Consider the following 115,343-nt stretch of genomic DNA (forward strand, 5'->3'; position numbering starts at 1 on the left):
TTTAGTAGTAAAAGAGCGGGGATTATCAATGTTGTCGAAGTTTAATACTTCACCGTGTATAGTAACCTTATTCCGCTCTTTTGTTCTTTCTGATTAAGTACTAAAATTAATGAATTGTAAACTTAAGCCGTATATAATTTATTGCTAGTTCTAGCCTACTTACGAAAATCCTCGCGGATTTTCTATTCGGTTTGTATTTGCCAAATTAGGTGCTTAAAACACGCAACAAACCATATACAACAATGTTTCTTAAAACCCACCCCATTTTACGGCATCCCGTAAAAAACCCAATCCCAATCACCCTATATTTGTAAACCACACCAACCCAAACACCCCGTTTACTTTTTAAGCGGTTGATTGTTAGGTTTGTTGCGGGGAATTGTTATATTTGATAAAAGGTAAGGTATTAATGCTAAAATGGCGGGATAACGTTGTAAAAAGTGATGATACAAGAAGTTGTAGCACATTTGAGAAACCTACATATTTAGTGAGAGAAGAACTTAAAAATACAGATTGGCATACATACGGATTATCAATTTCTGACTACGACTATACGCAAAGATTAATCAATGAATTAATTGATGATAGGAATAAGCAGATTGAAATCAAAGGAAAAGAATTAGAAGTGCAAAAAATTGACTCTGAAGCAATTTCGGACTTAAATTATTACGCTTATATCGACAATTTATTTATCTGGAATTTTGGAATTTGGCGCTTACAAGGAATATTTGAGGGGATTTTAAAACAGGAATATTTTCCTGAAAAAAATATGCTTGGATTAAAATCAAAACTAGATTATACCAGAAAAGTTTCAAATAAGATAAATCAAGAGGATTATAATGAATTACTTGAATGGGGAAAGTTACGAAATGCTCTTTCTCATTTTCCACCTGAACAATACAGACCATCATTAATAAAGGAAAGTGATTTCAATGAATATCTAGAACTATTAAAAAAGGTTACGACCGAATTAATAAATGACTAAAATAAAAATTGTGAGACTTTACATAATTAGCTTAGCTTGTATTGTCTTTTATTTTTTCTTGGAGAATTCAAACATCATTTCGGAACTCGTTAAAATTTCTGATAGAGGTCGTTATGGTAGCTTCCCAACATTTTTTCTAACAGGATTATTCAAATACGGATTATTAGTAATCGGAATAAGTATTATTTTAATTTTGAGTTTTTTACTAATCAGAGAAAAAACAAAAGGAACAATTAAATAAAAAAAAACGTGCTACAACAACTGGTATAACAAATAGCTTTTAAGTGCTTAAACCAAAGTTTTTGTATATTTAAAAACATAAAACCAACTCGGAAAGGCTAGCGATTATTTGCACGCTACTTGCCATACCAGAAAACGTTAGCTAAAATTTATGGACAATTTTCGATTTAACAGAAGGCTTTTAATTAAACTACTTTGCCTAATAATTGGCGTAGCCAATGCACAAAACGATACAATTAAAAGAGCCAGAGATTTAGGTATTTCCTTTGAAGGAGTCACCGGAGTTAATAATTCAATAACTGATGTTGCAGGGGTGGAAGTTGGATATAAAACACTGGTTGAAGGTTCGGGAGACTTAATTAGAGGGAAAGGCCCGGTAAGGACAGGTGTTACTGTGATTCTTCCAAAAGGTAAAACTGATAAAAGTTATGGAGCGTCTTGGTTTTCATTGAATGGAGATGGAGAAATGACAGGATTGCCTTATATCGAAGATTATGGTAAAGGCTATGGTCCAATTGGCATAACAAATACCAATAGTGTTGGTATTGTAAGAGATGCTATTGGTGAGTGGAGTTTTAACAAATTTTCTAATTCAGATTATATAGATTTTGCATTTGGATTACCTGTTGTAGCAGAAACATGGGATGGCACATTGAATGACATCAATGGATTTCACATCAAAAAAGAGCACGTATGGGAAGCGTTGGACAGTTCTTCCGGCGGCAAAGTAATGGAAGGGAGCGTTGGTGGCGGAACGGGCATGGTTTGCTACGAGTTTAAAGGAGGCAGCGGAACCGCTTCCCGAATTTTTACCATTGATTCGGTTCAGTATACTTTAGGTGTCTTTGTACAAGCCAATTTTGGCAGAAGAAGCGACTTAATGATCCGGGGCATTCCTGTTGGAAAAAAAATTACAGATTTAGAAGCGATAATAAGTGAGCCCAAAAGAAAGGATGGTTCAATAATTGCCATAGTTGCAACGGATGCCCCTCTGCTACCAGGCCAATTAAAACTTGTTGCGAAACGTGTAACACATGGTATTGCACGAACCGGAACATTTTCGCACAGTAGTTCGGGAGAGATTTTTCTGGCATTAAGCACTTCTGTTCCAGAGTATGACGACAAATGGATGAAGGAACAATGGTCGGTGGTTCCAAAGTGGAAACTGGATCCTATCTTTGAAGCAACTGTTCAGGCAACTGAAGAGGCAATCCTAAATGCCTTAATTGCTGCGAAGGATATGGATGGCATTAATGGAAATAAAGTATTCGCTCTACCCCACAATAGACTAAAAGAAGTTCTAAACGAAAAGGATTGAACTTTAGCTAACACGGGTATATAAAACCGTTATGCTTCATGCAAATCTTCAACTTAAAAAGATCAAAATATGAGAAAGATATTATTTCTCGGAGTACTTTATCTGATATTTTTAAATCCCTCATTTGGACAGACAACAGATCCTTCAGCCATCAATTTGGCTAATTTAAACACTTATCTGGATAGTATTTTTTCGAATGTAGGAAAAAACGATCCAGGTTGTGCGATCACTATCATTGAGCATGGTAACATTCTTGTACGGAAAAATTATGGCATGGCGAACATAGAGAATCAAGTTCCCTTTACGCACCAATCTGTAGTAAGGATGCCCTATTCCGAAGCACGTGAGTTTATCTCAATTGCTGCTCTATTAATGGAGAAAAACGGAATCTTAAATTTAAACGATAAGGTAAGAACTTACTTTCCCGACCTTCCCGATTGGTCTGAATCGGTCACTTTATGGGATCTTCTAAACCATAGAAGTGGATTTGTAGATGAATGGGCCACCTTGCTGCTCATGTATAACAGTATGTCCAATCGGTTTGATACCGAACAGTTTTTAAGACTACTATATAACCAGCCCACACCTGAAATTGAACCCGGCAAAGGCTATATGTATAGTAATTCAGATTTCGGATTGCTTCGTCTGATTATGGAGAAAGCTTCGGGGAAGAATTTACCTGATTGGATTGAGAGACGCCTCTTCGGGCCTTTAAATATGAAGGACACACGCATGCAGAAAAATTCATTGGATATAATTCCCAACCGAGCTACCTTTTACGAAGGCAAAGAGGGTGGAGAATATCAGCATGCCAAGGTACAAAAAACCTCACCTGGAGGTAATTATTTCATTCTGACTACAGCCAATGATCTTGAAATTTGGGCACGCGTTGTTAAAGATCCTAACTCTGAAATAAGTGAAGCCATTAAAATTTTAATGTCAAATGTGCGGCAAATGCCCGGCAAAGAAAATCACTTCATCATTGGATATACACACCGAATCATCAACAATCAACAAGTTGAAATACATGAAGGTGTTAATGAATATAGTTATCTTATTCACATCCCGTCAAAAGGCTTATCGCTTATTACCTTATGGAATAAATATGCAGATAATTTTGGAAAAGTGAATCAAGCTATTACCGACTACCTATTGCAAATAAGACCAGAAGCATCTGCATTAACTACATTTATTACCAAGCCGATTAATGTGCCGGAAAGTGAATTGTCGATTTACACCGGCAATTACCGTTGGAAAAACAGGGTGTCTTGGGAAGGCCTTAATCAACCAAGAAAGTTCAGTAGCTTGTTTATAGCTGATGGTAAATTGATGATGAGATATTCTGGAAATTATGTCATAGAATTAACGCCTGTTGCGAAAGATATATTTTACTACATAGATGGCGAGGATGGTTTTGGTGCACAGTTTTTATTTAAACCAGAATACCACAATGGTCCATTACAATTAACTGTCAATTTTGACGATGGTTACCCAAGCGATATTATGCTAAAAGATACAGAATCAGCTTGGCAGCCTACCAAAAAGGAGTTAGCAGAATTTACGGGAAAATTCTATAGCCAACATTTGGATTATTATTGGAAAATCGAATTGAATGAAAATGGGAAACTGATACTTAAAAGTTCCAACCTTCCAGATACTGAATTAGAACCTGACGGGTTTAATCAATTTCATTATATTGGTGAATCATATCCTGGTAGCGGGTATGACAGATGGATACTATATAATAAAAATGAACAGGGTACCATAACACATTTAACAGCATGGTCAGGACGCGTCATGCACCATCGATTTGAAAAGCAATAAGCACAAAAGCACAAAAATGTATATAAAAAATAGGCGAATTAGCTCTAAATTCAAGGCTTTTGGCTCGTATCAAACTTCATTCTTAACTGAAAGTTTGGTGCTTCGAAATCGCCTACTTTTCATATACTAATCGTTGGCGTGCATTTTGTCTAATTTTTGACATGTAATATGATTATGAAATTAACATTAATCTTTTCAATTTTCTTTGTAATAACAGAAAGTTTTTCTTTTACAAAAGATACGATCTTGATTGAAAATGTGAATATTATTCCAATGACGGAAGAAATAGTTCTGACTAATCAAAGAGTATTTATTTCAGGAGGAAAAATAATTAGAATAGAATCATCTAAGGAACCTCTTTCATACAAAGTTAATATAACCATTGATGGGTCCGAAAAATATCTAATTCCCGGCCTTGCAGAGATGCACTATCATTATAGAAGCGATAATATTGAAAGTGATTTAAAACTTTTACTTGCCAATGGAATTACTACTGTAAGGAATATGGCAGAATTCAATGGGCAAGATCACATGACTATCAAGGAAAGAATCTCGACTGGAGATTTGTTAGGTCCAAATTATTTTACAACCGGACCATATTTGACAGCAAATAATTTTTTAACAATAAGAGATGTAGAAAGTACTGTAGAGGATCATAAAAAAAAAGGATATGACTTTTTAAAGCTTGCTGATAATTTACCACTCCCAATCTATTTAAAATTAATTGAAGAATGCCAAAAACATAACCTAAAAATAATTGGACATGCCCAAAGGGATCTGCCTTTAGAATTTTCGATGAGAATGAATTCTATTGAACATATTGAGGAATTCCTTTATTTAAAAGAAAACAATTCTAAAAAAGAATTGTATAAATACTCTGATCAAGAATTAAAAAATTTAGCAATTAAACTAAGAAATAGTGGAATTTATATTGGCACGACACTTACTGTATTTGATTTTATAAACAAATGTCTAAATGACAGCACTTTTACAGCATTCAAAGATGACGAATTATTAAAATATCTAGCCCCCGATCAAAGGAATGTATGGTTATCTGAAAAAAATGACTATAGAAAATTGAAAGAAAAAGAATTCAATGGTGTAAAAGCTCCAGTTCTTTTCCAGGAATATTTTAACTGGATGAAAAAATTCACAAAAGTATTATTCCAAAATCAGGTTTCCATGCTTACAGGGAGTGACACTTATGGAATGGTAATAGTTGGATTTTCGCTAAGCAAAGAATTTAGTTTTCTTCAGGATGCCGGTGTGAAACCTTATCAAATATTACTCGCAAGTACAGTCGTGCCAGCAAGGTATCTGGGACGATATGGAGTTCAAGGCACGGTCACAGTAGGGAAAAATGCAGATTTAGTGTTATTAGGTAAAAATCCATTAGAAGATATTCAAAATATAAATTCAATAGAAGGAGTTATAGCCAAGGGAAAATGGATTGATAGAACTGATATCTCAAAAATGCTAAAAGAGGTAGAGGAATCGTTTAATTGAGAATTCTGCTCACAAAACAGCCGCCAACACCGCATCATCGCAAAGATGCTGTATTCAAACAAAATCGATAATTTAGAACTCTAAATAACTAAACATTAAACCGACAACTCCGCGTGCTAAAATCCGCACACTTGCAATAAGCGAGACCGTTTCTTAAAACCCACCCCATTTTACAGAATCCCGTAAAAAACCCAATCCCAATCACCCTATATTTGTAAACCACACCAACCCAATCACCCCGTTTACTTTTTAAGCGGTTGATTGTTAGGTTTGTTGCGGAGAATTGTTATATTTGATAAAAGGTAAGGTATGAATACTAAAATGATAGGCTAAGGTTATAAAATGTGATGGTATTATACGATGTAACCAATGCTATGAAAAAAATTACTACGATAATAATAATCTTAATATTGATATTTTCTTTTACTAGAAAACCAGGCAATGAATGGAAAAACAAATCTGAACTAATTGGAACTTGGGTGAATTTAGAAAGAGATGAAAAAGGATATCTGATTTATGACCCTTGTGATGGAAACAATAATTACATTACAATTACTGAAAATAATGTGATTTACGATTTAGGACACGAAGGCCCAAACAGTTTAAAGATTAATTCAGTTAAAATATTAAACACATTAAATGAAATTGAGTTTTTAGGAATTCACGAATTTTATACGATTAAGTCAATTATGAAAATTATAGATTTTGATAAGAAATTGTACCTATTGAAATGGGAATTAACACCTAAAAATAATTCAAATGATATACGAATGGGGAAAATGATGATGACCAGAAAGGAATATGAAAAAGACTTTAGATTTATAGATAATCCTTGTGATTATGGAAAGGTTCCTGAAAAAAAATTCCTTCCAATTGAATATGACTAAATTTAAAAACGCAAAGGTTACAACACCTCATATAATTTATGCTTACATTCGAACTAACATTAACGACAAACATTCAACTAACGATTTGCTACGTCCGAAAAATCTCCGATTTTCCAGTCGCACAAATCATATAAAAACTCGTTTCTTAAACCCCACCCCATTTTACGGCATCCCGTAAAAAACCCAAACCCAATCACCCTATATTTGTAAACCACACTAACCCACGCATCCTATTTACTTTTTAAGCGGTTGATTGTTAGGTTTGTTGCGGGGAATTGTTATATTTGGGAAATAGTAGGGTATGAATACTAAAATGTCGGGATAACGTTATAGAAGGTGATGTTATTAACCGTTATAAAACATTTTAAAGCAACAGAAAACAAGCGATTTAACTTAAATATTTTGTAAATTTGGAAAGGAATTAAAACACGAACAATATGTTCAACTCGATAGAAATAGACAGAAGCAATCTAACAATAATGGGAGTTAAGTTTTCAGACTTGAAAACTTTAGAAAACACCGCAAACGCATTGGGGAGTAATATGTTTGAAGGATTTAAACCTACTCCAAAAGGCATTGAAATTATAAGGGACTATGTAACGGGAAAAATATCTCTAACAGAACTTGTAGCATTTGCCAAACAAAAAGCATATGTCTAATTCTTACAAATACATAGACCCTGACTATACCTACACAGATTCCAATACAGGACTTTTAAAGAATTTACAAGACATTACAGATTTTGATGTATTACTTTTTGTAGAAAGCGGTGCTGTAACTAAACGACTTCAAGAACTTTACGAACACCCTGTAAAAATCAAAGGTATTGATAGTCTATTTCAAATTCACAAACATTTATTCCAAGACATTTACGAATGGGCCGGAAAAAAGCGCACAGTTGAAATAAGCAAAGATGGCAAACAGTTTTTTCCTATTTCACATTTTGACAACGCTCTCAAGTACATTGACCAATTAATTACTGAATTCAAGAAAATTCCGAAAAACAACAAAAAACTATTAGCAGAGAAATTGGCAGAAATTTTAGACAATGTCAACTATTTACATCCCTTTAGAGATGGAAATGGAAGAGCACAAAGAGAGTTTTTAAGACTGCTGGCTTTAGATAAAAACTTGATGCTTAATCTTAACCCACCAGACAACAAAAGTGTTTACGAACGATATATGAAAGGAACAATTGAAAGCGACGTAATGACTTTAACGGAGCTGATTCTGGAACTAATAAACACTAATACCAAATAGCAAAACGACTTATAACAGCACCCATTTTACGGAATCTCGTAAAAACACCACAACCACCCTATTTTTGTAACACCACACCAACCCAAGCACCCCGTTTACTTTTTAAGCGGTTGATTGTTAGGTTTGTTGGGGAAATTGTTATATTTGGGGGAAGTATGGTATTAATATTAAAATGGCGGGGGAAGGTTATAAAATGTATTGATATTACACGTTAGCGGAAAGTTTATAAGCAATGAAGCCGTTATACTAAAAGCGACAAATTAAATATCTTGACTAATCAATGATTTATAAAGTAATAGAATCTGTAATTGGACATTTCCCTTCTGAATATAAATCAATGTTAGAAGAGATTTCTACCATCCGTATTGTGGACAAGGATAAGACTATCCTTAAGCAGGGAAAAAATTGTAATCATTTATGGTTTATCAATAAAGGGGCAGTAAAGGCTTATGAATGGATTGACGGAACCGAAAAGGTTTCTCATTTCTTCTTAAGTAATATGTTTTTTACCAATTATTATTGTTGGGTTACAAAAAAGCAATCTGACTTGACATACAAAGCTGTTGAAGAAAGTGAAATAATAGAAATAGACTATCCCAAACTAGAAGAACTCTGTACTCGTCATCATATTTTTGATACCATTGGAAGAAAAATGGCAGAAAAAATATTTGTGCAGGAGTATTTCAACAAAAAACTACTATTGAACTGTACTGCAAAAGAAAGATATGAGTATTATGAAAAAGAACAACCTGAAATTTTTCAGCATTTTGCTTTAAAAGACATAGCATCGTTTATAGGAGTTACTGACGTTTCGTTAAGTAGGATTAGAAAAGAACGATTGCAAAAATGACGAACTTATCATTTGTAAAGTAAATTCACTTATTGACGTTATAATTTCGCAAACTTTAAAAGACGAAATTTAATACGTATGTTAAAACTAATCACATCTACAGTAATCATTTCCATCTTAGTAGTGGTATGCGAATTGATGAAGGAAGAAAACAACAAGCTCAGAGTTGAAGTTACAAACTTTGAAAATAAGGCTACAACAAAAGTATATGTAAGCGTATTTTCTGAAAAAGATTTTCTGAAAAAGTCTATACAGACAAAATCTGTGAGCGCATCAGGCAATAAGGTAATTGTAGAGTTTGATTTACCCCAAGGTGAGTATGCAGTTTCCACATACCAAGACGTAAATGCTAATGGTAAACTAGACCGATATTTTATTGGTAAGCCAAAAGAACCCTATGGTTTTAGTAACAATGTAAAGTCTTTTGGACCACCAAGTTATAAGGACTGCAAGTTTGCCCTTGCCAATGAACCTAAAACAATTTTAATTTCATTAATAAATTAAATTTATGATAACCGCATCATTAATTCTAAATATTGTTGTACTTATTCCTGTCTGCTATTTTTTGCTGACAAATAATTTTAGAATGACAAAAACTATGGGAGAATTTACTCCTGCTCGTGGAATTTTACTTTCAATGTATATAACAATACTTTTGGCTTCCATTTTGTTGTTATTATTTTTAGATGTAAAACTTGCCTCTGCACTTTTTTTTATGCAAATAGTGTATAAGTTGCTGAGTCCTTTTTCTGTAAAGACTTTCAAAAATCCAGTTGTAATCAGCAATATATTGATTGCGATTTTTCATTTGGTAACAATCTATACAATCATAAAGGCAGACGCACTTCATTTTGATATCTAACCGTAACAAGTACAAATACACAACATCGTTTTTATGTTAAGTGGGATAATGTGATTAATTGAACACTAGTACTTTATATTTGCATTAATAATGAGTGACAGTTCAGTACCTCTATATCCACCACTTTGTAAAGCCGAAAACCTTTTAAAATAAATGACAATGAAAAAAATAGTATTTTATCTACTTGCATTAGTTTTAACTGTCTCTTGTAATGAATTGACTGAGTTTTACACAAGTGAATATAAATATAGCTATACTCGCCCCATTGGTTTAATGATGTCTAAAGCGTTTGATACTCTTAATTTATCAGGGAAAGGAATAAAAATAGGAGTGATTGACGCAGGATTTGGAAAATTCAAGACTAACGAATTCACTAAGAATCTAAATATAGTTGCGTATAGAGATTTTGTTGATGAAGACACAACTAATTTCTTTTCAAGTCGAGAAAATGATCATGGTACAATTGTAACAAAATCAATTGGTGGAAAGAATAGTCAAAATCAGGTCTACGGGCTTGCTTTTGGTTCTAAATATTATTTAGCAAAAACTGACATTTACGACAAAGAACCTATAGAAGATGAAAAAAGATTGATAAAGGCAATAGATTGGTTGATAAGTCAGGATGTTAAATTGATAAATATATCTTTAGGATATACCACTTTTGATGATGATGATAGTTATTCTAATAAAGATTTAAATGGAAAAACTGCTTTGTCATCTAAACATATAGATAGCATTCTTAATGCAAACAAGGATATTATTATTGTGGTTAGCGCTGGAAATGAAGGGAATAAAAAATGGAAACACATAACATTTCCCTCTGACGTTAAAGACGTAATAACCGTTGGCTCTACAGATTTTGACGGAATAAAAAGGTTTAAAAGCAGCGGTACAGGTGTAGACTATGTTAATTATATAAAACCTGAGATTGCGACCTATCCAATACCAATTGGCAATTCAAACACCACACCGGTTATTACAGGTCTGATAGCATGTATCCTTGAAAAGCAAAACTTAAATAGAGACTTAATAAAGGAAATAGTAATAGAGAGTTCATCAAATTATAATTCTCCAAATAAGGAAATAGGATATGGAGTGCCTAAAACCAGTCTAATTCTAGCAAAGATTAAAAAATACCGCTAAAAAATGTATGCGGAATTTAAATTTTGTTATTTATTTTTAAAGGTAAATTTAAATTATGCATACACAATCGTTCTTAAACCCCACCCCATTTTACGGCATCCCGTAAAAAACCCACACCCAACCACCCTATATATGTAAAACACACCAATCCAAGCACCTTGTTTACTTTTTAAGCGGTTGATTGTTAGGTTTGTTACAGGGAATTGTTATATTTGGGGAAAGTAACAAATAATCACTAAAATGACGGGGTAACGTTGTAAAAAGTATTGATATTATACGTTGGCAATAATTAGAAATATGAGATTTAAACACCTATATATATTAATCATATTGACATCAGTTCTTTCTTGCAAAAATAAAAATGAACAGTCTGATTTTGATATGTTTACAGGAAGGTGGACTCTTGACATTGTGGAAACGAAAGTCGATTCACTTTCAATTTGGGAGCCTCGACAAGACCATTACAAAAATCGAAAAGGTTTTATTCTTTATGACGGCCAAGGTGGAATGGGGGTACATCACGTCACAGAAAATTATGATAAATATGATTTTGAAGGGCGTGGAGGACTAGACAGCTTAACGGTCAACGACTTGAGACATTTAGCTGACAATTTTGTCTATTTTGGAAAGTACAGGGTAATTGACTCACTCAAAATCATTGAACATTATATTGAATCGACAAATTTTCAAAACATGTGGGGCACAACTGCTAAAAGGAACTATTCCTTTTCAGGTGATACTTTAATTCTAAATCCTATAACGAATATATACCCGAAAACTCGTCTCAAATGGGTTAAATTAAACGACAAGAATGATATAGCAATTACCAACAAATAATAAATTATGAAAAACATAAATTTAATCTTTCTCACAATAATTTTGGTTGGTTGCGCTCAAAAGGAAGAAAAAACGGAAAGAATTCAAACTTCAAACTTACAGGAACAACTTCAAATAACTGTTGAGGATAGCTTGGCAATTAAAAATATTATTAATATTCAATCAAAAAGTGGAAATTTTGAAGAGAGGGAAAAAATATGGGCGGAAGACGGCCGTTGGTTACAGGCATTTGGCCGAGTATTTTATGGCAAGGACACCATAACAAGTTTTGAAAAATATTTACATGCAAACGCGGGTTTCGCTACATCATTTGTAAGTGTTAGGCGTGATCCTGAAATAAAATTTTTAAGGCCTGATGTAGTTGTAGTCCATCAATATCACGAAAGGGAAGGACAAGTTATCAATGAAGTGGTAACACCAACAAGAAGAATAAACACAACCTATATCATAACAAAAGAAAACGGAACTTGGCAACTTAGAGATAAAGTAACCATGGATGAACGTGAGCGAACTACAAACTAAGGGATGAACTAAAACTATTGGCAACAATGTATAAGCGTAACGCGGGCTAAAGTTCTAAAATTAAACGGATTGAATATTAATAAACATATGGTTAAACAGAAAGTGAAGTGCTTCTAGTCCCACACTACGCTTATACTTGACCGTTGTGCTTCATTATGACCAACCAATAAGAGTCCCGTTTACACGGGCTATAAAAGTTACCCGTTTACACGGGCAATACATATGATAAAATTCTTTCGAAAAATTAGGCAAAATTTACTTACAGAAGGAAAAACTGGAAAGTACTTTAAATATGCTATTGGTGAAATTGTGCTTGTTGTGATTGGTATTCTGATTGCTTTGCAGATTAATACTTGGAATGAATATAGGAAACAAAAGCAAGTAGAAAAACAGGTTTTAAAAAGCCTATTTCAAGAAATTGAAAAAGACAAAAACGCACTTAAACAAATTGACTATAAATATAAAAAAGACTTACTTGATATATCTTATTTTAGAAAACTCTATTGGAAAGAGCAGCTTAGTATGGCAGATGCATTAGATCTAAAAAAATTTTTCGGCTTTGTTAACCATGATGTAAACCCAAATCGAATCACTTATGATGAAATGATAAGCACTGGCAAGCTCTATTATTTATCAAATGAAAACTTAGTAAACAAGATTATTGATTATTACGAACTCATAGATGGTCATATATATCAATCAAGACAAGATAGAATTGAATTTAGAGCAAATTTTTTTGATGTAAGTGATATGAAAGAATTCTGGTTAACGGTTTACGATAATAATAATAAAGAACTAGCATATAATTTCGCAAATAATCAAAATACTGAAATATATAAAACGATGAAGGTGCTAACAGAATACAGTCATGCTTTAACTAGAACTACGCAAGCATCTGTAGTTAATTTATATCAAAAAGCTCAAGAACTTCAATTATTAATTAACAAAGAACTTGATGGTACTCTAATCTTGGTTGATGACACAAGCTTTTCTGAAGGAAATGCATTAAGTAATGATGAAACTTTACCAAAAAATTTATCGGGATTAGTATCATCTGGTAAATCTACTGACGAAATTATTGAAATAATTAAAAATCAGGATAATGACAACCCCAAATTTGATATCTCAGAAAATCAAATCAATAGATTAGGATATTTGCTTATGAGACAAGAAAAAAATCAGGATGCCCTAAAAATATTTAAACTAAATACAGAATTATACCCAAAATCAGCTAATTTATATGATAGTTATGGTGAATGTCTTTTGAAATTAGGTGATACTGAAAATGGCATAAAAGCTTATCAAAAGTCTTTGGAGTTAAATCCAAACAATACCAATGCTAAAATAATGCTTTCTCAATTCGAGTAAAATAACGAAAGGCTAACAATGCATATAAAAAATAGGCGAAATAGGCGTGTAATCAAGGCTTTTGGCTCGTATCAATCTTTATGCTTTACCGAAAGTTTGGTGCTTCGAAATCGCCTACTTTTCATATACAACGCCGACAAATTTTCGAAACCAAAAGGTAAACAACATTTTACTCAAGACTATATAAACAAAGAAAAATAACTGCTAACAACAATACCTACAAACAAAAAAAGATTAGAACTAAATGAAAATTATTGAACGATCATTATTCTTCATGTCTTGGACATTAATTATAGGTTTATCAATCTATTTTTTTATAGAAAATGTAGGTGTTTATTTTACCGGGTACCGCAGTGATAGTTACATTAACAACCCTATATGGATAAGTGCGCACTTAATAGGCGGAACATTAGCGTTGCTAACGGGACCCATACAATTCTCTAAATGGATAAGAAACAAATATTTAAACTTTCATAAACTAACAGGTAAAATTTACATTATTGGCGCATTTATTGCCGGTTTATCGGCTATTCGACTGTCACTAATAAGTTCTTGTGTAACCTGTAGGATTTCCCTGTTCATTTTAGCCGTTTTGGTTCTCTTTACTACTTTTTCAGCTTGGTGGTCTGTAAAAAATAGAAATATAAAAGCACATCAACAATTTATGGTTAGAAGCTACATATGCATACTGTCGTTTGTAGCCGTAAGAATAGGTAGTATTCTTCCATTGGACTTTTTGTTTGGTCAAATTGAAGACCCAACATTTAACAGAACTGTAAATGAGTATTTCTTTTCATTTGCTCCAATAATTTGTGGTGAAATATTTTTGACGTGGATTCCAACATTAAAAAATATTAAAAGAAAAAAAGGTGCATAAATGCCGATAGCCAACAATGTATATCAAAAAATGGCTAAATATCACTAAAATCAACCTTTTGGGCTCGTATCAAAGGTTTTTCTTTAGTAAAGGTTTTGTGCTGCAAAAGCGCTTACTTTTGATCTGCTTAAGGTTGGCAGTAATGACCATGACATTCCCTTCTATTTAGAATTCATAAATTCTCTGGGACTCTGCTGTTTATACTTTTTAAAAGTCCGGTTAAAGTGACTCAAACTTTCAAATCCGGAGCTAAATGCAATTCGTTGAATAGATTCCGTTTTATGCAACAACAGTTGACATGCGTTTTCTATTCTTGTTGTATTCAAAAAAGTAATAAACGAATACCCTGAATGCTGCCTAAACCAACGGCAAAACGATTGAGGCACCATGTTTGTAACATCTGCCAATTGCTGTACTGTCAGTTTTTGGTCTAAATGTTCTAAAATATAATTGTTAACCTTGGCAAACTTATCCATATCGTGCTTTTGATGCTGCAAGAACTTATAATCTTTTGAAGCCAAAACTTTGATAGGCTCATGTTGGGTTAACTGATGCAACAGATCAATTAAGGCAACCAGCTGCTGTACTTTATTTAAGGTTGCGAACGTTGTGATAAGCTGAATAATTTTTGGGGTTGGTTCTTTAAACTGTATACCGCGTTGTGCTATTTTAAACAGCGCTCCAAAATGCTCACATTCTTTAAATGATGAAAAAATATTTGCGCTGAATTGAAATACATATGCCTTCTGTAAGTTTGATACTTCTTGATTTAAGCTAATCCAGTGATGTGGTATGTTTTTTCCAACCAAAACTAAATCGTTACTTGTAAAAGTCTCGATAGAATTACCGACGATTCTTGTGCCTTCACCTTCTAAAATAAAGGTCAGTTCTATCTCCGGATGATAGTGCCAATAAGGCGCGAAAGCTTGGGTCTCAATTGTAAAAAATTGAATAGATTGATTGGTTGATTCAATATCTATTTGCTCTAACTCAGCCCTCACTATTATGTTTTATAAACTTATTAAGTATATAAAGATATCTAATTTAGTTTAGATATGCATAGTTTTGGTTAAAATTGAAAAAAATGTTCTTTTAGTATTCACTTAATTTTGAAGACTATTAATTTATAAACGCATGGTAACCACAGAAATTTTAAATCAGCCTTATAGCCTTAAGCCAGAGCAAATCGATTTTTACCATCAAAACCGATATATCAAATTAAAAAATGTTCTAGATGCAGAAACATTAAATCACTTTAATTTGGCAATATCAAAAAAGGTTAATGAGTTAAATAAAGAATACCAGCCACTTGAGGAACGTTCAACCTATGGTAAAGCCTTTTTGCAATTGTTTAATTTATGGGAACAAGACAAGGCTATAAAGGAACTGATTTTTAGCAAACGACTTGCCAAAATCGCCTCAGATCTTATGCAAATAGAAGGTGTAAGATTGTATCATGACCAAGCCTTATTTAAAGAAGCCGGTGGTGGTATAACACCTTGGCATGCCGATCAGCACTATTGGCCCTTATCTACCGATAAAACGATTACTGCGTGGATTCCGTTGCAAGCAACACCCTTAGAAATGGGACCTTTAGAATTTAGTGCCGGCAGTCATGAAATTCTGGAAGGAAGAGAATTATCCATAGGAGATGATAGTGAAGTACAGATTGAGAAGCGTTTAAAAGTTACAGATTATAAACATGTTATTGAACCATTTGATGCTGGTGAAATTAGTTATCATTCGGGTTGGGTATTTCACCGCGCGGGTGCTAATACCACCAACCAAATGCGAAAAGTCATGACCATTATTTATATGGATAAACACATGACCTTAAAAGAGCCAACAAACAGTGGGCAAATAAACGACTGGAAAACTTGGTGTCCGGGTGCAAAAATTGGGGAGGTGATTAATTCCCCTTTAAATCCGGTCTTGTACTAATGCCAAGTAAATTTCTATATCCATTTTGGGGAAGTGAACACTTGTGTCCAAACGATTTTTTTGAGATTCTTATTTCAAAAGGCTTTGATGGGATTGAAATTAATATTCCAATAGACCCCATTTTTGAAACCACATTTTATGACGTTTTAAATACCGTTCGGAAGAAAAACCCTGATTTTGTAGTGGTCTTGCAACAGGTGGTTGGCAAACAAAAGGAAACGCCAGAAAGTTATCTAAAAACGGTGATGAATCGGCTGGAAAGTTTGATTCATCATCAACCAAATTTTATTAATTCACATACAGGAAGAGACTACTTTTCTTTTGAGGATAATTGCAGAATTATTAGGGCTATTGAAAGCTTTTCTGAAACCAACAATATTCCGGTCTATCACGAAATTCATCGCGGTCGTTTTACGTTTCACACGAGCACAACCTTACAATATTTAGAAAAATTCCCAAATCTAAAATTTGTTGGTGATTTATCTCATTGGTGTGTTGTTTCAGAATCTATGCTGCAAGATCAAGAAGAAATCATCAATAAAATTATACCAAAAATTTATCACATCCATGCACGTATTGGGTTTGAGCAAGCACCTCAGGTAAATAATCCCTTTGCACCCGAGTGGCATGCTTATTTAAATCAATTTACACAATGGTGGCAAAGCATCATCGATTATCATCAACCCTGTAGAACCATAACAATTACGCCAGAATTTGGGCCATTTCCGTATATGCCACAAGCACCCTTTACAAAGCTGCCTTTAGCCAACCAGCACAACTTAAATTTTGAAATGAAAGCTTACCTAAAATCACATTTAAAATGAGAAAAACAACACTGTTCATCTGTCTACTTATGGTTTTTTCATGCCAAGATACTAAAGAGAATTCCCAAGGCGAGAATTTCACTAATAATGTCAATAAGGTAGCCACTACGATTGTTGATGATAGTGAAAAATTACTATTCTTTAATCATCCAATTCAACCAATCCAACCTGAATTTATAAAGTTTTCAATAGGGAGTGTCAAACCTAAAGGCTGGATTCTGGAAATGATGCAAAACGATTTAGAAAAAGGTGTCGTTGGTGCTTTAGATGAATTATATCCGGGAATCAAGTCAGATAATTTATATCATACTGCTCGCAGAGGCGGCATGGAAGATATTCCGGAAATGGGAGATTTAGTTTTGACCGGTGCCGAATGGGAAAAATCTATTATGTGGTGGAATGCAGAAACCATAGGAAATTGGTGGGACGGCTTTATAAGACATGCCTTTTTAACCGAAAACGAGGAAGCCATTCAACAATCGCACAAGATTATCGATAATCTTTTAACATCTCAAGATAAAGATGGTTACATAGGAATTTATAAACCTAATCTGCGCTTCCAACATAAAGGTTCTAATGGCGAGTTATGGGCGCAAACCACAGCTTTTAGAACCATGCTTGCTTATTATGAGTTTACCAACGAAAAAAAAGTATTAGATGCTGTTAAAAAAGCCATGCAAGTCACCATGAAGCATTATGATGCAAATTCTAAAAACCCCTTTGATTTAAAAAATGAATTTGGTGGTGTTACTCATGGATTAATGCTAACCGATGTTTGTGAAACACTTTACAGAATTACCGGTGACACTGTTTATCAAAACTATGCAACTTACTTGTACAAAGCCTTTTCAACCTATTCTATCAATCGTTCGTTTAATGATTTACGCTATCCTTTTTTAATAGAAAAGGACTCACTTTTTGAAGGGCACGCTGTTCATACCTACGAGCACATTCGTTCTATGGCAAATGCATATTTTAATACCGGTTATCCTGAATTGAAAACAGCTTATACTAATATGCTGGCTAAATTAGAACCTTGTATTTTACCAAGTGGTGCCGGTCATGGAAATGAATGGATTGCCAAACTGGAAGCAAATCCGGATGATACAGGAAGCGAATATTGCACCATGCTAGAACTCCGAAATTCTTACGGAAGCTTGCTACAAAAAACAGGTGAAGTGACATTTGCTGATAGTGCCGAAAAGCTCACTTATAATGCCATGCTTGGCGCCAGAAATAGTGATGGCACGGCAATTACTTATGGGAAAACAGATAATTGTTATGTCTTAGATGGAAAACATCATCAAGAGGGGAAATCAATTGATGACCCACGCTATAAATATTCGCCAACACATTCTGAACCCGCAGTGTGTTGTGTGCCTAATTACACTAAAAATTTGCCTACTTTTTTAGACCTGATGTATATGAAAAAAGAAGATGGCATTGCCATAGTTTTATTTGGTCCTTCTGAGCTGAAAACTTATGTAGATCAAACTAAAATACAAATTGAACAAGAAACAAATTATCCAATTTCGGATGAAATCACAATAAAACTAACAATTGAAAAACCTATAAGTTTTACAATCTATTTGCGCAAACCCAAATGGAGCAATAACATGGATATTAGTATTAAAAACGCAAGCGTTCAACTTGAAAACGGCTACTATAAAATTAAAAAAGAATGGAATACAAATGAAAGTTTTAGTATTACATTTCAAAATGATATAAATAAAATTACAGCCAATAATGGTGAAGTTTATTTACAACGAGGCCCTTTAGTTTATGCTTACAGCATTCCACATCGAGAAGAGGTAATTAAAACCTATTCTGACTCAAAATTTAGAGATTATTATTGTTTTCCTGATAATCGAGACTTTGTTAATTTAAAGCTCACCAAAGATTCAAAGTTCACATTAATTTCTAATGGAAGTTCAAATTCTTTCTATACTAATCATTGGTATTTAGAAGGTGAACTTTTTGATAGTTCATCAAGCAAAAATATAAGAGTAAACCTAATCCCCATGGGCAAGACCATCTTAAGAAGAGTAACCTTTCCATTAAAATAATAAGCACCAAAAAATGAGACGTTTTACCGCAATTATAACAATAGTTTTTCTTTGCCTTGGTTGCAAAAAGGATGTGTCAAAAGACATCATTCAAGATATAGATTACACTCAATTTGTCAATCCATTCATAGGCACAGATGGCACAGGTCACACCTTTCCGGGTCCTTCCATGCCTTTTGGGATGGTACAACCGGGGCCGGACAATAGAGATTACGGCTGGAATTATACCAGTGGCTATCAATATAAAGACACCCTGCTTCTAGGGTTTTCGCAAACACGATTAAGCGGAACCGGCATTAATGAAATGGGCGATGTACTATTAATGCCATATTCAAAATCAAAGACAGATTTAAAAAATTCATACTTTAAAAATTCTGAGAAAGCAGAAGTTGGTTATTATACTTTAACTAAAAAAGATAGTGTTAAGGTAGAATTAACTTGCTCAGAACGTGTGGCTTTTCATCAATACGGTTTCCCTAGTCAAGATGCCAATGTTCATTTGAATTTGCAACATGGCTTGCGTTTTGTTTTTGATGAAAACAATCAAAAAGGGTTGGTGCTCGATAGTGATGTTACAATTGAAAGTGATAGTACAATTTCCGGTTATGCATCCACAGAGAACTGGGTAAAACGAAAATATTTTTACACCATTCAATTCAACCAACCATTTTCAAAAATTGAAGAATTACCCAAAAGTAAAAATGACAAAGCACCCAAATTTGATTTGAGTTTTCACCTTAAACAAGACAACACATTAAAGGTTAAAATTGCCTTATCTTCAGTTTCAACAGAAGGTGCAAAGTTAAATCTACAAACTGAAATTCCGCATTGGGATTTTGAAACCATCAGAACTCAGAATAATCAAGCATGGAATACGTATCTTAATAGAATAGAGATTGAAGCACCACAAAAGCAAAAAGAAATCTTTTACACTTCAATGTATCATTTGTTTTTACAACCCTCAAACATCGCCGATGTAGATGGCCAATATCGAGGCGCTGATGATAACATAGCCTTAGCACCAAACAACGAATACTATTCAACGCTTTCTAATTGGGATGTGTATCGAGCAGCATTTCCATTATTACAAATTCTGGCACCAGAAAAAATAAATGGTATTGTGAACTCAATGTTATTGCATCACAAAGTTGCCGGTTTTTTACCTATTTGGACAGCATGGGGACAGGACAATTATTGTATGATAAGTAACCACGCTATCCCCATGATATTGTCTGCATATAATAACGGTTTTACAGGTTTTGATGCGCAAGAGGCCTTAAACGCAATGATAGAAACTTCAACCGTAAGCCACATTCATTCTAATTGGGAATTGTATAATCAATTTGGTTATTATCCTTTTGATCAGATTGATAATGAGGCGGTTTCACGAACATTAGAACACGGATTTGATGATTACTGCGTAGCACAAATGGCTAAAAATTTAGACGATGAAGAAAACGCCGTCTACTTTGAAACAAGAGCCAATTACTATAAAAATTTATTCGATCCGGAAACAAAGCTATTTAGAGGAAAAGATTCTAAAGGTAATTTTAGATCACCTTTTGACCCACTAACTGCAACCTCACCATTAAATAATCCCGGCGATTACACAGAAGCAAACGCATGGCAATATTTTTGGACGCCTGCCCAATATGACATTGAAGGGATGATTGAATTATTAGGTGGTAAAGAATACTTCAAAAAACACCTCAACACCTTTTTTACTACCGAAGCCGTAAATCCTGATAAGTTTTTAGGACAAGAAGCAATGATTGGCCAGTATGCTCATGGTAACGAACCCAGCCATCATATTATATACTTATATGCTTACACAGATACGCCTGAAATTGGTCTTAGCTATATTAAAAAAGTAATGAACGAGTTTCATAATAACACACCAGATGGTATGATTGGCAATGACGACTGCGGACAAATGAGTGCTTGGTATATTTTTAGCACGCTTGGGTTTTATCCGGTAAACTCAGCTACCGGAGAATTTATAGTTGGCTTACCACAAGTAAAACAAGCAACACTGCATTTACAAAATGAAAGAACCCTTAAAATAACGAAATCGAACGAACAATTAAATCAAATCATTCTAAACAATAACACTTTACAAAACACCATAAGTTTTAAGCAATTAATGCAAGGTGGGAAATTAGAATTTAAATAACTGCTGCCAACACCGGATTCTATGAAAAGCACTTTCCTAGCGTGTCAAAATTTATATTTATTTTATAATTCACCCCATAATGATGATTCTGTGGTATTGAAATGTTGATAACCCGCTAGCCCCCGCTACCGCGCGATTACATCGTGTGGTGTCAACCCCAAACAAAGCCCGAGTTAAACCATAAATTGTAAAGATAATCAACTCATTACAAGCTATTTTTATAAGTTGACTGCTAAGTTTGTTATATTTGAAAGAATTAACCATTATCATCACAAAAAGCAGGATAACGTTATTAAAGGTGATGATATAAGGTATTGTGGGTAATTTGATGAAAAATGTAATAATCATATTAACATTACTAATTTCTAATTTGACTTCTGCTCAAATTGAGAAAGAAAATGATACGCTCGAAATTTGGACTTTATTCAGTATTGGTAATTTCGTTAATCAAAATGCCGAAAGAATAGTTGAGAAAAAATGGCCTTTTAAAATAAAAGGAATTGCGGGAGATTCATTTATGGAAGATTTGATAGACTCAGTTGAAATTCATAATAATAAAGTTTGGACTTACCTCGACGCAAACGGATATTCTGAATCAAAGAAAAAATTTGAAACGGATTTACTAACTGAAATTAAGCAAATAAAAAAGGCCGTCGATATTTCAAATTCGGACAAAAAAGTAGTTTCTCTTTTTGAAAAATGGAGAAAAAATGGACAACAAAACTACACGGCACTGAATAAATTGACCGATGTAAAATATGAGTTTTCACTATATAGCTTTGATGTTAATGATTTAGACAAAGGACAAACTTTCGAACTGAAATACATTGTAGATTTGGACAACGAAAAAATAAAGGTTATTAAATAAAAAACTACCCACAACAAAAAACTTTGCTTATTTTAGTTAAGCCGTTTGGTCGTTGCTTGTTTGCCAGCTCTTATTTTCCTGCGGAAAATCCTCGCAATCAAACACGCAACGTTCCTTACACAAAAACGTTGCCCGCTATATTAATTTCGACCGATGTTTCCACTATAAAAAATAGTTAATTAAAACTATATATTATATTAATAATAAAAGTATAAATATCTATAATTTTTAAATAAAATGACCAACCTAAAATTAGCCTCTATTCATCTATTTGTTTCTTTCACTGTTGTATTAATTTCTTTGAGCAGCTTTACCAATAGAGCTTTTGGTCAAACTGAAACAGCATATTATCCAGTATCAGAAGTAAAGCAAAAAGATGGGAAATGGGGAATCAAAGCGAGTCCAGATTGGAAATTACAACCCAAGAAAAGAGATTGGATTATACTCCCTACCTATGACAAAATTGAATTGTTTAACTATAAAACTAAGCACGAAAGATATGGTAAATTTTATACTTATGGTGCATTTTATGCTTGGAAAGCAAACAAAATTGATGTATATACGGAGAAAGGTTTAGAGCTTATTATAAGTGATTTGTCTATAGAAGATACTATCCATGTTGCCTCTTTTGCCAGATTTGTTGGAGCTGAAACAAAACCTTTTTTGGTGAATAAATTGTGTGGATGGAAACATAAAGAAGTAATAATTCCAGCACAATTTGATTCTATTCAACTATCCTATGATAAATGGATTTATGAGGAGATTAAAGTATACAAAAATGGAAAAATGGGTTTGATGTCGCAAGATGGAAAAATTTTAGTGCCGTTGAATGAGTACGGAGATATTGGTACTTATTCAACTGTTTTTACATCAACATATAGCAAAATGGATAAAACTGGCAAGAGGCTTGAAGGAATGTATTTTGATGAGTATAAAGAGATTCCTCCCATTTATACAGAAATAAAACTTATTTCGAATTGGAAACTAAATGATGAAATTCCGAATTTCTACAGTTGTGAGTTGCCAAACGGCAGTATGGATTACTTTATAAAAAAGGATTCTAGTTTAGTTAGGCCTTCTGAAGCCATATCAAAATTAATTGAGGAAGAGGCTGCGAAACGCAAATGGTTAAATGGGCTAGTACTTTTTGCTAAAGCTGGTGCGATAGGAATAAAAGATGCAGATGAAAACTGGGTTTTGCCTATACAAGCTACAGCACTGACAATCGGCAGCTATTTAATTGAACCGGATGACGATATCATCAATGTCAAAAATGGATGGCTTACTGAGGGCAGATTCACAGGATCTGTTTCGATCACAAGATTTTTCACAGGATTGAAAGATTATGAAAAGTTTGCTATTAAGGCAGAACTGAACCCTTATAACAGTCTAACAGGAGATAATAGATCGTATTTTGATGTTGTCATTAACGTTAATAGGGCTTATAATTTCAAGTCAGGCTTTGAGATTTATCAGGGTATTTGCCCTATATGTGACGGGGATGGACAATTACCTGACGGCTATACTAAGAGTTCAGAAACCATTACTTATGACAGAGTTGTAAAGGACGGAACTACAACCATCACTCGTAAAAATTATTTGGCCAACGAAAGGGTAGATGCTTATGGAAATAAGTATGTCCGAACATATAACCAGACCTATGATAATTACAAAACAGTCAAAGAAAAAAAAACGATAGTTACTGAAACCAAAAAATATAAAACTTGTTCGGTTTGTGAAGGCAAGAAAAAGTTCAGCTATGCCTTAATTTTATGGGATGATCAAAGAAACGAGTATGTATTAACTACTCTTAAGTTTTAATTCAAAATAAGAAAAATGAAAAAGACCTTTGCCAGTTTTGCATTTTAAAATAGTAGAGACGGGCAACAGTCGTTTGGCTCAATGATGGGTGTAGTGGTTAAATCAAGTTAATACCTCGCATCAAATTTTATGGTATGTTGACAGTTTAGTGCTCCAAAATCCGCCACTGCGCCAAGCACCAAACCGTTAGTAACAATTTAATAAATGACAAGATTAATTATTCTATTTTATGGTTGTTTTTTGCTTTTTTCTTCTTGTAAGCAAAAGCCCGTATTTATTGACTTTACTTACCCGGAAGGAAAATACAAAGCTCTAGTATTGAGTTATGACGATGGTACAATTCAAGATATTCAATTAGCAAATTTATTTGACCAACACAATCTTGTGGGCACATTTAACCTTAATTCAGAATATTTAGGTACTAAACGTGGTTGGCCTCAACAAAATGGTGATACTATTTTTCAAAAATATGTCGCAAAAGATTCCCTTTTGTTTATCTATAAAAATCATGAAATTGCTGCACATGGAGCTTTACATAAAAATTTTATTGACATTACAGACAAAGAAATACTAGACGAAGTCAATATAGATATTAAAAACCTCACAGAACTTACAGATAGGAAAATCATTAGTATGGCATACCCATTTGGAAATACCAATGATAGTATTGCTAAATTAATCTCTACAACAGAAATAGTCAATGCCAGAACTGTAGATGACACTTATAAATTTGACTTACCAAAAAACTATTTGATATGGAATCCAACGTGTCATGATAGTAAAGTTTTAGACTATTTAAATGACTATTTAATACTTGACAAACCAAAATTATCTCTATTCTACGTTTGGGGACATTCATGGGAATTTGAAGATCAACATAGATGGAATAATATGGTTGAGTTTTGTGAAAAAATTGGAAAAGCTAATGATATTTGGTCTGTTGGGAATGGAGAACTAACAAAATATTTAAAAGCGATTAAAAAAGTTCAAATTAATGAATACAAAATAGTTAATCCTTTAAACAATGAGCTTGTTTGGATAAAGCTATCAACAGGAATTAAAAAACTTGAAGCCGGAGAAACCATAGAAATAAAAACTATAGCTAACAAACAGACCTCAAAAAAGAATACCGACCACGAACAGGGCATATAAAATAACCCAACTTTACAGAATCCCGTAAAAACACCTCACACCACTGCCCTATTTTTGACGTTTTAGAAAGCCAAATAACACATCTTACTTTTTAAGCGGTTGACCGTTAGGTTTGTTGGCGGTTTTAGTTATATTTGAAATAGTTAAAAAACTAGCTTGGGCATATCTTATAAGGTTGGCATAAAACGATGAAAAAAGTTCAGGATATAAACACGTTATCGGCAAGCTGTCAAACACCAATGCAAACATCAAAGAATAATATTATGAAAAAATCTGAAAAATTTAAACGACAATTTCAATTGACTCTTTGGACTTATGCTCTGTTTCTCTTTGCGACATCAACGGTGTTGGCTCAATCATTTGAAGACCTTAATCATTTGGAAGGCAACATAACAAAAACCTTTTACAGTAATGGTTCAAAAGAACAGGCTCAAATAATGGCAAAGCGTTGCGACAACGTTATATCATTTTACAAATCGCTTATCATGTTTGAGCCAGTCGTCACTTTATTGGTTTTATCGCCAGACGACTGGAGTAAATACACCAACTTTCCAGTTTATGGTATGCCACATTACAATGATGCTAAAACACTTATTGTTGCTTCAGAAGACAATAATTTTTGGAAAAGTTTTATTCCTCCGTTAGACCAACTATCAAAAGAGCTTGCTCAACAAATTTCCAAAACTTATTCTGAAAAAGGCAACTCATTATCAATGCGTGGATTTTTTGATTTGTTGGCTATTCACGAATTAGGACACGCATTTCACGAACAAGGAGGACTTTATATGCAACGCAAATGGATGGGAGAATTGTTTGCAAATATTTTACTTCATACTTATATAGCAGAAAAAGAACCCGAATTAATACCTGCTTTAACAGTTTTCCCGCAAATGGTAGTATCTTCAACAAATAAGAGTGATTTGAAATTTACCACATTAAATGAACTAGAATCCAATTACGATCTGCTTGGTCAACAATACCCAAACAACTACGGTTGGTATCAATGCCGTTGGCATTTAGCCGCAGGAAAAATTTATGATGATGGCGGTAAACAGGCATTTAAAAAATTATGGCAAATATTAAAGAAACAGAAAGAGCCGTTAGATGATGTTGCATTTGCAAACCTATTATCAAAGAAAGTACATCAAAGCGTTGCAAACGTTCAACTGAAATGGGACGAATAAAATCCAGCCGCTAACAAAGGCTTGTATAAGAAATATTGAGATCAATGGTAAATTAAAGGTCAGTGTCGGTCGAGACGGATCAGTGCCAAACTGAAAGTTAAATGCTTTAAATCCGCAACAAGCCATACACGCAAACTGTTGCCCGTAATTATGAAAACATTGAAGTACATAACATTATCAATAGTTGTTCTTTTTTATGCCTGTGGAGACAAAGAAACTAGGCTTCCTGCTGACGCATTTTATATGCCCGCCCAATGGGAACCTCAAGAAGCCATTTGGTTTGGCTGGGTAAAATACAGACCGCAGTTCTACCCTGCTGTAGCAGAAATGATAAAAGGTCTGGAAGGCCATGTGAACATCAAACTGGCTGCCGACTCAGATAGCCTCGTGAATGTTGCAAAACAAACGCTTATCGATTTAGGCGTAAACATCTCAACGATTGAGTTTCATGTTATCCCGGGAGAAGAGTACTGGATACGCGATCATGGCGCTACTTTTCTTGTCAATAGACTAGGCGAACTGGCAGCTGTTGATTTTGATTGGAACGAGTATGGTTCATTGGACTGGTGGCAATTGCGCGAACCGCAAGACGCCGACAGCATTGTTGTTTGGAAACAGCAACTCATGAAAGGCAGGAGAAGCAAGGTGGACAGCCTGATGGGTGTTGCCACAAATGCCAAAATTATAAAATCAAATCTGGTAATTGAAGGTGGTTCTATTGAATCCAATGGCAAAGGGGTGCTAATTCAGAGTGAGGCTGTGACACTTCAGCGTAATCCTGAATGGTCCAGGGAAGAAATTGAAGCAGAATACAAACGGGTATTGAACGTTGACAAAGTCATCTGGTTGAAACAAGGATTGGCCGAAGATGAACACATGTGGCATCTCCATAATCGCAAGTATGTAACCATAGGTACCGGTGGCCACACCGATGAGTTTGTGCGCTTTGCCGATGCCAACACTATTTTACTTGCCTGGGTTGATGAAGCCGAAAAAGACAAGCATCTCTTCAGCCGGCTCAACTATGAACGCATGTCTGAGAACCTAAAAATTCTGGAAGCCGCTACCGATCAGGATGGCAAGCCATTCCGAATTATAAAGGTCCCACTACCCACTGTAACCGAACGACCAATTGTTGTTAGTGAAGAAGAATCTGATTCAATTGTTTTCAGAATTCCACCAACAAGTTTCCTGCCCGAAGAACGCCCTGCAATTGGCGATACATTAATCCAAGTATCTGCCTCAAGCTATCTAAACTTTTTGGTAAGCAATGGAGTACTACTAAGCGCAACTTACACACAACAGGGAACACCGCCTGAAATAGAGGAAAAAGTAAGAGGTATTTTGGAAGAAGTTTTTCCAGATAGAAAAATTGTTTGGATAAATGCCATAGAGCAAAACTGGAACGGTGGTGGCATCCACTGCAGTACGCAACAACAACCAAGCGTACAAAATAACTAATAGCAACATTGGTAACCATGCTAACTAAGGCAGACCATACCAGAGGCAGACAGGCAGGCACAACAAAGCTCTGAGTTAACAAACAGCTACCCTACAACTATATTGCAGGCTAGGTTGGCTTACAAGCCCAGCCACGGCCACAATAACAACCCATACCACCCACACCCCACAAAAAACAAGCTTTTACAGAATCCCCTAAAATACCTCACACCACTGCCCTATTTTTGTAATTACCACAAGCATAATAACGCATACTACTTTTTAAGCGGTTGACCGTTAGGTTTGTTGGTGGTTTTAGTTATATTTGAAAACAGTTAAAAAAACTAACTTGGGCATACCTTATAAGGTTGGCATAAAACGATGAAAAAAGTTCAGGATATAAACACCTTAGCGGTCATTGTAAAAATCGATACAATAGAAACGAATGATATAAAAAATCCAGAAATGAAAATAAATTTTAGACCTATGACAGCAGACGACTGGACAAACGTTGCTGAAATTTATAGACAGGGTATTGAAACGGGAAACGCGACTTTTCAACAAGAAATACCAACTTGGGACGATTGGAACAATGGACACATTAAATCTTGTAGAATTGTTGCAGTAATCGAAAATGAAATTGTTGGTTGGGCGGCTTTAACCGCAGTTTCTGCACGATGTGTTTATGCTGGTGTTGCGGAAGTTAGTGTTTACATATCTCACAAATATCGCGGAGAAAAAATAGGAACCAAATTACTTGATAAATTAATTTCTGAAAGTGAAAACGAAAAGCTTTGGACATTACAGGCAGGAATATTTCCTGAAAACATTGCAAGTTTAAAAATTCATGAAGAACTCGGATTTAGGAAAATAGGACATAGAGAAAAAATAGGTAAAATGAATGGAAATTGGCGAGACACCGTATTATTAGAACGCAGAAGTAAAGTAATTGGTATTGATTAAAAACAACAAACCGCTAATTATTGCCAAGCCGAAAACCGTTGGTGGCAAAATTGATTAACAAAAACACTTTAATTAAAAAATAAAAAAGAATGAAACAGCTAATAATTTTTGGATTTGCATTGTTGCTCATCTGTTCATCCTGCCAAACAAAAGAAGTCGTTTCTAACGACGTATCTATCACAGGTCAAATTGAAAACCACGACCAGTCTGTTTTAAAATTCCAAGATTTTATGGGTAAAGGAAAACGGTATACCGAAATAGTGGTTCAGGATGGAACGTTTGCAATCAACCTACCAATTAACAAACCTGTTATTAAAATGTTGACCTTTGGGAGTACTTTCAAAAATATTTTTCTGCAACCGGGAGAAACCTTAGACATTTCATTTGACGCATTAAAGATTGACAGTACATTTAAATTTGGAGGAAGTTTGGCTTCTGAGAATGTATTGTTAGACTCAATAAGCGGAAAACTTAAAAAGGTAGATTATAATTATATTTACAATGAGTCTTTAGAGAATGCCGGTAAATACCTGGATTCTATGTCGGCTGCCAACAAACAATATATTGAAGCATTGATTGTAGATCAACCACTGTCAACACATTTTGAGGAATATGCAAAAGCGATGGCTGAATATAATAATTCAGCTCTTAAGATTATGTTAGGCGAACGACAAGACGAGCAGCCCAACAACTATTATGATTTCATCAATCAATTGTCATTAGAGAATGATGATTATCTTGATATTTGGGAATATCGATTTTTCTTAAGTTATTATGTTGAGATGAAAGCCAATAAACGGATACAACCGGATTCGGTTAAAATAGCTGAGCCCGATGCGCTTTTTGATGAAAGTTTAAGTGTGATTAAAGAACTTAAAAATGAAAACATAAGAGACTACGCACTATTTAATGCGTTGAATATGAGACTTAGTGAGAAAGGTCTGGTGGGTTTTGAAAACTACTACACTTATTTTAAAGAGCATAACAAAGATCCTCATTATGCAGAGCAATTAAAACTACTGTATGAGGAAAAACAATTGTTAGCACCCGGACAACCGGCACCAGCATTTACACTTGAAGATGTTGACGGTAATCTGGTTTCATTAAATGACTTTAAAGGCAAGTATGTATATATCGATTTTTGGCAAACACTATGTCCGCGTTCAGCAAGAGAATTACCCTATTTATTAAACCTACATTCAGATTACCAAGATGACAATATTGAATTCGTGAGTATCTCAGTAAATGAAGACGAGAATGTATGGCGTGACTATGTCAAGGAACATAAAAATATGGGAACCAGTCTTAGAGTCACCCAATCCTGGGATTCAAAAACCTACACAGACTATCAGGCTAATGGATTACCTGCATTTATATTAATTGACACAGAAGGTAACATTATAGATCCAAAAGCAGCAAAACCTTCATCGAAAGAAATAAGGGAAATATTTGATGAGCTTTTAAAGAGTAAATAAAATCAGGCAACCAAGCTTTTATAAGCGCAATGCGGGCTAACGGGCTACAATTAAAAAATTGAATATGAACAAGCATAAAGTTAAAATAAAAGTGAAGTGTTTCTAATCTCGCACAACGCTTCTACTTTACCGTTGTGACTAACCAATAAGATTCCCGCCTTCGCGGGCAGTAAAAGTTACCCGTTTACACGGGCAATACATATGATAAAATTCTTTAGAGGGCCGAACGGGAATCAAAGTTCTTGTAGATCTTTGTTAGTGAGGAGCCGGGTGGTGCGCAGGCTAATAAATTAAAATATATGATCAAGTTTTTCAGACATATCAGACAAAAATTACTCTCTGAAAACCTGCATGACCGGCAGGCAGGTAAGTTCAGCAGATATTTACTATACGCTATTGGCGAAATTGTACTAGTGGTTATTGGAATTTTAATAGCTCTTGGCATCAACAATTGGAATGAGAATCGAAAAAATAAACAAGCAGAAAAAATTGTATTGAATAATATTCTTGAAAATTTAGTTACTGATTCGATACAATTTAATTATTATGAAAAACAATACGAACAGATTGACAACTTACATGTAGAATTATACAAATTCGGAATAAAAAATGAAAATATTGATTCCATTCCAGAGCCTGCACTTATCAGAAGAACTTTATACTTCAAACAATTGATAGGTTCTGATTTTAAAGAAAACATTTACACTATAAAGAATACAAAAATCAAAGACGCATTAACCTCCTACACAAGTAGCATTAATGATTTGGAAAACGTCTATTGGATTGAACTTGCGCCTTTAATCAACGAAAAGCTAAAACCTTATCTTGCCCAGGAAGAACTTTACAATACAAAGAATTGGTTTGAATTGAAGAAGCGAACCTTTGAAGACTATACATTTGAGGAAATTAAAGGCAAAAATATTATCGATAGGGAAAAGTTTCTTGCGTTGTCAAAAACCAAGAAGTTCCACCAAATTTTGTTTGAGGTCAATGTGAAATGGAGTGATTTCAACACCAGGCTTAAAACAGCAATACAGGAAAATGAAAACTTGAGAAAGCTCATTAAATCAGAATTAAAAAATTATTAAATAACGAAAGCCTACCTACCGCAGGCAGACACAACAAAGCTCTGAGTTAACAAACAACTACCCTACACCCATATGGCCCGCTAGGTTGGCTTATAAGCCCAACCACCACAACCCTATATTTGTAAATCACAAATCTGCTTGCAAAGCAGGCAGGCTTGTCTAACCGGTAGGTAGGCAACAAACAATTGATTGTTAAGTTTATTGAAGGGATTTGTTATATTTGAAACAATTAACCAATCACATCACAAAATGCGGGGTAACGTTTTTACAGGCACTATTGTAAGGAGTTGTACCACATTAAAAACCAACCTATATGAATAGAATATTAGCAATTTTTATAACACTGCTCCTTTGTTCGCAAGCCTACGGACAAAAACCGAGAGCACGAGATTTGGGAGTTCCATTTGTTGGAACAACAGGAAAATTCAATGCCATTACCGATGTTGAAGGTGTTGAAATTGGGTACAGTACCATCATTTCAGGAAATGGTAAAAATATAGTTGGAAAAGGACCTGTTAGAACAGGAGTCACAGCAATTTTCCCAAGAGGAAAAGCTTCGAAATTCAGTCCTGTTTTTGCAAATTGGTATAGTCTCAACGGTAATGGAGAGATGACCGGAACGACATGGGTAACTGAATCCGGATTTTTGGAAACGCCTATCATGATAACCAATACCAATAGCGTTGGCGAAGTCAGGCAAGCTGTTTTAAAATGGTTTGTAGATACCAACTGGTATCAGGGTGAAGAAATGTGGTATACTTATCCTGTTGTTGCTGAAACATATGATGGCTTTTTAAATGATATATATGGCTTTCATGTTAAAGAAAAGCATGTTCTGGAGGCTTTTGATAACGCCAAAGGTGGGCAAATTGCAGAAGGCAACGTTGGTGGAGGCACCGGCATGATGTGTTTGGGTTTCAAAGGCGGAACTGGCACTTCATCAAGAATAGTGCAAATCAAAGATTCTACATACACCATCGGAGCCTTAGTTCAAGCTAATTTTGGAAGGCGCAATTCACTTACAATAGCCGGTGTGCCTGTTGGTTTAGAACTAAAAGATACATTAAACAATCAACTAGTGCTTCCACCTCAATCTTATCGACAAGAAGGTGATGGGTCAATTATAGTGGTTATAGCCACAGATGCGCCATTACTTCCATTTCAATTAAAACGGATAGCCCATAGAATACCCTTGGGTATAGGTAAAACAGGAGGTTACGGAACCAATGGCTCAGGAGATATTTTTATTGCATTCTCAACTGCCAACTCAGATTCATTTCAGAGGTATGAATTTTCCGGCGCAGATATTTTGCCCAACGACCTTATATCTCCTTTATTCGAAGCAACAGTTCAAGCAGTGGAAGAAGCAATTATCAATGCGATGGTTGCTGCTGAAACAATGGAAGGAATTAATGGAAATAAATCGTATGCCTTACCTCACGATTTACTAATTGAAACGATGAAGAAATATAACCGAATACAAAAATAACGTTGTACAACACATTACAACCGTTGGCATCCATTATAAAGAAAAAAATGAAAAAATATGTAACTGCATTTTTTGCACTTGTAATTTCGAGTTGTTCTAATGGCCAAACCACCATTGCTGAAAATGGCATTGAAACCTCAAATAATACAATTAACAAAGAACAGTCTGAGCTGCTTTTTGATAACACCAAATCATTCCCAAACAACACGCAATTATCGATTGCTTTAATTAAAAATGGGGAAATTGACTTTATTGGAATTGAAAGAACCAACGACACCATTAAGTTAATTGAAAATTATAAGCATACGTTTGAAATAGGTTCTATCACTAAAGTATTTACAGCAACCTTATTGTCCAATTTTGTAAACAACCAAGAACTAAAATTAGACGACCCTATTCAAGATTACCTTGATTTTAAAATTAATACCGAAAATGTCATCACTTTCAAGGAACTTGCCAATCATACATCCGGACTTCCAAGATTACCTTCAAATCTCAACCTTTTGTTGGTTGACCAAGACAATCCCTACAAAGATTACGACAAAGAAAAGCTCATAAACTATTTAACAACTGAAGTGACACTAAATCAAGAACCCGGAATAGCCTATGAATACTCTAATCTTGGTGCCGGAATTTTAGGCTTTGAATTGGCAACTATTTCAAAATCATCATTTGAATCACTACTACAAGAGAACATATTTACTAAATATCAAATGGTAAACTCTACCAGTACCAAAGCACATATAAAAACTACACTTGTAAAAGGATTAAAACCAAATGGAATAACAACTTCCAATTGGGATTTTGATGTGTTAGCCGGTGGTGGTGCCATTTTTTCTACTGTAGAAGATTTATCCAAATTTGCTTTAGCGCAATTTGATGATACAAATAACGAATTAGCACTCACCCAAAAACCTACATTTAAAATAAACGACCAAATGAGTATAGGACTTGGATGGCATATTTTAAAAAGAAAAAATGGCGGCGAAGTGATTTGGCATAATGGTGGCACCGGAGGTTACACCTCGTCAATGGCTTTAGATTTAGAAAATAAAAATGGAATAATCATACTATCCAATGTTTCGGCATTTAATGAAAAAATGGGGAATATAGACCAATTATGTTTCGGACTAATAAAAACATTGGATAAAAAATAACGAAAGCCTGCCTATCGCAGACAGGAACAACAACCTATAAAATTAATTATTGCCTTGCCGACAGGCTGGCGGCCGGCATGGCAGACAGGTATCAAAGTTTGTGCTTGGTTGATCCGCCTGAGGCGGAATTTGAAATCGCCACCATCAGGTAGCTGCAAAACTTTGCAAGTAATTATAACCACAATTAAAAAATTAGCGCTATATTTAATGTTCAACTTAAGTTCTTAAAAAACCAACACAATGAAAACCGCTAAACTAAATCACTGCAAAAAAAACATTGTTACGCTTGCCTTTATTCTTCTAACAATAGGCTTGAATGCTCAAAACAATGACCACTCGGATGCGGAAACATCTATTGCTACAACCATTCATAACAAAGATTTAAAATGGTTGCCTGCACCAGATTTCTTTCCTGGTTGCTCCTTTACAATACTTCACGGCGATCTATCTAAACCAAATTTGGATTTTTTCTTTAAGATAGAAGCGAATACTGAAGTTGTGAATCATACACATAATTCACCCGAACGTATGATTTTAATTTCAGGAGATTTAGAGGTTGAATACGAAGATGAAAACCCTGTGGTATTAAGAGCTGGCTCTTACGCTTATGGACCTGCAGGAAAGCCACACAAAGCAAAATGTCTGGATAATGGACCTTGTGTTTTATTTGTGGCTATGGTAGACCCTTTTGATGCTGTACCAATTGTAAAAAAAGATTAACGCAGTTTGTAAAATTCGTAAATAAAAAAGCAACTACTTGTAAAACCGTATAAAATTAATTGCTAGTACAAGCCTACTTACGAAAATTACCTACGGCCACCTCGCTGCGGTCATGTCTATTCGGTTTTTTCCGCCAAGGCGGATAGGTGCTTAAACACGCCTCACACGAGCGCACCGAACTGGCGAAGACAATTATTAAAACGACCTGATTTTTGTTCAACATTTTGGAACAAAATGATGCTAAACAAAAACGAGGTTGAGAAAATAATCAGCGAAGCTAAATCATACACAAAACCGTCGTGCTTCATTATGACCAACCAATAATATTCCCGCCTTCGCGGGCAATAAATATGATAAAATTCTTTAGAAACATCCGCCAAAAACTGCTCGCTGCAGACAAAACAGCAAACTACTTTAAATACGCCATTGGTGAGGTTGTATTGGTAGTAGTTGGAATTCTGCTTGCTTTACAGATTAATACTTGGAATGATAACCGTAAGTATGCGAATGATAAAATAGAGTTTTTAAATGGCATTAAAAATGAGCTTAAATTAGATTTAAAATTTGCAGACAATTTAATAATCAGATATCAAAAACAATTATCCTACTTTAACATGGTAGACACAACCTATCATTTGCACGATTTGGATATTGTTCCCTTGGCAGATTCCAGTGATGTTTTAGATTATAGAAAACTTATGGAAAAACCATTGTCTTTCAAGGCTTACAATGCCACTTATCAATCTTTTATGGCATATGGTTCAACAAAAATCATAAGAAATAAAGAGCTTTTAATCAGTTTGCAATCTTACTATACTCGTATTCATGAATTAAATTCAAGTTTATATGGAACTATAGAAAAAGTGGAATCAGAATTAAATTGGAACAGGGCTTATGAAAAAAAATACAAGCCCTATAAAACCATTAAAGACTTGAATGACAAACAGTTTATTGCCGAATTAAATTACTTCTTTGATTCCATTCATAGCTATCTCGCACTATTGTTTTATGTTAAGGACAAATCCAATGAATTGATTGATCAAATAGATAAAGAATTAAATAACAAACACTAATCTGTTTTGAAAATTTCTGCTTCATAGACTGCAACACACAACACACAACACACAATCTTCAATTCAACTTTCATCACCTGCAACAGTTCCCATGCTAGCGGGCAGGGCGAAGGCACCAGTGCCCATCAATATGCTTCTTCCATTTGGGCGGTTATCAGTGAATTGAAAATTTTTTACATTTACTAAACAACGTCACGTGCGACAAGGCGAAGGTTCTAAATTGCCCAAACGGAAACAAGCACGGGCGTTATAACAATTACCTTCTCCCGAAAATATAGAAAAAAAATCCCACGCTACCGCGCGATTATATCGCGTGGTACTTAATTTTTACCAGATCCAAATAATGCAATCCCTTAAAAAACTACCACCGGTGTTGCGCTATGTTGGTAGCAACACAAACCTGCCTGCTGTACAAGCTACCAAACCATTTAATCTTAAGTTTGTTGAGGGAATTTGTTATATTTGAAAGAACTAACCAAACACATCACAAAAAGCGGGATAACCTTATTAAAGGTGATGATAAAACGAGTAAACGACAATATGAATAAAATGAAGATTCTTTTAATTGCTCTTTTATCAGTACTAATGGGATGTTCCAAAGTTCATGAGAAAGGGAATAATGAAACACAGAAAAAGGCTGAGATTAGACTTATGGTGTCCAATTACATCAAGACTGCTGAAAACATGGATTCAAAATCTATGGTTGAATATTTTTATGAATCCGAAGATTTTCATTGCTATGTAGATGGGAAAAGATACAATTATGCTGAGATGAAAAACCTCGTTCTAAATGATTGGAACGAACTATTTAAATCATTGAAGAAATTAGAGTTCAATTATGATTCAATATATGTCTACATGTATCAGCCGGATCAAGCCATTAGTTTTTTCCAAGCAGAAGAAATTCTTATTGACACCGCAGGTAATAGATTTTCCATCCAAACAAATGTAACATTTGGCTGTGTATATGATGGGAGCAAATGGAAGATTGCATATGAACATGGATCAACAAGTGAACTGGAGTAAGTGAATTAAAGAAATGTCGTTAACAACAGCTAAGCCGCATTAAAACGATGGCTTAACAGCAAAATGTTAGCGGCAACTTGAATAAACCAGATCAACAAAATGAAATTAAGATTGACTAAAATATTGTTGACAATTTCTATCTCGACATTTTTATTTTCCTGCAATGGACAAGTGAACACCGAAAAAAAATCAACCACAAGCAATGAGCTTTTAATTGAGAAAAATAAACCAGCACTTGACAATAAAATTTGGGTAATCTATCAGGATTCAAATGAACAGTATTGGTTTGGAAGTAACGGAAATGGAATTTACCATTTTGACGGTGAAAAAATTAAGCAGTTCACAGAAGAGAATGGTCTGGTAAGCAATCAAATTAGGGGAATACAAGAAAACAAGGCAGGAAGCATTTTTATCGAAACCCCTGAAGGGATTAGCGTTTTTGATGGCACTTCATTTACCACCCTTCAACCAATAATTTCTGAAAATAATGAATGGAAATTAGAACCAAATGATTTGTGGTTCAGCTGTAATGGAAATGCAAATGACGTATTTCGTTTTGATGGAAATAATTTGTACCAACTTGAGCTTCCTAGAAAAGATTTAGATAAAAATTTTGGTATTGACACAAGCAAGCTACCTTATAACGCATACTCAATATTTGGCATAGACCGGGATAAAGATGGAAATATTTGGTTTGGGACTGTATTGGCAGGGGCTTATCGATATGATGGGAAATCATTTTTGTGGGTAAATGAAAAAGAATTATCCAGACAAAAAGATGGACGCGAACCAGGAGTACGTTCCATAGTTGAAGATAAGAATGATAATATTTGGATGGGAAATCTTTCTAGCAACTACCGAATAAGAAACAATAAATATGTAAAGAAAAGAATAGACGCTTCAATACCATTAAAAAATGGGCAAACACAATTTTTTAATTCAGGTTTATCAGATATGGATGGGAATTTATGGATGACGACCTACAGTAACGGAGTTTGGAGATATGACGGTAAAGAATTGTCTAGATACATCATTAAAAATAGTTCAGAACAAGTTATGCTCATTTCCATTTATGAAGACAAAAATGGAACAATTTGGCTTGGGACGGACAATGACGGAGTTTATAGAATGAATGGAGATGAATTTGAAAAATTTGATCCAAAAACATAAAAGCAGCCGCTAACACAAGTTATAATTAAATAAACAATCATGACCAAAACAATAATCTTTCTATTACTCTCCATTTTATCACTTCATTCTTTTGGACAAAATGAAAAAGATATGTCCTTTAAATTTTCAATTTCGCCTAAAATGCAAGAATCATTTGGAGGAACAGGTAAATTAATGGTTTATATCACATTAAAAAATAACAGACAACCAATAAGTCTTTCGGCAAATCAAGATAGTACTTGGGTATTTGGAATAAACATTAAGGATTGGAAAAAGGATCAGATATTAGAACTGGATGCTGGCTCCAAGTGGACATCTACAGCCAATTGGGAACTAAATAACATTCCTTTTGATAAATATTTCCTCCAAGTGATGTGGGATGAATCTAAAATTGAAAATCGCGAGGAACACCCTTATAGGATGTTTACCAAAGTTTTTGAGCGTACAAACGAAAGCTCTCCAACTATTGCCGCTGAATTTTTCGAAGGTAGAAAAATGTGGATATTGGAAGAGCATGAACTTATACAGAAGTTTTCAATAGAAAGTAAAGTACTTTCTAAATGGTGGAATAAGCCAATCAACATAAACACTGCTGTACTACTCCCGTCTGGTTATGCCGACAATCCTTCAAAGAAATATCCTGTTTGCTTTAGCATTGGAGGATACGGCAGCAGATATACGCGGGTTAATCAAATTGTTAGAGATTCAACGTTAAATGAGTGGTGGATATCAAAAGATGCGCCACAAATCATTACCGTGTTTCTTGATGGTTATGGTCAGTTTGGTGATTCTTACCAAATAAATTCTGAAAACAATGGCCCATATGGTTCAGCTTTGATTGAGGAACTTATTCCTGCAATTGACAAAACATATAGAACCGAAGGGACTTCTGAAACTCGCTATACAGCCGGTTGTTCAACCGGTGGATGGGTTTCATTGGCGCTACAATTATATTACCCTGATTATTTTGGTGGTTGTTTTTCTTATAGTGCTGATCCCGTATCATTCTATAAAATGCAACTTATAAATATCTATGAAAATACAAATGCCTTTTACAATAACAATTCTATTGAGCGCCCAAGTAAAAGAAATACAATGGGAGAGCCTGAATTTACTATTAAGAAAGAGGTTCAAACTGAAAACGTAGAAGGATATATAGATTCCTATATCACCTCTCGAAATCAATGGGGAGGCTGGAATGCCGTCTACAGTCCAAAAGACACTAACGGTTTGCCTAAACCCATCTTTGATCCAATTACCGGGGAAATAGACGCCTCGGTTGCAGAATATTGGAAAAAATATGATTTATTAATGTATACTCAAGAAAATTGGTCTGAATTAGGCCCAAAGATTCAAGGCAAAATTCATATTTGGATGGGTGATATGGATAATTTTTATTTAAACAATGCAATGCGTGATTTTAGTGATTATTTACAATCCACCACTAGTCCTAAATCTGATGCCGAAATAATATTCTCTCCAACTTGTGGACATTGCGATAACTTTTCTATAAGAACCTATTTAGAGGCAATTCAAAAACAAATGATAACAAAACCCAAACAGTATTAAATGGCATTTTAGCCGAGACGTTAATGCATTAGAAATAAAAATTAAAAAGAAATTATGAGCTACTATTTTAACAAAGTATTAAAAAGTAAAAGCTTCGATGAAGCAATAGAACAGGTAACGGCCGAATTGAAAAAAGAAGGATTCGGAGTACTCACTGAAATAGATATAAAAAAGACATTAAAAAATAAAATAGATGTTGATTTTAAAAACTACAAAATTTTAGGAGCATGCAATCCTCATTTTGCATATAAAGCATTGCAAAGTGAAGATAAAATAGGCGTTTTATTGCCATGTAATGTAATTGTGGAAGAACATGAAAATGGAGAAATAGAAGTCTCTGCTGTAGATCCAATAGCTTCGATGGGTACAGTTGAAAATGAGAATTTAGGCGATCTTGCATCTGAAGTTCAACAAAAACTTATTAATGTAATAAAGAACTTAAATTAAAAAACGCATTACAACACCCATGTATAATTAATTGCTTGCTTATAAATTGCTTACAAATCCCGATAGTCCCGATAGGCGTCGGGTGGGGCGAGCGTGGGCATAAAAACAAAAATAATGATTAAATTCTTTCGAAAAATCAGACAAAAACTACTCTCTGAAAACAAGTTCAGTAAATATATACTTTACGCCATTGGAGAAATAATTCTTGTAGTGATTGGTATTTTGATTGCGCTTCAGATAAACAATGCAAATAACAACAGGATAGAAAGAGCAAGGGAAATCAAATACTTAACTAATATTAAAATTGACCTATATAAAGACATAGAAAGTCTTGAGTACAATATTGAATTTAGAGAAAAAAAGTCTATAGGAACCCAAAAAATCATAGAACAAATCAACGGAATGCCTATTGAAAATCTATCAGAAACGGCTTATAATGTGGTAAATACATTGTATCAGGAAAGGTTTCAACCTAGCAACATTACCTACAATGATTTGGTAAGTTCAGGAAATATGAATTTGATTTCTAACGATTCTATAAAAATTGATTTGTTTGAGCTGACAAATGGATATCCTTCCATTTTTGGGGAAGCTACAGTTGGTTATCAGTATAAATAAAAGATATAAAAAATAAGGTCTGTAAAACTTCACAAGTTTCACAGACCTTAAATAAGTACAATTCTTTATAAAATTTAAATTGCTAGTTAGGAATATTTGCTTGGCCAGCGCAGGACATTATTGCATCCATTTCTTCCAATGTAATTAACCCTGCATCAAACCATCCATTAACTACATCAGCAACTGCACTAACAAATTGTCCATGATTTTTGTATGTTCCGGCTTCTAAAACATCGATCACGTCAGACATCATTATGCCACAAGAACCTGGTGTTACTCTATTAACCACTCCGGAATCGCATCCATCAATAGTTACGGTTGCTTCCATATTAGAGTCAATAATTTCGTCATCTTCATCTTCACATCCATCACCATCACTGTCATCGCCGCCACCGGGAGTTGTACTCCCAAAAGTGACATCATCAAATCCGATATTACCTACTGATCCACTGAAGACAACTGACTTTGCAGTCCCTTCAAAAGGAACAGCTATTTGGTCCCAATTACAAAAATCTCCAGTTGGGTCACCTGTGCAATTAATGTTCCAGTTGATAGTTAAATTTGCTGTTCCCAGTAGATTTCCGGTGCCATTAAGTCCATCATAAACTGAAACAGCTCCAGTTTGAAGAGAAGTATAGTAGAAGGAAAAACCTGTTGTAAAACCAGCCGCAACATTCATAAAAGCCTGATTTGCATCCAACCATGACATAGCGGTTGATGGTGATGGTTCATTTGCAAAGTTTCCGGAACCACCTTCATCCGCATCAATACCAGCCACTGCATTTCCAAATTCAACCCCATAGTTTGTGCCGGAAAATCCCTGACTACTGGTTCCGCCATTGTAAAATTCATTGATATAGTCCAAGTTTCCTAAGCCTTCAAAATCTAGTACAATAATACCCCCACCCCCGCTCTTAGAGTACACGTATTGTTGCCCTCGAGCTTTAATTTGTTCTGGAGTAATTGTTGATTTAGCATTCGGATCGAAAATAGTTTGTAACTGTTTGATTGGGTCAACATTAAGGTCTGTTTCCCTTTCGCAACTTGTAATAAATACTACTGTCATAAGTAGACAGCAAATAATAATTAAATTTTTCATAATGTTTTGGTATTAAAGTTAATTAGCGGCACGACAAATAGGTGTATCGTGCTTAAACCTGTTATAAAAAAATTTGGGTAAGTGTGAATAATGCTAACAAAACCAGCTTAATCCATAGCTTGTTTTATTAGGGAGGTTTGGCACAATTGTCATAATGAAGTGTAATATGAGATTGTAAATATTTGGTATTCAACAAATAAATAATTAAATTATAGCCTCCCAAACACTCTAAAAATCCTTTTATAGAATTTAACAAGAAATCTTTTGTCCTAATAGAGATCAGAACATTTTTTTTTGGTCGAGAACAATATTGCTTTATCATTTTAATCTATGCTAAACATTTAATCAATATTTTGGTATTAAATTAATAATCAAAAATGTAATATAGATTATTATTCTAACCCAGAATATAATAACTGTTAACACAAGTAATCTTACAGTGGGGGATATAACTATAGAAATATCATATAACAATCTCAAATTACAAAATATTTTCGTCCATGTGTTTTTTAATAGGATAATCTGCACATTAATCGCTATAATTCAGTAATTTCTCTCTAAATAATTTATACCTATCTCATCATTTTAAATAAGAAACTTAATAAACTAGGTCTGTATATACTCTTTATTTTTCATACCGTTATTAATATTTTTTTAGATAAAACAAATTGTTTCATATTCTATATATATATATATATATATATATAATATTGAAACTTAAATTTTAAAAAAGATGGATTTTTACAAGAGAAAATGAAGCGGTTTTTTTATTTTGCTATCAGCTATCAGCTTCTTTTGCAAATCAACAAATCAGCAATTAAATATTATTTTAGCCTACAGCCTAAAGCCCACAGCCTAAAGCTTAAAGCTTAAAGCTAAAACTTGATAAATGCAATGGCAGTGCAACAGTTATTTAATATTTTTCTATATATTTGAGTACTCCCCATTAGTTTTTTAGCATTAAGTCCTATTGTATATCCATTTTATAGGTTGTGTGACAACATAAAACCAATAAACAAACCGTGTAAAAAAGGAATAGACCGGCCCTGTTTGGAGCTGTTGCTTTGATACTAAGGTGGGCAAACATTATACTAACCTTAAAATATTCAATGATGAAACAATTATTATTTGTACTAATTATTATTTCAATAATAGGTTGCAAAACTAAAAAAAAGAATCCAAAGTTGTTCCAGATGAAATATTACTGGCAACAATGTGTAACCGCATTTGCTTCGCCAGTCGCGTTGCTGGTGTCGGCGTATTCAACTACGTCAGAATCCACTTGGAATTGCTAACGTCAGTGACAATCCGAAAATTAACGCATATAAACCCGTAACTGACGGTTATACGAGACCGTTCCTAAACCCCACCCCATTTTACGGCATCCCGTAAAAAACCTTCACCCCACTGCCCTATTTTTGTAATTACCACAAGCCAAATAACAAATGTTATTTTTAAGGAATTGATTGTTAGGATTTATGAGAGGATTTGTTATATTTGAAAGAACTAACCCATAACATCAACATAACCCGAATAACGATATCAATGCTGATGATATTACAAGTTGGCAACCATTAAAACCGTAATCACAAAAAGCATCATGAAAAATTTAACCAAATTAACATTCTTTTTATTCATACTAATTACTCCCCTAGTATCTATAAATGCGCAAAGTACAGAAAAATCCGTTCCGATTTTTGAAAATGGCGAGGCTCAAATTGTCCCTGCATTTGAAGATTCTGAGAAGTGGATTAGACATGACCTCTGGGTTGAAACCGAGTTTGATACTGATGGTGATGGGAAATTAGATAGGATGCATGTTTCAGTTACAAGACCTTATCAAACCGATTCAGAAGGACTTAAATTGCCAATTGTATATGTATCAAGTCCTTATTTTGCAGGTACTGCACCGTTCGTTGACGGTCTTTTTTGGGATGTGAAGCATGAGCTTGGTCAAGCTGCAAAAGAGCGTGTACATGTGGAAGTTGTTCGAATTGGTGAAAGACCGATTATTTCAGATTCTCACATTAAAACCTGGGTGCCAAGAGGATATATAGTGGTCCACTCCTCATCTCCAGGGACTGGACTATCTCAAGGGTCACCGACAGTTGGTGGTGACAACGAATCATTAGCTCCCAAAGCTGTAATTGATTGGCTATGTGGTCGTATACCCGGATATTCTTCAATCGATGGCAATGAAAAAGTAGAAGCGTTTTGGTCAACCGGTAAAGTTGGAATGACTGGTACATCTTATAACGGCACTATTGCTTTGGCCGCTGCAACCACTGGAGTTGATGGACTTGAAGCCATTATACCTATAGCTCCAAATACTTCTTATTATCACTATTATAGATCCAATGGACTAGTGAGATCTCCTGGAGGGTATTTGGGAGAGGATATTGACGTACTATACGATTTTATTCATAGTGGTGATGAATCAAAACGCGCTTATAATAATGCGAATGTGAGAGACAAGGAAATGAAGAATGGCATGGACAGAATTACAGGCGATTATAATGATTTCTGGGCTGGACGGGATTATATAAATGATATGAAGCCCATGAAAGCCGCTTTGTTGATGTCACATGGTTTTAACGATTGGAATGTGATGCCAGAACATAGTTATAGAATTTATGAGGCCGCAAAAGCCCAAGGGCTGGTATGTCAAATTTATTATCATCAAAATGGACATGGTGGTCCTCCGCCCATGAAATTAATGAACAGATGGTTTACGCGTTATTTACATCAAGTAGAAAATGGTGTAGAAAATGATGCAAAAGCATGGATTGTGCGTGAAAATGATAAAAGAGAAAATCCTACTGCCTATAAGGAATATCCCAACCCAGCAGCATCTGAGGTAACACTTTATCTAAACCCAGGTGCACCAGGAAGAGGAAATTTAACTACTAAACCACAAAAAGATCAAGGAACAGAAAAATTGGTTGACAACTATTCTTTTACTGGTGCATCCTTGGCACAAGCTGAATTTACAAACCATCGATTAATTTATGTAACACCCACATTATTAAAGGATGTTCATATCTCTGGCGTACCAAAAGTCACAGTTATGTTATCAAGTAGTAAACCCGCTGCAAATCTTTCGGTTTGGTTAGTCTCATTACCATGGACTGAAGGGCAAGAATCCAAAATTACAGATAACATCATCACACGCGGTTGGGCAGATCCTCAAAACCACCAATCGATAACCAAAAGTGAACTTTTGGCCCCTGATAAGTTCTATAAAGTATCTTTTAATTTAATGCCTGACGATCAAGTAATTCTCAAAGGACAACAAATTGGTCTGATGATATTTTCAAGTGATAAAGAATTCACGCTTTGGCCTTCACCTGGAACTGAACTAACAATTGATTTAGATGCAACAACAATTAATTTGCCAATTGTGGGAGGCGTTGAAGCGTTTAATAATGCAGTAGAAGAAAACTAATCATAATTCACTAAAGAAACGTTTGCCAAGAACGTATATAAAAAAATAGGCGAGATAGTAGTAAAATCAAAAATTTTGGCTTGTATCAAACTTTGTGCTTGACCGAAATTTTAATGTTTCAAAATTGCCTGCTTTTCATATACCAACCATTGGCATTAATTTAAAAAACCTAATATGAACAAAATTTTACTCTCTTTGATTTTGACTATGAATTTAATAGCCAACACAAACGGACAAAACCTTGTCTTTATCGGTGAAAACAGTTTTCCGAGTACTGAAACATTTACTTTACAATCAAATTCGGACAACGACTATATTAATGACCTAAACATTGTATTCGCAAAAGACGGTGAAAAAAGGCTTTTAGTTGTTAGTTCAAAGTTAGTTTCGACTGTACGAATAAGTGGAAAACTTATTATTTACCTAAATGATGGGACAGTTATAACCTGTATTGACAAAGGAATTAATGACAATGTTGACGATATCGCAACTTCGGCGTATTATTTAACGAATGAAGAATTGGTAAAACTAAAAGAAAGCAATATCAACACAATTAGATACCAAATAAAATGTGCTGAATGCCTATCAAATCGAATTTATGAAGGAAACTACTCAGCATCAAATAAAGAAAGTTCAAAAACCGATTTTACAAAAATCGTTGCTGAGTTTTATAAAGAATAAAAACTAATGTTAACATCTTATAAGGGTAATTAGGTGTTAGACTTTAATATTAAACGCACTAATTTTTAACGAACATAAGGTTAAACCGATAGAAAAGTATTTCTAATCCCGCACTAAGCTTAAACTTTACCGTCACCAAAAAAACCACATTTTACGTAATCCCGTAAAAACCCCTCACCCCACTGCCCTATTTTTGTAAACAGCACAGGCCCAATAACCAACCTTACTTTTTTAAGCGGTTGATTGTTAGATTTGTTGACGGGAATTGTTATATTTGAAAAAATTGACAGCCTATTTAAAACAGACATTGGTTTCAAGACATTGACCTTGATAAACAATGCAAAAAAACTATGAAAACATATCTGCATTTATTAATAATTCTTGTGAGTTTACCAATATTCAACAGTTGTTCTAACGACGATGATTCACCAACTTGCACAGAAAATGAAATTGCATCCATAGAAATTAATAACGATTTAAAACAATTCCAGGTCTACGGTTGGGGAATTGATTTAGATAACGATGGCACAGGGCATACACTAGGCTTATGGTTAATGACGGGCGTGCTGCAACCTCAGCAAGACACCTATGCCATCACCATTAAACTTCCTTATAAACAAACCGGTAGAAATATCATTGAGGAATTTATATATTTTAGAGTTCAAAATGGCACCTCTTCAGAAATCGATGTTGTTGCCCGGGGTACATTTGAAAGTAATGTAACAGTTAATACCAATTCGTGTTTTAGCGCAACATTTTCGGGAAGCGTTATTTTAAATGGAAATGAAATTACCATTGAGAATGGCATTGTTGAACATATTTATGACGACCCTTTTGACTAATAAGTGCAGTCGCCATTAAAAATCTGAATTAACAAACAAGCTTTTACCGAATCCCGCAACAACACTTGGCACTCACTCTCCAAAGTCTCCTGACTTAGGCGTTCAATAAAAAAACACCCCGCTCCTCAAAGTCGCCCAACTTCGCCCATTCAAGCTTTATTGACGTAGCCCATACCAAAATCGCCACAAAAAATGCCATTAATTGATACAACAAAATAAGATTATAGCTATCTTTAAGCTATCAAACTCCTAACAATGTGCATCAAAATGCGGTTTAATCCCGTTAGCAAACGGGATCAGGACAATTACTAACCTGTAGCCATATTTTAGGACGAGACACCTGATAGAACAAGGTTATAAAGATGCTAAACAAACATTAGAAAACACCAAATTGCCAATAAATTAACTCTTAAAAGATGTATTTTGAATTAGTTTACGATAAAAGTTTAGCCCAAGCCAGTTATATCATTGGCTGCCAAAAATCAGGTATTGTTGCGATAATTGATCCCAAAAGAGATATAGATACTTATCTTAAAATTGCTAAGAAAAATAATTTTAAGATTACCCATATTTTGGAAACGCACATTCATGCTGATTTTTTGTGTGGCTCAAGAGAATTAGCAGCAATTACAGGGGGTGAACTTTATCTTTCAGATGAAGGAGATGAAGACTGGAAATATGAATTCCCACACAATAAGCTTAAACATGGTTACATTGTAAAGATTGGGAATATATCTATTGAGGCTTTACATACACCGGGGCATACACCTGAGCATTTAAGTTTTTTGCTTACCGACCACCCCGCCACTGATAAACCCGCCATGTTGTTTACAGGCGATTTTGTTTTTGTTGGTGATGTGGGAAGACCTGATTTGCTGGAACAGGCAGCCGGATTGAAAGGCACGCAGGAAAAAGGAGCACATGACTTATTTAATTCACTCCAAGATTTTGTAAAGATGGCCGATTTTATTCTCTTGTGGCCCGGACATGGTGCAGGTTCTGCCTGCGGCAAAGCTTTGGGGGCAGTGCATATGTCTACCATTGGATATGAGAAAATTAGAAATTGGGCACTGCAACTGCTACATGATAAGGCAAAATTTACAGAAGAACTTCTATCAAACCAACCGGAGCCTCCCAGGTACTTTGCCATGATGAAAAAACTGAATAAAGTGGAGCGAAAGCTAATCACTGAAGTGCCTAAAATCAAAAACTTAAATCAGCCGGAATACCAAGAGACGAAGAAAAAAAACTTGAAGCTGATAGATACCCGACCAAAAGAACAATTTTCAAAGCATTTTTTAAAAGGTGCCATCAATATCCCGAACAACAATTCATTTTCAACCTGGATGGGCTGGTTTTTAAATTACCAAGAGTATTTCGTGCTAGTTGCAACACCTGATGAAGTTGAAGACCTTACCCGAAAGCTCATGAGGATAGGTATGGACAATATTTATGGCTTTATTACTCCCGAGCAACTCTTAGCATTTGAAAAAGGACCTCTCAGCAGCTACAATTCTATTGATAAACAAGCTGTAAAACAAAAACTGAAAGATACCGAAGTTCAAATCATCGACATCAGAGGAAAATCGGAATACAATGAAGGCCATATTGATGGTGCTAAAAATGTATTCATGGGCACAATGGATGAAAACCTTAACAAAATAGACAATAAAAAGCAAGTGATTATTTATTGCGGAAGCGGTAATCGTTCTGCCATTGCATATTCACTCCTCACCGCAAACGGATTTAACAACATATTAAACTATGGTGGCGGTTGGTCTGATTGGAAAAGTTAAAAATATAACTAGAAATTAAATATGGACGAATCAATACGGTTTTACCACGATATCATTCAATATTTCAAAGAAAACTATATCAACCTAGCTTTTATCTTAGTATTTGTAGTGGTTGGTTTTATAATTTCTAACTTCCTGCAAAAAAGAGCAAAATTGAGGTTAACCAAGAAATCGCCCAATCACATCACGGCTAATTTCACCTCGCAAATAGTGGGATTTGTTCTCAAGTCAATAGTAGTTTTCTCTACCCTTTATTTACTTGGCTTGAGTTCCTTTACTAATAAATTGCTCGCAGGTGCCGGACTATTAACCTTTGTAATAGGTTTTGCTTTAAAAGATATTGGCGAAAACTTTTTGGCGGGAATTATTCTTGCATTTAAAAGCCCCTTTAGATTAGATGATTTAATAGAAGTAACCGGCATTACAGGCCATGTAAAAGACATTAACATTCGAGAAACTATAGTAAAAACTCCAGATGGAAAAGATGTGTTTTTACCCAACGCCATACTTCTCAAAAACCCCTTATTTAACTATACCTTGGATGGGTACCTACGATATGAATTTACAGTAGGCATTGCTTATGAAAACAACCCTACAGAAGCTCTTAAAATAATTATTGACAGTGTAAATAATGTGGAGGGGGTTTTAAAAGATGACAAAAAGCCTTTTATAACTATTAATGAACTGGCTACAAACTCAATCAACATCAATGTGAAATTCTGGATAGACACTTTTAAATCTACCAGACGCACTGTCCATAATAACATTCGTTCGCAAGTGATGAATGACGTTGTTAAAGCACTAATAGCAGGCGGTTTTAGTTTGCCTGCATCCATTGTGGAGATAAAAAACTACGAGCCCTATGGAGATTTGAAGCTGAATGTAGAACAAAAATAAACAAACAATGAAAAATTACAGAGAAACATTATCACAAGTAATGAACCAGCTAAAAGAAAAGGGATATAACGGCAATATTCCAACAGATGACTTAACATCACTAAATCCTTCTGATTGGAATATTGACGATATATATCGTTTCGAAGGAAACAGTAATCCGGCAGACAATAATATTCTTTATGCCATTAGCAAAAAAGACGGCACACAAAAAATGATGCTAATCAATGCCTATGGTGTTGATGCAAAAAGTGACATCAATAATTTTATTGAAAAAATAAAATAAGCAGAATCTGAAAAGCTTTTTAAAGCCTGTCAACTTCGCGACACCATTCACACTTACTAACGTGGCCAATGCCAAAAGCGCCACAAAAAATTAATTAATCTATATAACAAAATAAGATTATAGTTATCTTTAGGTTATCAAACACATCATCATGTGCATCAAAATGCGGTTTAATCCCATCGGTACAATTATTAACCCGTAGCCATATTTTAGAACCAGACATGCGACCAAAATTGCGTTAAAAAAACAACAGACTAATGACATCAATACCTCAACTATTTTTATTAATTCTATTGGTAACTATGATGGGTTGCAATCAATCAGTCGAACAAAAAAATACGACACCTACTCAAGTAAAAACTGAATTGGTTGATTCAATAACAACAGAAGATGTAACTTTTGAGAGTGAAGGAGTTAAATTGGCAGGTACAATTTATAGCCCTAATAATCCGCATGCAGCGGTTGTGATTGTACACGGCTCTGACCAAGTACCACGAATGACAAAATTTGCTGAACTATTAGCTAAAAAAAATATATTGGTATTTACTTATGATAAACGCGGCGTTGGAGCATCTGGTGGCGTTTATGCCGGACCGGAAGTAGGCACCAATAACATTAGTGTTGAAAATCTCAACCTATTAGCAAAAGATGCAAGTGCTGCTGTTGATTTAATACATAACAAAGTGGGAGATTTACCTGTTGGACTTATAGGTGCGAGTCAAGCAGGATGGATAATTCCAATTGTTGCAAATAAAAATCCATTAGCAGAATTTATGGTTTTATTTAGCTCCCCTACAATAACGACTCTTGAGCAGCTGAGATTTCAGTTTTACACCAATGGAAGAACAGATTTTTGGGATCACCATACAGAAGAAGATGCACGAGAACACATTAAAAACGACCCTGACAAATATCAATTTGAAGCTACTGACCCAAAAGAGAGTCTGAAGGCTCTTTCAATCCCCGGTCTTTGGCTTTTTGGAGAAAAAGATATCCAGATTCCTGTAAAAATGTGTATTGAACATCTCAATACCTTAAAATTAGAAAACAAAGATTTTGAATATGTTGTATTTCCGTCGTTAGGACATGATAATACTAATACTGAAACAATAGACATTTCAGTTAACTGGATCAAACAAAAGTCTTTAGAAATTAAAAACAATAAGTAAAAATTGGATACGAATAAAGCACTGCCTACAACAATGGTAACCGTTCTGCCTAAGGCAAACCATAACACAGGCAGGCCGGTGCACAAGGCCATCATTTAATAAAACTGCGTTCTGCGAAATCTTGCCACTTTTAAGCGACATTAACCCTTGACGGCCATACACTTCTTACAACTGCTCATAACAGAAAAACGTTATGCGTCAACCCCCCCCACTTTTTAAGTATCTGATGATTTAGTTATGTCGAGGTTTTAGTTATATTTGAGACAAATAACTTTTAATAACTAACCCATAGTACCTACCCCTAACCCCTCCTTTGGCGGACAGGCACTCCCGGGAGGGGAGCGATGAGGGCTGTGATTAGATGCTGTCGTTATATTGATGAACCATTCCCCTCCTTGGAGGGGATAAAGGGGTGGGTAAAGCCAAAAAACTAATGATCAAATTCTTTAGACATATTCGTCAAACTTTAATTGAACAAGGTAAAATGGGCAAGCCTGCCGGCCGGACAGGCAGGTATTTTAAATACGCTATTGGTGAAATTGTACTAGTGGTTATAGGGATTTTGATTGCCCTTCAAATCAATAATTGGAACGAAAGGCAAAATGATTTAAAAGTAGAGCGTATACATATGAAAAATCTCGTTGAAGATTTGAAAGAAGATATCAAACTCTACCATGAATACCGTCATCGCAACGGCAAAATATATGGTTTAATAGATTCTATTGTGCCCAATATAAAAAGTGAACATCGAAAAGAACATGTCGCTAAATTAGCCTATTGGACACGCCTGGTGACCTTAGAATGGATGGTATTAGAGCCGGTAAACCGAACATACGAAGAAATGAAAAGTTCTGGACAGTTAAGGCTCATCCATGATACCGACATCAGTAAACAGCTCTCAAAATATTATAATTCTTTTTCAAAATTTGAAATACTAAATAATGCAGGGTTGTCATGGGCGGAACAATATGTAGAATCCCTAGGGAAAATTTTTGATGCCGAAGTTTTAATGAAAGTAATGCTTAAACAGCAGATTGTAATAGCACAACCTAACCAAATGTTAACCGAAGACCCTGTTACCATAAATCAATTATTAAATGCCCTGAACTTTTTTCAAGGTGCCATAATCCGAGGCGACAAGCAAAGCCTGGAAAACGAGCAAAACGCCTTGAAGATTATTGACCAAATTGAAACCACATATAGATTAAGCCGTGATTAAATTCTTTCGAAAAATACGATACAACCTTATGAGCAAAAACAGTACTGGCAAATACCTAAAATACGCCATTGGCGAAATACTTCTGGTGGTGATTGGAATATTAATAGCCTTACAGATTAACAACTGGAACGAATCAAAAAAAAACAGAGCTTATGAAGTAACCATGTTAAGGGAAGTGAATGAGGCACTTGAAATAGATCTCACTTTTTTGAATGAGAATATATCCTACCTAGAAAGCGCTCTAAAAAGTTATTATGCCTTAGGTATTATGAAAAATGAGGTGTCGCAATATAGAGACTCCCTATTTGAACATCTAGATAAAGTACGTGAATTTGGAATTGTTTTAAACCTTAATATTAGCGCCTATGAGGCCATAAAATCAGGAGGACTTGACAAAATTAGTGACCTTACCATCAAAAATCAGTTATCAAAATTGTACGGTGTTGATATTCCATTTATGGAGTCTTGGATAAACGAGGTGCTGAGAACCGAACTCTACAATAAAATGGAATTACTTAACAGGCTTTTTTATATAAAATCAATACCAAAAAATGGAAGATTAGTCGATAAATTAATTATTGAAGATGAAACCATTATCTATAACAACCCTGATTTTGATAAACTTTTACGAACAAGTTGGCCTTTGCAACAAACCATTAGACGTCTAAAATTAATTCGTGATGACATGACAGAGTTGAAACAGCACATTAATCAAAACACAAAATCGTAAAATTGTGATCAAATTCTTTAGACATATTCGGCAAACTTTAATTGAACAAGGTAAAATGGGCAAGCCTGCCGGCCGGACAGGCAGGTATTTTAAATACGCCATAGGCGAAATCGTTTTGGTGGTGATTGGGATTCTAATTGCGTTACAAATCAATAATTGGAATCAGCAAAGAATATTAAGAAACCAATCGCAACAAGTTTTACTAAATCTTAGAGAAGAAATAAAAGAGAGCAAAGCTGAACTAAAAGAAACAACAAATTTCCTGAAGCATAGAATTGACAATCGTCTTGAATATCTTAATAATACTAACTTAGATGAATCTGATGCTGAGAAGATAAAAAAGATAAGTAATATGATGTTTTTCTATACAGATAATCTTAAACTTCCAATAACCGAAAGCGAACTTGGACCTGACAAAAAGATCATTCAATGGCCTGAGCTTACAAAAAGTTTGCAGAATCTTTTTGAATCAATCCAATATTATAATAAAGGAATAGAGTACATTGAAAATGATATACATTCTAATATACTGCCTTATTCAGTTAAACAAGGAGTAATTATTGATTTAATAGTGAGCAATGGGATGCTAAAACCTCGAGACTACTTAAACGCAGATGTATATAATACTGAGAATTTCAGGAATGTAATAGCCAGTAGTACTTTGATGACCTCTGCCCTATTAGAAGGCGCAAAAAAAGTATTAGATAATTATGACGAAGTGCTTCTTATCATTAACAAAAAGTTGAATAAAAATTAAAAATGATCAGAGAGCCTGCCTACCGCAGGCAGGCACAACAACCACTAACCAATGATAAAATTCTTTAGACATATTCGTCAAACTTTAATTGAACAAGGTAAAATGGGCAAGTATTTTAAATACGCCATAGGCGAAATTGTATTGGTAGTTGTTGGAATCCTTTTGGCGCTAAGTATCAATAACTGGAATCAAGAACGAATTTTAAATAATGAAAATCAAGTTATTCTACGAAATTTAAATGAGGAGTTTAGTGAGAATTTAATCCAATTAGAATCTAGCATCAGTGATTTCGATCGCATCATTAAAGCATTAGATGAATTACTTACAGTGATGAGAACTCAAGACGGTAAGTTGACCGATGTTGAATTTGACAGGCTATTGAACAAAACATTTTTCACCCCAAATTGGACACCTAGTTCCTTTGTACTGGTAGAATTAAAAAATTCTGGTGCATTATCTAAACTCAAGAATAACAACCTAAAAACGCTTCTTTTTAAGTGGGAAAGAGAATTTGACAAAATGAAACGAAGTAATGAAGGATATGCACGGTACGGATTCGATTATATCGAATTTATTACCAAAAATGGTTCTGTTAGAAATTTAGATGCCTTATCAGAGTTGACTAAAAATCTCCAAAGATCTACAATTGCCGTAAACAATCCTGAACTTTTAAAGATTCCTGAATTTGAAAATAGAGCTGATAATTTTTATTTCCTTGCTATAAGTTTAAGGGGACATTTTCAATCTCTTAGAGAAATAATGATAGACATCATTGAAAACTCTAAAACCGATTTAAATAAATGATCAAGTTCTTGATAAAATAACAAAAGCCTGCCTACCGCAGGCAGGCACAACAACCACCAACCAATGATAAAATTCCTTCGAAAAATACCATTAAAAATGCTTATACCGGCCAACTTGGCGCCTGCTCCCTATAAAAACTACAAATGAGAAGCTCGTGTTTCTCAGATTTTTTGAAATGAGCCATCAAAAAAACCATGCATGAGAATTAAATTTAAAATAAACATAATGCAGAACAAATGAACCAGAATGAACTATCCCAATTATCTGACAAGGCATTACTCGAATTAAAAAACAACAGCAAACCCAGACCTATTATAGATGCCTTTTTTATCGGGTTTTTGGTAGGCATCATCATTTATAGTGCAGCTGCTAACTCTTGGGGCTTTCTTACCTTAATTCCATTATATTTAATTTATATTTTCTTGCAAAAACCAAAGAAATACCAAGCACTAAAGAACGAATTAAAAAAACGAAACTTAGAATAACCAATACAGTTACATTATTAAAAGCAATTTGTTTTCTAACTGATACTTACTTGATTTTTCGAAAAATTCCGAAACAGAGCAGCCTACATGACCAATGTCATTTTAAACTAAATAATAAATTCAGCAAGTACGTTCCCTCTTGCAAATACCTCAATTAAATTGTAAATTAGTGGCAACATCATGAGATGTGCTTAACAAACTAAAAGACTACCAATAACATATAACAATTTAAAAAAAACAACTTGAAAACACAAAAAACCATTTTAGTCCCTACCGATTTTTCTGAAAGAGCCAATAACGCACTCGAGCAAGCTGTTCACCTAGCCGGTAAAATCAATGCAAAGCTTGTAATTTATCACGTTTATCATCGCCCGTTAGCCGAAGAAAGTCATAAGTTCACCCTTACCGATTTGGAAAAAAAGATCGATAAGCAATTTAAACAATTGGCCGACCAAATTCCGGGATTGAAAAAAATTCCGCATGAATTCAAAAAAGAATTGGGGGTTTCTGTTGATAACATCGCCAATAAAGTCAATAATAATGGCATCGATATGCTGGTGATGGCCACTAAAGGCGCCAAAGGCATTAATGAAATTTGGGGCACCAAAACTGCAAAACTCATTAAAATGATAGAGACACCTGTTTTTGTAATTCCCGATAACACCAGCTTAAAGCATTTAAAGAAAGTAGCACTGGCCTGCGATTACAGTTTAAAAACCGAAGCCGAGTCCATTGGCTTTCTAACCAATTTGGCTCATGAATTAGAGTTTTCTATAGATGTGGTTACCTTAAACCGTGAGGAAAAAACCATGACCAAGAGTGAACACGCTAACCGCAATGAACTTATTGAACAAATGGGCAATGTAGAAGCCTCTTTTACCTTTACCCAACACCCGCATATAGATAAGGGTATCATGGACTATTCTAAGGCAAATAACATCGACGCCGTTGTGATACTCTCTAAAAACTACTCTTTTATTGAGAGTTTGTTTCATGAAAGCCTCACCGATAAAATGGTCTTTAACAGCCCCATTCCGTTAATGGTAATTTAATATGTGAAATTATGAGTAATAGTATCAACAATCTTGAAAAGCTAACCGATCAAATCTATCAGGAAGGCATCGAAAAGGCCGAGAAGCAATCTCAAAAAATGCTTCAGGAGGCCGAAGCTGAAAAGGCTGTGATACTTAACAATGCAAAAGCAGAAGCCGAAAGTATTTTAGAGGAAGCGCAACGCGAAGCCAAGAGATTACAGCACAGTGTAGAAAGTGAATTAAACCTTAAAGCCAAACAATTTATAAGCGATCTTAAAGCCAAAATTGAAGGCTTGCTCTCTCAAAAAATCATTGAAACTACCACCAAAGAAGCACTGGCCGATGTAGATTTTATGCAATCGGCCATTACTGATGTTTTAAAACACTGGAAGGAGACAAACGATCTGGAGCTTATTTTACCCAAAGGTTTGGAAGACAAGCTTAACGGTGCATTTGTTCGCCGAATCAAGGAGCTCACTCCCAATATGACCATTACCTTTGAAAGTACTTTAAACGGTGGCTTTCGCATTGCCAAAAAAGCCGATAATTATCAAATTTCATTTAGTGACGACGACTTTATAGAGATTTTTAAATCATACCTATCTGAGCAAACTAACAAGGTTTTGTTTAAAACATCTCAATGAAGTACTACTACCTTATATCGAGTTTACCGGATATTTCCCCACATTCGGATGCGTCAAAACTAGACTTCGATGACCTTTTTGATACAATCAGGCGCAATCTTAACAAAGAAGACAGGCGCTTTATGCGGTACCTGATATATCCAAATGATTTGAACAACCTGCTGTCTATGCTGTCTCATGAGTATCGGGATACGCAAACCGTACATTTTAAAAAGCCTAGCATATTCTATCCCGAAGAAATTAAAGCCTACAAACTCACCCGAAGAAATTTTCCCGATTTTATGAATGATTTCCTGTCGGAAAACGAAGACCGACTGGCCACTATGAGCCTTCGGGAGATGGAAGACGCCATGTTAGACAGGTTTTACAGCAAAGTATTTAGCCTTAACAACCATTTCTTAACCAATTATTACAAGTTTGTTAGAGAATTAACATCGCTTACTGCGGCATTTCATTTTAACACCTACTCTTTTCTGTCGCAACCCAACATTCACGACGCCGACAGGTTAATTTTACAGGTGGGCCCCGACAGATCGCCGTCGGCTATGGTTATTAAAGATTACCCTTATTTAGAAGAACTCATTAAAGTGTTGTCAAAACATCAACCTGAAAAAACAGAGCGATTTATTGACAGTGTAATTTGGAATTATCTCGATGACACCACCGAAGGTGCGTTTAGTCGCGAAGCTGTTTATGCCTATGCGGTTAAATTACAACTGCTGCAACGCTGGCTTAAGATTGACCCAAAACCCAATAATGAGGATTTTGAAAAACTGCTTGATAAAATTATTAATAACAACCCAACTGAAAAAACACCCACGCTATGAATACAGGAAAAGTAACCGGCGTTATTTCCAACCTTATTTTTATTGAGGCGCACGGAGCGGTGACCCAAAACGAAATATGCTTGATTCATTCCGAAAACAAGCAACTCATGGCCGAAGTCATCAGGGTTACGGGCACACAGGTCTCTGCACAGCTTTTTGAAACGAGTATGACCATTAAAATGGGGAGTTTGGTAGATTTTACCGGACGAATGCTGGAAGTTGAACTGGGTCCGGGCATCCTTTCTAAAAAATACGACGGACTCCAAAACGACCTCACAAAAATGAGTGGTTTGTTTATTGAAATAGGCCAGACCACGCCACCTTTAGACAGCGATGTTTATTACAACTTTACCCCATTAATTCAACCGGGCGAAACGGTGCACGCCGGCGACTGGCTGGGTAGCGTGAAAGAAAACTGGATAGACCACAAAATCATGGTGCCATTTGTACTAAAAGGCGCTTATACGGTAGTGTCGGTGGTTAAAAAAGGCGACTATCTCATCAACGATGTGATGGCTGTTTTAACTTCGGAAAAAGACGAAAAAATAGAAGTTACCATGGTACAAAAATGGCCTGTAAAACGCGCCATCAATGCCTTTCAACAAAAAATAAGACCCCATAAAATTCTTCAAACCGGTTTGCGGGTTATCGACACGCTTAACCCTATGGCCGAAGGCGGAACCGGCTATATTCCGGGTCCGTTTGGCACCGGTAAAACCGTATTGCAACAGGCCATCGCCAAAAACAGCAAGGCCGATGTACTCATTGTGGTGGCTTGCGGTGAACGCGCCAATGAAGTAGTTGAAATATTTACCGAATTTCCAAAACTAACCGATCCTGATACCGGTAGGACTTTAGACGATAAAACCACCATTATTTGTAACACTTCCAATATGCCCGTAGCCGCGCGTGAAGCTTCGGTTTACGTGGGAATGACACTGGCAGAATACTACCGCGCTATGGGACTAAAAGTGCTTATCCTGGCCGATAGTACCTCAAGATGGGCGCAGGCACTAAGAGAGATGTCTAACAGAATGGAAGAGCTACCCGGACCCGATGCCTTTCCGGTAGAATTACCGGCCACCATTGCCAATTTTTACAGCCGCGCCGGAATTACCCAACTCAATAATGGCGCCTGGGGATCGGTGACCTTTATAGGAACTGTGTCGCCTGCCGGTGGTAACTTTAAAGAGCCTGTTACCGAATCTACCAGTAAGGTGGCACGATGCTTTTACGCGCTGTCGCAAAAACGCGCCGATGCCAAAAGATATCCCGCTATTGATCCCATTGCTTCCTATTCAAAATACCTGGATTATCCTGAGTTTGTTGAAAACACCGATACGTCTTTACAAAAAGGCTGGGTGGCTCTGGTTAAAAAATGTAAAGACCTTATTCGCAACGGACTCGAAGCCAGAGACCAGATTAGCATTTTGGGAGATGATGCCGTACCGGTAGAATATCACGTGGTATTCTGGAAAAGCGAAATGATTGATTTTGCGCTCATCCAACAAGATTCTTTTGATGATGTTGATATGAATAACTCACTCGAAAGACAGCGATACATGTTTAACAAGCTCATGGACATAGGCGACATGGAATTTACCTTCACTGAATTCGAAGAAGTAGCCACCTTTTTTAAGCAACTCATTAATATCCTCAAACAAATGAACTATGCGCCGTTTGATTCAGCTCAATTCAAAAAACACAAAAAAGAACTCGATAAGGCTTTGTTGCATAACGGAGAAAAAATGGTAACACAATTATAACAGCTATGGGATTTAAGCGCATTTATACTAAAATTTCGAATATCACCAAGGCCACCTGCACCCTAAAAGCCGAAGGCGCACGCTTCGGTGAGTTGGCCAAAGTTAACGGCATGCCCGCACAGGTGATTAGCGTGATGGGTGAGGATGTGACACTGCAGGTATTTTCGGGAACAGAAGGTATTTCGTCTCATTCTGATGTAATTTTTACCGGTTCGCCACCGATTTTAAAAGTAAGCGACTTGCTGGCAGGCAGATTTTTAAATGGCTATGGTGAACCCATTGACGGCGGTCCCGAACTTCGTGGTGAAACACGTGCCATTAAAGGTAACGCCGTAAACCCGGTAAAACGCTCCAAGCCTTCCACCCTACTGGCAACCGGTATTGCAGGCATAGACCTCAACAACACCTTGGTTACCGGACAAAAAATACCATTTTTTGCCGATCCCGATCAACCCTATAATCAGGTGCTGGCTGAAGTGGCCATGAGGGCGGAAGCCGATAAAATTATTTTGGGCGGTATGGGCTTGTCTAATGACGATTACCTGTTTTTTAAAAACACCTTTAGCAAAGCCGGCGTACTTAACAAAATTGTTTGTTTTATCAACACTTCCGAAAATCCGCCATTAGAACGGCTGCTTATACCCGATATGGCCTGCACGGCGGCTGAATATTTTGCCAACGACCAAAAACAAAAAGTGTTGGTGTTGCTTACCGATATGACGCTTTATGCCGATGCCCTGGCCATTGTAGCCAATAAAATGGATCAAATTCCGTCTAAAGATTCCATGCCCGGTTCGCTGTACAGCGACCTGGCGAGTATTTATGAAAAATCGGTTCAGTTTGCCCATGGCGGTTCTATCACAATCATTGCCGTGACCACCTTGAATGAAGGCGATATTACCCATGCCATTCCTGATAATACCGGTTACATCACCGAAGGACAATTGTTTTTAAAGCAAGATGCCGATATTGGTAAGGTGATTATAGATCCGTTTCGTAGCCTTTCAAGACTAAAGCAAAATGTGATAGGTAAAAAGACCCGGGAAGACCATCCGCAGGTGATGAACGCGCTGGTGAGACTGTATGCCGATGCCATGGATGCCAAGACCAAAAAAGAAAATGGTTTTGACCTTAACGAATACGACAAGCGCTGTCTGGCCTTCGCAAAAGATTATTCAAGAAAATTGCTGGCGGTAGATGTCAATATTCCCATAGACCAGATGCTCGATACCGGATGGCAATTGCTGCAAACCTATTTCAAAAAATTTGAAGTGGGCATCAAAGAAAATATCATGGATCATTACTGGGACGATGAAAAAACCGTAAACGCTTAACTGAATGGCCTTAAAGTTTCACTATAATAAAACCACTGTACAGCTTTTTAAGCGACAGCTTGCCATCAGGCAAAAGGCCTTGCCCATTCTGAAAAATAAAGAAACGGCCTTGCGTTTAGAAGTGGTGAAACTCACAAAGGAGCTGGAGGACATCCAGCTGCAACAGCGAGCATTAGATGACAAACTTGAAAATTACAAAGCCTTTTGGGCCGAGTTTCCCGATATCTTATTAATGGATAAGATTGACATCTACAAGAAAAAGGTGATTGGTGTCAACATCCCCGAAATTAAAACCATTGTATTTAAAATAGCCGATGTAAGCTGGTGGAACATGCCGGCATGGGTGCCGGGCGGCATCGCACTGCTGAAAGAAGTCATTAGACTAAAATTAAAAGCCGACATACTGCAACAACAAACAGACATTCTGGATTTGGCACGAAAAAAAACAACACAGAAAGTCAACCTGTATGAAAAAGTACAAATTCCCGAATATGAAGAAGCCATCATGAAGATTAAGCGCTTTTTGGAAGACAAAGAAAACATCTCAAAGGCCGCTCAGAAAATTGTAAAAAAACGAAAAGACAGTAAGGCAGTATGAAAGCTTCATTTAAAAAATTAACCCTTTTGGTCTTTCACCGGCAGCGACAACAAATCACAGAAATGCTGCAAGATATTGGTGTGTTACACATTGAGTTCAATAAAGATTTTCACAGTGACGACCTGGAGGTTTTAGAACAAGAAAAGAATAAACTCATAAAAACAATAGAAATCATCGAAGCGCATGAGGGCAAAAGCGCTGCTAAAACTGATAGCGACACAATTCAGGTTAATTGTGCAATTACAAATGTGCTAAATCTTAAACACCGTATGGAAGCCACCATTCTTGAAAGAGAATCGCTGCTAAGGGACAAACTGCAACGCATTCCGTGGGATGATTTTGATTTGAGTAAAATTGAGCGTTTAAGAGCCCACGGTATCAAAGTGAAGCTGTGTGTTGCTAACAAAAAAGAATACGAAGCCTACGATTTTGGTGATCTCATTCACAGGGTAGTTCAAATTAGTTCCAATCAGGTTTATTTTGTGGTGATTGGCAAATCTGAAAAACCAATTCCGTTTGAATCGGTTAAAGTCCCCAAGCGCACCTTATCTGAACTGATAGAAGCCGAAGAGCAATTACTAAACGAGAATGAAACCATACAACAAGAGCTTGCTTCTTATGCCGCTTGCCTGCCCAATTTAAAAGCACGCTTAAACAGTATTGAAAACCAATTGACTTTTGCCATGGCGCAAGGCAGCTATCACGAGCATCAAAAAGGCAGTATTTTATCGCTCACAGGCTGGTTCCCTTCAGAAACAGAACCTGATTTAATCCAATACCTGAAAACCGAACAATTAAGCTATGCGATAGAGGCGCCCAAGCCTGAGAATGATGTTCCGGTGAAACTTAAGAATGACCGTTACTCCAAGCTCTTTGAACCCATAACAAACATATTCGAACTACCCAATTACTACGAGTGGGATCCAACACCTTTAATCGCCGTGTTCTACCCTATCATGTTTGCCTACTGCCTTGGCGATGCCGGATACGGACTCGTTTTCTTTGTAGCAGCACTGGTAGGTTGGTTTGGCTTTTTAAAACATGCCAGACGCATGGCCTTGCTCGGTATGGTACTCGGTCTTATGACCACGGTGATGGGTTTGGTGAAGTCGGGCAGTATTTTTGGTATTCCAACCAATTCAGAGCAGTGGGAACTATTTCAAATGCTGGGTAAATACGTGCTGATACCCGATGATCGCGATTTTATGTTCAATGCCTTTAATGTGGCTTTAATGATTGGTGTGGTACAAATCTTTCTGGGGATCTTCGTTTCAATTTATAACAAACTGCGCTACGATCATTATACCAAGGCCATTTCGCAAATTGGGAAACTGTTGATTGTAACAGGACTTATCTGGATATTTTTGGCCGATATGCAGGAGATTGCAGCATTGCAACATTTTGGAATGTTGCGCAATATATTATTGATAGGGGGTATACTCCTGGTGCTCTTTTTCCACGATATGTCGCAATCACTGCCCGCCAGAGCCGCCAGCGGTTTATTGCCACTCTTTTTTATTTTTACCGGTGTGCTGGGCGATGTGCTGTCTTACGTGCGCTTGTTTGCCTTAGGCGTGGCCTCATCTGTATTGGGTTTGGTGGTGAACCAAATAGGCATGCAAATCATGGAGAACAGTTGGTGGGGCCTAATAATAGGCGTCGTTTTTCTCTTATTTGGGCATACCCTTAATTTTTGCATAGCCGTGCTGGGATCTTTTGTACATCCGCTAAGATTAACCTTTGTGGAATTTTATAACAACGCCCAATTTAAGGGCGGCGGAAAAGCCTACCAACCATTTAAAAAACAACCTGTAGAACCTTAATAACACATATATGGAAACATTACCTTTAACACTCGCATTTATTGGCATTGGACTCTTAGTAGGACTCTCAGGATGCGGCAGCGCCATGGGAACCGCCATTGGTGCACAAGCCACGGTAGGCGCTTTAAAAAAGCGACCGGAATCCTTTGGTTCGTTTATTGTACTTAGTGCACTTCCCGGTACACAAGGACTTTATGGCTTTGCCGGATTCTTTATTTTACAAGATTTAATCAGTCCCGAAATGACCTTGTTACAAGGCGCGGGAATTCTTGGTGGCGGTCTGGCACTGGGTATTGCCGGATTGATATCTGGCATGTATCAGGGCAAAGTTTGTGCCAGCAGTATTGATAGCATTGGTTCAGGAAACGATGTATTTGGACGTGCCTTAATATTGGCCGTGTTCCCGGAGCTTTATGCCATTATCGCGTTTGCATCGCTGTTTTTGATTCGGGGGATATTGTAAAGTGCAACCTGACTCATACTTGGTATGACATAAGTAACAATTCTAATAGGCACCTCCAATTAAAAACGTTATATTTTATAAAAATGAAATACAACAAATACACCAAAAACTCCATATTAGTTTCAGAAATCGGACTTGGCGCCTGGCAGCTAGGTCAAAACTCCGGCTGGAAAAGCATGTCTGAAAGTGAAGCCATACAACTTGTTGAAAAGGCTTTTGACTTCGGTATTAATTTTTTTGATACCGCACCTAATTATGGTCACGGTTCGGGCGAAGAACGCTTGGGCAAAGCCCTTAAAGGTAAAGACAGAAGCCAAATTGTGATCAATACAAAATTTGGGCATACCCATACAGGTACTTTAAATTTTAGTTCAGATTACATTAGAGAGTCGCTTGAAGGCAGTCTAAAAAGACTGCAGGTAGATTATGTTGACTCACTTATTATTCACAACCCACCTTCAGAATATTTAGACGGCCATAAAAACGACCATTATGAAGTACTGGAAAGATTAATTGAAGAAGGTAAAATTAAAGCCTACGGCGCATCCATAGATACCTACGACGATATGAAACTGCTCATGGACACGACCAATGCAGAAGTTATTGAGGCTTTCTTCAATATCTTACACCAGGATGCGGCACGGGCGTTTGACATGGCCAAAGCCAAAGAAGTAGGTATCATTGTAAAAATTCCACTCGATTCCGGTTGGTTATCGGGTAAATACAATGCACAGACTACCTTTAACGACATTAGAAGTCGCTGGTCTAAAGAAGCTATTCAAACCAGAGCAACACTGGTTGAAAAGGTAAAGCATCTGGTTGGTGCCGATAAAAACTTAGCGCAAACAGCCATTGCCTTTTGTTTGGCCTATGATGCCGTTTCTACGGTAATTCCGGGTAATGTTAACATCGAACAACTAACGAGTAATGTTCGTAGTGCCAACATTTCCATTTCAAAAGACCTTAAAGAAAAGCTCGAGAATTTATATCAAACCGAAATCAAAGCCCTCAATCTGCCTTGGTAAAGACGACCATAAAACAGTACAATCAAGATGCCATGGTATAATCAATTCGCCAAATAAAAAAAATTATGACTACAAGAGCGTCTGTCTTATAAAAAACAAATGACCGAATTAGAACTGATTATTGACCTTCATAAAAATTCAGACAGACAAGGACCGGGAAGCGAAAAAGACAGCTATTTTTCGAGTACCGAATTGTTAAGATTACCCCCAGATTTCGTTATATTTGAAAGACCATTTATCTAATCATTTTCTAAAAAGTAAATGACCGACTTATTCTTAAGACCCATGAACAACCAACCTTATAAAGTGTCAGAATTATAACTTATTACAGCAGCAAAAAGTCAAATAAAAAAATAAAAAAATGCCGTTTAAAAGCTTGTATAGAGGAAAAACTGTATTTAGAATTGAAGCCTTGAGCGATGCAGTTTTTGCGATTTCAGTTACCTTGTTAATAATGAGCCTCGAGGTACCAAAAACCTACACAGAGCTGGAATTAATCATCAAACAGTTTTTACCCTTTCTGGCCACTGTGTCGATGATTTTTTTTATTTGGTGGCTTCAAAATAACTTTTTCAGAAATTATGGTTTAGACAATGTTACGGTAAGGTTTCTCAACCTATGCCTATTAATTATCATCCTTTTTTATGTCTTCCCATTAAAATTTTTATTTACCCTTATTGTTTCTTCTATCTTTAAGATCAACTATTTTGAATCGATTTCAAATAATTCACTTGTTGTTATTACCGAGTCCGACCTTCCAAATTTAATTATGTTTTTTAGTGTGGGTTATGCATTGGTTTGGCTCATCTTTTTTTTGCTATATCGCCACATATGGCTTAATAGAACAAAACTGAAGTTATCCCATTTAGAGTTCATTGCTTTACTATCGGACAAAAGAGATGCCCTTTTTCAATTGACAATTGGGTTAACCTCCACACTTTTTGCAATTCTAGGTTGGACCATTGGCAGTCAAATTACATTTCTTACCATTCCGGTTTGGTTGTTGGTTAATTACTTCATGACATCTAGGGCCAAAAATGCGCTTAGAGATTAATCAATTCCATTTTTTCATTATTCTTCCTTTTTGCTGAATAATAACTAAATTAGCTTTTGTTACAACGCTCTCAATGTCATTGTTCTACAACTATTACAATAGTTTTGAAGGATGATATAAAGAAAATCTAAAATTATAAAGACCCCGGGTAAATTCGCCACACTTTAACTGCTAGAAATAAGGTTTTAAAAAAATATTAGTAACAATTTTAAGAGCTAAGTAATCAACAACAGCTGTTTGTTTTGTAAGCAGTTATAAGTTTTTCCTATGCGGAATTCTTCAAAAACGGCAATCAAGACGTAAAGATCATTAGCATAACTAATTAAAATTTTAATTGTTCATATAGTTCACTGTTACTCATAACTCACAAAACATTGGTTCAGCACTGTTATTAACATCAATTTGCCGATGTGATCAACCAAAATTCTTGATAACATCTCTCTGCATCAGTTATGTTTGAAGCCTGTAGTGTTCATAAATAGTCGCCGCTGCACTGCTTTAAACTAACTATAACCATCAGCACCCTTTAGCTTCCATAAATTACAAAGTGAAATTTATGTAAAGCATTTACTAAAATGTGTAACATAAAACCGCTGTAAGGTTTGTATTTTACAATGTTGCGAAAACAAATTCGCAATAATAAATCTAAAGCCACATGAATAATTTAAAAAGACGTATCGATGCCTGTTTGGCATGTGTGATAACATGTGAATTGTGCATTACAGATTGTATAAAAGACAACAATCAAGCATGCATTATTTTATGTCGGGATTGTGCCGATATCTGCGCATTACATGCAAGATTTGATGCAAGAGCTTCGGTATACGCGCACGAATTACACGCCTTATGTGCTAAAATATGTACGGCATGTGCCGAAGAATGTGCTAAACATGCAGCGCATCACGAAAGCTGCAAAGCATGCGCAGACGCCTGTAACACCTGTGCAGAAGTTTGTAACGAACTAGCTTCAGTTAAAAAGTAAATTAACCTGCATGGGAGGCATAGACATCTTCCCTTTTTTATCCTTAATGACTTTGATTAAGTAATACAAGTCTTAATATAAAACTATACTGATGACACATACAAATTACGATACAGTTACCGAAGCTATGGCCGAACTTAAAAAACTGGGGTATACCATAGATTTTTCAATGCTTACCGATGCAGAGTGCATTATTTGCAATCTTACCGGAACAGCACTTTCGCCCAATGATTTTGAAATAGATCATTTTTATAGATTTGAAGGCAACAGCGACCCCGGTGATCAAATGATTGTTTATGCCATTTCTTCAAAAAAATTGAATTTTAAAGGAATTCTAGTCAATGCTTACGGGCTGTATGCCGAAAATACTTCCTCGGCTATTGTGAAAAAATTAGATACCCATCCTAACCATTAAACCATGGATATTATTGATAACATTATACACTATTTTAAAAGTGAAAAGCAACAGAAAAAACATGCTTCCCCAAAAGGAACTTGCTCAATTTGCTGGGGATTTCAAGAATATGATGGAAAAATTAGAACCCTGTTAAAAGACAGGCAAATTAGCATCAATAATCATAAAGACAGTTATATGATCATTCAAGACTTTATGAAACACAATTTAGAGGAAATCAAATTAAAGGAAGGCATCATAACAGAATGCCCAAAATGCAGCACTCATAAAGCCAAATAGGCAATAATTATAACTACAAAACAACAACCCCATCAAAGATGAAGGTAATAAAGGAAGTTATACGTGATTTCAGCAAATAGATGATATGTTAGAACCAACAGTAGCAACCAACGATTATTTAGATAATCACTACATACACAAAAGCAATTGGTTAAGACCAGCCGTTCTTGGACCTAATGACGGCATTTTATCAACTGCAAGTATAAAGGCATAGCTTGCTGCAACGTCCTGCCATGTCTCTTCCCCACTCTGCAAATCGTCCAATATTCGCGGTAGAATTAAGCACCTAATTCAAGAAATTTATTTGAACCAGTTGCAATTAATCAATCAAACAGATGCTGACTTTGATAATCATCAATAACGCGGCGATTATAGAATAGATACCTCATTAAACCTGAAGTTCATGGTCAAAATCTCGTGATTTTTTATTAACTTTATAGCACAACCGCTACACCCTGCTTACAGAAATGACATAAAGCCTTCAACAGGCGTATTGACAATAATTAAATACTATTATTATGAAAAAAGTAACAGGAATATGGATTGATAAACGGACCGCAAAAATGTTGACTCTTGTTGAGGATACAGAAAATTTTCAAACCATCAATTCATCCATCGAAGAATTTCGACCAAAAGGAGGCAGCGGTACAAGACTTAAAGGCGGGCCTCAGGATGTTGTTCAAGACAGCAGATACAATGAACGAGAAAAGCAACAAGAAAAAAGGTTCTTTAAAAGTATTACAGATGTTATAGACGATTCTGATAGCATCGTGATTTTTGGACCTGCAGAGATGGGTGAAAAACTTTATTCAGAGATATCAGAATCCAACCCAACCTTATATAAAAAAATAAGTGAGGTAGCACCTGCTGATAGTATGACGGATAACCAGGTAAAAGCCTGGATAAGAAATTACTTTAATTAGTAAAATGTATTTAGTAGGCTAATATTACAAAACAACTTCAAACTTAATATCCATGGAACCAATATTTAAGGGAAAAGTCGCCATAGTAACCGGGAGTAGTTACGGGATAGGAAAATCAACCGCCATTTGTTTCGCTAAGAAAGGAGCATCGGTAGTATTATCAGATTGGGCAGATGATATCGATACATTAGATACCATCAAAGCATTAGGCGCCAAGGCTATCTTTGTAAAAGCTGATGTTTCGAATGAAGAAGATGTGAAAAGAATAGTTTCTGAAACTGTTAAACATTTTGGCCGACTGGATTATGCGTTCAACAATGCCGGTATTGAAGGAGAACAAGGCGTCATTCACGAATCTAGTAATGACAACTGGGAAAAAGTGATTGGCATTAACTTAACCGGTGCTTATTATTGTATGAAATACCAAATTCCCGAAATGCTCAAAACAGGCGGAGGATCGATTGTTAACAACGCGTCCATAGCCGGCTTAGTGGGATTTAACGGTATTCCCGCCTATGTAGCGTCAAAACACGCACTGGTTGGATTAACAAAAAATGTGGCACTTGATTATGCTAAACAACACATAAGGGTCAATGCAGTTTGTCCGGGTGTCATTCAAACCCCGATGATCGATCGATTTACCGGTGGAAGTTTAGACGCTACAGCACAATTAATAGCGTCAAAGCCTATTGGCAGAGTTGGACTTCCGGAAGAGATAGCCAACACGGTGGCTTTTTTGTGCTCTGATGACGCTTCGTTTATAACAGGGCAAGCCTTGGCCGTTGACGGCGGTTGGGTAGCGCAGTAAAAATTGATTGAGTTTCCAAATTCAAAACAAGGTGAAAGAACTGTTTAGATCTAAACTTTTGTGTTGTAGCAACCGTTGGCACAACAATGACGGTAAAGTCCTTCACACCTATACATCAAGAACCAATGATTAAAAAATAAACTCCAAAATCAGACAACTTATAAGAGCAAGGTAGTGGTTCACCAAAGCAAAGTTCTTATAGGTATGATACTGTGTTGTTCGAATCTTTTCAAACCCGGCACCATCAACTTATTTTTTTAGGCCTTAGATTATTAAATTTTTTAAGGGAATTGGTTATATTTGATATCAACATCTCTCCCATTAATTTAGTACAAATTGTAAAGCGTTTTAAAAGTATTGATAAGAAGCGTTTTACGCAATCACAGCTACGCTGAAGTTAAGGAATAGAAACTATATAACCAACCAACAAGATTCACTCCAGATAGTCCCGATAGCTATCGGGATCGGGATTCACGGGCAGTAAAAGTTACCCGTTTACACGGGCAATAAATATGATAAAATTCTTCCGTCACATTCGTCAAAACTTATTTTTGGAAAACCTGCCTACCGGACAGGCAGGCAAAACAGGCAGGTACTTTAAATACGCCATAGGCGAAATTATTCTTGTTGTAATAGGAATTCTTATTGCATTAAGCATTAACAATTGGAATGAAAATAGAAAAGACAGAAATTTAGAAAAAGAATTCTTAATTGCTTTTAAAGAAAGCCTAAATAGGGATTTAGAAAGGAATTTATCGAGTCAAAAAGTTAATCAAAACGCACTGCAATCAATGCAGGTTCTATTAGAGCATATGGAGCAAAATCTACCCTATAATGATACGCTAAAATATCATTTTGGGATATCAACTAATTTCCACTTTTGGGATTTGAGTGAAAGCGTATTCAAATCTTTAGAAGCAAAAGGTTTGGATTTAATATCTAATAACAATTTAAGGGATTCCTTAGCATTGGCTTATGGTAATAATAATAAATCCATAAATTTTGCTGGTTTTAGATACCACGATTATATAGATCATGCCATACTTAATATTTTTAATAAGCATTTTGATATGGCTTGGGGCAATGCTGAAAATAGTCCTGCAGCAACTGTTATGACGCCACTTGACTTTGAAAATCTAAAATCGGACAAGGAGTTTAACTATTTTTTAAAGACTCTGCCCAATTTACATTATTATAAGCTCACCGTACCCTTGCAAAGTACAGAGCACTTATTAAATAGATTACTTTTTCTTATTGATAAAGAACTAGAAAAGCTTAACTGATATATATGTTAAAATTCTTCCGCAACCTCCGAAAAAAACTGATTGAACAGAATAAAGTCCGAAAATATCTGGCCTACGCAATCGGCGAAATCATCCTAGTGGTGATTGGTATTTTGATTGCACTTCAGGTTAATAATGAGAACGACCAACGTAAAGCTAATAAACTTGAGATTAAAATTTTGAAAGAAATTCAAATCAACTTACAAAATGACATACTTGAGATTAGATCGGATATTGAACTAATGGAAGATCTTACCAAAGGAGTTACGAATATCAAAGATTTCATCAAATTGAATGATAAACCTACTGATTCGTTTAACAGAAATTGCGCATTGCTTCGCCTTACACCCCATTTTAATCCAATTACCAGTGGTTTTAAGTTACTTCAATCTCAAGGAATAGGATTAGTGAGCAATGATAGTCTTAGAAATGCTATTTCTTTCCAATACGATATGCTTTATCCCTATTATAAAACTTACGAGGAAGAACGATCAAGATTCCATTCTATGCACAGTGAACCAATTCTTTTAAATTACTTTTCTATGTATTTTAATGAGCAAAATAGCATGTACCAACATGGTTTATTTTTTGAAACTAATACTGAAGACTATTTAAAATTGAAAGAAGATAAAAGTTTCTTAAAGATCATTACCGCAATTTCATTTGAAAACGAAATTATAAAAAGCCGAGCAAAAAAAGTTGAAAACAGTATTATTGAACTCATTGAAAATATTAGTATTGAATTAAAAAATAATTAAAGTCTGCCTAGCGCAGGCATTCACAACACTACTAACCAATAAGATTCCCGCTTTCTCGGGAAATAGAGTTACCCGTCTGCACGGGCAATAAATATGATAAAATTCTTCCGTCACATTCGTAAATCCCTTCTTATGGAAAACCTACCTACCGGACAAGCAGGCAAAACAAGTAAGTACCTAAAATACGCCATAGGCGAAATCGTCCTAGTCGTTATTGGAATTTTAATTGCACTACAAATTAATAATTGGAATGAGGAGCGAAAATTAAAAATAGAGATCAACAATTATCTCACCCAAAAACTTGAAAACTTAAAAGATGATCAAGAGCGACTTATTGATATGCGCAACTATAGAATAAAGGCAGAAAAAACAAGTAAAGCGCTTCTGGATACCGGACTAAAAAACGCCAATGTATTCGACGTTATTAATGGAACGGTCTTAATCTCTGTTGAGCGCAGATTTGTATCTACGATTGAGCGAAATGAGAGCTCAATTATTAAATATTACTCAAGTGCTAAAGAGGCAAAAATTAATAAGTTGGAGCAAAAATACATCAATGAGTTAGAATTGATGACCTTTGAAGAAAACCGATTAAACAATTTTAGTGAAGCCATTGAAATAGATTTGTGGAGAAATGGATACCTGGTAGAAAACCGCGATTTGATTACCACGATAACAGAGACCAAAGACGCTTCCAGTTTCACGGAAGACATTCCCGAATTCATTCTAAATGATGCCAACGGATTAAAGTCGTTAGAAGGCATGTTTAGAAGAAGCGAACTGGCTGGCCCTAGTATTGTTCTAAAATTGAATCAGCTTATCGAAACCAATCAAGAATTAAGAAACGAAATTCAAAACTATTTAAACAATCAGTAATGATTTAAATGATGAAATCAATGTGTTGGATATTTAGAATATGGAAAGAAAATATTAATACAAAAATTAATCGGAATGAATTGTTTTAGATCACTACATTCGGAGAAAACAAATAAAAAACAGATGTATCATGTATCAACTTGGCAAGCTTAATTCAGAAAAGAAAGGTCATTATCATATTATTTTACAAAGTATATTTCGTCACTTTTCGCATGTTTGTATTGTTCTAATATTTATCTCGGTTTCACTGTCATGTGCTCAAAGCAAAGAAAAAAATGAAATCGACCAAAGACCAAATATTGTATTGATAGTTGCAGACGATTTGGGGTTTGGTGATATTGGGTGTTATGGTGGAGAAATTGAAACTCCAAACATAGATGCCCTTGCCTCTAACGGTATTAGATTTAGTAGTTTTCATACAGCACCCATGTGCGCTCCTACACGTGCGATGTTACTTTCAGGAAACGATAACCATATTGCAGGAATGGGAGGTCAAGGGCTCGTGACCGAAGTTTTTGGTTATGAAGGGAAATTAACAGACCGTATAGTTACCATCCCGCAATTGCTAAGAGATGCAGGTTACCACACCTATATGGCCGGGAAATGGCATTTAGGAATAGAACCTAATGATAATCCTCATCGAAAAGGATTTGAACACTCTTTTGTACTACTCGAGGGCGCCGGTAATCATTACACCAATCAAAGTGCCTTGAATAACGGAATTTCCAGCTACACTGAAGACGGTGAACCAACAAGGTGGAAAGACGGTAATTATTCAACCAATTATTATACCGATAAACTTATTGAATATATAGGCCGCTATAAAGCAGATGATCAACCATTTTTTGCTTTTGCAGCTTATACATCACCACACTGGCCTTTGCAAGTTGATGAAAAATATTGGAAAAAGTATAGTGGCCTCTATAACGATGGTTATGAAAAACTAAGGGAGAGAAGATTAAATAGCCTAAAAAAAGCAGGCATTATTCCACAAAATGCAATTCTCCCTCAACTGCATGAGCAAATTAAACCATGGGATTCACTCTCTGAAGTAGAAAAGATGAAAGAAGCCAGAAAAATGGAGCTATATGCCGGCATGGTGGATAATTTAGATGATAATATTGGAAGACTCATTACATATCTCAAAGAAATTGGAGAATTTGAAAACACATTGTTCGTTTTTATATCAGATAACGGTGCTGCTCATAGAGATTTTATTAATGCAGAAAACTATAGCTCATTGAGGGAATATTACAATGATGATTATGAGAATATGGGAAAAGAAAACTCTTATATTTCATATGGGCCCCAATGGGCTGAAGCCGGATCAGCACCATTCAGATATTTCAAAGATTACGCAACCGAAGGCGGCATTAACACAACCATGATTATTAGTGGCGCTAAGGTTACCAGAAAAAATAACATTCACACCGGATTCTTGAGTTTGTTAGACTTGGCCCCTACTTTTTATGATATCTCCGGAGCAACCTATCCTGAAAAATATCAAGACAAAGAAATTTATCCGCTTAGGGGTAGATCGCTGTTACCATATATATCGGGTAAAACCGATGTTATTCATGCTCCAGACTATGTTTTTGCATTAGAACATTACGGAAATGCCATGCTCCGAAAAGGAAATTGGAAAATAACCAATTTCAAAAGGCCATTTGAGCTTGAGAATTTCGCTCTTTACAATCTTTCGAATGATATAGGTGAGCAAATTGATCTCAAGAACACTCAAAAAGAAAAGTATGAAGAGTTGTTGATGGAATGGGCTAAGTTTTCAGAGGAAGTGAAAATACAAATACCGGCTCCTTCTTCAAAATAACAGATGATTTTGTCCAGCTCTGAGAAGTCTCCCAACTGCGCAATACAATTAAACCCCACTGGTCATTACAGAGTATACTTAAATAATTTAACCTGTATTTAGTTCCAGCATATACAAAAAGTATTAAGAAAATTGAAGGCAATTAGTTTGAAATAATGCAACTTACCGAGAAAATTTAAAAAATTAGATTTAAGTATTTCTTAACACATTGTAGTATTACCTTTGATTTATAATTGGTAAAAAAATGCTTGTCTTTAAGTGTTTTATAAGTGGTTTGTTATTATGGCTGTCTACAGGCCATTATCAAGAATTTAATACGACTCTTTCAAATCATGAGACGCAGTTAGATACTGTTATCTCACCAATACACAAAAAGTATCAAGCCTTAATTGTTGAAGTTGATTTCAATTTACATCAGGCAAATTGGCCATTTAAAACATTAAAAACACCGGTTGCTCCTTTAAAAAACAGGGCACTGCCGTATAATGCCGGCATCTTCAACCATCGGCTGTTATACTTCAATATTAGTAACACTATTCCATTACAATTAACAACGAGTAAACTCATATTTCCTTTTCATTGTTTTACATAAAAAATTAATTGATTTTATTGTTTAAATCTTTTCCCTCTAGCTAGGGGCTAAGGTTTACTATCACTATTTCAATCTATTAATTAAAAAAATATCACAATGAAAATTTCAATGATGGTGATAATAATAGTCACTACACTCTTTTGTTTATTGCCCTATGTTTGGTTTATAATGTCAGGACAAACATCCATCAAAAAAAAGGAAAAACAATTTATAAAAATTATAAAAGATCTCAATCTTTCTTTTGAGATTAAAGAACAATGGAACAATAATTTTATTGGATTCTGCCAACCAAAAAACGTTCTCATATTTATAAAATTAAATAATCAGGAACACAAGCTATTTAATATTGAACTCAAACAAATAAAAAGTTGTCAAATCCTTGCAACAGCTCAAACCCTTGTAAAGGACAATAAAAGTGTTTCTAAACTTCGGGGCTTGGATTTAGAATTGATAATGCAGGCAAACCAAGCACCATTAATTCTCAATTTTTATGATTCGAACGAAGAATTTACAGAAGATTTGGAATTAAAGCGTGCTCAAAAGTGGGAATCCTTGATTAACCAAAACACATTAAAACCAATAGTGCCTCCTAAAGCGGCCTAAAGTAACATTATTAACAGACCCGGTCTTTTGACACAAAATAATTACCTAACTTGGCTAATGCCATATCTTTTTAAAACATATATTAAGAAATTATGATAACCTATATTCTTTTTGTTATTGGTTTTGTTGTACTTATTAAAGGCGCCGATCTGCTTGTAGATGGTGCCGCTTCTATTGCTAAAAAGTTAAAAATCTCCAGTATTGTTATAGGGTTAACAATAGTTGCTTTTGGTACTTCTGCACCGGAACTCATTGTTAATATTTTTGCCAGTGCCAGTGGCAATACTGAAATTGCCATTGGTAATATTTTGGGAAGTAATATTGCCAATATCTTATTGATTTTAGGAATATCCTCCATTATTTATCCGCTTGTTACAAAAGAAAACACCGTGTGGAAAGAGATTCCGCTATGTTTGTTGGGGGCAATCATTTTAGGCGTTATGGCCAACGATATGCTCATTGACAAAACCTTGTTTTCCGGTTTAACAAGAATAGATGGTATTGTTTTAATTGCATTTTTTATCATATTTCTATACTACACCTTTGGAATCAGCAAAATAAGTGCTGATACCGAGGAGACTGAAATAAAAGAGTTTGGTTATTTAAAATCCTCTGTATTTATAATCCTAGGATTGGTTGGGTTGTCTTTGGGTGGCAAATGGATTGTTGACGGTGCCGTAAAGATTGCCGAATTATTTGATATTAGCCAAAGCCTTATTGGACTTACGGTAGTTGCCATAGGTACCTCATTACCCGAATTGGCTACCTCGGCCATTGCTGCATACAAAAAACAAACAGACATTGCCATTGGCAACGTGGTGGGCTCGAACATCTTTAATATATTTTGGATTTTAGGTCTGAGTTCGATTATTCGTCCGTTGCCATTTCAGGTTGACTCCAATTGGGACATCGTAATGACAATCTTATCAAGTTTACTGCTATTTGCTATCATGTTTATAGGAAAAAAACATACAGTAGAAAGATGGCAAGGGGTTGTCATGATTTTAATGTACGTAGGATATATGGTGTTTTTAGTAAGTAGTAAATAAAACATGTGTTTTGAAACTTTTCCTTTGTTTTGCAAAGCCTTCAAAATTAGTAGCACATTGAAACCTTCACCTTCAAACACTTTATAGATCTAACAACAATAACAAATTATTAACCATCAACTTTCTCTTTTTAAACAATTGAATGTTAGCTTATTTAAAGTTTTATTATATTTGAGAAGCTGTAACTCATAACATCTCATTTACCCGGATAACAGCATTAAAGATAATGATATAACACGTTGCCAACAAGTTTGACGCAACTCCTGAAAGTGAATTAAAACAAGAAAATTTCGGCTGGTTTAGAACAAATAGGAATTAGAAAAACTGACTATCTACGCGGACTAAAAAGCGGAACTAAAAAATGTGTCGGACATTAATGCTCGCCCGAGTTTCGGGATTCCAGCGAAATTTAAGTAAGTCATCATCTTTTGGCTGAATAGCAGAACGGCAAAATAGAACGTGACGAGCAACACGCAGAAGAGAGAATAGGATTTTAATAAGATACATTAGAATAATAGAAGAATATAAAGGAATAGATAAAAACCAGTTGGCAACACCGGCTATAAAAAATAGCTGCAAAGTGCTTAATTCAAAGTTTTTGTGTATTTTTAAAATCAGTAATTAAACGGAAAGGCTTGCGAGTATTTACACGCTACTTTTCATAGCCAAACACGTTGTGTGCGATTATAAACCGATACGAGAATGACAATTAGAACGACTGTTTTATTGACAATTTTATTCATTAGCAGTTTGACAAATGCTCAAACTCAAACTTGCGACTGCGGAAAAGACTTCGAATTTTTAGCGACAAGTTACATCAAGGACTATTCAGGTATTCAGGACTTTTCAAAACAATATCCTGACTACTTGCAAACTATTGACAAATTAGCTAAACAAGCAAAATCTATAAAGGACATTAAAGGTTGTGATAAAATAATTGGCAAACTCATCGCTTATATTAATAACGGACACGTAGTTTACGGACAAACCAAAGAAAATCCTTTGTATGGAAAAGGAAAATCAAAACCTTCGCAAGGTTCATTAGACCCCACATTAAATTTCCTCGACAATAAAACAGTTTTGATCCAAATAAAAACTTGCGACCTATCATACAAAAGCCTTCTTGATAGTCTTGTATCCAGTAATAAAGCCAAACTCGACAAGACGGAACATTTTATTTTGGACTTGCGTGGCAATGAAGGCGGCGGTGACGCAACTTTTGAAACAATTATTCCTTACTTATATACTAATCCAATTCTAGTTCATACAGCACAACTTTGGACATCTGAAAATATCGTTAAAATGTTTGACGAATTTTTAAATAATCCCGAAATTCCTAAAGAAAGCAAATTACATATTCAAAAGATTGTAACGAACGCAAAAGAAAATCCCAATACCTTCGTGTCTCTATCTGAGAACAAAGTTGATACCTTGATTATTAATTCAGTATCAGAATTTCCAAAAAAAGTAAGCATCATTATTGACCGTGACTGCAAAAGTTCAACAGAACAATTTCTATTGCTTGCAAAACAAAGTAAAAAGACAACAATTTACGGACATACTAATAGTGGTGGAGCATTGGACTACTCAAACTTAAACTTCATTTTGACACCATCTGGTTATTGGTATGCTTCTGTTCCTACCACAAGGACAACAAGACTTCCCGACAACCCTGTTGACCCCAACGGAATTAAACCAGATGTATTAGTTGACAAGAAAATAAAAGACATAATTCAATGGTTAAGACAAAAATAACGGCACATAACAGCACCTACCCAACCTGTCTGCCGACAGGCAGGAAGTGGGGGTTCAGAGATTAAATCATCCCGATGGCTATTGGGATTGTGCTTCCCTGCCTTGCCGCCAGCCTGCCGGCAGACAGGGCAGGCAGGTATCAAAGTTTGTGCTTGGTTGATATGCCTGAGGCGGACTTCGAAATCACCACCTTCGGGTAGCTGTAAAACGTTGTGCTTTATTTTAACCAACCGCTAACCAATTAGATTCCCTCTCAATAGATATCAAAATTTGCAGTAAAAAGCAGCTACCGGCTGTATGTTAAAGGCTAGTGGCCAACAGCATTACATTGCTATGAATTAAATACCAATCCAAAAAATACAGATAGGTAGTTAAAAAACAATACCTTTATAATTCATTTTTCATAAATCTAGTTATGAGCGTTATTATTATTGCTTTAGTCATCCTCACCATTGTTTACTTTATTTATATCTACAACACCCTTATCAAGCTCCGTACTATGGTCAATGAGGCCTGGAGCGGTATTGATGTGCAGCTACAAAAACGTCACGATTTAATTCCCAATATTGTACAAGTGGTGCAAGGTTATGCTACTCACGAAAAAAACCTATTTGAAAGCATTACAAAACTGCGTAACCAAGGTATTAAGGCAGATAATGTAAAAGAGCAAGAGGCTGCCGAGGTAGGCCTTTCTAAAGCCTTGGGAAATTTGTTTGCAGTAGTAGAGAATTATCCCGAATTAAAAGCCAACCAAAATTTCCTCGAGTTACAGAAGGAACTTTCGGTTGTTGAAAACGATTTACAGCGTGCCAGAAGATATTACAATGGCAGTGTACGAAATTACAATATCCTTATTGAACAATTCCCATCGATGTTGGTAGCCAAAGCAGCCAATCATACCACTAAAGACTTTTTTGATATTAAAAATGAAACTGAGCGTGTGGTTCCAAATGTTAACTTTTAAAATCTTAGAGATGAAACATCCATAATCAACCTAAAACACACATATAAATCATGATTTGGATGTTCCACCTGCCTGCCGGCAAGGCAGGTTTGACCATTTAAAAACAATAAATATAAACACATGAAAAAAGTACTATCTCTTTTGGTGATCGTTTTTTGCCTAAGTAAAAGTTTAGCTCAAGAGCGAATTCTTTCTTATCACACCCAAATTACCGTTGAAGCATCCGGCGATTTGCTGGTGCAAGAGGATATTACTGTTATTGCTGAAGGAAATGACATCAAAGGCGGGATATACCGAACTTTTCCCACAAAGTACAAAGACAAATTAGGCACGCGGTTTAATGTGGAATTTCAAGTGATTGAAGTGCTTAAAAATGGTAACCCGGAACCCTTTTTCACTGAAACAAAAGGTAACGGCGTTATTGTTTATATTGGCGATAAAAATAGATTATTGTCGGCTGGTGAATATGCCTACACCTTAGTGTATAAAACTAACAAGCAAATAGGATTTTTTAAGAATTACGACGAATTGTATTTTAACGCCATAGGCGGCGATTGGATGTTTCCTATTGAGGAAGCCAGTGTTTCTGTTGAATTACCTAACGGTGCAACCATATTGCAAATGGACGCTTTCTCAGGTGTTGCAGGTACAAAGAGCTGCGATTGCGATATGGTCTCAAATAACAATCGTTTAACAATTACAACCAACCGTGTATTAATGCCTCAAGAGCAACTCACCTTTGCAGTAGCCTGGCCTAAAGGCTTAATAAAAGAACCTGGTACCATTGAAAAATGGTGGTCTTTTTTTAAAAGCAATTTCCACGTTTTGTTTGTGCTACTAGGATTGTTTTTTGTGACGTCAATTTATTACAAGGCTTGGAAAAAAGTAGGTGTTGATCCGCCAAAAGGCACTATCATTCCTTTATTTGATCCGCCCGCAGGCTTTAGTCCCGGAGATATTGCAGTACTTCATGTATTGAATATGGCGCAGCGAATGGTAACGGCTTCTATTGTAAGCTTGGCGATAAAACAGCATATCAAAATCAGCTACATTAAAAAGAAATACAGTCTTGAAAGAGTTTCAACAGATACCGGTGCATTAACCGAAGAAGAAATAGCCATAGCCAATGCCTTATTTTCTAAAGAAGCTACGATTACTCTCGACAATAAGAACCACGCCACCTTTACCAAGGCAAGAACCGATGCTTACAATGCCATCAAGAAGAAATTGAAACCTACGTATTTTAGCTTCAATTACAACCATCTCACCAAAGGTATCATTGCATCAGTCATTATGGTGGTATTTGCGTTTATATTATCGCCTTCGCCGGTAATTCCTATTTTGTTTGCGGTTGTTTTAATTATTGTCCTGGCCATTTTCACCTATCTCATCAAAGCGCCTACTATTAAGGGAAGAGCTGTAATGGATGAGATTGAAGGTTTTAAAATGTACATCAATGTGGCAGAGCAAAAGCAACTAGACGCACTACATGCTCCCGAAATTACACCCGAACGATTTGAAGCCTTATTACCTTATGCCATAGCGCTGGGCGTTGAAAACCAATGGGGAAAGAAATTTGAGAATGCACTTAGCAAATCCTTACAAGAAACTAAAAGTTACAGTCCATCGTGGTACACCGGCGCGGCAGCCGGCATGGCATTCTCTCCTGCGCGATTTAGTAGTGATATGGGGAAAAGTTTTTCCACTGCCATTTCCTCAGCATCTACACCTCCCGGAAGTTCATCGGGTAGCGGTGGTGGTGGTTCCTCCGGTGGCGGCGGCGGTGGCGGTGGCGGCGGTGGCTGGTAGTTAACTTAACAGGTCCTAAAGTTATCGACGTTTTAAAAGCCTCTGTGCCATTTTATTAGGCAATGAATTAAGTAAAATATTTAAGATTTTTAATGATACGCCATTAGGCTTATCCTGAAACACAATAAATCAATCCTTGTCCTTGCTTTTAAATATTGAAAAGAATCCTTTTCTTTTTTTCTTGTCTTTATAGTTATTAGGTTTATTAGGGTTGGTAAATAATCTTTTTAAAAAATTGTCTCTTACGGTTTCTTCACACTGGGTTTGTGCTATGAGATGTGATGGTACTGTTTCAAATTTTGCACGGGTAATTTTATTGTATTTTGAATCTGAATTGAGACTGCTATAAAATGTGGCAAACATGGGCAAAGCGGCATTGGCTCCTTGTCCTAAGCCGGTATTTCTAAATGGAATATTCAAATCATTTCCCACCCAAACCACTGTAGTGAGTTTAGGAGTAACGGCAACAAACCAGGCGTCTCGGTTGTCTTGGGTAGTTCCGGTTTTTCCTGCAATATCGTTGTTCAACTTATAAGTAGATCTTATTCTCGAAGCAGTGCCTTTGTTGACCGTTGCCTGCATCATGTCTATCATTAAATGTCGGGTATCGTTAGAAAATGATAATTCTTTGGTAATATCGGGTGAGAACTTGGCAATTACTTTACCGTCTTTAGTTTCAATCCTGGTAATAAAAAATGGTGCGCTCACATAGCCGTTATTGGTATATGGGGTGAATGCTTTAGCCAATTCTATTACCGAAAGCTCTGCCGTTCCCAAAGCCAAAGAGGAAACTTCGGGTAGCGTTGCGCTGATGCCCATTTTTTCGGCTTGTTCAATAACCTTTTCAATACCGGTTTCCATGAGCACTTTTACTGCAATAGTATTAACAGAATTACTAAGCGCATATTTCATGGAATAATTTAAATAGGGGTCGTCATTTTCAGGTTTTGAAGCATTTTCAGGCGTATAATCTCCTGGATAGGTTACTGCTTCCATTGAAAAGTGAGAACAGGCATCAAAACCGTTTTCAAGTGCAGCTGTATAAACAATGGGTTTAAAGGTTGATCCAACCTGACGCCTGCTTTGCGATACATGATCAAATTGGTTGGCACCGTAATCAATACCTCCAATCCATGTTTTAATGGCACCTGTTTGAGGGTCTAACGACAGCATACCGGTGTTGAGCAGTTTCATATAGTGGACAAGGCTGTCAATTGAACTTGCCTTTACTGTTTGAATAGAATCCCAGTCAAACAGTTTCATATCTCTTTTAAAACGTAATGAATCATATATAGCTTCTTCCTTAAAACCCTTATCAAGCATTTGTATGTAAATTGGCAATTTTTTTATTTCATTTTTAACTAAAGTTGTGTTTACAAGCCATGGCGCCTGATTACCCCAAGAGTCTTCAAAGGCTTGCTGCAACTTGCTGATATGAGCTTTCATTGCTGTTTCGGCATAGGACTGCATTTGATAATCGATGGTGGTATAAATCTTTAAACCATCATTATAAAGGTTATAAGGTTTTCCTTTCTCGTTTTTTAAAGTGTCTAGAATTTTAGTAAGTTCTCTGCGTAATTCTTCCCTAAAATGAGTGGCTAGTCCACGATCGTGATCATAATATTGAAGGTTTAACTGAAGTGGCGTTTGATTGGCGTCTTCAGCAATATCAGGATCGAGGTATTTGTACCGCATCATTTGGTTAATAACAACATTTCTTCTGCCTAAGCTGCGCTCCGGATGCAACCTGGGATTGAAATAATTTGAAGCCTTTAGTGTGCCCACCAAGGTTGCTGCTTGTTCAATACTCAAATTTGAGGTACTAGAATTGAAAAACTTATGAGAAGCACTCTCAATGCCATAAGTGTTGTCGCTGAACGGAACGGTGTTTAGGTATAAGGTGAGAATATCTTCTTTTGAATAAATCTTTTCTATACGACGCGCAATGATTGCCTCTCTAAATTTAGTAACCACCATGCCTGTTTTACCAAGATCTCTTCTTCCATAAAGGTTTTTAGCCAACTGTTGTGAAATGGTACTTCCGCCACCGGAAGCAGCATCCTGAAGTAAAATAGTTTTAAAAAACACCCGCATCAAACTTTGACCATCTATACCGTTGTGGTCGTAAAATCGAGAATCTTCGGTAGCGATAAGAGCATGAATGAGATGGTCCGGAAAGTCCTCATAGGCAACAGACTGCCTGTCGAAACGATAATATTTTCCAAGCAGTTCACCATCGGCTGAGATAACTTCTGTGGCTTCGCTTTGTCTAATTTCTGAAAGTTCTTGTTTTGTGGGTATTGGTCCCCAAAGCCCCATTAATACACTTAAGTAGAAAAGAAAGAGCAAAGTAGCTGACGCTGCAAATAGATACAGCAAGCGTTTTACCAATTTGCTTTTAAAAAATTTCAACAGTTCTTATGTTTCTTTAAAATAAACGACTTTTAATTAGGGCTATTGTTTTTAAAGACTAATTAAATTGAAAGTAATGGTTTTTAAATTGCGCAACCTTTTTGTAAAGGCCTCTTAAAACTGTTCTAAAAACTGAATGCGCTTTTTAATAGGTGGATGCGTAGTGAACAGTCCGCCAATATTGCCAAATAAATTGGCAGACGTATCTTTTGGTGTGTTTTCGATGAAGAGTTGTTGTACCTCTTCGCTTTTGGTTTCTACGTGGTGGTTAGGTGCTATCTTTTTTAAAGCAGAAGCCAAGGCCCATGGTTTACGGGTCATTTCTGCGGCACCACTATCGGCCATGTATTCTCTTTTTCGGCTTAATGCAAACTTAAATAACAGGGAAAATAAATAGGCAACGGCAGAAATTACTAAAATCAAAATCATTAGTTTACCCGAGTCACGATTGTTACGTCCACCCATACCACCGTACAAAAAACTCCTAAAAGCGATTTGCACCACAAAGGCAAAAATGCCCACAAAGATGATACTTACCACCAGCAAACGCACATCTTTATTGCGAATGTGCATCAACTCATGGGCAATAACGCCTTCAAGCTCATCGTCATCAAGGGTTTCAATAATGCCGCGGGTAAGGGTTACGGTATAATCTTTTTCTTTAAGTCCGCTGGCATAGGCATTGAGTGCCATGCTATCAATAATTTGCACTTTGGGCATTTTCATGCCCACACTCATACAAAGGTTTTCAACCAAATTGTAAACCCTCATGTTCGATTTTCGCTCTAATGTTTTAGCGCCAGTGGCGAGGGCTATCATTTTCCCATGAGCAAAATAGGCAATTAGAAACCAAACCAAAACAACAGCTGTTACAAAAGGAACGGCACCCAAAAAGATATCTATTGCTTTATCCGGATTTGGATTACTATATTCGTCATAACTCAGAAAATAAACTACGGCAAATACCGCCGCTAAAATTAATAACGGAAAGGCAATAAGAAGCAGAATAGATTTCTGATTGTTTCTGCGGATTTGTTTCTGAATTCCAACGAATTTCACCTATTAAAATTTAATTTCAGGAGCTCTGTCTAATTCAACTCTTTGGGCTTGACCTAAATCGAACATCGGTTCTGTTTTAAAACCAAACATACCGGCAAAAATAGTATTTGGAAATTTTTGAACGGCAATATTCAATTCTTTGGTAGCCGCATTAAAGAATCTGCGTACAGCTGCTAATTTATTTTCAATGTCAGAAATTTCATTTTGTAACTGTATAAAATTCTGACTCGCTTTTAAGTCCGGATAAGCTTCCACCTGAATGTTTAAACCTTTCAGTGCCGTACCAAGTTCTTGTTCAGCCGCAATTTTTTCATTAATACCGGTAGCGTTCATGGCACGAGTTCTGGCGTTGGTAACAGATTCGAGCGTTCCTCTTTCATGTTCCATGTAACCTTTAACAGCACCGAGTAATTGCGGTATAAGATCGTGGCGTTGTTTTAACTGCACATCAATATCTGCAAAAGCATTTTCGCGGTGGTTTTTTAAGCTTACTAAAGAGTTGTAAATGGCAACAATCCAAATTACCACCACGGCGATAATTCCAATAATAATTAAAAGTGTCATATAAGTGTATTTTATAATTGATTATAATCGGTTAATTCCAAAGGTACTATATAGACGCCGAAAAAACAGAAATGTTTCAATATAATTTAACATTAGGTTTCAACTTTAAAATGCACACCCCATTTCATAAAAATAATCTAAACAAATCTTTATTGTATAGGTGTTTAACTAGCGTAAAGTCTTTAGTCTTGGCATTAAAATTATAACTTAATCCCATACGTTTGATAAAACTGCAAACCGCATACAGCCTTCGACTGTTATCCAACAACAACTTCAGGATTTTTAACTATCTAACTACAATATTTTTTAAAGGATTTGTTACATTTGATAAAATTAGTTAATCACAATATCTTTTTTATAATAAGATTAGAAATGACGATATAAAATATTGAAAACATTAAAAAAAATACTTCTCCTTTTAATGATAACTATTTTTATTTATACCTGTTCATCGTCAAAAGATAAAAAAATAAGATATTTTGATGAAAATAATGTAGAAATAAGCAAATCTAAGTTCAATCGCATACGTTCAACAAATAGATTATTAGATTTACCGGGAGATTCTATCAACCAAAAAAAACTGACTAAAAGAGAAAACCGCGGAAGAATTGATGACCGGGCAAGTTTGGAATTATTGCTTGAAAATGCAACCAATCGAGAAATTGACTCAGTAAAACCCATTGTTGTTATTTATTATCCCGGAAAAGACCCTTGTAATAGCAGCGGAACTTCAGATAGTACGTGGGTTAGAAATTGGCACGGACAATTAGAAAAAGGCTTAATGCAAGTCGCCAACGTAAAACCCATTTATATTTATAAAGATAACGACGGACTTGAAATGTACAATGGCTTAATAAATTGGTATAAGGATCCGGAAAGAACCATTGAAAAATTATTTTTTAAACATCACTATCCGTGTAACAGTCTTGTGGTAATTGCTGCAAATGGCAATTATGTTAGCTACTTTGGAGAATTTGGAATGGAATACGTTTGGAAAGCCACCCAAATGATGAATAAATAATAACTGCACTTTGCGAAATCTTTTGACTTTACAGTACATTTGAGCCTTCACCTTCAACCACCTCATAGATCTAACTACAACCACTAACCATTAATCATAAACTTTTTCGTTTTGAGCAATTGATTGTAGGGTTATATTAAGTTTTGGCTATTTTTGATCGACAGTAACTGATAACATCTCTTAGTTCGGCACAACGGTATTAAAGATGCAGATACCAGGAGTTGGCGATAATTTTAGACCAAAATCAATAAAATAGGCATTAAAAATGTACCTAATAGACAAACCATATGTTTCCGATTTTTTAATCGACACCATAAAAGAAAATAACTATCAGATAATTGCGACAGAATGCGCAAAAGAATTGGTGACCGATGCTTCATTAAATTGGATAAGCGAAGAAGAAGCCATTGCAACCTTAAAAAACAACCCTTCTCAACGCATATATTCCAATTCAGAAAATGCCCTTGGTTGGATAAAAGAAAACATTGCGGAAAGTGAATTGTCTAAACAAATCAATATTCTCAAAAACAAGGCAGAATTTAGGGAGCAGATTAAAGCCGTATTTCCGGATTTTAAGTTTCAAAAAATAAAGTTAGAAAACATTCAAGAGGTGGTTACGGAAGACTTATCATTTCCATTTGTTATAAAACCGTCCATTGGTTTTTTAAGTATTGGTGTCTATATCGTAAATGATGAAACCGAATGGATTAAGGCAAAAAGGGAAATAACATCGCAAAATTTTAAAAGTATTTTTCCGAAAAATGTACTTGATACTTCATACTTTATTCTTGAAGACTTTATTGAAGGTGAAGAATACGCCATAGATTATTATCACAATGAAAAGGGCGAGGTGGTTTTATTAAATATATTACACCACGTTTTTTCATCTGGAACAGACACAAGTGACAGAGTTTACTCAACTTCTAAATCAATAATCAATCAACATAAAGCTGGATTAGAACAGTTCTTAAGCATTATAGGCAATCAACTCAATTTGACAAATTTTCCGGCTCATGCAGAGGTAAGAATAGATAACAACGGAACAATCGTTCCCATTGAAATCAACCCTCTTCGTTTTGGTGGTTGGTGTACTACGGGCGATTTATCGGGAATTGCTTTCGGGCCAAATTCCTATAAATACTATTTTGAAAATGCTTGCCCCAATTGGGATACTATATTTAAAGGTAAAGAAAATAAAATATTTAGCATTATCGTTTTAGATAACAATTCAGGGATTAATCCTACCGATATTGCTGAATTTGATTATAAGAAACTTGCTAATGATTTAGAAAACCCATTTTTAATAAGACAACTAGATATTAATAAATATCCTCTTTTTGGGTTTGTTTTTACAGAAACTAATTCCAAAAATAAAGAGGAGCTATACAATATTCTCAATTCAGATTTGAGAAAATATATCATTATTAAAGAATAAAAACTACCACCAACAAAGATGCATTAACATATACAGGTGAAGTAAATTGATAACTTTATGCTTTGGAATCTCGCATAACTCTTATACGTGGTATTATTAACACCTATGAAAAAAACACTTCGAATATTAATTCTAACTACTACTATTTCAAGTTTTTCGTTTTCACAAAACAAGAAAATTGATAATGACAACTTCAAGTACTTTGACGAACATTATAACCCAATTTCAAAAACTGAATTTGACAATAAACAATGGAAGAACAAATTATTAAATATTCAAGGAGACTCTATTAACCATAAAATTCTTTCGGCAAGAGAACATCAAGGAACATTACAAAATAGAAGATATTTAGATTCACTTTTAACCATATCAACCAATAGAAAAATTGATTCAACAAAACCTTTGGTTATTGTTTATTACCCCGGTAAAGATCCATGTAACTCAAGCGGTTCTGCCACCAGAAGGTCAAAAAAAAGTTGGTACAACCAGATGGAAAAGGGTATTCATAAAATAAGTGAATCTAATATAATTTACGTTTATAAAACTGAAGAAGGATTGTATGGTAAAAACGATGGTTTTAAAGAGTGGATAAAAGACCCTGAACACACAATTGAAAAATTATTCTTTAAACGACACTACCCTTGTAGTAGTTTTGTAGTAATTTCTGAAAATAATGATTTTTAAGTTATTTTGGTGAATTCTCTAAAGCTTACATTTGGAAGGCTGTCGAAATAATAACAAATGAATAACAGACGTATTTCAGAAGGCCTTATATAGCTTATTGCATATAACTTACTTAGGTTAAAGTTAGTGATTAATTGCTAACTTTACAGCTTATCTGAAAATCCTCGGATATTTAACCGCAACAAGCCGTACAAACAACACGTTAGGCGTATAGAGAACAATGATGAAAAGAATATTCCTAACTATAATTATTCATACCTTCCTTTTGCAATCCTGCAGCGAACAGACTAAAAAAATTGATTTACAAAATAAAACTTCAGAAAGTGAAATTGAAAAAATTAATACTGTAACATCAAATACTTTTAATATTTCGCCCTTCACAAATGGAAACGACCAAATAAACCAAGTTGTACGAGTCGTATTTCAAGATAGCAAAGGACATATTTGGTTTGGCACAGAAAACGGTGCATTTAAACTTAAAGATAATTTATTAACTCACATCGAAAGTATTAGAAGCGAATTAGGAAAGGATGTAACCATCAAAGATATTACCGAGGATAAAGATGGTACAATATGGTTAGGGCATACGGATGGAATTACCAGTGTTGCTGGAGAAAAAGTGACAAATTATTACGAATCCGATGGTTTAATCAATAATGATGTTTGGTGTATTACAGCGGATACTGAAGGAAACATTTGGATAGGAACAATAGCAGGTGTCTGCGTATTTGACAAGAAAAACTTTGTAAATTTCGAGTTGCCGGAGGGCATAAGGGACACAACTGTTGGCGTATCAAGTACCAAGATGGTACATAACATATTAGAAGATACCAAAGGAAATTTATGGATAACCTCAAATGCAGGACTTTTTTCCTATTCAAATAATAAATTAACCCATGTTTCAAAAGAATTGGGCATCAATACAAATTTTGTAAATATGCTATTTGAAGATAGAACGGGAGGTTTATGGATTTCATCAAAAGGAGGATTATACTATTTAAAAGATCATGTAGCAAAGAATATTATAAATAAAAACATTGAAATAGGAAAAGGCATAGGAAGTATTGCAGAAGATAAAGATGGAACAATTTGGTTTGTAGTCAATCAACATTTTTTATACACCTATAATGGCAAAGATCTCACAGAATTTCAAAAATCAGAGGAAAATAAAGGGCCTGTAGTGTTTCAAATCTACAAAGACCAAGACCAGAGGTTATGGTTTGTTGGTTTTGGTGGTGCCTATCGATTAGAAAATGGGAAATTCCTCAATATAACAAAGAATGGACCTTGGTAAAACATACAAACGCACAATAGCACCCGCAAGACATTGGTGGTTCAGTGTTACTCAACCAAATTTATAAATCATCAAGATCTGCTTCTCTGCATTCACATTGGCACTGTAAATAGACGCCTTTGGGTAACTGCAAAACTTTGTTCAGCGTTAGACTATTTAATTTAAAACCAAGAATTAAGAATTGAGATATCTCAAAAAAAACATTACATTTAATTTTTTAAAACAATGCCCTTATGAAGATAAATCAACACTCATGAAAAAGCTAGTTGCAGTAACAGCATTTCTTTTAGGAACGTTTAATATCGTTGCTCAAATAACAAATGTTGAGATAAAGTTTGATTTACCAATAGTACTAAATGAATCATCAGGAGCTATATTTTTTAATAATCGGCTTATTACCCATAATGATGGGGGTAATGAAAACAAACTGTATGAATTAGATACCATTTCCGGATTAGTTACTAGAATCGTTACCATTATCAATGCTACAAATGTAGATTGGGAAGACTTGGCGCAAGATCAAACATCCATCTACATTGGCGACATAGGCAATAACAGCGGAGCTAGAACCGATTTAAAAATTTATAAAATAAATAAAAGTGATTATCTACTTTCCACCGATGTATCAGCAGAAATTATTAACCTTAGCTATGCCGATCAAGTAGATTTTACCCCTAACCCTAATCAAACAGAATGGGATGCAGAAGCACTTATGTCTTTTGATAACAATAACTTATTATTGTTTACTAAAAATTGGGTTAATGGTACAACAAAAGCCTACCCCATCCCAAAAAATAGCGGCACCTATGCTGTAAACGCCTTAACGACAACTTTAACCAACGCCGGGTTAATTACAGGGGCAACCTATAATCCATTAACAGAAAAAATATATTTAATAGGTTATAATTTAACCTTACAACCTTTTGTTTGGGTTTGCGAAAACTTTACAAACACTGATGTTTTTTCAGGTATTAATACGCAAACGTTTCTTACCGGACTGGGTTTTGAGCAAGCCGAAGCCATCACCCATATTAACGCTAACAGGTACTTTATAACATCCGAATCATTTAATATATCGCCCTTCTCAGATACTGCCAAATTGATTTCATTTACAACAAACGACAATGTTTTATCTGTTGTAGTACAAGCCACAAGGGGCATTAATTTATATCCAAATCCTGTCAAAAATATATTGTTTATTGAGGGACAAGAACTTAATTTAATTGAAATTTATGATACCAAATCTGCACTTGTGTATCGAGGTTTTGACCAGACAGTAAATGTTTCGGCACTTAATAAAGGGCTATATTTGATTAAGATTAATTTTAAAGATGGTACAAACACTATCAAGAAGATAATTAAGGAATAATTCCTGTCTTGTACCACTTTTGATAAACCCAAACAGTGGCCTCAATCAAAAACAGACCTTAACAAATTTGCCAAAAAACTCCCAAAACCTCAGCCCTATTTTTGAAGAAGTACAAAGCTGAAAATTCATTTTTTAAGCAATTGATTGTTAAGTTATTTAAAGGTTTTAGTTATATTTGAGACAATTAACTATCAATATCACCATTGGTAGGATACGGTTATAAAAGTTGGTGATGTTTGAATTTGGTGGCAATTTGAGAAAACGAGAAAACAAAATGAACCTAAAACAATTAGCAATTGTACTTTTAACAATTGCTCTGATAAGTTGTAATTCGACACAAAAAGAAAAAAACTCAGATAAAACAGAAACCTATCCTGATATTAAAATTGTCGGCGCCATGAAAAATGTAATGTGGAAGGGCGAGTTAGGCAGTAGCATTGATCTCGACAGCATTTCAAACAAAAACGGACTTTATGGACTTGGACCGGTGAGCTATTTAACAGGTGAATTGCTAATTAACAACGGAATAAGCTACGTCTCAAAAGTAACTTCAGACTCGACCATGACCGTTAAAAAAACATACGATACTTCTGCTCCCTTCTTTGTTTATGGAAATGTAACGAAATGGCATGAGATTGAATTGCCTTCAAACGTGAAATCAATTCGAGATTTAGAGAAGTTCATTGGCGACAAAACAACAGAATTCAAAAGACCTTTTGCTTTTAAATTAATCGGTCAGGTTTCAAATGCTATTATTCATATTCAAAATTTGCCTAAAGGAACAAAAGTATCATCGCCAGATAAAGCACATCAAGGACAAATAAATTACAATATTTCAAATGAAGATGCCGAAATAATTGGATTTTTCTCGACTCAACACAAAGGTATTTTTACACATCACGACTCATTTTTACATATGCACTTAATAACAAAAGACGAAAGTAAAATGGGTCATTTAGACGAATTGGAAATTGAAAAAATGAAATTATATCTCCCACTGAACGAAATCTCCACATTTCGTAGCAAAACTAAATCTCAAAGCCCATAAAACTCCTCAAACGGTTAACCTTATTCAGAGCGCTACAGTCTATAAATCCCAAAAATTACAAGAAACTAAAAGCCCTTCTGTTAAACCCTAACACCACACCGCTATCTTTAACCATTTTTACGTAACTTTCTCGCATATTAAATCCAACACATCATGCTAAAACACCTATGGCTGCTGCCGGTCCTGCTCTTATTGGGCTGCAACAGCAATACCAAACCCACTGAGGCTGCGAACCTTATTTTTAAAAACGGCAACATCTATACCGCCAACGATGCCCAGCCCACCGCGAAAGTGGTGGCCGTTACCAACGGGCGCATTAGCTATGTGGGCGATGACGAAAGCGCCATCCCTACCAATGCCGCTACCCAAACCATTAACCTCAACGGCCAAACCCTTACACCGGGCCTCATTGAAGGTCATGGGCATATTTTAGGTATTGGCTATAACGAGATGAATATAGATTTGCTTAACGTGAGCAATTACGATGAGCTACTGGAATTGGTGGCTGCAGCCGTCAAAAAAGCCGAACCCGGACAGTGGATTGTGGGTCGCGGCTGGCACCAAAGCAAATGGGTGCCGCAACCCGAGATACTGGTAAAGGGCTTTCAAACCCATGAACGCCTTAGTGCCATCACACCCAACAACCCCGTATTGCTACGCCATGCCAGTGGACACGCTTCTTTTGCCAATGCCAAAGCCATGGAAATTGCCGGCGTTAAGCCCGAAACTGTCGCTAGCCTCTCTGCAACGCTTAAAGAAGGCGAAGGCGGCGAAATTATTGTTGATGATCAAGGTGTTCCCACCGGTATTTTAGTGGAACGCGCTACCGGCTTAATTGCCCGATACATTCCCGCCAACGACCGCGCTCAGGATAAGCAGGCGCTGGTAATGGCACAAGAGGCCTGTTTGCGTTTGGGGATTACCGGTTTTCACGATGCCGGACAAAACCGTCAGGTAATTGATTTATTGCAGGAACTTCGCGACGAAAATGAGTTATCGGTGCGTATGTACGTAATGCTTACAGGCTTTGACGAAGACCTTCTCAACGAGTGGTACCAAAAAGGGCCAATGATTGACAGTACCGAGCATTTGCTTGACATTCGCTCTATCAAACTCAACTGCGATGGTGCCCTGGGCTCACGCGGTGCATGGCTCTTGGAACCCTACAGCGACCGCCCCGACCATTACGGTCATGAAACCCTGCCCATGTCTTTTGTAGAGAGCACCTCTAAAAAAGCACTGCAACACGGGTTTCAGGTCTGCGCACATGCCATTGGCGACCGCGCCAACCGCGAAATCTTAGACCGCTACGAAATTGCTTTTAACACATACCCCGATAAAACCCAAGACCACCGCTTTAGAATAGAACACGCCCAGCACCTCAATCCATCAGATATTGGCAGATTTGCCGAGCTAGGGGTGATTCCTGCCATGCAGGCCATTCACATGGCGTCAGACCGACCTTGGGCTATTGACCGTTTGGGAGAACAGCGCATTTTAGAAGGCGCTTACGTATGGCAAAAACTGCTGCAAACCGGCGTTAAAATTGTTAATGGTACCGATGCACCGGTAGAGCCCTTAGACCCACTGCCCAGTTTTTACGCCTCGGTATCGAGACGTACCTTAGCCGGTACTCCCGAAGGTGGTTATGAACCCGACCAAAAAATGACCCGTGAGCAGGCTTTAAAGTCGTACACCATTTGGGCCGCCTACGGCGCTTTTATGGAAAACGACAAAGGTAGCATTGAAGTAGGCAAACTGGCCGACTTTACCGTATTCGACAAAGACGTTATGACCATACCCGAAGACGATATTTTAAACACCACCGTGCGCATGACCGTGATTGGTGGTGAGATTAAATATCAAGCAGAATAAGAATTAAACAGTATCACAACCTATGAGAGTATTTCAATTAGTTACACTGCTATTTTTAACAAGCATTGGCCTGATGGCACAATCTGAGGCAGACAAAGTACAGGCTACGGTAGATAAAGCGAGTATTGAAGGCCATATCTATTTTCTGGCAGACGATTTGCTAAAAGGTCGTGAAGCCGGCACTGCTGAAAATAAAATAGCCGCTTCATATCTGGCCAACACGCTGCGCAGTTACGGCGTACAACCCAACCCCAAAACAGACAACTACTATCAGGAAGTTCGATTAAAAAAGACCTCACCACCCAAAAATGTGAGCATCAGCCTTAACAACCAATCCTTACCCGATTATGCGATACTCAGCGCTGCCGAGTTATCGGTAAACAACAATGCTGTTTATTTGGGTTACGGTCTGGAAGCTGATTACAGCAATAAGGATGTAACCGGTAAATTGCTTATTCTAAAAAGTGGAAGTGCCGAGACCAACGACTCTCGTGCGGCCTTTAGATTGAGACGTCAAAAACAGCAATTGGCACGAGAACACGGTGCCATTGGTATTGTGGAACTACTAAATGCCGAAGCACAAATGTGGAGTATTATTGAACACAACTTTAACACCAGCCGTTTGGCTCTTGAAAACAACAATGATACCAACAGCGAGACCAATAATAATACCTTTGCTTATGTTTGGGTATTAGACACCGATAGCAAGCTGGCAGCCTCCCTTACACCGGGTACCAGCGTACCGGCCAAAGTAAACATGAGTGCCCCTGTTGAAGAAAGCCTGATTGATTACAATGTGATTGGTGTGGTTGAAGGCACCGACCCCCAGCTAAAAAACGAATACATCATCTATTCTGCCCATTATGATCACGTGGGTATAGGCGACCCCGACGACACCGGCGATACCATTTACAACGGTGCCCGCGATAATGCTGTTGGTACGGTGACTGTGTTGAGCATGGCCGAGAATCTGGCCAAATACCCTACCAAGCGCTCTGCCCTGTTTATTTTGTTTACAGGAGAAGAAAAAGGACTACTAGGTAGTGAGTTTTATGTTGAGAATCCGGTATTACCACTGGAACAAATGGTATTTTGTTTTAACAGCGACAATGCGGGCTATAACGATACGTCTTTAGCCACCATAGTAGGTCTTAACCGCACTACCGCCACCCAACACATCACCACAGCCGCGGAAACATTTGGCCTAACCGCCACGGACGATCCCGCACCTGAGCAAGGTTTGTTTGACCGCAGCGACAACGTGCACTTTGCCGCAAAAGGCATTCCGGCGCCCACCTTTTCGTTAGGATTTACAGCCTTTAACGGCGATGTGACTAAGTACTACCACCGTCCCGGTGACGAAGCCGATACCTTAGACTATGATTATCTCTACAAGTTTTTTCAAGCCTATGTGTTATCCGGCAGAAATATTGGCAATGCAGCCGAAACACCGTTTTGGGTTGAAGGTGATAAGTACGAAGCGGTGGGAAAAACCTTATATGGGTTGGATTAATGGCTAACTATACACGAATACTGTTTTTGATTACGCTGTGAATAACTCTTATGACTGAGATTTGTGAGCCACGAATGCACGAATAATCATTTTAGTTGCTCTGTGAAGTTTTTAACTTCATATAGAGAATGACTTAAATGTTAAATTCGTTGGCTTCGAAGTCTCCCGTCTTCGGAGCGTGACCTCGGACTGCGAATATTTTTTTATATTAGTCATCTCGATACAACACGATGAACTAGTGAGAAATCTCTTAATTGTTATTTTCATAGGGCTTTTTCAAGCAGGCATCGCTCAAAGTATCAATAGCCATAAAACCTTTACCAAAGATTCGGTGTATATAGACCTGATCAATCCGTTTTACGCTCCTGTAGAGTTAACCATAGAGGCCTTAGAATCGATGGCGCCTTATATCAAAATTAAAAAGTATGCAGTATTGCAGCACGGGGATACCATTAAAAATGCGCTGGCCATACTAAGAAAACATGTAAAAGACACGGCCCGGGTTGATGTTACCCTTTATGTGAGTTTTAAGGCCGGCTTTGGTGATCCCAACGACCAACCCGACGATTCGCTGTATTTGTTACCATATCCAAAAGGCAAACGCTATAAAATTGTGCAGGGCTTTGGCGGGAAGTTTTCTCATAACCTAAAATCGTCTTTCCACGCCATAGATTTTGGATCACCCATTGGCGACACCATTACTGCCGCCCGGGGCGGAAGAGTGTTTTTGGTAAAAGAAGACTCTAAAGAACATTGTCGTACCCGCGCTTGCATGAGCAAGGCCAACAAAATTTTAATTCTGCACAGCGATGGTACCATTGCCAATTATGTACATCTTAATTTTAACGGTGCATTGGTGGATGTTGGAGACCTTGTAACAGCAGGTCAACCCATTGGCATTTCGGGTATGACCGGTTTTACTACTATACCGCATTTGCATTTTGTGGTACATAAAGCCCGTGGCGAAACCGTACCCGTTTACTTTAAAGGTATTGGAAAAACACCGTTAAAACAAGGTAAATTCTACCAACGCGCGCAATAATTTTTAGTTAGAGCGCTTCACCGTTACACTGGTTCTTAAGGGTGAATTGAGCCAGTTTTTTTGGATGTTGTCGCTTTCGTTTTGTTTAGATAAATTGATTGGCAAATCGTTGATCATAGACACAAATTTAATCCTGAAATAATAACTAAAAATTATACTGTTCAAATTAAAGGCACACTATAAATATAGCGTGCCTTATTTTGCAAATCCTAAAATCGTTAAGTACTTACTAAACTAGTTTTTTTATAAATTGTTTTTTAGCTTATGCCACAACACTTAGTGTTTTGTGCTCTTTGGTTGGTTTAGAACCAACTTCAAATTGATTGGCTGTATTTTTCTCACCGCCTGCCTTTAGTGCTTTTTCACCTGCAAAGAACGTTTTATGATCATCTCCTAAGTCAGAACCTGCCATTCTTTGGTGTTTGACACAAGACACTTTTTTTCTAATTTCTTGCCGTTGTACACCTTGTACATAGGCCAACATCCCTTCTGGTCCGTAATAACCTTCGGTTAAATCATTCATATGCAATGCTGTTGTATGATAGGTAGGTAGGGTAATTAGGTGATGAAAAATTCCTGCTTCTTTAGCTCCGTCTCTTTGGAACATTCTAATTTTTTGATCTGCACGAAAGCTCAATTCTGAATTATCGTACTTTACATCCATTAAATTATTCCTATCGTAAGCCGTCATGTTTTCACCTTCAGCAAGCATTTCATCAAAGACTTGATTGCGGAAGTTTAATGTCCAGTTAAAAGAAGGCGAATTGTTATACACCAATTTAGCATCAGGCACAACTGATCTAATTCTGTTAACCATATGTGCAATTTGTTTCACATTAGGGGTTGGTGTTTCTATCCATAATAAATCAGCCCCATTTTGCAAGCTGGTGATACAATCGAGCACCACTCTATCGATGTTTGAACCGTCTTTAAATTTATATAAGCCATTGGCAAGTCGAGTTGGACGCACCAGTTTCCCATTTCTTTTAAGTAAAACATCATCTTCTTTTGCCTCTTCTATCGCAACATCTTCAGCTTCAACAAATGCTAAATATTGAGATGCCAAATCACCCGGTTCTTGACTCACAGGTAGTTTTTGAGTTAACCCGGCACCTTCAGAATCTGTGCGTGCCACGATAATTCCATCTTCAATCCCTAGCTCTATAAAAGCATATCTCACTGCATTTAGCTTTGCAATAAAATCTTCATGAGGCACTGTAACTTTTCCATCTTGATGTCCGCATTGCTTGGCATCGGAGACCTGATTTTCAATTTGAATAGCACAAGCACCTGCCTGAATCATTTTCTTTGCTAATAAATAGGTCGCCTCTTCGTTACCAAATCCGGCATCGATATCTGCAATAATTGGAACGATGTGCGTTTCAAAATTATCTATTTCATTTTGAACATCTTCTCCTTTTTCAAGTCTTCTAAACAAATCATTCAGCTCAATGGCATCTGCCTGACGCAAGAAATCATAAATTTCTTCAATAAGCCCCGAAACTGCTGTTTTCTCGTGCATAGATTGGTCTGGTAGTGGTCCAAATTCAGAACGCAATGCGGCAACCATCCAACCGGATAAATACAGGTAACGTTTGCTGGTTGTTTTGTGGTGTTTTTTAATCGCAATCATATTTTGTTGCGCCACAAACCCATGCCAGCAGCCTAGAGACTGTGTGTAATTTAAAGGGTCTGCATCATAGTCTGCCATATCTTGTCTCATAATGGCAGCTGTGTATTTTGCAATATCCAATCCGGTTTTAAACTGATTTTGAACCACCATTCTTGCGGCACTTTCCGGGTTGATGGCATTCCATGTGCTGCCATATTTTGCTTTAAGGTCTCTCACTGTTTGCAACGCTGAATAATAGTTGCTTTGTGCTAAATTTTTCATAATTTTACGATTGATTATTAATGTTTATTCCAAATTTTGATAATTAAGTCTCGCACACTATTGCCGTAGTTGCGAGACATTTTTTTTATATAAGTTGATATGCTGAAAGGGTTAAGAACTCTTCAAATTCTTTCTGTGTAACCAAGCGTTTAAAAAGCGTAATAGCATCGCAAAACTTGGTGTTTCTAATTTCTCCTTCACCGACTTCGGTAATTATTTTTTCAACTTCATCATCAAACATTTCATCAAATAAATCCTTATTAAAAACTCGACCGTCTTCTAAACAGGCTTCGTTTTTTAACCATTGCCAAACTTGTGTTCGAGAGATTTCTGCTGTCGCAGCATCTTCCATTAAATTATAAAGTGCAACAGCTCCAAATCCTCTTAACCAAGCTTCTAGATATAAAATACCAACGTTAATATTTTTTCTTATTCCACCTTCGGTAATAGTTCCTTCAGGAATCTCTAACAAGTCTGCTTCTGTTACAACCACATCTTCTCGTTTATTGAAAATTTGATTTGGAGTTGGCATATATTTGTCGAATTCCTTCATAGCAACTTCCACCAATGCAGGATGCGCAACCCAAGTACCGTCATGACCATTTTTGGCTTCTCGCTCTTTATCTACTCTTACCTTCTCAAGTGCCACCTTATTGGCTCGCGGATTATTTTTGATTGGAATTTGTGCGGCCATACCACCGATGGCATGAATTCCTCTTTTATGACATCGCTGAATAACCAAGTTAGAATACGCCGCCATAAAAGGTGTGGTCATGGTTACCTGATCTCTATTGGGAACTACAAAACCCGGATGATTTCTTAACTTTTTGATGTATGAAAAGATATAATCCCAACGTCCACAATTTAAACCAACAATATGATCTTTGAGCTCATAGATATATTCATCTAACTGAAAGCTTGCTGTTATGGTTTCTATTAATAAAGTAGCTTTAAAGGTGCCGTTGGGAATGTTTAAATAGTCTTGAGCAAACTCAAATACGTCATTCCACCAACGCGCTTCTAAATAGTGTTCCAATTTTGGCAAATAGAAATAAGGTGCAGATCCGTTTTCCATTAAAGTTGTACTATTATGAAAAACATAGAGTCCAAAATCGAATAAGCTACCCGACATTTCCTCTCCGTTTAACAATAAATGACGCTCATTTAAATGCAGCCCTCTTGGTCTTACTAAGAGCACCGCAGTTTCCTTATTCAACTTATAGTGTTTGCCTCGCGCCTCATCAATCAACGTTATGGTTTTATGGTTGGCATCGAGAAGATTTTTTTGCCCTTCTAGCGTGTTTTTCCAACTTGGAGCATTACTGTCTTCAAAATCTGCCATAAATGTTTTGGCACCGGAATTTAAGGCGTTGATAACCATTTTACGATCTACAGGACCTGTAATCTCTACACGACGATCTAATAAATCCTCAGGAATAGGTGCTGCCAACCAATCAGATTCTCTAATTGCTTTGGTTTCTTTGGGAAAAGAAGGAAACTCGCCCTTATCGAAAAGGAGTTGTTGTACTTCTCTTTGCTCTAACAAGTTCAAACGTGAGGAATTGAAATTTTCATGCAGCGCTGCAAGAAACTCTAAAGCCTCAGCAGTTAAAAGTTCCGGATAGAAATTGGTCACCTCTGGCGCAAATTTCAATTTTTGTTGTGTTGATACTAAAATGTCCATGCTTTTATATTTTGATGTGACAATGTTACAATCTATTTTTGAAAAAAACAAGCGAACGTTCGCTATTTTTTTATATTCGCTATTTAATTAAGTTCGCAAATAATGTTATATTTGTGCTTATGGAACAAGATTATATTAAATTAATATTTGGTTTAAAACTGAAGCAAATCCGCACAGATAAAGAACTTTCGTTGTTTGGACTTTCAAAACTATCCGGACTTTCAAAATCGTATTTAAACGAAATTGAAAAAGGAAAAAAATATCCTAAACCAGATAAAATTGCCTTATTATCGGAATGTTTAGAAGTGCCGTATGACGAAATGGTCTCCTTAAAACTCGATAAAAATCTAGCTCCAATTGGGGAGATTTTACAATCGAAGCTCTTAAAAGAAATTCCTTTAGAGTTATTCGGCATTCAAGAAAGCACCTTAATAGATATCATTTCTAATGCGCCTGCAAAAGTCACGGCCTTTATAAGTACCATTATAGAAATTGCAAAGAACTATAATTTTAGCAAGGAAAGTTTTTATTTGGCCTCAGTAAGATCGTTTCAAGAAGCCAACAATAATTATTTTGAAAATTTAGAGCAAGCGGTTTTAGCGTTTGCTAAAACTTATCACGTTGATTTAACCCAACCACTAAATTCGTCAGAGTTAGAAGATATCTTGGTTGAAGAATACGGTTACAGTATTAATAACACCGAGTTGGCATCACATACAGAGTTGGATAATTTACGTTCCATTTTTGTACCTAAAACCAAAACACTATTACTTACCAAGCATATTGATGATGCTCAAAAAACATTTATTTATGCTAAAGAAATTGCCTATAATTATCTCAAAATAACTGAGCGTCTTTACACGTTTTCATGGATTAAATTTGAAAATTTCGATCAAGTTCTAAATAATTTTTACGCCTCTTATTTTGCGGGTGCCTTAATTATTCCCAGAGCACAATTGGTTTCAGATTTGAAAATCTTATTCTCCAAAAAATCTTTCAACATTTTAGATTTTGAATCTATTATTGGTAATTACAATGCATCACCAGAATCTGTTTATCAGCGATTAACCAATATTTTACCTAACGATTTTAATCTTAAAAGTTTGTTTTTTTTAAGATTTTCTCATCAGAAAGGCAGCGATGACTTTCAGCTAAATAAAGAATTACATTTATCTAAACAGCAGTCGCCACACGCCAACGAAATTAATGAGCATTACTGCAGACGCTGGTTATCTTTAAAGGTTTTGAAAGAGATAAGCACGAATAATCATCCTCATGTTTTAGATGCACAAATTTCAAACTATCCTGATGAGGACAAAAGCTATTTTGTATTATCCTCTGCAACTGCAGACCCTTTTAAGTCGGATGCTTACAGAAGTGTAAGTGTAGGTATAAAAATTAATACGCAGTTCTATAGGAAAGTGGCTTTTGCCGATAACAAATCCTTAAAAAGAATACAAGTTGGTGTTACATGTGAGCGCTGTTCTATTAGCGATTGCGATGTAAGGCAAGCACAACCTATTATTATCAAATCGAAACAGAAGGATAAAAAAATTGAGGATGTTGTTAATCTAATTCAACACAAATACAGCAATTAAAACATTCTGCTTTTAAACTAAAGTTATGTTTTTCTATGTTATGCATTAACATAGAATAGAAACAACAAGAAAGAAATGTTTTAATATATTTATTTATAAGATGTTACCACCACACCGCATTTACATTTTGTGGTACATAAAGCCCGTGGCGATACCGTACCGGTTTACTTTAAAGGTATTGGTCAAAAGGCGTTAAAACAAGGTAAATTCTACCAACGCGCGCAATAATTTTTAGTTAGTGCGCTTCACCGTTACACTGGTTCTTAAGGGTGAATTGAGCCAATATTTTTGGATGTTGTCGCTTTCGTTTTGTTTAGATAAATTGATTGGCAAATCGTTGATCATAAAATATTGATTGTCTGGCAAAGGCTTACCTGGAAAAACCTCTTGGGCAAAGAATTCACGAAACTGATAGCCTGTTAGCAATTTGGGCTCGTAAATCTCTTGACCATCTAAATCTCTTATTCTTTTCAATTCTACAATCAGGTTCTCAACATCAAAACTACGACGTTCTACATCATCCCTGAAAAAAGGTCGCACCCATAACTCAATCGATGTATTGGTACGCGGCTTGATCTCTTCAACGTATAGCTTGACATTGCCGTACTTCATATTAAAATTACTGCGCTTAAGTGCTATTAAATCGATGGGTTTTGTAAAATCAATTCTGAATTTGTACTCATCGGGATAAAAACCAATTTCTTCTTCTTTTAATATATTAGGATCGGTCATCACAAACCGGTTGTTAAAGGTGATGTAATTGAGATACATTTGGCTGTCTTGCCTTCTGTATTCAATAGCTAGATTAAACAATGCGTTGTTTCTATCGGTATCAAACATTTCGTAATTAAAACGATGAATGGAAAAATCTTTAAGAGAAATAAGCAGATAGCCAAATACTTTATGATTAAGTCCCTGAACTTGAGGATAGGCCTGAAATTTAATGCGTACCAAAGGCTCATCGTCCAAATAAGTAATACCGTCTCTTCGTAAATTATGATTGTTGATAAAATGAGATTTAAACGCATACACAAACGAAAATGTAAACACGGCGTAATTGCGAATGGGATTGTGAACATTTAAAATGGTAAGTTCGTTACCACCATTGGCTCTGATAGAGGCATTTTGTATAAACTTTACCTCTCTGTCGTAGGGAACGATAAATGCGGAATCCCGCTTAAATTGAGAATTAGATTTGTAGGAGTATATTGACGACTTAAAACTATTGAAAGCTTCGGTAATGTTTAAAATACCCTCATCGTACATTTCAATAATCCCTTCGTTAAGATTGTAATACTGCTCATTAAAAATTTGATAGTCTCTGTAATACCCTAATACCGAAGACTGTTGACTGCTTAAATTAACCGGTATGTTTTTAATGGCCCGATATACAATTTCATTGGCTGTGAGCGCTCTTGACGATTTTACCAAATTTGATGCAGCTTCTGCTTTACGTCGTTTTGCTTCGTCTCTAACAATCACCACTTCATTGAGTGATTCTGTAGTGGGTTGTAAATAAAAACTGTTTATCTGTTCACGTAATAATGCAGACACCTCAATTTCAATGGAGTTATATCCAATACTGGTAATGATTAAAACAGTTTCCATCGATTGAAATCCCAGAGGCAGCCTGAATTCGCCTTCAGCATCTGCAATTAATCCTTGTCTAGAATCTTTAATTCTTACTGTTGCAAAAGAAATGGGTTCTTGACTAGCTGCATCTTTCAAAGCCACCTGAAGATAATCTTTGGTCTGGGCTATTAATGAAGTTAATAATGTATTGGATACTAAAAATATAACAATACATAATCCTCTCATCATTGAAGTATTTAATTTTTTACCGTTCCAGTAAAAAAACTAATATCGCTGCGTATGGGATTACCTGTCGTGCGCCTGAATGACGCAATTTGCCCACAATGCCAGATAGCATCAGAAATTGGTCCGTTAATCAAGAACCAAAACGGCATTTCCCGATTGATAAATTTGATGGGATATTTGGACAAATCGGGAGAGGTTCTTAAAATATCTGCGGTTGTTTTAAGATGCTGAAGGGTTTGTTGGCGAAGCATTACATAATCTAATTCTTCTATATTACTTGGTGGTACACTTATCTCTTGTAACGCTGTATTTCGAATCAGTATGGTCAAATCAAATATATGCTGAATGGTTTCTATGGTGGTACGACTGCCGTCTGAAGGCTTGTAATTTAAATCAGCTTCTGTTAGACCTTCGGTGGCCCAGTAAAACCTGAAGCCCAATCCGTCAATCATTCTGGCGGCTATAGCACCTTCTGAGTAAACCTCGGGGTGGTTGGGTATATTGCGGTATGGCATATCGCTGTGTAGTGTTTGTGCGTTTAATTGAATAACTAGACTCAATAATGCGAGGGTAAGTAGTGATTTCATTTAATAAAAATATATAACATCAAACAACTCAATTCAACAAGATGTTGATAACGTAATACTTGTCTAAAAACAACGCATCAAAAATCAGTCCATAACAGGTTTCAGGCGTTCCTCTTTAACAATCCCGTACTTATCAAACAAATACACCAAGGCGGTCATGGTGGCGGCACCTAGCTCCAGTTCGCGTTTGTTAACGTGCTCGAAGGTATCAATGGCCGCATGGTGGTGATCAAAATAGCGTTGCGAGTCGGGACGTAAGCCGGCCAGTACATTGGTATCGGACTTTAACGGCCCCACATCGGCACCGCTGCCACCCTTCTCGAAATAATGAATAAGATAGGGTTTAAATAAAGATTGCCAGCTTAGTATTTGCGCGTAGTTGTTATCGCCTGCCTGAAAAGAAAACCCGCGTGGGGTAAAGCCGCCCGCATCGCTTTCCAGTGCAAAGATGTGGTTTTCGCCATTGCGTTTGGCTTCTTCGGCGTATTTGGTAGCACCGCGAAGGCCGTTTTCCTCATTCATAAACAATACCACACGAAGCGAGCGCTTGGGCTTGATGCCTGAAAGTTTCATCAATCGCAACACTTCCATAGACTGTACCACACCGGCACCGTCGTCGTGAGCGCCATCGCCCAAATCCCATGAATCGAGATGGCCGCCTACCAGGATGAATTCGTTTGGAAACTCAGAACCGGTAATTTCACCAATCACATTGTAAGACTGCACATCGGGTAATTGCTGGCAACTTTGCTTAAAATAGAACTGTAAGTTAGGGTTATCAGCCAATAAAGCGCTTAATTTTTCAGCGTCGTTGGTACTAATCGCCGCCGAAGGAATGCGTTGCTCCACAGGCATATCGCCATAACTCATGGAACCCGTATGCGGATAATCGTCTAAACGCAAGTTCACCGAGCGCACAATAACACCGGCAGCTTTGTATTTAGCCGCTTCCATGGCACCGGCATAACGCTGATCTACACAACCGCCGTAAGAATCGAAAGTTTGGATTAAATCGGGCTGCATGGGTCGGTTAAAAAATACTATTTTACCCTGAATGGCTTCGGTACCCAATGCCGCCAGTTCTTCGAAGGTTTTGACTTCAACAACGGCTGCTTTTAAGCCATTACCCGGTGTTGCCACCGAGCCGCCCAAGGCGCAAATATTCACCGCCATTTGCTCACCCGGGACCGATTCAATATAAGCGTATTCCTGAAGGCCTCGAACCCATTTTGGAACCATGACCGGTTGTAGCCAAACCTTGTCTAAGCCCATTTCTTCCAATTCAGATTTGGTGTATTGCACCGCTAGTTCAGCGTTTTCACTACCCGATAATCTGCCGCCAATTTTATTAGACAAATGGTCTAACCATTGGTAACTTTGGCCATTAGTTAAAGCAGTTTTGTAAATGGTTTCTAATACTTTCTCATCGGTTTGGGCTTGTAACTCAAAACCTAAATAAAAAAGAAAAAACATTGAAGCTATTGGTTTAATTAAAGTGTTCATAGGCTATTCTTTACTAAGTTGTGCTTTATAATGTTTAAGGTTGTTTTTATCCTCATCGCTGAGTTCTGGGTTTTGAACGTCGGTATACTTGCGAAGTTCATCCAGCATGATTTTGGTTACCATGTATCTGGCTGTATGTTTTTCGTCGGCAGGAATCACATACCAGGGTGCATGTGGTTTAGAAGTTCGGTTAATGGTGTCTTCAAAAACCACCTGATAATCGTCCCACAGTTCGCGTTCTTTTAAATCATCTGAAGAAAACTTCCAGTTTTTACTGGGTTTTTCGAGTCGTCTTAACAGGCGTTGTCGTTGTTCTTCTTTTGATAAATTCAAAAAGAATTTAAAAATAATCGTGCCATTTTGAGCGATAGTCTTTTCAAAATTGTTGATTTGATCAAACCTGTTGTTCCAAAATTCTTCGGTAATGTCTGAAACGCTCTCAATTCCCGGGATATTTTCATTTAAAATATAGTGTGGTTTTACGCGAGTAATGAGCACATTCTCATAGTGAGTGCGATTAAATACCCCAAACTTGCCCCTTGCGGGTAAGGCCACATAATGCCGCCATAAAAAATCGTGTTTTAATTCCAAGGCCGAAGGTGCTTTAAAACTGTGTACCACTACACCACGCGCGTTAAAATCTTTGAACACTTCTCTAATAAGACTGTCCTTACCCGAAGTATCAATGCCCTGCAAACAAAACAACACCGAGTACTTGCCGTGGGCGTACATGACGTCTTGCCATTCACCCAAAATACGCCGCACTTTACGCAACTGTTTTTCGGTTTGTTTTTTGCTCATTTCCAAATCTACCATGGTAGGTAATTCGGAAAGCTTGATGGCATTTTCTACTTTAAATTGGCTTGGATTAAATGTTTTCATGTATGCTTTATTTACTGGCGAACAATTGAACGTCGTTTTCAGAAATAGTCTCACCACCTAAAATAATAAGGCGTTCAACCACGTTGCGCAATTCGCGAATGTTACCGGTCCAGTCGTATTTTTGAAGCAATGCAAGAGCTTCGGGTGTAAACAACTTTTTAGCGTTGCCTTGTTCTTGAGCAATTTTCTCCGCAAAGAAATCTACCAACAGCGGAATGTCTTCGCTGCGTTCATTCAATGCAGGCACTTCAATTAATATAACAGCCAGACGGTGGTATAAATCTTCTCTAAATTTACCTTTGGTTATTTCTTCCTTTAAATTTTTATTGGTGGCCGCGATTACTCTTACATCAACCTTGATGTCTTTATCGCTACCCACACGAGTTATTTTACTTTCTTGTAAAGCTCTTAACACCTTGGCCTGGGCAGATAGGCTCATATCGCCTATTTCGTCAAGAAAAATGGTGCCTTTATTAGCCGACTCGAACTTACCTTCACGGTCTTTAACAGCGCTGGTAAATGCCCCTTTAACATGACCAAATAGTTCACTTTCAATTAACTCACTCGGTATAGCAGCGCAATTAACTTCAATCATCGGGCCTGAGGAACGCTCGCTTTTTTGATGCAACCAGTGTGCCACTAACTCTTTTCCAGTGCCATTAGGACCCGTAATTAAAACACGCGCATCGGTGGGCGCAACTTTATCAATCATAATTTTTATCCGCTCAATGGCTGCACTTTCGCCAATCATTTCGTAGTTTTTGGAAACCTTCTTTTTGAGAATGGTATTTTCTTGTACCAGATTTTTGGTGTTTAAAGCAATTCTAACGGTGTTGAGTAATCGGTTTAAATCGGGTGGTTTTGAAATGTAGTCAAAAGCACCAAGGCGCATGGTTTGCACGGCCGTTTCTAAATCGCCGTGACCCGAGATCATCACAAAAACAGATTCCGGTTTAATTTTTTTGGTAGCTTCAAGCACTTCAACGCCGTCCATTTTAGGGAGTTTGATATCGCATAATACCAGATCAAAATCGGTTGATTTAATTTGCTCCATGGCATCAAGACCGTCTTCTGCTTCAAATATTTCGTATTGATTATTTTCTTCTTTTAAAATTTTAACTAATACCCGACGAATGGCAGATTCGTCTTCAATTATAAGGATTTTAGACATAGTTTTTAATTTTTATCAGGGCTTTAAATAATTTAATTTGTTTGTTTTAAATACACATCTCGCTGAGGGAACGGGATGGTAACCTTATGTTCAATGAACAGTTGGTTAATTCGGTAACGTATGTCGCTTTTTGGAAGAGCCGCCGTAAAACTATCGTTTACGGTAAAAATTAGTCTGAAATCTAACGAACTTTCTCCAAAATCCATGAATAAAACAGCAGGTTCAGGATCTTTTAAAACCCTTGGATGTTCATGGGCTGCTTGTAATAATAATTTGGTTACCAGGTTAACATCACTGCCGTAAGCCACCCCAACCTCAACAAATTCTCTAGTAAGTGCACCATTTTCAGTCCAATTAAAAAGAATCGAGGTGAGATATTTATGGTTAGGAATAACCAAAACCTTATTGCTAATAGTAACAGCACGAGTGGTTCTTAGTTTGATGTCTACCACACGACCTACTTTGCCGTCTATTTCAATGATATCGCCCACATGTACCGACTGATCCACCAAAATAAATATCCCCGAAATGATGTCTTGAAAAAACGTTTGAAGTGCTAGACCAATGCCTACCAGAAGCGCTGCTGAAGCCGTCAACACGGCCGTAAGTTGCGCTCCCATGTTTTGAAGCGATACTAAAACAACTACCAGATAAATGAAAAACTTGGTAAATGAAAAAACCGAATTAAACTTTAGCTTGTCTTCATCCGGTAGTTTACGCGTAACAATTTTTTTAACAAACTTTAAAATAAATGCGGTTATGATAAAAATAACCAGGATAACTAAGATGCCTTGAATTGATATACTGAAGTTTTCCCCTAACTGAATGGATTTATTTAAAAAGTTTTTTATTTCGTCCATTTTAATATTTTAACCATTTAAACAGTTCTTTATAACTGGGTTTTTTGCCATACATAAGAATACCTACTCTGTATATTTTAGCGGCAAACCATACGGTAAAGATAAAGGTTCCTATTAAGAGTAGCAACGATAACAGCTGTTGCCAAATGGGTACACCAAACGGAATTCGCATGAGCATTACTACAGGTGAAGTGAAGGGTACAAATGAAAAGACTGTTGAAACGGTACCATGCGGATCTTCAATCACCGTAAAAACACCCACATAAACAGCCAGAATTAAAGGCATTAAAACCGGCATCATAAATTGCTGGGTGTCGGTTTCGTTGTCAACTGCCGCACCAATAGCGGCATAAAGCGAGCTGTAGAGCAAATAGCCACCGATAAAGAAAAACAAAAAGGCCACTACCAGGTTGGCTATAGGTAAATTTTGAATGGCTATCAACACATTCTGAGCCATATTTTCGGCCTGTGGTGATTGCATAGCGTCTTGCGCCATGGCCATCTGGTCAGATTGCATTTGGGTAATATTAACACCAAATATAGCACTAACAATCGTTAATATGATACCACCCAATACCACCCAAATAACAAATTGTGTGATGCCTGCCAGTGAGGTGCCTATAATTTTTCCCATCATCAGTTGAATGGGCTTCACCGAAGAAATAATCACTTCTATAATACGACTGGTTTTTTCTTCTATCACACTACGCATGATCATGTTGCCGTAAATAATGATAAACATAAACAACAAATAACCGGCAGCACCACCAAAGGCCAACTTTAATAGGTTGTCTATTTTAGAAGACTTCTGTCCGGTAAAACTCTCCTGATTAATTTCAACCGAGATACTGGAGGACTTTATTTTTTCGATATCTACCCCTTGCGCTATTAACTGCTTGTCGGTTAGCAATTTTTCTATTTTATTTTCCAATGCACTGATCACCGTTAAGGAAGGTGATTCTTCAGAATAAAATTTGACTCCTTTTGAAATATCACTTGGGTTATCGGCCTTCGGAATGTGCAATAGTCCGTAATTTTTATTAGCCTTCACCAACTCTAATGCCGTATCTAAGGAACTATTTTCAATGATCTGATAGGTTGTAGTTTTGGTATTTTCAAATGCCTCGACCAACATACCAGTTTCATCTAAAACACTAATAGTACGCTCTTTATTGCTGTTTAGCTGCGCCAAATATGCCACAACCGAAAAAAGTGCCACTACAATTAACGGACTCAAAATGGTCATAACAATAAACGACTTGTTTTTAACCTTGGTTAAATATTCCCGCTTGATAATAAGTGATAAATGATTCATTATTAATGATTTTTTACCGTTTGAATAAATATGTCATTGGCCGATGGTACTACCTCAACAAAGTGATGTACTTCGGCCTGTTGCGTTAAATAACTCAACAATTCGTTGGGTGAGGTTTGTTCTTTTATCTTGATATTGAGTTTAACATCGTCGTTTAAATTTTTAAAGGTTGCCGGTAATACCTCAAAGTGCATTTCTAGCTTTTTAATAAGCGCATCAGAATCGGTAGTTTGAAGTCCAACCTCGTAAGTATTGGTTTTAAACTGCTTTTTAATATCGATAAGCTTACCATCCAATATCTTGTTAGACTGGTGAATAAGCGCAATGTGGTCGCACAACTCTTCAACCGATTCCATCCGGTGGGTTGAAAAAATGACGGTAGCGCCTTCATCGCGCAATCTTAAAATTTCGTCTTTAATTAAATTGGCATTTATGGGATCAAAACCGGAAAAAGGCTCATCAAAAATCAATAACTTGGGTTGGTGCAAGACCGTTACCACAAACTGTATTTTTTGCGCCTGACCTTTACTGAGTTCTTCAATTTTTTTATTCCACCACTCCGAAATATCAAACCTATCAAACCAATACTTGAGTCGTTCTTTAGCCTCAGCTTTAGACAAACCCTTGAGTTGCGCCAAATACATGACCTGCTCGCCCACCTTCATCGATTTGTAAAGTCCTCGTTCCTCCGGTAAATATCCTATATCTTTAATGTGTATCGGGTTAAGCGGCGCACCATCCAAAAAGACCGCGCCACTGTCGGGCATGGTAATTTGGTTAATAATGCGTATGAAGGTTGTTTTACCGGCTCCATTAGGACCTAGTAATCCAAATATACTTCCCTTAGGGACCGACAATGACACATTGTTAAGCGCTGTAAATTTTCCAAAGTTTTTAGAAACATTTTCAGCTACCAGTAGTTCATTCATAAAAATTGATTAACAGAGGTTTTTAATTTTTGTAAATATATTAATACTCGCGCATTTAACCCGATGATAAGTACCTTTTTTAATGATGTTTTTTTGAGAAATTAAGATTGTTTAAAATTATAATCCGATAAAAATTTCCAGCATGTAAAAGTTAAACAAAATCTAATTTAGGCTGAAATAAATCTTATTAAAAAAACAAAACCCACCCTTAATTTGACTTAAGGATGGGAAAAAATTGCTATGAAAAAGAAAAATTACCACTAAACTAGTTTAGTGACTCTGCAAATATAATACTTTTTGTTTAATCTTTAGAAATTAAGAAAACATATCTTTAACTTTTTCAAAAAAGGATTTATCGTTATGGTCTGGTTTTGGCTCAAAGTGCTCATCTGTACGCATTTCCTCAAAGAAATCCCGTTGCTTTTTGCTGAGTGTTTTTGGTGTCCAGACGTTGACATGCACCAATAAATCACCCTTACCATAGCTATTAATGCTGCTAATTCCTTTACCTCTAAGTCTTAATATTTTACCCGATTGCACGCCCGGTTCAATTTTTATACGCACCTTGCCGGTAACCGTATCAATGTCTTTAGTAGCACCTAAAATGGCATCGGGCAGACTCACATATAGGTCGTAATGAAGATTATCGCCTTCGCGCTTTAGGGTTGGGTGCGATTCTTCCTGAATAACCACCAATAAATCGCCCGGAATACCGTTGCTACCCGGTGCATCGTTACCCTTTCCTGTAACTTTTAATTGCATACCGTCAACCACACCAGCGGGTATTTTAACCGATACTGTTTCTTCTTTAAAAATTAAACCATCCGCATCGGAACCGGCAGATTTACTATCTATAATTTGACCCGAGCCACCACAAGTAGTACAAGGCGAAGCCGTTTGCATACGGCCTAAAATGGTATTGGTAATGCGTGTAATCTGACCCGAGCCGTTGCAAGTTGGACAAGTTTTATAAGTCGTACCCGGTGCAGTGACCTTGCGTTTAACCTTTAATTTCTTTTCAACACCATTGGCTATTTCATCTAAGTTAAGCTTTACTCGAATCCTTAAATTACTGCCCTTGGTACGTCTTTGTCCGCCACCGCTAAATCCGCCACCAAAACCTGAAAAACCGCCACCGCCAAAAGCGCCTCCAAATATATCGCCAAACTGACTGAAGATGTCATCCATATTCATGCCGCCACCGCCAAAGCCGCCGGCACCGTCAAAAGCCGCATGCCCATACTGATCATATCTGGCTTTTTTATCGGGATTACTCAAAATTTCGTAGGCCTCGGCCGCTTTTTTAAACATGGCTTCGGCTTCTTTATCGTCCGGATTTTTATCGGGATGATACTTTAAAGCCATTTTGCGGTAGGCCTTTTTAATTTCGGCCGCATCAGCACTTTTGTCTATCCCTAATATTTTATAATAATCTTCTTTCATGTAAATCTTATTTTGTTGTAACGGTTAATTACTGCCCAATCACGACCTTTGGGAAACGAATCACTTTATCTCCCAGTTTATAACCTTTTTCTAATATATCAACAATTTTACCTTTTAATTCTTCGGAAGGTGCCGGTATCTGCGTGATGGCTTCGTGGATATCGGCGTTAAAATCGTCACCCGGTTTTAACTCCATTTGCTCTAAACCTTTGTTTTTTAGTGTATTGTTAAGTTTGTTTTTTATAAGTTCCACACCTATCAACAACTCCTTTTCCTCAGTTTTGGATATTTCGGCATATGCACGGTCAAAATCATCCAACACCGGAAGTAATGAAACTATCACTTCCTGACCGGCAGTTTTAAAAAGGTCTATACGCTCTTTAGTAGTGCGCTTTTTATAATTTTCGAACTCAGCGAACAATCTGAGAAATTTGTCTTTTTCTTTAGCTAAATCTTCCTTTAGCTGCGCTTCAACATCAATGGTTTCATTTGGCATATCGTTATTTTGCTGTTGATCTGAGATCTTTTCTGTTTCTTCTTTTTTCTTTTTTGTTTTGGCCATTTTTATATTGTTTAAAACCTGAAATTGTAGGTTTCAAAAGTACTGCCAATATTATTAAAATGTCAAAATGTCATTAGTATTTTTTTGAGTGCTTTTATTTAGTATCTTTTCGGCATGATTAAGTTGTATTTTATAGGTTTAGGAATTCTTGTAACAGCCATTATTGCCAATGCCATTGTTGTGAAAATTGGCATTAAATCGTGGTACTACTTTATCAATCTTTTAGCAGAACACCAAATGACTGCTTTTAGCAAAATTGGTATTTTAGATTATATCTGGTTATTTATTGGCTATCCTTTGGTTTTGGCTCTGGGATATTTGGCCGGTTCAAAATTATACCACCTCATTTTTAATTAGTTATTAAACTTAATATGGAAAAAACAGTTTCTGAAGCCATCGCTTACCGAAGGTCTACCAGAGTTTACAAAAGTGAAGCCATCGATAGCGAAAAAGTCAAACAGTGTATACAAAACGCCGCACTGGCTCCCAACAGCAGTAATTTACAACTATGGGAATTTTATCATATTACCAACCCTGACACGCTATCTAAAATTTCAGCAGCCTGTTTTAATCAAAATGCGGCCAAAACAGCCCGGCAAATGGTGGTGGTGGTTACCAGAAAAGACTTGTGGAAATCACGTGCCAAGGCCAATTTGCAATTTTTAGACAATAGTTTCGCTAAGGTTGAACTAACCGAAAAACTGGAACGACGCAAAAAGCAGGCAAAAGATTATTACGGCAAGGTGATACCAACCATTTATTTTGACATCTTCGGAATATTAGGCTTTTTAAAATATATCATCTTTCAAATTGTTGGTATCTTCAGACCTATTTACAGGCAAACGCGACTTAGCGACATGCGTATTGTTGCCCATAAAAGCGCAGCATTGGCAGCCGAAAATTTTATGATTAGTATGGCCGCCATTGGTTACGATACCTGCCCGATGGAAGGCAGCGATACCTTGCGGATTAAAAAAATACTTGGCTTACCATACGGCGCCGAAATCAATATGGTAATTGGCTGCGGAATTAGAGACGAGGCAGGTATTTATGGGCCCAGATTTAGAGTACCATTCGAAGCTGTTTACAAACAAGTTTAATTGCCTTTAAAACTGGCAAGCCCAGATTTTAGCCATTCCAAGTAAGTTCCGGCATTTGGCGTGTAGGCAATGGTTTCGTTTAACAACTCCATTTCGGGATTTACTAGGACATAGTAAGGCTGAGAATTATTCTTAAAGTTAATGGTCTGTAAGGTCGCCCATTTATCGCCAATGGTTTTGATGTCTTTTATCTTTCCGTTAGGTTTTAAATAACTAAACTGTTCTCCTTCATCTAAATCACGCTTGTCGTCTATATATAAAGAAATGATGATATATTCTTCTTTCAACATTTTATAAACCTCGGGCGTACTCCATACCTGCTCTTCCATTTTTCGGCAATTAACGCATGCCCAACCCGTAAAATCAATCATAATAGGCTTATTGGCAGCTTTGGCCGCTGCAACACCTTCATCAACCGATTTATAGCATTCTAAACCTAGCGGACAATCACTTTCCTGCTGATAATAGCTGTAAAATAACGGCGGTGGAAATCCGCTTAACAACGATAAATTGGCAGCTTTGGAATTGGTTAAACCAGGAATTAAATAAATGGCAAATGCTACAGTTAACAAACCAACAGCGATTCTCGTTTTGCTTAGTTTTTGCAACGGACCGTCATGAGGAAATTTAATTTTTCCGAAGAGGTACAAGGCCAAACCGATGGCAATTAATAGCCATAAACCGATAAACAATTCTCTTTTAAGGAAACCAAGATTCAATACTAAATCGGCATTTGATAAGAATTTTAAAGCCAATGCCAGCTCAATAAAGCCTAAAACCACTTTAACGGTATTGAGCCATCCGCCCGATTTTGGCAAAGAATTTAACCATTTAGGGAACATGGCAAACAAGGTAAATGGCAAGGCCAAAGCCAGACCAAAACCGCTCATTCCCAAAGATAGTTGCATGGCACCGCCATCGGTGGTAAGGGAACTACCTAATAACGATCCTAAAATTGGTCCGGTACATGAAAACGAGACAATGGCTAGGGTTAACGCCATAAAGAAAATACCAATGGCGCCACCAACTTTATTGGCTTTACTATCTAAGGCATTGCTCCACGATGCCGGTAAGGTTAACTCGTAGTAACCAAAAAACGAAAAAGCAAACACCAAAAAGATAATGAAGAATATAATATTTAAGGTAGCATTGGTGGAAATATTATTTAAAATCTCAGGATCTACAGAGTCCAATAAATGAAATGGCAAACTCAGCAATACATAAATGAGAAAGATAAAGAAACCATACAAAATTGAATTCACCAGTCCTTTTTTAGGATCGGAAGCGCTTTTGGTGAAGAATGACACGGTTAGCGGAATCATAGGAAATACGCAAGGTGTGAGCAGTGCAATTAATCCACCGATAAATCCGAATACAAAAATCATCCAATTACTTTGCTCCTCTGCATCCTGTGGCTGATATTGATCCCACCCTGATATTTTTAAATCCAAGGCTTCAGACATGGCTTTGCTTTTTTCGTCAATTTCGGCAACGGGTAATGCGGCTGCTTCAAAATCATCGGAAAGTGGAACAATCAAAACATCGTCTCCTGTAATACATTTTTCGTCATTACAAGTCATAAAAAACACTTCAACCGTGATGCTTTTTAAGTCGGGATTTGTTAATTGAATAGTTTGGACAAATTGGGCCGAGTTACTAAAATACTTCACATCAACCTGAAATACTTCATCAAAATAAGGCGCTACATCAGGCTCTGAAGTCTCTCCGATGAGTTGGTAATCTATACCACTGTCTACAAAAGTAATATCGGTAGGTAACGGACCTTCTTCAATGTGCTGGGAATACAAATGCCACGTATCGTCTATGGTGGCATTTAAGATGATTTTAAACTCGGTATCGGATATCTTTTGGGCTTCGGCCTTAAATTTTACAGGCTCGAGGATGTTATCAAACTGTGGCTGACTTTGGTTTGAAAGCCAGTTATTATCCTTGTCATTTTGCGCAAACAGCGAAAACACCGATAACCAGGTGAAAATTATAACGTACAATGGTTTCATTGATGACGATTTGAGTGGTTGAAAAGTGCAACAAAAATAATATGACGCATTTAAATTTGCATTAAAGATTTGCTAAAATAAGTAAATTCGAGAATAACCTTGAAAAATGAGGGTGATTAGGATTTAGATTCTACACTAAAGCCTTCGTATTTCCATCGGGAGATGCCGCCTTGTAATTCGTAAATTTTTACAAATCCGGCGTTTTCTAATTTTTTGGCACA

Annotated in this window: 105 protein-coding genes and 1 pseudogene (1 of these 106 running past the window's edge); 86 read left to right on the forward strand and 20 right to left on the reverse strand. The window is 36.3% G+C overall.

Annotated elements, in window-relative coordinates; genetic code table 11:
- Window positions 1-388 precede the first annotated feature (388 nt).
- The 15 genes from FJ651_RS00005 (at window position 389) to FJ651_RS00080 (ending at window position 14,479) form a co-directional block, all read left to right on the forward strand.
- Window positions 389-985 (forward strand): hypothetical protein, encoded by a 597-nt coding sequence (locus FJ651_RS00005; RefSeq protein WP_140988350.1) that lies wholly within the window; start codon window positions 389-391, stop codon window positions 983-985.
- A 391-nt stretch (window positions 986-1,376) separates the two neighbouring features.
- Complete coding sequence (locus FJ651_RS00015; protein ID WP_140988352.1) at window positions 1,377-2,543, forward strand: DmpA family aminopeptidase; 1,167 nt, start codon at window positions 1,377-1,379, stop codon at window positions 2,541-2,543.
- A 69-nt stretch (window positions 2,544-2,612) separates the two neighbouring features.
- Window positions 2,613-4,367: a serine hydrolase domain-containing protein gene (locus FJ651_RS00020; RefSeq protein ID WP_140988353.1), complete on the forward strand. Its 1,755-nt coding sequence runs from the start codon at window positions 2,613-2,615 to the stop codon at window positions 4,365-4,367.
- 174 nt (window positions 4,368-4,541) lie between these two features.
- Window positions 4,542-5,873: an amidohydrolase family protein gene (locus FJ651_RS00025; protein WP_140988354.1), complete on the forward strand. Its 1,332-nt coding sequence runs from the start codon at window positions 4,542-4,544 to the stop codon at window positions 5,871-5,873.
- A gap of 374 nt (window positions 5,874-6,247) precedes the next feature.
- The gene (locus FJ651_RS00030; protein WP_140988355.1) at window positions 6,248-6,760 is read left to right on the forward strand and encodes a hypothetical protein; all 513 of its coding nucleotides are present in this window, start codon (window positions 6,248-6,250) and stop codon (window positions 6,758-6,760) included.
- 437 nt (window positions 6,761-7,197) lie between these two features.
- The gene (locus tag FJ651_RS00035) at window positions 7,198-7,419 is read left to right on the forward strand and encodes an antitoxin VbhA family protein (RefSeq protein WP_140988356.1); all 222 of its coding nucleotides are present in this window, start codon (window positions 7,198-7,200) and stop codon (window positions 7,417-7,419) included.
- Window positions 7,412-8,020 carry a Fic/DOC family protein gene (locus FJ651_RS00040; RefSeq protein ID WP_140988357.1) on the forward strand — a complete coding sequence of 203 codons (609 nt, stop codon included), beginning with the start codon at window positions 7,412-7,414 and terminating at the stop codon, window positions 8,018-8,020. Before FJ651_RS00035 ends, FJ651_RS00040 begins: the two co-directional genes overlap by 8 nt.
- A 280-nt stretch (window positions 8,021-8,300) precedes the next feature.
- Entirely contained in the window at window positions 8,301-8,870 is a 570-nt protein-coding gene (locus tag FJ651_RS00045) for a Crp/Fnr family transcriptional regulator (protein ID WP_140988358.1), read from the forward strand.
- A 78-nt stretch (window positions 8,871-8,948) separates the two neighbouring features.
- On the forward strand, window positions 8,949-9,374 hold the full coding sequence (locus tag FJ651_RS00050; protein ID WP_140988359.1) for a DUF2141 domain-containing protein: 426 nt from the start codon (window positions 8,949-8,951) through the stop codon (window positions 9,372-9,374).
- 4 nt (window positions 9,375-9,378) lie between these two features.
- The gene (locus tag FJ651_RS00055) at window positions 9,379-9,732 is read left to right on the forward strand and encodes a hypothetical protein (RefSeq protein WP_216746043.1); all 354 of its coding nucleotides are present in this window, start codon (window positions 9,379-9,381) and stop codon (window positions 9,730-9,732) included.
- 159 nt (window positions 9,733-9,891) lie between these two features.
- Window positions 9,892-10,875: a S8 family serine peptidase gene (locus tag FJ651_RS00060; RefSeq protein ID WP_216746044.1), complete on the forward strand. Its 984-nt coding sequence runs from the start codon at window positions 9,892-9,894 to the stop codon at window positions 10,873-10,875.
- A 330-nt stretch (window positions 10,876-11,205) separates the two neighbouring features.
- Complete coding sequence (locus FJ651_RS00065; RefSeq protein ID WP_216746045.1) at window positions 11,206-11,712, forward strand: lipocalin-like domain-containing protein; 507 nt, start codon at window positions 11,206-11,208, stop codon at window positions 11,710-11,712.
- 6 nt (window positions 11,713-11,718) lie between these two features.
- The gene (locus tag FJ651_RS00070) at window positions 11,719-12,234 is read left to right on the forward strand and encodes a nuclear transport factor 2 family protein (protein WP_140988363.1); all 516 of its coding nucleotides are present in this window, start codon (window positions 11,719-11,721) and stop codon (window positions 12,232-12,234) included.
- A gap of 222 nt (window positions 12,235-12,456) precedes the next feature.
- On the forward strand, window positions 12,457-13,602 hold the full coding sequence (locus tag FJ651_RS00075) for a DUF6090 family protein (protein ID WP_140988364.1): 1,146 nt from the start codon (window positions 12,457-12,459) through the stop codon (window positions 13,600-13,602).
- A gap of 274 nt (window positions 13,603-13,876) precedes the next feature.
- Window positions 13,877-14,479: a DUF2306 domain-containing protein gene (locus FJ651_RS00080; protein ID WP_216746046.1), complete on the forward strand. Its 603-nt coding sequence runs from the start codon at window positions 13,877-13,879 to the stop codon at window positions 14,477-14,479.
- 161 nt (window positions 14,480-14,640) lie between these two features.
- Here the strand turns inward: FJ651_RS00080 and FJ651_RS00085 are convergent, their stop codons facing one another.
- A complete protein-coding gene (locus FJ651_RS00085; protein ID WP_140988366.1) occupies window positions 14,641-15,480 on the reverse strand; it encodes an AraC family transcriptional regulator in 840 nt (279 codons plus the stop codon).
- Window positions 15,481-15,613: 133 nt separating this feature from the next.
- On the opposite strand from FJ651_RS00085, the gene FJ651_RS00090 reads away from it, so the two are divergent.
- The 21 genes from FJ651_RS00090 to FJ651_RS00190 all read left to right on the forward strand — a co-directional run bounded on the left by FJ651_RS00090 (window position 15,614) and on the right by FJ651_RS00190 (window position 40,743).
- Window positions 15,614-16,420: a phytanoyl-CoA dioxygenase family protein gene (locus FJ651_RS00090; protein WP_140988367.1), complete on the forward strand. Its 807-nt coding sequence runs from the start codon at window positions 15,614-15,616 to the stop codon at window positions 16,418-16,420.
- Window positions 16,420-17,244: a sugar phosphate isomerase/epimerase gene (locus FJ651_RS00095; RefSeq protein ID WP_140988368.1), complete on the forward strand. Its 825-nt coding sequence runs from the start codon at window positions 16,420-16,422 to the stop codon at window positions 17,242-17,244. Before FJ651_RS00090 ends, FJ651_RS00095 begins: the two co-directional genes overlap by 1 nt.
- Window positions 17,241-19,310: a beta-L-arabinofuranosidase domain-containing protein gene (locus FJ651_RS00100; RefSeq protein WP_140988369.1), complete on the forward strand. Its 2,070-nt coding sequence runs from the start codon at window positions 17,241-17,243 to the stop codon at window positions 19,308-19,310. The genes FJ651_RS00095 and FJ651_RS00100 overlap by 4 nt, the downstream gene beginning before the upstream one ends.
- Before the next feature lie 13 nt (window positions 19,311-19,323).
- A complete protein-coding gene (locus FJ651_RS00105; protein WP_140988370.1) occupies window positions 19,324-21,483 on the forward strand; it encodes a GH92 family glycosyl hydrolase in 2,160 nt (719 codons plus the stop codon).
- Window positions 21,484-21,811: 328 nt separating this feature from the next.
- Entirely contained in the window at window positions 21,812-22,351 is a 540-nt protein-coding gene (locus tag FJ651_RS00110) for a hypothetical protein (RefSeq protein ID WP_140988371.1), read from the forward strand.
- 237 nt (window positions 22,352-22,588) lie between these two features.
- Window positions 22,589-24,172, forward strand: coding sequence for a hypothetical protein (locus tag FJ651_RS00115; RefSeq protein WP_140988372.1), 1,584 nt, complete (start codon window positions 22,589-22,591; stop codon window positions 24,170-24,172).
- A 204-nt stretch (window positions 24,173-24,376) separates the two neighbouring features.
- Entirely contained in the window at window positions 24,377-25,324 is a 948-nt protein-coding gene (locus FJ651_RS00120; RefSeq protein ID WP_140988373.1) for a polysaccharide deacetylase family protein, read from the forward strand.
- A 188-nt stretch (window positions 25,325-25,512) separates the two neighbouring features.
- Complete coding sequence (locus tag FJ651_RS00125) at window positions 25,513-26,508, forward strand: hypothetical protein (RefSeq protein WP_216746047.1); 996 nt, start codon at window positions 25,513-25,515, stop codon at window positions 26,506-26,508.
- Window positions 26,509-26,667: 159 nt separating this feature from the next.
- Window positions 26,668-27,969 carry an agmatine deiminase family protein gene (locus FJ651_RS00130; RefSeq protein ID WP_246085270.1) on the forward strand — a complete coding sequence of 434 codons (1,302 nt, stop codon included), beginning with the start codon at window positions 26,668-26,670 and terminating at the stop codon, window positions 27,967-27,969.
- A gap of 360 nt (window positions 27,970-28,329) precedes the next feature.
- Window positions 28,330-28,911: a GNAT family N-acetyltransferase gene (locus FJ651_RS00135; protein ID WP_317130865.1), complete on the forward strand. Its 582-nt coding sequence runs from the start codon at window positions 28,330-28,332 to the stop codon at window positions 28,909-28,911.
- Window positions 28,912-29,000: 89 nt separating this feature from the next.
- On the forward strand, window positions 29,001-30,386 hold the full coding sequence (locus FJ651_RS00140) for a TlpA disulfide reductase family protein (protein ID WP_140988375.1): 1,386 nt from the start codon (window positions 29,001-29,003) through the stop codon (window positions 30,384-30,386).
- A 299-nt stretch (window positions 30,387-30,685) separates the two neighbouring features.
- Window positions 30,686-31,474 carry a DUF6090 family protein gene (locus tag FJ651_RS00145; protein ID WP_140988376.1) on the forward strand — a complete coding sequence of 263 codons (789 nt, stop codon included), beginning with the start codon at window positions 30,686-30,688 and terminating at the stop codon, window positions 31,472-31,474.
- A gap of 313 nt (window positions 31,475-31,787) precedes the next feature.
- Complete coding sequence (locus tag FJ651_RS00150) at window positions 31,788-32,963, forward strand: DmpA family aminopeptidase (RefSeq protein WP_140988377.1); 1,176 nt, start codon at window positions 31,788-31,790, stop codon at window positions 32,961-32,963.
- A gap of 47 nt (window positions 32,964-33,010) precedes the next feature.
- Complete coding sequence (locus FJ651_RS00155) at window positions 33,011-34,120, forward strand: serine hydrolase domain-containing protein (protein WP_140988378.1); 1,110 nt, start codon at window positions 33,011-33,013, stop codon at window positions 34,118-34,120.
- A gap of 240 nt (window positions 34,121-34,360) precedes the next feature.
- Entirely contained in the window at window positions 34,361-34,840 is a 480-nt protein-coding gene (locus FJ651_RS00160) for a cupin domain-containing protein (protein WP_140988379.1), read from the forward strand.
- 350 nt (window positions 34,841-35,190) lie between these two features.
- Window positions 35,191-35,913, forward strand: coding sequence for a DUF6090 family protein (locus FJ651_RS00165; protein ID WP_140988380.1), 723 nt, complete (start codon window positions 35,191-35,193; stop codon window positions 35,911-35,913).
- Between the two features lie 462 nt (window positions 35,914-36,375).
- On the forward strand, window positions 36,376-36,939 hold the full coding sequence (locus FJ651_RS00170; protein WP_140988381.1) for a nuclear transport factor 2 family protein: 564 nt from the start codon (window positions 36,376-36,378) through the stop codon (window positions 36,937-36,939).
- Between the two features lie 99 nt (window positions 36,940-37,038).
- Entirely contained in the window at window positions 37,039-38,109 is a 1,071-nt protein-coding gene (locus FJ651_RS00175) for a ligand-binding sensor domain-containing protein (RefSeq protein WP_140988382.1), read from the forward strand.
- 39 nt (window positions 38,110-38,148) lie between these two features.
- On the forward strand, window positions 38,149-39,678 hold the full coding sequence (locus tag FJ651_RS00180; RefSeq protein WP_140988383.1) for an alpha/beta hydrolase: 1,530 nt from the start codon (window positions 38,149-38,151) through the stop codon (window positions 39,676-39,678).
- Window positions 39,679-39,732: 54 nt separating this feature from the next.
- Window positions 39,733-40,125: a DUF302 domain-containing protein gene (locus tag FJ651_RS00185; RefSeq protein WP_140988384.1), complete on the forward strand. Its 393-nt coding sequence runs from the start codon at window positions 39,733-39,735 to the stop codon at window positions 40,123-40,125.
- A gap of 114 nt (window positions 40,126-40,239) precedes the next feature.
- A complete protein-coding gene (locus tag FJ651_RS00190) occupies window positions 40,240-40,743 on the forward strand; it encodes a DUF6090 family protein (RefSeq protein ID WP_140988385.1) in 504 nt (167 codons plus the stop codon).
- An 82-nt stretch (window positions 40,744-40,825) separates the two neighbouring features.
- On the opposite strand, the gene FJ651_RS00195 is transcribed toward FJ651_RS00190, so the two are convergent.
- Complete coding sequence (locus FJ651_RS00195) at window positions 40,826-41,842, reverse strand: hypothetical protein (protein ID WP_140988386.1); 1,017 nt, start codon at window positions 41,840-41,842, stop codon at window positions 40,826-40,828.
- Window positions 41,843-43,442: 1,600 nt separating this feature from the next.
- On the opposite strand from FJ651_RS00195, the gene FJ651_RS00200 reads away from it, so the two are divergent.
- The 33 genes and pseudogenes from FJ651_RS00200 (at window position 43,443) to FJ651_RS00355 (ending at window position 73,670) form a co-directional block, all read left to right on the forward strand.
- On the forward strand, window positions 43,443-45,287 hold the full coding sequence (locus FJ651_RS00200; protein ID WP_140988387.1) for a Xaa-Pro dipeptidyl-peptidase: 1,845 nt from the start codon (window positions 43,443-43,445) through the stop codon (window positions 45,285-45,287).
- 174 nt (window positions 45,288-45,461) lie between these two features.
- Entirely contained in the window at window positions 45,462-45,968 is a 507-nt protein-coding gene (locus FJ651_RS00205; RefSeq protein WP_140988388.1) for a hypothetical protein, read from the forward strand.
- A gap of 350 nt (window positions 45,969-46,318) precedes the next feature.
- Window positions 46,319-46,810: a hypothetical protein gene (locus FJ651_RS00210; protein WP_140988389.1), complete on the forward strand. Its 492-nt coding sequence runs from the start codon at window positions 46,319-46,321 to the stop codon at window positions 46,808-46,810.
- A gap of 416 nt (window positions 46,811-47,226) precedes the next feature.
- Window positions 47,227-48,606, forward strand: a complete 1,380-nt coding sequence (locus tag FJ651_RS00215) for an MBL fold metallo-hydrolase (RefSeq protein ID WP_140988390.1) — start codon at window positions 47,227-47,229, stop codon at window positions 48,604-48,606.
- Window positions 48,607-48,627: 21 nt separating this feature from the next.
- The gene (locus FJ651_RS00220) at window positions 48,628-49,503 is read left to right on the forward strand and encodes a mechanosensitive ion channel family protein (RefSeq protein ID WP_140988391.1); all 876 of its coding nucleotides are present in this window, start codon (window positions 48,628-48,630) and stop codon (window positions 49,501-49,503) included.
- Between the two features lie 7 nt (window positions 49,504-49,510).
- Window positions 49,511-49,786 (forward strand): phosphoribosylpyrophosphate synthetase, encoded by a 276-nt coding sequence (locus tag FJ651_RS00225; RefSeq protein ID WP_140988392.1) that lies wholly within the window; start codon window positions 49,511-49,513, stop codon window positions 49,784-49,786.
- A 257-nt stretch (window positions 49,787-50,043) separates the two neighbouring features.
- The gene (locus tag FJ651_RS00230; protein ID WP_246085271.1) at window positions 50,044-50,955 is read left to right on the forward strand and encodes an alpha/beta hydrolase family protein; all 912 of its coding nucleotides are present in this window, start codon (window positions 50,044-50,046) and stop codon (window positions 50,953-50,955) included.
- 433 nt (window positions 50,956-51,388) lie between these two features.
- Window positions 51,389-52,174 (forward strand): DUF6090 family protein, encoded by a 786-nt coding sequence (locus FJ651_RS00235; protein WP_140988393.1) that lies wholly within the window; start codon window positions 51,389-51,391, stop codon window positions 52,172-52,174.
- 28 nt (window positions 52,175-52,202) lie between these two features.
- Window positions 52,203-52,904: a DUF6090 family protein gene (locus tag FJ651_RS00240; RefSeq protein ID WP_216746048.1), complete on the forward strand. Its 702-nt coding sequence runs from the start codon at window positions 52,203-52,205 to the stop codon at window positions 52,902-52,904.
- 4 nt (window positions 52,905-52,908) lie between these two features.
- The gene (locus tag FJ651_RS00245) at window positions 52,909-53,661 is read left to right on the forward strand and encodes a DUF6090 family protein (protein ID WP_140988395.1); all 753 of its coding nucleotides are present in this window, start codon (window positions 52,909-52,911) and stop codon (window positions 53,659-53,661) included.
- 51 nt (window positions 53,662-53,712) lie between these two features.
- Window positions 53,713-54,465 (forward strand): DUF6090 family protein, encoded by a 753-nt coding sequence (locus FJ651_RS00250; RefSeq protein ID WP_140988396.1) that lies wholly within the window; start codon window positions 53,713-53,715, stop codon window positions 54,463-54,465.
- A gap of 236 nt (window positions 54,466-54,701) precedes the next feature.
- The gene (locus FJ651_RS00255; protein ID WP_140988397.1) at window positions 54,702-54,950 is read left to right on the forward strand and encodes an FUSC family protein; all 249 of its coding nucleotides are present in this window, start codon (window positions 54,702-54,704) and stop codon (window positions 54,948-54,950) included.
- A 242-nt stretch (window positions 54,951-55,192) separates the two neighbouring features.
- Window positions 55,193-56,002 (forward strand): universal stress protein, encoded by an 810-nt coding sequence (locus tag FJ651_RS00260; protein WP_140988398.1) that lies wholly within the window; start codon window positions 55,193-55,195, stop codon window positions 56,000-56,002.
- An 11-nt stretch (window positions 56,003-56,013) separates the two neighbouring features.
- Window positions 56,014-56,628 (forward strand): V-type ATP synthase subunit E, encoded by a 615-nt coding sequence (locus FJ651_RS00265; RefSeq protein ID WP_140988399.1) that lies wholly within the window; start codon window positions 56,014-56,016, stop codon window positions 56,626-56,628.
- Window positions 56,625-57,455 carry a DUF2764 family protein gene (locus FJ651_RS00270; protein ID WP_140988400.1) on the forward strand — a complete coding sequence of 277 codons (831 nt, stop codon included), beginning with the start codon at window positions 56,625-56,627 and terminating at the stop codon, window positions 57,453-57,455. The genes FJ651_RS00265 and FJ651_RS00270 overlap by 4 nt, the downstream gene beginning before the upstream one ends.
- Entirely contained in the window at window positions 57,452-59,221 is a 1,770-nt protein-coding gene (locus FJ651_RS00275) for a V-type ATP synthase subunit A (RefSeq protein WP_140988401.1), read from the forward strand. The genes FJ651_RS00270 and FJ651_RS00275 overlap by 4 nt, the downstream gene beginning before the upstream one ends.
- A gap of 5 nt (window positions 59,222-59,226) precedes the next feature.
- A complete protein-coding gene (locus FJ651_RS00280; protein WP_140988402.1) occupies window positions 59,227-60,555 on the forward strand; it encodes a V-type ATP synthase subunit B in 1,329 nt (442 codons plus the stop codon).
- A gap of 4 nt (window positions 60,556-60,559) precedes the next feature.
- On the forward strand, window positions 60,560-61,153 hold the full coding sequence (locus FJ651_RS00285; RefSeq protein WP_140988403.1) for a V-type ATP synthase subunit D: 594 nt from the start codon (window positions 60,560-60,562) through the stop codon (window positions 61,151-61,153).
- Window positions 61,150-62,976, forward strand: a complete 1,827-nt coding sequence (locus FJ651_RS00290) for a V-type ATP synthase subunit I (protein WP_140988404.1) — start codon at window positions 61,150-61,152, stop codon at window positions 62,974-62,976. Before FJ651_RS00285 ends, FJ651_RS00290 begins: the two co-directional genes overlap by 4 nt.
- Before the next feature lie 10 nt (window positions 62,977-62,986).
- Window positions 62,987-63,439 carry an ATPase gene (locus FJ651_RS00295; protein WP_140988405.1) on the forward strand — a complete coding sequence of 151 codons (453 nt, stop codon included), beginning with the start codon at window positions 62,987-62,989 and terminating at the stop codon, window positions 63,437-63,439.
- Between the two features lie 83 nt (window positions 63,440-63,522).
- Window positions 63,523-64,464, forward strand: coding sequence for an aldo/keto reductase (locus FJ651_RS00300; RefSeq protein WP_140988406.1), 942 nt, complete (start codon window positions 63,523-63,525; stop codon window positions 64,462-64,464).
- Window positions 64,465-64,563: 99 nt separating this feature from the next.
- Entirely contained in the window at window positions 64,564-64,707 is a 144-nt protein-coding gene (locus FJ651_RS15645; protein ID WP_216746049.1) for a hypothetical protein, read from the forward strand.
- Window positions 64,708-64,825: 118 nt separating this feature from the next.
- Window positions 64,826-65,518: a TMEM175 family protein gene (locus FJ651_RS00305; protein ID WP_140988407.1), complete on the forward strand. Its 693-nt coding sequence runs from the start codon at window positions 64,826-64,828 to the stop codon at window positions 65,516-65,518.
- Between the two features lie 655 nt (window positions 65,519-66,173).
- Window positions 66,174-66,500 carry a four-helix bundle copper-binding protein gene (locus FJ651_RS00310; RefSeq protein ID WP_140988408.1) on the forward strand — a complete coding sequence of 109 codons (327 nt, stop codon included), beginning with the start codon at window positions 66,174-66,176 and terminating at the stop codon, window positions 66,498-66,500.
- Window positions 66,501-66,591: 91 nt separating this feature from the next.
- Entirely contained in the window at window positions 66,592-66,915 is a 324-nt protein-coding gene (locus tag FJ651_RS00315; RefSeq protein ID WP_140988409.1) for a phosphoribosylpyrophosphate synthetase, read from the forward strand.
- A gap of 3 nt (window positions 66,916-66,918) precedes the next feature.
- Entirely contained in the window at window positions 66,919-67,194 is a 276-nt protein-coding gene (locus FJ651_RS00320; RefSeq protein WP_140988410.1) for a hypothetical protein, read from the forward strand.
- Between the two features lie 85 nt (window positions 67,195-67,279).
- Window positions 67,280-67,399: pseudogene (locus tag FJ651_RS00325) on the forward strand (VIT1/CCC1 transporter family protein); the annotation flags it as partial.
- Between the two features lie 358 nt (window positions 67,400-67,757).
- Window positions 67,758-68,117, forward strand: coding sequence for a hypothetical protein (locus FJ651_RS00330; protein ID WP_246085272.1), 360 nt, complete (start codon window positions 67,758-67,760; stop codon window positions 68,115-68,117).
- Window positions 68,118-68,169: 52 nt separating this feature from the next.
- Entirely contained in the window at window positions 68,170-68,925 is a 756-nt protein-coding gene (locus FJ651_RS00335; protein WP_140988412.1) for an SDR family oxidoreductase, read from the forward strand.
- A gap of 512 nt (window positions 68,926-69,437) precedes the next feature.
- Entirely contained in the window at window positions 69,438-70,208 is a 771-nt protein-coding gene (locus FJ651_RS00340; protein WP_140988413.1) for a DUF6090 family protein, read from the forward strand.
- Window positions 70,209-70,213: 5 nt separating this feature from the next.
- A complete protein-coding gene (locus tag FJ651_RS00345; protein ID WP_140988414.1) occupies window positions 70,214-70,966 on the forward strand; it encodes a DUF6090 family protein in 753 nt (250 codons plus the stop codon).
- Between the two features lie 132 nt (window positions 70,967-71,098).
- Complete coding sequence (locus tag FJ651_RS00350) at window positions 71,099-71,842, forward strand: DUF6090 family protein (RefSeq protein WP_140988415.1); 744 nt, start codon at window positions 71,099-71,101, stop codon at window positions 71,840-71,842.
- Window positions 71,843-71,972: 130 nt separating this feature from the next.
- The gene (locus FJ651_RS00355) at window positions 71,973-73,670 is read left to right on the forward strand and encodes an arylsulfatase (RefSeq protein WP_140988416.1); all 1,698 of its coding nucleotides are present in this window, start codon (window positions 71,973-71,975) and stop codon (window positions 73,668-73,670) included.
- Window positions 73,671-74,084: 414 nt separating this feature from the next.
- Here FJ651_RS00355 and FJ651_RS15650 read toward each other — a convergent pair whose 3' ends face one another.
- Window positions 74,085-74,237 carry a hypothetical protein gene (locus FJ651_RS15650; RefSeq protein ID WP_216746050.1) on the reverse strand — a complete coding sequence of 51 codons (153 nt, stop codon included), beginning with the start codon at window positions 74,235-74,237 and terminating at the stop codon, window positions 74,085-74,087.
- Window positions 74,238-74,358: 121 nt separating this feature from the next.
- Here FJ651_RS15650 and FJ651_RS00360 point away from each other — a divergent pair, with 121 nt between their 5' ends.
- The 5 genes from FJ651_RS00360 (at window position 74,359) to FJ651_RS00380 (ending at window position 80,442) form a co-directional block, all read left to right on the forward strand.
- Entirely contained in the window at window positions 74,359-74,865 is a 507-nt protein-coding gene (locus FJ651_RS00360; protein WP_140988417.1) for a hypothetical protein, read from the forward strand.
- Between the two features lie 92 nt (window positions 74,866-74,957).
- Window positions 74,958-75,914, forward strand: a complete 957-nt coding sequence (locus FJ651_RS00365; protein ID WP_140988418.1) for a calcium/sodium antiporter — start codon at window positions 74,958-74,960, stop codon at window positions 75,912-75,914.
- Window positions 75,915-76,616: 702 nt separating this feature from the next.
- Window positions 76,617-77,669: a S41 family peptidase gene (locus tag FJ651_RS00370; RefSeq protein WP_140988419.1), complete on the forward strand. Its 1,053-nt coding sequence runs from the start codon at window positions 76,617-76,619 to the stop codon at window positions 77,667-77,669.
- A gap of 415 nt (window positions 77,670-78,084) precedes the next feature.
- Window positions 78,085-78,633, forward strand: a complete 549-nt coding sequence (locus FJ651_RS00375) for a LemA family protein (protein WP_140988420.1) — start codon at window positions 78,085-78,087, stop codon at window positions 78,631-78,633.
- Window positions 78,634-78,753: 120 nt separating this feature from the next.
- Window positions 78,754-80,442: a DUF2207 domain-containing protein gene (locus tag FJ651_RS00380; RefSeq protein WP_140988421.1), complete on the forward strand. Its 1,689-nt coding sequence runs from the start codon at window positions 78,754-78,756 to the stop codon at window positions 80,440-80,442.
- A 129-nt stretch (window positions 80,443-80,571) separates the two neighbouring features.
- Here the strand turns inward: FJ651_RS00380 and FJ651_RS00385 are convergent, their stop codons facing one another.
- The 3 genes from FJ651_RS00385 to FJ651_RS00395 all read right to left on the reverse strand — a co-directional run bounded on the left by FJ651_RS00385 (window position 80,572) and on the right by FJ651_RS00395 (window position 84,477).
- On the reverse strand, window positions 80,572-82,821 hold the full coding sequence (locus FJ651_RS00385; RefSeq protein ID WP_246085273.1) for a transglycosylase domain-containing protein: 2,250 nt from the start codon (window positions 82,819-82,821) through the stop codon (window positions 80,572-80,574).
- 147 nt (window positions 82,822-82,968) lie between these two features.
- Window positions 82,969-83,913, reverse strand: a complete 945-nt coding sequence (locus tag FJ651_RS00390) for a M48 family metallopeptidase (protein ID WP_140988422.1) — start codon at window positions 83,911-83,913, stop codon at window positions 82,969-82,971.
- Between the two features lie 3 nt (window positions 83,914-83,916).
- On the reverse strand, window positions 83,917-84,477 hold the full coding sequence (locus FJ651_RS00395; protein WP_140988423.1) for a LemA family protein: 561 nt from the start codon (window positions 84,475-84,477) through the stop codon (window positions 83,917-83,919).
- Between the two features lie 421 nt (window positions 84,478-84,898).
- Here FJ651_RS00395 and FJ651_RS00400 point away from each other — a divergent pair, with 421 nt between their 5' ends.
- The 9 genes from FJ651_RS00400 (at window position 84,899) to FJ651_RS00440 (ending at window position 95,758) form a co-directional block, all read left to right on the forward strand.
- Complete coding sequence (locus FJ651_RS00400; RefSeq protein ID WP_140988424.1) at window positions 84,899-85,498, forward strand: hypothetical protein; 600 nt, start codon at window positions 84,899-84,901, stop codon at window positions 85,496-85,498.
- A 265-nt stretch (window positions 85,499-85,763) separates the two neighbouring features.
- A complete protein-coding gene (locus tag FJ651_RS00405; RefSeq protein WP_140988425.1) occupies window positions 85,764-86,933 on the forward strand; it encodes an ATP-grasp domain-containing protein in 1,170 nt (389 codons plus the stop codon).
- 105 nt (window positions 86,934-87,038) lie between these two features.
- Entirely contained in the window at window positions 87,039-87,617 is a 579-nt protein-coding gene (locus FJ651_RS00410) for a hypothetical protein (protein WP_246085274.1), read from the forward strand.
- A gap of 220 nt (window positions 87,618-87,837) precedes the next feature.
- Window positions 87,838-88,911, forward strand: a complete 1,074-nt coding sequence (locus FJ651_RS00415; protein WP_140988426.1) for a ligand-binding sensor domain-containing protein — start codon at window positions 87,838-87,840, stop codon at window positions 88,909-88,911.
- A gap of 253 nt (window positions 88,912-89,164) precedes the next feature.
- Window positions 89,165-90,280 carry a T9SS type A sorting domain-containing protein gene (locus FJ651_RS00420; RefSeq protein WP_140988427.1) on the forward strand — a complete coding sequence of 372 codons (1,116 nt, stop codon included), beginning with the start codon at window positions 89,165-89,167 and terminating at the stop codon, window positions 90,278-90,280.
- A 274-nt stretch (window positions 90,281-90,554) separates the two neighbouring features.
- A complete protein-coding gene (locus tag FJ651_RS00425) occupies window positions 90,555-91,328 on the forward strand; it encodes an acetolactate decarboxylase (RefSeq protein ID WP_140988428.1) in 774 nt (257 codons plus the stop codon).
- A gap of 153 nt (window positions 91,329-91,481) precedes the next feature.
- A complete protein-coding gene (locus FJ651_RS00430; protein WP_140988429.1) occupies window positions 91,482-93,203 on the forward strand; it encodes an amidohydrolase in 1,722 nt (573 codons plus the stop codon).
- Between the two features lie 22 nt (window positions 93,204-93,225).
- A complete protein-coding gene (locus FJ651_RS00435; protein ID WP_140988430.1) occupies window positions 93,226-94,716 on the forward strand; it encodes a M28 family peptidase in 1,491 nt (496 codons plus the stop codon).
- Window positions 94,717-94,954: 238 nt separating this feature from the next.
- Window positions 94,955-95,758 carry a M23 family metallopeptidase gene (locus FJ651_RS00440; protein WP_140988431.1) on the forward strand — a complete coding sequence of 268 codons (804 nt, stop codon included), beginning with the start codon at window positions 94,955-94,957 and terminating at the stop codon, window positions 95,756-95,758.
- A 262-nt stretch (window positions 95,759-96,020) separates the two neighbouring features.
- On the opposite strand, the gene FJ651_RS00445 is transcribed toward FJ651_RS00440, so the two are convergent.
- A complete protein-coding gene (locus tag FJ651_RS00445; protein WP_140988432.1) occupies window positions 96,021-97,652 on the reverse strand; it encodes an isocitrate lyase in 1,632 nt (543 codons plus the stop codon).
- Window positions 97,653-97,737: 85 nt separating this feature from the next.
- Window positions 97,738-99,336 carry a malate synthase A gene (gene aceB / locus FJ651_RS00450; RefSeq protein ID WP_140988433.1) on the reverse strand — a complete coding sequence of 533 codons (1,599 nt, stop codon included), beginning with the start codon at window positions 99,334-99,336 and terminating at the stop codon, window positions 97,738-97,740.
- Window positions 99,337-99,455: 119 nt separating this feature from the next.
- On the opposite strand from aceB, the gene FJ651_RS00455 reads away from it, so the two are divergent.
- Entirely contained in the window at window positions 99,456-100,934 is a 1,479-nt protein-coding gene (locus FJ651_RS00455) for a helix-turn-helix domain-containing protein (RefSeq protein ID WP_140988434.1), read from the forward strand.
- A gap of 231 nt (window positions 100,935-101,165) precedes the next feature.
- Here FJ651_RS00455 and FJ651_RS00460 read toward each other — a convergent pair whose 3' ends face one another.
- From FJ651_RS00460 to FJ651_RS00505, 10 genes are all read right to left on the reverse strand, one after another.
- Window positions 101,166-102,755, reverse strand: a complete 1,590-nt coding sequence (locus tag FJ651_RS00460) for a carboxypeptidase-like regulatory domain-containing protein (protein ID WP_140988435.1) — start codon at window positions 102,753-102,755, stop codon at window positions 101,166-101,168.
- Window positions 102,756-102,763: 8 nt separating this feature from the next.
- Window positions 102,764-103,339, reverse strand: a complete 576-nt coding sequence (locus FJ651_RS00465) for a DinB family protein (RefSeq protein WP_140988436.1) — start codon at window positions 103,337-103,339, stop codon at window positions 102,764-102,766.
- A gap of 84 nt (window positions 103,340-103,423) precedes the next feature.
- Window positions 103,424-104,812, reverse strand: coding sequence for a M20/M25/M40 family metallo-hydrolase (locus FJ651_RS00470; protein WP_246085275.1), 1,389 nt, complete (start codon window positions 104,810-104,812; stop codon window positions 103,424-103,426).
- Window positions 104,813-104,845: 33 nt separating this feature from the next.
- Entirely contained in the window at window positions 104,846-105,724 is an 879-nt protein-coding gene (locus FJ651_RS00475) for a PPK2 family polyphosphate kinase (protein ID WP_140988438.1), read from the reverse strand.
- A 7-nt stretch (window positions 105,725-105,731) separates the two neighbouring features.
- Window positions 105,732-106,895, reverse strand: a complete 1,164-nt coding sequence (locus FJ651_RS00480; protein WP_140988439.1) for a sigma-54-dependent transcriptional regulator — start codon at window positions 106,893-106,895, stop codon at window positions 105,732-105,734.
- 32 nt (window positions 106,896-106,927) lie between these two features.
- Window positions 106,928-107,755, reverse strand: coding sequence for a mechanosensitive ion channel family protein (locus tag FJ651_RS00485; protein WP_140988440.1), 828 nt, complete (start codon window positions 107,753-107,755; stop codon window positions 106,928-106,930).
- Between the two features lies 1 nt (window position 107,756).
- Window positions 107,757-109,070, reverse strand: a complete 1,314-nt coding sequence (locus tag FJ651_RS00490; RefSeq protein WP_140988441.1) for an ABC transporter permease — start codon at window positions 109,068-109,070, stop codon at window positions 107,757-107,759.
- 2 nt (window positions 109,071-109,072) lie between these two features.
- Entirely contained in the window at window positions 109,073-109,999 is a 927-nt protein-coding gene (locus tag FJ651_RS00495) for an ABC transporter ATP-binding protein (RefSeq protein WP_140988442.1), read from the reverse strand.
- A gap of 315 nt (window positions 110,000-110,314) precedes the next feature.
- Window positions 110,315-111,442, reverse strand: a complete 1,128-nt coding sequence (gene dnaJ / locus FJ651_RS00500; RefSeq protein ID WP_140988443.1) for a molecular chaperone DnaJ — start codon at window positions 111,440-111,442, stop codon at window positions 110,315-110,317.
- A gap of 28 nt (window positions 111,443-111,470) precedes the next feature.
- A complete protein-coding gene (locus FJ651_RS00505; protein ID WP_140988444.1) occupies window positions 111,471-112,004 on the reverse strand; it encodes a nucleotide exchange factor GrpE in 534 nt (177 codons plus the stop codon).
- 114 nt (window positions 112,005-112,118) lie between these two features.
- On the opposite strand from FJ651_RS00505, the gene FJ651_RS00510 reads away from it, so the two are divergent.
- Window positions 112,119-112,361 carry a DUF7672 family protein gene (locus FJ651_RS00510; protein WP_140988445.1) on the forward strand — a complete coding sequence of 81 codons (243 nt, stop codon included), beginning with the start codon at window positions 112,119-112,121 and terminating at the stop codon, window positions 112,359-112,361.
- A gap of 14 nt (window positions 112,362-112,375) precedes the next feature.
- Window positions 112,376-113,104 (forward strand): nitroreductase family protein, encoded by a 729-nt coding sequence (locus tag FJ651_RS00515; protein ID WP_140988446.1) that lies wholly within the window; start codon window positions 112,376-112,378, stop codon window positions 113,102-113,104.
- Here the strand turns inward: FJ651_RS00515 and FJ651_RS00520 are convergent.
- Both FJ651_RS00520 and FJ651_RS00525 read right to left on the reverse strand, forming a co-directional pair.
- Window positions 113,101-115,122, reverse strand: coding sequence for a protein-disulfide reductase DsbD family protein (locus FJ651_RS00520; protein ID WP_140988447.1), 2,022 nt, complete (start codon window positions 115,120-115,122; stop codon window positions 113,101-113,103). The genes FJ651_RS00515 and FJ651_RS00520 overlap by 4 nt on opposite strands.
- Window positions 115,123-115,238: 116 nt before the next feature.
- Window positions 115,239-115,343: the 3' portion of a rhodanese-like domain-containing protein gene (locus tag FJ651_RS00525; RefSeq protein WP_140988448.1), read on the reverse strand. 297 nt of this gene lie beyond the right edge of the window; only the last 105 of its 402 coding nucleotides appear in the window; its start codon lies beyond the right edge, outside the window; its stop codon occupies window positions 115,239-115,241.

Origin of the sequence: Paucihalobacter ruber (assembly GCF_006494535.1) — a bacterium.
GTDB lineage: Bacteria > Bacteroidota > Bacteroidia > Flavobacteriales > Flavobacteriaceae > Paucihalobacter > Paucihalobacter ruber.

What these genes read in the sequence shown, in the direction of transcription:
- FJ651_RS00015 (WP_140988352.1), top strand. Translation starts at nt 1,377, where the DNA reads ATGGACAATTTTCGATTTAACAGAAGGCTTTTAATTAAACTACTTTGC.
- FJ651_RS00020 (WP_140988353.1), top strand. Translation starts at nt 2,613, where the DNA reads ATGAGAAAGATATTATTTCTCGGAGTACTTTATCTGATATTTTTAAAT.
- FJ651_RS00025 (WP_140988354.1), top strand. Translation starts at nt 4,542, where the DNA reads ATGAAATTAACATTAATCTTTTCAATTTTCTTTGTAATAACAGAAAGT.
- FJ651_RS00030 (WP_140988355.1), top strand. Translation starts at nt 6,248, where the DNA reads ATGAAAAAAATTACTACGATAATAATAATCTTAATATTGATATTTTCT.
- FJ651_RS00035 (WP_140988356.1), top strand. Translation starts at nt 7,198, where the DNA reads ATGTTCAACTCGATAGAAATAGACAGAAGCAATCTAACAATAATGGGA.
- FJ651_RS00040 (WP_140988357.1), top strand. Translation starts at nt 7,412, where the DNA reads ATGTCTAATTCTTACAAATACATAGACCCTGACTATACCTACACAGAT.
- FJ651_RS00045 (WP_140988358.1), top strand. Translation starts at nt 8,301, where the DNA reads ATGATTTATAAAGTAATAGAATCTGTAATTGGACATTTCCCTTCTGAA.
- FJ651_RS00050 (WP_140988359.1), top strand. Translation starts at nt 8,949, where the DNA reads ATGTTAAAACTAATCACATCTACAGTAATCATTTCCATCTTAGTAGTG.
- FJ651_RS00055 (WP_216746043.1), top strand. Translation starts at nt 9,379, where the DNA reads ATGATAACCGCATCATTAATTCTAAATATTGTTGTACTTATTCCTGTC.
- FJ651_RS00060 (WP_216746044.1), top strand. Translation starts at nt 9,892, where the DNA reads ATGAAAAAAATAGTATTTTATCTACTTGCATTAGTTTTAACTGTCTCT.
- FJ651_RS00070 (WP_140988363.1), top strand. Translation starts at nt 11,719, where the DNA reads ATGAAAAACATAAATTTAATCTTTCTCACAATAATTTTGGTTGGTTGC.
- FJ651_RS00075 (WP_140988364.1), top strand. Translation starts at nt 12,457, where the DNA reads ATGATAAAATTCTTTCGAAAAATTAGGCAAAATTTACTTACAGAAGGA.
- FJ651_RS00080 (WP_216746046.1), top strand. Translation starts at nt 13,877, where the DNA reads ATGTCTTGGACATTAATTATAGGTTTATCAATCTATTTTTTTATAGAA.
- FJ651_RS00090 (WP_140988367.1), top strand. Translation starts at nt 15,614, where the DNA reads ATGGTAACCACAGAAATTTTAAATCAGCCTTATAGCCTTAAGCCAGAG.
- FJ651_RS00095 (WP_140988368.1), top strand. Translation starts at nt 16,420, where the DNA reads ATGCCAAGTAAATTTCTATATCCATTTTGGGGAAGTGAACACTTGTGT.
- FJ651_RS00100 (WP_140988369.1), top strand. Translation starts at nt 17,241, where the DNA reads ATGAGAAAAACAACACTGTTCATCTGTCTACTTATGGTTTTTTCATGC.
- FJ651_RS00105 (WP_140988370.1), top strand. Translation starts at nt 19,324, where the DNA reads ATGAGACGTTTTACCGCAATTATAACAATAGTTTTTCTTTGCCTTGGT.
- FJ651_RS00110 (WP_140988371.1), top strand. Translation starts at nt 21,812, where the DNA reads ATGAAAAATGTAATAATCATATTAACATTACTAATTTCTAATTTGACT.
- FJ651_RS00115 (WP_140988372.1), top strand. Translation starts at nt 22,589, where the DNA reads ATGACCAACCTAAAATTAGCCTCTATTCATCTATTTGTTTCTTTCACT.
- FJ651_RS00120 (WP_140988373.1), top strand. Translation starts at nt 24,377, where the DNA reads ATGACAAGATTAATTATTCTATTTTATGGTTGTTTTTTGCTTTTTTCT.
- FJ651_RS00125 (WP_216746047.1), top strand. Translation starts at nt 25,513, where the DNA reads ATGAAAAAAGTTCAGGATATAAACACGTTATCGGCAAGCTGTCAAACA.
- FJ651_RS00135 (WP_317130865.1), top strand. Translation starts at nt 28,330, where the DNA reads ATGAAAAAAGTTCAGGATATAAACACCTTAGCGGTCATTGTAAAAATC.
- FJ651_RS00140 (WP_140988375.1), top strand. Translation starts at nt 29,001, where the DNA reads ATGAAACAGCTAATAATTTTTGGATTTGCATTGTTGCTCATCTGTTCA.
- FJ651_RS00145 (WP_140988376.1), top strand. Translation starts at nt 30,686, where the DNA reads ATGATCAAGTTTTTCAGACATATCAGACAAAAATTACTCTCTGAAAAC.
- FJ651_RS00150 (WP_140988377.1), top strand. Translation starts at nt 31,788, where the DNA reads ATGAATAGAATATTAGCAATTTTTATAACACTGCTCCTTTGTTCGCAA.
- FJ651_RS00155 (WP_140988378.1), top strand. Translation starts at nt 33,011, where the DNA reads ATGAAAAAATATGTAACTGCATTTTTTGCACTTGTAATTTCGAGTTGT.
- FJ651_RS00160 (WP_140988379.1), top strand. Translation starts at nt 34,361, where the DNA reads ATGAAAACCGCTAAACTAAATCACTGCAAAAAAAACATTGTTACGCTT.
- FJ651_RS00165 (WP_140988380.1), top strand. Translation starts at nt 35,191, where the DNA reads ATGATAAAATTCTTTAGAAACATCCGCCAAAAACTGCTCGCTGCAGAC.
- FJ651_RS00175 (WP_140988382.1), top strand. Translation starts at nt 37,039, where the DNA reads ATGAAATTAAGATTGACTAAAATATTGTTGACAATTTCTATCTCGACA.
- FJ651_RS00180 (WP_140988383.1), top strand. Translation starts at nt 38,149, where the DNA reads ATGACCAAAACAATAATCTTTCTATTACTCTCCATTTTATCACTTCAT.
- FJ651_RS00185 (WP_140988384.1), top strand. Translation starts at nt 39,733, where the DNA reads ATGAGCTACTATTTTAACAAAGTATTAAAAAGTAAAAGCTTCGATGAA.
- FJ651_RS00190 (WP_140988385.1), top strand. Translation starts at nt 40,240, where the DNA reads ATGATTAAATTCTTTCGAAAAATCAGACAAAAACTACTCTCTGAAAAC.
- FJ651_RS00195 (WP_140988386.1), bottom strand. Translation starts at nt 41,842, where the DNA reads ATGAAAAATTTAATTATTATTTGCTGTCTACTTATGACAGTAGTATTT.
- FJ651_RS00200 (WP_140988387.1), top strand. Translation starts at nt 43,443, where the DNA reads ATGAAAAATTTAACCAAATTAACATTCTTTTTATTCATACTAATTACT.
- FJ651_RS00205 (WP_140988388.1), top strand. Translation starts at nt 45,462, where the DNA reads ATGAACAAAATTTTACTCTCTTTGATTTTGACTATGAATTTAATAGCC.
- FJ651_RS00210 (WP_140988389.1), top strand. Translation starts at nt 46,319, where the DNA reads ATGAAAACATATCTGCATTTATTAATAATTCTTGTGAGTTTACCAATA.
- FJ651_RS00215 (WP_140988390.1), top strand. Translation starts at nt 47,227, where the DNA reads ATGTATTTTGAATTAGTTTACGATAAAAGTTTAGCCCAAGCCAGTTAT.
- FJ651_RS00220 (WP_140988391.1), top strand. Translation starts at nt 48,628, where the DNA reads ATGGACGAATCAATACGGTTTTACCACGATATCATTCAATATTTCAAA.
- FJ651_RS00225 (WP_140988392.1), top strand. Translation starts at nt 49,511, where the DNA reads ATGAAAAATTACAGAGAAACATTATCACAAGTAATGAACCAGCTAAAA.
- FJ651_RS00230 (WP_246085271.1), top strand. Translation starts at nt 50,044, where the DNA reads ATGACATCAATACCTCAACTATTTTTATTAATTCTATTGGTAACTATG.
- FJ651_RS00235 (WP_140988393.1), top strand. Translation starts at nt 51,389, where the DNA reads ATGATCAAATTCTTTAGACATATTCGTCAAACTTTAATTGAACAAGGT.
- FJ651_RS00240 (WP_216746048.1), top strand. Translation starts at nt 52,203, where the DNA reads ATGAGCAAAAACAGTACTGGCAAATACCTAAAATACGCCATTGGCGAA.
- FJ651_RS00250 (WP_140988396.1), top strand. Translation starts at nt 53,713, where the DNA reads ATGATAAAATTCTTTAGACATATTCGTCAAACTTTAATTGAACAAGGT.
- FJ651_RS00255 (WP_140988397.1), top strand. Translation starts at nt 54,702, where the DNA reads ATGAACCAGAATGAACTATCCCAATTATCTGACAAGGCATTACTCGAA.
- FJ651_RS00265 (WP_140988399.1), top strand. Translation starts at nt 56,014, where the DNA reads ATGAGTAATAGTATCAACAATCTTGAAAAGCTAACCGATCAAATCTAT.
- FJ651_RS00270 (WP_140988400.1), top strand. Translation starts at nt 56,625, where the DNA reads ATGAAGTACTACTACCTTATATCGAGTTTACCGGATATTTCCCCACAT.
- FJ651_RS00275 (WP_140988401.1), top strand. Translation starts at nt 57,452, where the DNA reads ATGAATACAGGAAAAGTAACCGGCGTTATTTCCAACCTTATTTTTATT.
- FJ651_RS00280 (WP_140988402.1), top strand. Translation starts at nt 59,227, where the DNA reads ATGGGATTTAAGCGCATTTATACTAAAATTTCGAATATCACCAAGGCC.
- FJ651_RS00285 (WP_140988403.1), top strand. Translation starts at nt 60,560, where the DNA reads ATGGCCTTAAAGTTTCACTATAATAAAACCACTGTACAGCTTTTTAAG.
- FJ651_RS00290 (WP_140988404.1), top strand. Translation starts at nt 61,150, where the DNA reads ATGAAAGCTTCATTTAAAAAATTAACCCTTTTGGTCTTTCACCGGCAG.
- FJ651_RS00295 (WP_140988405.1), top strand. Translation starts at nt 62,987, where the DNA reads ATGGAAACATTACCTTTAACACTCGCATTTATTGGCATTGGACTCTTA.
- FJ651_RS00300 (WP_140988406.1), top strand. Translation starts at nt 63,523, where the DNA reads ATGAAATACAACAAATACACCAAAAACTCCATATTAGTTTCAGAAATC.
- FJ651_RS15645 (WP_216746049.1), top strand. Translation starts at nt 64,564, where the DNA reads ATGACCGAATTAGAACTGATTATTGACCTTCATAAAAATTCAGACAGA.
- FJ651_RS00305 (WP_140988407.1), top strand. Translation starts at nt 64,826, where the DNA reads ATGCCGTTTAAAAGCTTGTATAGAGGAAAAACTGTATTTAGAATTGAA.
- FJ651_RS00310 (WP_140988408.1), top strand. Translation starts at nt 66,174, where the DNA reads ATGAATAATTTAAAAAGACGTATCGATGCCTGTTTGGCATGTGTGATA.
- FJ651_RS00315 (WP_140988409.1), top strand. Translation starts at nt 66,592, where the DNA reads ATGACACATACAAATTACGATACAGTTACCGAAGCTATGGCCGAACTT.
- FJ651_RS00320 (WP_140988410.1), top strand. Translation starts at nt 66,919, where the DNA reads ATGGATATTATTGATAACATTATACACTATTTTAAAAGTGAAAAGCAA.
- FJ651_RS00330 (WP_246085272.1), top strand. Translation starts at nt 67,758, where the DNA reads ATGTTGACTCTTGTTGAGGATACAGAAAATTTTCAAACCATCAATTCA.
- FJ651_RS00335 (WP_140988412.1), top strand. Translation starts at nt 68,170, where the DNA reads ATGGAACCAATATTTAAGGGAAAAGTCGCCATAGTAACCGGGAGTAGT.
- FJ651_RS00340 (WP_140988413.1), top strand. Translation starts at nt 69,438, where the DNA reads ATGATAAAATTCTTCCGTCACATTCGTCAAAACTTATTTTTGGAAAAC.
- FJ651_RS00345 (WP_140988414.1), top strand. Translation starts at nt 70,214, where the DNA reads ATGTTAAAATTCTTCCGCAACCTCCGAAAAAAACTGATTGAACAGAAT.
- FJ651_RS00350 (WP_140988415.1), top strand. Translation starts at nt 71,099, where the DNA reads ATGGAAAACCTACCTACCGGACAAGCAGGCAAAACAAGTAAGTACCTA.
- FJ651_RS00355 (WP_140988416.1), top strand. Translation starts at nt 71,973, where the DNA reads ATGTATCAACTTGGCAAGCTTAATTCAGAAAAGAAAGGTCATTATCAT.
- FJ651_RS15650 (WP_216746050.1), bottom strand. Translation starts at nt 74,237, where the DNA reads ATGAGTTTACTCGTTGTTAATTGTAATGGAATAGTGTTACTAATATTG.
- FJ651_RS00360 (WP_140988417.1), top strand. Translation starts at nt 74,359, where the DNA reads ATGAAAATTTCAATGATGGTGATAATAATAGTCACTACACTCTTTTGT.
- FJ651_RS00365 (WP_140988418.1), top strand. Translation starts at nt 74,958, where the DNA reads ATGATAACCTATATTCTTTTTGTTATTGGTTTTGTTGTACTTATTAAA.
- FJ651_RS00370 (WP_140988419.1), top strand. Translation starts at nt 76,617, where the DNA reads ATGACAATTAGAACGACTGTTTTATTGACAATTTTATTCATTAGCAGT.
- FJ651_RS00375 (WP_140988420.1), top strand. Translation starts at nt 78,085, where the DNA reads ATGAGCGTTATTATTATTGCTTTAGTCATCCTCACCATTGTTTACTTT.
- FJ651_RS00380 (WP_140988421.1), top strand. Translation starts at nt 78,754, where the DNA reads ATGAAAAAAGTACTATCTCTTTTGGTGATCGTTTTTTGCCTAAGTAAA.
- FJ651_RS00395 (WP_140988423.1), bottom strand. Translation starts at nt 84,477, where the DNA reads ATGACACTTTTAATTATTATTGGAATTATCGCCGTGGTGGTAATTTGG.
- FJ651_RS00400 (WP_140988424.1), top strand. Translation starts at nt 84,899, where the DNA reads ATGATAACTATTTTTATTTATACCTGTTCATCGTCAAAAGATAAAAAA.
- FJ651_RS00405 (WP_140988425.1), top strand. Translation starts at nt 85,764, where the DNA reads ATGTACCTAATAGACAAACCATATGTTTCCGATTTTTTAATCGACACC.
- FJ651_RS00410 (WP_246085274.1), top strand. Translation starts at nt 87,039, where the DNA reads ATGAAAAAAACACTTCGAATATTAATTCTAACTACTACTATTTCAAGT.
- FJ651_RS00415 (WP_140988426.1), top strand. Translation starts at nt 87,838, where the DNA reads ATGATGAAAAGAATATTCCTAACTATAATTATTCATACCTTCCTTTTG.
- FJ651_RS00420 (WP_140988427.1), top strand. Translation starts at nt 89,165, where the DNA reads ATGAAAAAGCTAGTTGCAGTAACAGCATTTCTTTTAGGAACGTTTAAT.
- FJ651_RS00425 (WP_140988428.1), top strand. Translation starts at nt 90,555, where the DNA reads ATGAACCTAAAACAATTAGCAATTGTACTTTTAACAATTGCTCTGATA.
- FJ651_RS00430 (WP_140988429.1), top strand. Translation starts at nt 91,482, where the DNA reads ATGCTAAAACACCTATGGCTGCTGCCGGTCCTGCTCTTATTGGGCTGC.
- FJ651_RS00435 (WP_140988430.1), top strand. Translation starts at nt 93,226, where the DNA reads ATGAGAGTATTTCAATTAGTTACACTGCTATTTTTAACAAGCATTGGC.
- FJ651_RS00445 (WP_140988432.1), bottom strand. Translation starts at nt 97,652, where the DNA reads ATGAAAAATTTAGCACAAAGCAACTATTATTCAGCGTTGCAAACAGTG.
- aceB (WP_140988433.1), bottom strand. Translation starts at nt 99,336, where the DNA reads ATGGACATTTTAGTATCAACACAACAAAAATTGAAATTTGCGCCAGAG.
- FJ651_RS00455 (WP_140988434.1), top strand. Translation starts at nt 99,456, where the DNA reads ATGGAACAAGATTATATTAAATTAATATTTGGTTTAAAACTGAAGCAA.
- FJ651_RS00460 (WP_140988435.1), bottom strand. Translation starts at nt 102,755, where the DNA reads ATGATGAGAGGATTATGTATTGTTATATTTTTAGTATCCAATACATTA.
- FJ651_RS00465 (WP_140988436.1), bottom strand. Translation starts at nt 103,339, where the DNA reads ATGAAATCACTACTTACCCTCGCATTATTGAGTCTAGTTATTCAATTA.
- FJ651_RS00470 (WP_246085275.1), bottom strand. Translation starts at nt 104,812, where the DNA reads ATGTTTTTTCTTTTTTATTTAGGTTTTGAGTTACAAGCCCAAACCGAT.
- FJ651_RS00475 (WP_140988438.1), bottom strand. Translation starts at nt 105,724, where the DNA reads ATGAAAACATTTAATCCAAGCCAATTTAAAGTAGAAAATGCCATCAAG.
- FJ651_RS00480 (WP_140988439.1), bottom strand. Translation starts at nt 106,895, where the DNA reads ATGTCTAAAATCCTTATAATTGAAGACGAATCTGCCATTCGTCGGGTA.
- FJ651_RS00485 (WP_140988440.1), bottom strand. Translation starts at nt 107,755, where the DNA reads ATGGACGAAATAAAAAACTTTTTAAATAAATCCATTCAGTTAGGGGAA.
- FJ651_RS00490 (WP_140988441.1), bottom strand. Translation starts at nt 109,070, where the DNA reads ATGAATCATTTATCACTTATTATCAAGCGGGAATATTTAACCAAGGTT.
- FJ651_RS00495 (WP_140988442.1), bottom strand. Translation starts at nt 109,999, where the DNA reads ATGAATGAACTACTGGTAGCTGAAAATGTTTCTAAAAACTTTGGAAAA.
- dnaJ (WP_140988443.1), bottom strand. Translation starts at nt 111,442, where the DNA reads ATGAAAGAAGATTATTATAAAATATTAGGGATAGACAAAAGTGCTGAT.
- FJ651_RS00505 (WP_140988444.1), bottom strand. Translation starts at nt 112,004, where the DNA reads ATGGCCAAAACAAAAAAGAAAAAAGAAGAAACAGAAAAGATCTCAGAT.
- FJ651_RS00510 (WP_140988445.1), top strand. Translation starts at nt 112,119, where the DNA reads ATGATTAAGTTGTATTTTATAGGTTTAGGAATTCTTGTAACAGCCATT.
- FJ651_RS00515 (WP_140988446.1), top strand. Translation starts at nt 112,376, where the DNA reads ATGGAAAAAACAGTTTCTGAAGCCATCGCTTACCGAAGGTCTACCAGA.
- FJ651_RS00520 (WP_140988447.1), bottom strand. Translation starts at nt 115,122, where the DNA reads ATGAAACCATTGTACGTTATAATTTTCACCTGGTTATCGGTGTTTTCG.